This window comes from Gramella sp. KN1008 (genome assembly GCF_004332155.1).
Lineage (GTDB): Bacteria > Bacteroidota > Bacteroidia > Flavobacteriales > Flavobacteriaceae > Christiangramia.
This window is the reverse complement of record NZ_SJDV01000008.1, coordinates 1-107,576: the sequence shown is the minus strand read 5'-3', so window position 1 is coordinate 107,576 and position 107,576 is coordinate 1. Positions and strand designations below refer to the sequence as shown.

Below are 107,576 nucleotides of genomic sequence, written 5' to 3'. Positions count from 1 at the left end.
CTGGAATTAGTAAGAACAGATAGGATACTCAATTTTCAAAGAGAGTTGCCACTTTTTATTTCAATTGGCCTGCTTATTTACCAGCTGGGAATAACGCCTTTATTCATTTTTCAGAAATATATTAAAGTAAGTGAAGATTTTAGCGATGTATATGGTTGGATCCTGGATTTGGGAAATATCTTTATGTACTTGGTCTTTGCTTTAGGATTTATCAAAATGATTCTGGAGATAAAAAGAGCCGGGCAAAAGGCAATAGGCTAAATGCTCTGCGTTTGTATTTTGAAGAAAGAGCAAAATAAAAAAGTGCCACCTCGGTATGAAAGTTATAGAAAAGACCCTACTCAGAACTATAACTAAACCTCGGTCGACACTTTTTTGCCCCAAAACACTTTAGCTTTACTAAAATGACTGTATCAAATGTAGGGAAGAGATAACCTCATTACAAGGGGATAATTCCCCTTTTTCTGCCCGGCTTAATTTTCTGACCGGATTTTTAAATAAATTAGAGAATGATAGAATTTCTTCAGGAATCCAAACTTTACCTTGGTTTTACATTTGAAGTACTCGCAGCTTTTGCAGGATTTCTGTATTTAAAGAAGTCGCCTTATGTCTCTCCGGAAATAAAGTTTTTCATACTTTATCTTTTTTATATAGTACTTGCTGAATTTTACACGTTCATTCCAATCTACGCCTGGGTTCACGATTATGAGGTGTTAAGTTTTTATGAGAATTCTGTTTTTAGAAGAAGTCAATGGCTGGGTAATATTAATGTGATTGTGTATGGCATTTGTTTTTCACAAATATTCATCAGGAATCTGAGGAACATGAAATTGCGCGCTTACCTTATAATTTTTCTTTACGTTTTTGTTGTTGGAAGTATCCTCAGGCATATGACCTCTGGAGATTTCTTTAATTCTACTGATATCTATATACGTGTGGTACAAACTTTTTTTGTGGTGATATGTATTGGATTGAATTACCTGGAGCTTTTAAGATCTGAAAGCGTACTTTATTTTCATAGGGACATTAAGTTTTATATTTCTGTAGGCGTGGTTCTTTGGAGCCTTTGTGTTTTTCCTCTTGATATTTATGATGATTTCTTTACTCTTGAGAATCCCTATTTCATTCAGGTAGATACCATCGTAAAGGGATATGCGAACGTTTTTTTATATTCTGTTTATACTTTAGGGTTCTATATGGATTACAGATATAAACGTAAAGCTTTAAGAGTTTAGGGGAATGATACCGGGAATGGGAATGGTATTAATAATTGCCCGATTTTATGTATACTTGTTAGACTAATCAGCCAATAATATGCTTCGTAAGGAAGAGATCTTACTAATCGTTTATTTCATACTTGTCATTCTTTTTCTGGCAGGGTTCACCGTACTCTTCTTTATTACCTATCAAAGACGAAAGAATAAGATCTTAAAGGAAAAATATGAGGCAGAGCAGAAGTTCAGGGCTGAGCTTTCCAATGCCAGGCTGGAGATCCAGGAGGCTACTCTTAAGAATGTTAGCTGGGAACTGCATGATAATATTGGTCAGCTGCTATCTATTGCAAAAATGCAGATCAATTTGCTTTCCAGGACCGTGGTCGAGGAGAATCGGGACGCTTTTAATGAGGTGCGTAAGCTCGTGGCCGATTCCCTTGCTGAAGTCAGGGCGCTTTCGCGTTCCCTTAATAATGAGGTGGTAGACTATAAAGGACTTGAAGGTTCGGTAGAGAATGAAATGGAACGTTTTAACAGACTTGGAGTATTGGAAGCCAGTCTTAAAGTGAAAGGGAACCCTTATAAAATCAAACAGGAAGATACTATAATTTTGTTTCGGATCTTGCAGGAATTCTTTTCAAATGTCATCAAATATGCCGATGCTTCTCAACTGGAAGTGATTTTTGAATATACTCCGGAATATCTTCAGATAAAGGCCAGTGATGATGGGAAAGGCTTTGATATGGAAGCCCAGGAAGCAGGATCGGGTCTTTTGAATATGAGAAGTAGGGCCGAAATCATAAAAACCGATTTTAACCTTAATTCTTCGAAAGGAAAGGGAACTTCCCTATCTTTACGTTATCCAACCAAGACCAGAACCCATGAGTAAAACGATCATTATCGTTGACGATCATAAACTTTTCGCGCAATCAATTCAGATGCTTGTAAATTCTTTTGAGGGGTTTAAGGTTATTAAATGTTTCAAGAACGGGGAGGAACTCGTGAATTATATCCAGGAGGATAACCCACTGCCGGATATTATTCTGCTTGATATGAGAATGCCGGTGATGAATGGGATTGAGACAATGGGATGGCTTAAAGAGAATAAACCAGACCAAAAGGTACTTGCTCTCACCGTAGACCAGGAAGATGAAACGATTATTAAGATGCTTCGTTTAGGATGTCGTGGTTATCTTCTCAAGGATATTGAACCTGAGGAATTCGAATATGCTTTAAATGCTATTGAAAGAACAGGATATTATTCTAATAAGACTATTTCAGATGCTTTAAGCCACGAGGAAAGAAAAAAGAAGTACGAACAGCTTACAGAAAGGGAACTGGAATTCCTTAATCATGCCTGCAGTGAGCTAACCTATAAACAGGTAGCAGAAGAAATGTGTCTTAGCCCTAAGACCGTAGACAACTACAGGGAGAGTCTTTTTGGAAAACTACACGTAAAGAGCAGGGTAGGCCTGGTAATGTTTGCCATTAAAGAAGGTATCTTCAAGATCTAGTTTTTTTCAGATCATTTTAACAAGCTCAGTTTTCAATAGAATCCCTTTGCATCTTATATTCGTAAATTAAATTTGATGATTTGCTAGACTCTGCAAAAATAGAACTCAGGAACTTACGTGTTAAGGATTATCAGGAACTAAAGGAATCCATGATAGAAAGTTATCATGAGATGCCGCATGAATACTGGACCAAGGGAGAGATCAAAACCCTGATCAATAAATTTCCTGAAGGTCAGTTATGTATCGCTATAGATAATAAGATAGCAGGCTGCGCACTGTCTATTATCGTGAACTACGATAAATTTGACGATAATCATACCTATGATGAGATCCTTGGGGGAGAGAATTTTTCAACCCATACTAAAAATGGGAATGTACTTTATGGAATAGACGTTTTCATACACCCAGAATACAGGGGGATGCGGCTGGGAAGAAGATTATATGAAGCCCGGAAAGAACTTTGTGAACACCTTAATCTAAAAGCGATCGTTTTTGGAGGAAGGATCCCCAATTATTCAAAATATGCCGAGGAGCTTACTCCAAAAAAATATATTGAAAAGGTTAAATTACAGGAGATACATGATCCCGTTCTTTCTTTTCAGCTTTCCAACGATTTTCACGTTAAAAAGGTAATCAAAGGTTATCTGCCGGGAGATGAAAGAAGTAAGGAATATGCTACTTTGATGGAGTGGAATAATATCTATTATACCAAGCCTCAAAAACTGGTGAATACCACCAAGACTGTTGTAAGACTTGGCCTCGTACAATGGCAGATGCGTCTTTTTAAGGATTATGAAGCACTTGTTTCGCAGATAGAGTTCTTTGTAGATGCAGTGAGCAATTATCAGAGTGATTTTATCATGTTCCCTGAACTTTTTAATGCGCCTTTAATGGCTCAGTTCAATGAACTCACCGAACCCGAAGCTATAAAAGGACTTTCCAGTTATACCGAACGTTTGTTAGAAACCTTCAGGGAATTTGCGATAAATTATAACATCAATATCATTACCGGTAGTATGCCTTTGCCGGAAGGTGAGCATATGTATAATGTAGGCTATTTATGTAGAAGGGATGGGAGTTATGAACGTTATGAAAAACTACATATCACCCCGGCAGAAGAGACAGCCTGGGGTATGAAAGGCGGAAATAAGCTGGAAACCTTTGATACAGATTGTGGTAAGATAGGTGTTCTTATCTGTTACGATATTGAATTTCCTGAAGTATCCCGTATTCTGGCTGAAGAAGGGATGAACATACTCTTTGTTCCTTTTATGACCGATACCCAGAACGGTTATTCCCGTGTGAAGATCTGTGCGCAGGCCAGGGCAGTGGAAAATGAGTGTTATGTGGCTATTGCCGGTTCTGTTGGAAACCTGCCTAAAGTGGATAATATGGATATACAGTATGCCCAAAGCGCTGTGCTAACGCCATCAGATTTTGCATTTCCGGTGAACGGGATCAAGGCCGAGGCTACTCCCAACACTGAAAGTACTTTACTTGTTGATGTGGATCTCGATCTTTTAAAGGAACTTCATAATTATGGCAGCGTAAGAAATATGAAAGACCGCCGTAAGGATCTTTATTCCCTGAAGAGGAAGAAATAATAATGAATTCAACAATTCTCATAAATCCGGTCATTCCGAGCGGAGCGAAGGAATCCCAAGGTAGCAACGTCACCCTGAACTTGTTTCAGGGTCTCAACCTTCTGAGTATTCAAAACAATAATTATAGATGCTGAAATACCCCGATAACTATAGTGACAGTATGACAAGCAACTAACCACTTTAATTTTATTATTTCAAATTCTTTTAAAAAGGTCTTTTCCATTTACAATTCTAAATTAGAGAAGAGTCATTCCAACCGTAGCGAAGGAATCTCTCTATTAGCTCCTTAATTTCGGTCTTTCCGAAACTTTCAGTCACTTTTATCATATTTATAGTATTCCTGCTATTTGTTGAGAAAAACCGATTTTAAAAGCATTGGATTAAATCATTGTAAAAAATAGACACTTATTTCATAACAGTTTTGAAAAGTCTGTATCGCCCGGTCCCTTCCTTAAAAAACCTTCAGCTATCGTAACTTATACGGGTTTAAGGAGCTGATAACCAGGTAATTAAAAACCAAGTTTCTTTTTTGAAAGTAATTTGAGTCCTGTCTTGGGAAAATCACTGCCATCATAAGACGGTAACTTTAATCTATTATAAGGAATTCAAAGGAATAAAGATTAATGAATAATAAGTATAGCAGTGCCCTGACTCAAAGTGATTCTCAACCAGCTTCACAGGCTATGTTACATGCGATCGGTCTTACAAATGAAGACTTCAACAAACCATTTGTGGGAATTGCCAGTACCGGATACGAAGGCAATCCCTGTAATATGCATCTCAATGATCTTGCAAAGGAGGTGAAAGAAGGAACTCTGTCTGCAGATCTAGTAGGGCTTATTTTCAATACCATTGGTGTAAGCGATGGAATTTCAATGGGAACACCCGGAATGAGGTTTTCGCTACCTTCCAGGGATATCATTGCAGATTCTATGGAAACCGTAGTGAATGCCATGGCTTATGACGGATTGATCACCGTGGTTGGTTGTGATAAGAATATGCCGGGAGCCCTGATGGCCCAGCTTCGTCTCAACAGGCCTTCAATTTTGGTGTATGGCGGCACTATAGCTTCCGGATGCCATAATGGAAAGAAACTGGATGTGGTCTCAGCCTTTGAGGCCTGGGGAGCTAAAGTCTCAGGTGAAATGCCCGAGGAAGAATATAAACAGGTGATACAAAAGGCCTGTCCTGGGGCCGGGGCTTGTGGCGGAATGTACACTGCCAATACGATGGCATCTGCAATTGAAGCCCTTGGAATGAGCCTGCCCTATAATTCTTCTAATCCGGCCACAGGCCCGGAGAAAAAAAAGGAGAGTAAAAAGGCCGGGGAGGCAATAAAGCTTCTCCTGGAAAGAGATATTAAACCAAGGGATATAGTGACCCGAAAATCACTGGAAAACGCGATCCGTTTACTTACGGTTTTAGGTGGTTCTACCAATGCGGTATTACATTTTCTGGCTATTGCCAAGGCCGCGAAAGTAGATTTTGGATTGGCCGATTTTGAAAAGATATGTGACAGCACGCCCTTTCTGGCCGATCTGAAGCCTAGTGGTAAATACGCCATGGAAGATGTGCATAGAGTAGGAGGAATCCCGGCAGTTTTAAAATACATGCTGAAAAATGATATGCTTCATGGGGACTGTTTAACTGTGACTGGAAAGACTCTGGCGGAAAACCTGGCTGAGGTGTCAGATCTTGAAGAAGGTCAGGATGTTATCCGTGATCTGGATAAGCCGATAAAGAAATCAGGCCACATCAGGATCCTTTTTGGGAACCTGGCAGAAGAGGGGTCTGTTGCTAAGATCACCGGTAAGGAGGGGCTGGAATTCACAGGAAAAGCAAAAGTCTTTGACAGTGAATTCGAAGCGAATGATGGCATTTCGGCCGGAAAAGTAAAGAAAGGCGATGTAGTGGTGATTCGTTACGAAGGCCCCAAAGGAGGACCAGGTATGCCGGAAATGCTGAAGCCTACTTCCGCCATTATGGGAGCAGGATTGGGTAAGGATGTAGCTCTTATAACCGATGGAAGGTTTTCTGGAGGTACTCACGGCTTTGTGGTAGGCCATATTACTCCGGAAGCTCAGGAAGGCGGACTCATCGGGCTACTTGAAGATGGCGATGAGATCGTTATAAATGCTGAAGACAATACACTGGATGTAAAACTTTCAGCTGAGGAAATTGAAAATAGAAGAAAGAACTGGAAAGCACCTGCGCTAAAAGCCGAAGGTGGGGTGCTATATAAATACGCAAGAACGGTTTCATCAGCTTCAAATGGCTGTGTTACTGACGAATTTTAATACGGTGCATTATGGAAGAAGTTAAAACAGCAAGTTTTGGAAAGGTAACCACTAAGGAAACTACCACTGTTTCAGGAGCTGAAGCGGTGATAAAATGTTTACTTGAAGAGGGTGTTGACACTATCTACGGTTATCCAGGCGGAGCGATCATGCCGGTTTATGATGAATTATTTAAATATCAGGATAAAGTTCACCATGTGCTTACAAGGCACGAGCAGGGTGCAACTCATGCAGCCCAGGGTTATGCAAGAGTGAGCGGGAAAGTAGGCGTTGCTGTGGCTACTTCGGGTCCGGGAGCAACAAACCTGGTCACCGGGATTGCAGATGCCCAGATAGATTCAACTCCAATGGTCTGTATTACTGGTCAGGTTGGGTCTCATTTACTTGGAAGTGATGCATTTCAGGAAACCGATATTGTAGGTATCTCCACTCCAATCACTAAATGGAACTACCAGATCACCAAAGCCGAAGAAATTCCTGAAGTGATGGCTAAAGCCTTTTACATTGCCCGTTCAGGAAGACCGGGGCCCGTACTGATAGATATTACCAAAGATGCGCAATTTGCTTCTTTAGAGTTTTCCTATAAAAAATGTTCAGGAATCCGTAGTTATAAACCGGTTCCTGACCTTAAAATGGACGAAGTAGAAAATGCGGCTGAAGTTATCAATAATGCGAAAAAACCTTTGATAGTTTTTGGTCAGGGAGTTATCCTTGGTGGCGCTGAAAGCCTTTTGAAAGAGGTGGTAGAAAAAGCTGGCATTCCAGCTGCCTGGACTATACTAGGGTTATCCGCCCTCCCTACAGATCATCCACTGAATGTGGGAATGGTGGGAATGCATGGGAATTACGCTCCTAATATACTTACCAATGAGTGTGATGTGCTAATCGCAATAGGGATGCGTTTTGACGACCGGGTGACCGGTAATCTGGACCATTATGCCAAGCAGGCTAAAGTGATACATTTTGAAATAGATCCGGCAGAAGTAAACAAGAATGTAAAGGCAGATTATCCTGTATTGGGTGATGTGAAAGAAACGCTACAGGCACTTCTTAATTTATTAAAGCCGAATAATCATACCGAATGGCATAACAGGTTTAAGGAACTTTATAAGAAAGAGTATGAAAAAGTAATCAGTCATAATCTTGATCTTTCTGCGCCCGAAATTCATATGGCCGAAGTCATTAAGGAGATAAATAATTTTTCGAATGGGGATGCGGTGATCGTTTCAGACGTTGGTCAGCACCAGATGAAAGCCTGTCGATATGGCAAGTTCAATAAAACCCGAAGTAATGTGACTTCAGGCGGACTTGGAACCATGGGATTTGCACTTCCGGCAGCTATTGGAGCAAAGATGGGAGCGCCTGAGAGAGATGTGGTGGCCGTGATTGGGGATGGTGGCTATCAGATGACCATCCAGGAATTGGGAACAATTTTCCAGACCAAAGTTCCGGTAAAAATTGTCATTCTGAATAATGGTTTCCTGGGAATGGTGAGACAATGGCAACAGCTCTTCTTTGATAAGCGTTACGCTTCCACTGAAATGGTGAATCCGGATTTTGTGACAATCGCCAAGGGTTATCATATTAAAACGAATCGGGTTACCGAGAGAAGTGAGTTAAAAGATGCAGTGAAGGAAATGATGGAAAGCGATGAAGCCTATTTCCTTGAAGTGAAAGTTGAACAGGAAGAGAATGTGTTCCCTATGATCCCAACGGGAGCAGCAGTTTCTGACATATTATTAGAGTAATGGAAAAGAAAAATTATACAGTTTCGATATATACCGAGAACAATCTCGGATTGTTAAGCAGGATCGCTGCGATCTTTCTTAAAAGGCATATCAATATTGAAAGTATCACAGCTTCACCCAGTGAAGTGACCGAAGTGATGCGGTTTACCATAATTGTGGAAGTGACAGAAGATCAGATCAAGAAGATCATTGGTCAGCTGGAAAAACAGATCGAGGTGATTCGCGCTTTTTACCATACCGATGAGGAAACGATCTACCAGGAAACCGCTCTTTATAAGATCAAATCAGATGAATTTCTGGATGATCATAACATCCAGGATTTTATTAAGGAGACAAATGCCCGTATCGTTACGGTGACCAAGAGCTTTTTTGTTATTGAAAAAACAGGAAAGCGCAGTGAGGTAGACCAGCTATATGAAACTTTAAAACCGTACGGACTCATGCAGTTCGTAAGATCGGGAACCATAGCGGTGACCAAAAATGAAATGCCAATATCAGGAATCTTAGAAAAATTTAATACTACAAATTCAATATAATCATGACCAACTACTTTAACAGCCTTCCATTACGAGAACAACTGGCCCAACTGGGAACCTGCAGGTTTATGGATCTGGACGAGTTCAGTGAAGGAGTGACTGCTTTAAAAGGAAAAAAAATCGTTATCGTGGGCTGTGGTGCCCAGGGACTTAACCAGGGATTGAACATGAGAGACAGTGGTCTCGATATTTCCTATGCCCTTCGCGAGGGAGCTATCAAAGAAAAAAGACAGTCCTGGAAAAATGCAACTGAAAATAATTTTAATGTCGGGACCTATGAGGAACTTATTCCTCAGGCCGATCTTGTGATCAACCTTACTCCCGATAAACAACATACTCCGGTAATTAATGCGATCGTGCCTCATATTAAAGAAGGAGCGGTGCTGTCCTATTCCCACGGTTTTAACATCGTGGAAGAAGGGATGAAGATACGCGAAGATATTACCGTGATCATGGTAGCTCCAAAATGTCCGGGGTCCGAAGTTCGTGAAGAATATAAACGTGGATTTGGAGTTCCAACGCTTATTGCGGTGCACCCTGAGAATGATCCGAAAGGGATCGGTTTTGAATGGGCCAAGGCCTATGCATATGCTACAGGCGGCCATAGGGCCGGAGTGCTGGAGTCTTCATTTGTAGCTGAAGTAAAATCAGATCTTATGGGAGAACAGACCATTTTATGTGGTGTGCTACAAACAGGATCTATCCTTACTTTCGATAAGATGGTGGCCGATGGTGTAGATCCTAATTATGCTGCAAAGCTAATCCAGTATGGATGGGAGACCATCACTGAAGCTTTAAAACATGGTGGTATCACCAATATGATGGACAGGCTTTCAAATCCGGCCAAATTAAGAGCTAACGAAATTGCCGAAGATCTGAAAGAACAGATGCGCCCGCTTTTCCAGAAACATATGGACGATATCATTTCGGGAGCTTTTAGCAGCAGGATGATGAAAGATTGGGCAAATGACGATAAGGAATTATTAACCTGGAGAGCCGATACCGAGAATACTGCTTTTGAGAAAACGGAAGCTACTTCCGAAGAAATAAAGGAGCAGGAATATTTTGACAAAGGTGTGCTTCTTGTGGCTTTTGTAAAAGCAGGGGTAGAGCTTGCATTTGAAACGATGGTAGAGGCCGGGATCATTGAAGATTCCGCATATTACGAGTCACTTCATGAGACTCCGCTAATTGCCAATACCATAGCGCGTAAGAAGTTATATGAGATGAATCGCGTGATCTCAGATACCGCGGAATATGGCTGTTACCTGTTTGATCATGCGGCCAAACCACTTATCAAGGATTATGTGAATGGTCTTGAGCCTGAAGTGGCAGGAAAATCATTCGGAAACGGATATGATGGTGTGGACAATCAGGAACTTATCGCTGTAAATGATGCTCTTAGAAGTCATCCGGTAGAAAAGGTGGGAGCCAGGCTTAGAAAGGCGATGACCGCAATGAAGAAAATATACGAATAGATGAATATGTTGCTGGAAAAAGATAGAAAATATAAACCAACACTTGAAGCTGTAAAAGAGGCGGCCGAAAGGATCTCCAGGGTAGTCCTGAAAACACCTCTTGCTGATTCTTTTACTTATAGTAAACGATACGAAGCGAATATCCTTCTGAAACGGGAAGATCTGCAGCAGGTACGTTCCTATAAGATCCGCGGTGCTTATAATAAGATCTCCAGTCTCCCGCAAGATCAGCTTAAGAGAGGGGTTATCTGCGCGAGCGCGGGTAACCACGCCCAGGGCGTTGCATTTGCCTGTAACAAGCTGAGAGCCAAAGGTGTGATTTATATGCCTATCACCACTCCGCGACAAAAGGTAGAACAAACCCAGATGTTTGGTGGCGAATGGGTGGAAGTGATCCTTAAAGGTGACACTTTTGATGATTCCTTTAAAAGTGCCATGAAGCATAAGGAAAAATTCGGACTGGTTTTTATACATCCTTTTGATGATGAAAAAGTGATCGAAGGCCAGGCCACTATAGGCCTGGAAATACTGGAACAGACTGATGCCCCTGTAGATTATGTATTTGCTCCCCTGGGTGGTGGCGGTTTGCTGGCAGGCATTTCCACTGTTTTCAAGAAACTTTCCCCAAACACAAAAATAATTGGGGTTGAACCTACAGGCGCACCATCCATGACTTCTTCGCTTAAAGAGGGCAAAGTGGTAGAACTCTCCGAAATCGAAAGATTTGTGGATGGCGCCGCGGTTCAAAAAGTAGGTAACCGGAATTTTGAGATCTGTAAAGAGAATCTCGACGATATGATCTGTATCCCTGAAGGTAAGATCTGTCAGACCATCCTTGATCTGTATAATCAGGATGCATTAGTAGTAGAGCCAGCTGGAGCTATGGCGATCTCGGCTTTAGACCTGTATGCTGAGGAGATAAAGGGCAAGAACGTGGTTTGTATAGTAAGCGGTAGTAATAATGACATTACCAGGACCGCCGAGATCAAAGAAAGAGCACTTCTATATGCAGGAATTAAGCACTATTTTATTGTGAGCTTTCCACAAAGAGCCGGTGCCCTGAAAGAATTTGTAGCAAAGGTTCTTGGGCCTAATGATGATATCACTCACTTTGAATATTCCAAAAAACATCACAGGGAGAATGGTCCGGCAGTGGTGGGGATTGAACTCAATGATCCGGCAGACTTTGAACCCCTGGTAGAGCGTATGAAAAAGAAGAACTTTTATGGGGAATATCTGAATGATAAGCCAAACTTATTTCAATTTTTAGTCTAATAAATTAGTGTGAACCAAAATATTATGTACATTTATCACGTGAAAACATTCAGACAAATAATATTACCCGCTTTTCATTTCAGGCCCCGCCGCAGCTAAGCGCTGGCCCTGACTCTTCCTTTTAATTAATATTATTTGATTTTTTCCATTTTGAAACACCTTAAAAGCATAGAATTTAAATTATATATCAGGATTTTTTCTGACATATCTCCTATGCGCCGCTTTTTCCCCCGCCGCACGTAAGTGCGTGCGTATATTAATGGAACTTAGGTGAGTCCGGTTCCCCCTTCGGTAGACTAAATCAAATTATTTTCGAACAAAATTTCTTAGCAGATGAGAATTATCATTGCTAACAAATCTCATGCTTCTTACGCAGAGATCATTTGCAAAAACATAGAAGAATCGGCCAAGGTACGAGGTACCGGTATTGCGCGAAGAACTCCTGAATATATCATTAATAAGATGGAGAAAGGCAATGCGGTGATCGCTCTCGATGGTGAAAAATTTGCAGGCTTTTGCTACATCGAGACATGGAGTCATGAGAAATATGTGGCGAATTCAGGACTTATTGTGCATCCCGACTACAGGCATCAGGGGCTGGCCAAGGATATTAAACAAGTGATCTTTGATCATTCCCGAAAGAAGTATCCTCATGCAAAGATCTTCGGGATCACTACCGGTCTTGCCGTTATGAAAATCAATTACGAACTGGGATACCAGCCCGTAACATTTTCTGAACTTACAGATGACGAGAGTTTCTGGAAAGGCTGCCAGACCTGCAAGAACTATGACGTGCTTACAAGAACCGATCATAAGATGTGTTTATGCACCGGAATGATGTACGATCCTGAGAAGAAGGCAGAATCTAAGAAAAAGAATAACAAGGTGAGTAAATTCAATGATAAAACCTTTCAAAGGTTAAAACATATCAAACAAACTCTTTTCTATAAAAAGGAAAAGGCTGAAAAAGAATAAAAATCGTCAAGCTGAACTTGGTTCAGCTTCTCTCAGATCCTGAACCAAGTTCAGGATGACGGAGGAAAAAATAAAAGAATGAAAAAAGTAGTAATAGCATATAGCGGTGGGTTAGACACTTCTTACTGTGCAAAATATTTATCGAAAGAGGAAAATTTTGAGGTTCATGCGGTAAGTGTGAACACCGGTGGTTTTTCAAAAGAGGAAGTCGAAAAAATAGGTTCCAATGCCAAAAAGATAGGAGCTGCGACTTATAAGAATATTGACGCCGTTTCATCATTTTATAATAAAGTGGTTAAATATCTCATTTTTGGGAATGTACTTAAAAATGATACTTATCCGCTTTCGGTGAGTGCCGAAAGAATAGTGCAGGCCATCGAGATCGTAAATTATGCAAAAGAGATCGGAGCCGAATATATCGCTCACGGAAGTACCGGCGCAGGTAACGACCAGGTGAGATTCGATATGATCTTCCAGACCATAGCCCCAAACATCAAGATCATCACTCCAATCAGGGATAAGCAGTTGAGCAGACAGGAAGAAATAGATTACCTGCAGGCAAATGGTGTGGATATGAACTGGGAGAAAGCCAAATATTCAGTGAACAAAGGCCTTTGGGGAACCAGTGTTGGAGGAGCAGAAACACTGACTTCAGAAAAGCCTTTGCCTGAAGAAGCGTATCCTTCTCAACTGATAGAAAAAGAATCAAAACAGGTCAGCCTTAGCTTTACCAAAGGAGAGCTTACGGCTGTGAATGGAGAAAAGAATTCTCCTGAGAAAAATATTCAGATTCTTGAAGATATCGCCAGAAAGTATGCGATTGGAAGGGATATCCATGTGGGAGATACCATTATTGGAATAAAGGGAAGGGTTGGTTTTGAGGCTGCCGCGGCCCTTATTACGATAAAAGCTCATCATTTATTAGAGAAGCATACACTAAGTAAATGGCAGCTTCAGCATAAGGATTATCTCGCCAACTGGTATGGAACTCATTTACATGAAGGGCTTTACCTGGATCCGGTGATGAGAGATCTTGAAGCTTTTCTTGAAAGTTCACAGGAGCAGGTGAGCGGTGAAGTTTATGTAACGCTTCATCCGTACAGGTTCACGTTAGACGGAATAAAATCTGAGTACGACCTCATGAATTCAGGATTTGGAAAATATGGTGAGGAAAATAAAGCCTGGACGGCCGATGATGCCAAAGGATTCATCAAGATCCTTTCCAATTCAGGAAAAATATATCAACACGTAAAAGAGGAAGCATGATAGAAGCCGGGATAATAGGAGGAGCGGGTTATACTGCGGGGGAACTTATCAGGATCCTGCTAAGGCATCCTGAGGTGAACCTTAATTTTGTGTACAGTACTTCACAGCCAGGGAAACCTGTGGCTCAGGTTCATCAGGACCTATTGGGTGAAACCGATCAGAAATTCAGTGGTGAGATCAATAAGGAAGCAGATGTGGTTTTTCTTTGCCTCGGGCATGGAAACTCCAAAAAGTTCCTTGCAGAAAATCAGTTTTCAGAAAAGACAAAAATTGTTGATCTCAGTACCGATTTCAGAATGGCAGCAGATGGTCATTCTTTTGTTTATGGCCTGCCAGAATTCAATAAGGAAAAGATTAGTACCGCAGATTATATAGCCAATCCAGGTTGTTTTGCGACGGCTATCAGCCTTGCAATTCTTCCATTGGCAAAGAAAAAGTTACTGAAAGATGAATGGCATGTCAATGCGGTGACGGGAGCCACGGGAGCCGGCACTTCATTGTCTGATACGACCCATTTTACCTGGAGGGATAACAACTTTTCGGCCTATAAGTCCTTTGGACACCAACACTTGAATGAGATAGGCCAAAGTTTAAAGATGCTGCAGGAAAATTACAGCGCTGATGTGAATTTTATTCCGAACAGGGGGAATTTCTCAAGGGGAATTCATGCAACGGCATATACCAGTTTTGCTGGTAGCCTGGAAGATGCAAAGAAAATATATGATGAAGCTTATGCCGATGCGGCTTTCACTTTTGTTATAGAGGAAGACCTGCATTTAAAGCAGGTGGTCAATACCAATAAGTGCCTGTTGAAATTGGAGAAATTCGGGGGCAAATTGCTGGTGACGAGCATTATAGATAACCTTTTAAAAGGAGCTTCAGGGCAGGCGGTTCAGAATATGAACCTGATGTTTGGTCTGGATGAAAAGTTAGGACTGGATTTAAAAGCCAGTTATTTTTAAGTCACCTCGAGCGGAGTCGAGAGGTCTGAGATTCCTCAGTCGTTTTACTCCTTCGGAATGACAGGAAGCATAAATTGATTGGACCGTCAAGCTGAACTTGTTTCAGCTTCTCTAAGATCCTGAAATCTATGATTAGACGAAGTCAAACAAGTTCAGGATGACATGTGATTATAAAAGAACGATTATGAAAATAGCAATTCTGGGTGCCGGTAATCTCGGCCTTTCCATAGCGAAAGGGCTTATTTTTAGCAATGCCTACACAAGTCTGTACCTCACAAAGAGAAAGACTAAGAATATTACCGATTATGAGGAATATTCAAAAGTCAAGGTGACTTCAGATAATCTTGAGGCTGTAAGGAATTCTGATATTCTTATCTTTTCGGTGCAACCCACGCAACTGGAGGGAATCCTTGAGGAGATCAAGGATGAACTAACCGATAAGCATGTGCTGATCTCAACGGTAACCGGATTCAAAATTCCAAGAATAGAAAATATCGTGGGTGAAGAACATTTTATTATCCGTTCAATGCCTAATACAGCCATCGCGGTAGGAAAGTCAATGACCTGCCTTTGCAGTAACGAACCAGGGAAGAAACGCATTAGCATTGCCGAAGCTATTTTCAACAGGTTAGGAACAAGTATCATTATTGATGAAAATAAAATGCAGGCCGCCACGGTAATATGTGCCAGCGGAGTGGCATTCTGGATGCGTCTGATACGCGCAACAACTCAGGGGGCTGTACAACTCGGATTTGATGCGAAAGACGCTCAGGAGCTTTCTATGCAAACCTGTCTGGGTGCAGCCAGTTTACTTATCGAATCGGGGAGACATCCGGAAGAGGAGATCGATAAGGTGACCACTCCGCGAGGCTGTACCATTGAAGGCCTTAATGAAATGGAACACAACGGCCTGAGTTCATCCCTGATCAAAGGGATTCAGGCCTCATTTAAAAAAATCAATAATATTTCAGAGAGATAAATATGGATTTATTTGATGTATATCCGCTATATGATATAACCCCGGTAAAGGGAGAAGGAGCTTATGTTTTTGATAAGGATGGCAATAAATATCTTGACCTCTATGGAGGACATGCTGTGATCTCAATTGGCCATTCACATCCGGCATATGTGAATGCTTTGACTCATCAGTTAAGAGAGATTGGGTTTTATTCAAATTCAGTAAAGAATCCATTGCAGAATGAACTTGCTGCTAAACTTGAAAAGGTTTCCGGAATAAATGATTATAGCCTTTTCTTATGTAATTCTGGAGCTGAAGCAAATGAAAATGCCTTAAAACTGGCTTCTTTTCATACCGGAAAAGACAGGGTGATCTATTTTGAAAAAGCCTTTCATGGAAGGACTTCCGGAGTGGTAGCTGTGACAGATAATGAAGCGATAAAATCTCCGTTTAATATTGGACATAAGGCTACTAAAGTTGGATTTGGTGATGCTGAAGCCTTAGAGGAGGAGCTAAAGAAAGACGATGTTGCTGCAGTGATCTTTGAAGTTGTTCAGGGAGTGGGCGGACTTGATGAAGGCACCACAGAATTTTATTTGAAAGCAGCTGAATTGTGCAAGAGCCATAATACGATTCTTATAGCCGATGAGGTTCAGGCTGGTTATGGTAGAACAGGCGATTTCTTCGCATTCCAGAAACACGGGATAAGACCGGATATTATTTCTATTGCAAAAGGGATGGGGAATGGTTTTCCTGTTGGAGGAATACTTATCGATAATGCTATTGAACCAAAATACGGAATGCTGGGAACCACCTTTGGTGGAAATCATCTTGCCTGTGCTGCCGGAATTGCTGTTCTTGAGATCATTGAAAAGGAAAAGCTTATTGAGAACTCAAAAAGCCTTTTCGAGTATGTTAAGGAAAGGGCGGAGGAGATCCCGCAAATAAAGAATTTGAAAGGAAGAGGTTTGATGATAGGTCTTGAATTCGATTTTGAGGTTGCCGATTTGAGAAAGGATCTGCTATTTAGACATCAGATCTTTACCGGAGCAGCAAGCAATAAGAAGTTGTTGAGAATACTCCCGCCATTGAACATTAAAAAAGAACAATTTGATACTTTTTTCAAGGCATTGAAAATTGCCTTGAAGCATTATTAATAAAATTAAACTTGATCTGTCACCTCGAGCGGAGTCGAGAGGTCTGAGATTCCTCAGTCGTTTTACTTCTTCGGAATGACAAAATTGAAAATGAAAGAATGAAGAATTACATCACATTATCAGATATAGAAAGTTTAGACGAATTGATTAATGAAGGCCTTCAGTTGAAAAAGGAAAACAGCGTCCCAAATCTTGGAAAGGGGAAAACACTAGGGATGTTGTTTTTTAATCCGAGTCTGCGTACCCGCTTAAGTACCGAGAAAGCTGCAAAACTCCTTGGGATGGATGTGATGGCCATGAATGTAGATAAGGATGGCTGGGCTCTGGAATTTGAGGATGGTGCAGTAATGGATTCTAACAAAGCCGAACATATCAAGGAAGCGGCTGGAGTTCTTTCTCAATATTGTGATATCATAGCGGTTAGAGCTTTTCCAGGTTTGGAGGATAAAGAAAAAGATGAAGCTGAAACTGTATTGAACAGTTTTAAAAAATACGCTTCGGTTCCGGTTATCAATCTCGAAAGTGCAACGGGTCATCCCTTGCAGGCCCTTACCGACGCAATAACGATAACCGAAACCAAACAAAAAGAGCGACCTAAGGTGGTGCTTACCTGGGCTCCGCATCCTAAAGCCCTGCCGCAATCGGTGCCTAATTCGTTCGTTGAGGTCATGCAAAAGATGAATGTGGACCTGGTGATCGCGAATCCCGTGGGTTATGATCTTAATCCCGAAGTGACAAAGAAGACTGCTGTGACCCATAATCAGGAGGAAGCTTTGAAGGATGCCGATTTTGTATATGTGAAGAACTGGAGCAGTTATGAGCAGTATGGAAAAGTGCTGAAAACAGACAGGGATTGGACCCTGACAAAAGATAAATTGGAAAACTTAAACAATCCCAAAGTGATGCATTGTTTGCCTGTACGAAGGAATGTGGTGATAGCCGATGAGCTTCTGGACAGTCAGGATTCTTTGGTCATTCAACAGGCCGGGAACAGGACCTATGCTGCACAGGCTGTTTTGAAAAGGTTGTTAGAAGAAAAATAAGAAGGATTTAAGAAAAAGATATCTCGACTTCGCTCGATATGACTCTAGCATTTTATTAGTGCATTCGCGCAAAAGATTCAAAGAAGATGAAATCAGTACTGAAAATAGTAAAAACCGGAGGTAAGTTAATTGAAAACAAGGCCAGGTTTCAGGAATTTCTAAAAGATTTTTCCGCCCTGGGGGGACCTAAGATCCTGGTTCACGGCGGTGGGAATTTCGCTACCGAAGTTGCAACAAAACTTGGATATGAAACCAAAATGCTTGATGGTAGAAGGATAACCGATGAAAACTCCATGCAGGTTATAACCATGGTATACGCCGGTCTCATAAGTAAGAATATTGTGGCCGGTCTTCAAAAACTGGGAAGCAATGCCGTAGGGCTTTGTGGTGCCGATGGGAAAAGTGTCATTTCGAGGAAACGTCCTGTAAAGGAAGTAGATTACGGTTTTGTAGGGGATATTAAAGAGGTGAATACTACTTTCATTTTATCGCTTCTGGAACAGGATATAGTTCCTGTATTTTCGGCTATTTCTTATAGTAATGAAGGGGAGATCTTAAATACCAATGCCGATTCTGTCGCAGCTGAAATTTCAAAAGCGATGAGCCGGGAATATGAAACTGAGCTTTATTACTGTTTTGAAAAGAAAGGAGTACTGGCTGATGCCCAGGATGATAATTCGGTTATAGAGGTTTTGGATAAAGAAAAATATCAGGAACTTGTCGAAAAAAAGATTATTAGCGATGGGATGTTGCCTAAACTGCATAACTGTTTTCAGGCTCTTGAAAATGGGGTTTCCACAATATACCTGGGAGATTCAGGATTACTTCAAAAGAATTCAATTCATACAAAAATCGTAGAATAATGCAGATCTCAGACTTACAGAAGGAAGCTATTGAATTACTTAAAAACCTGATCGAAACAGAGTCGTTTTCCGGAAAAGAGGATAAAACCGCAGAATTACTGGAGAACTGGTTCAAAGAGAAGAATATTCCTTTTTTCAGGCATCTCAATAACGTCTGGGCTGTAAACAAGCACTTTGATAAGGCAAAGCCGACATTGCTTCTAAACTCACACCACGATACGGTTCAGCCAAATTCGGCTTATACGCGGAATCCCTTTAAAGCGAAAGTAGAAGATGGAAAACTATATGGTTTAGGCAGTAATGATGCCGGTGGGTGTTTAGTGTCTCTTCTTGCTACTTTTACTTATTTCTATGCAGACCGGGATCTGGATTATAACATAGTCTATGCGGGATCGGCAGAAGAGGAGATCAATGGTAAAAATGGGATCGCCAATCTTTTGCCAGTGATGCCACACATAGATGTAGCCATTGTGGGGGAACCTACCTTGATGGACCTGGCGATCGCAGAAAAAGGTTTGGTTGTCTTTGATGCTGTAGTAAAGGGAACTCCATCTCATTCTGCGCATCCAAATGATAATAACGCCATCTATAAAACTGCTAAGACTCTGCAATGGTTCGAGAATTTCAGTTTTGGAAAGAAATCCGAAGCTTTGGGAGACGTGAAGCTTACAGTGACCCAAATAAATGCCGGAACCCAGCATAATGTAGTGCCCGCAAAGGTAGACCTGGTGATAGATGTGAGGGTGAACGATTGTTTTAGCAATGAGGAAATCGATAAGATCCTGCAGGAGAAGGCACCGGTTGATGAGATAACGCCACGATCATTAAGGCTTAACTCATCTTCTATTCCCAAAGAACATGAGCTGGTGAAAGCGGGAATAGATTTAGGGATGAATACCTATGGTTCACCAACCCTGTCAGACCAGGCAATGCTTAAATGCCCATCGTTAAAGCTGGGTCCGGGTGACTCCACTAGGTCACATTCGGCTGATGAATTCATTTATATAAAGGAAATAGAAGAAGGAATAGAAAAATATATAAAGCTGCTGGAAAAAGCGATTAAATAACCGCATTTCGACAGGCTCGGTACGACAATATGGTCAATACATTATTGGGTCAAGCTGAACTTGTTTCAGCTTCTCAATAAAGACTAACCTCTCGACTTCGCTCGAGGTGACATTGTAAAATTAAAGATTATGAAACTCTGGGACAAAGGTATTTCAATAGATAAAAAAATAGAACAGTTCACAGTTGGCAACGACAGGGAACTGGATATGCACCTGGCCGAATATGATATCATCGCCTCCAAAGCTCACGCGAAGATGTTGGGAAAGGTCGGAATATTGGCTGCGGGGGAAGTTCAGAAGATATTAAAAGAGCTGGATGAATTGAATAAACAGCTGGAAAATGGCAGTTTTGTGATTGAGGAAGACTTTGAGGATGTCCACTCCAAGATCGAATTCGAGCTTACAAAAAAACTGGGCGAGAGTGGTAAAAAGATTCATACTGCGCGTTCCAGAAATGACCAGGTGCTGGTGGCAATGCAGCTTTATTTTAAAGAAAATCTGAAAGAGATCCATTCCAAAACCGAAGAACTTATCGAAGTCCTTTTGAAACTGGCCGATGAGCATAAGGAAAAACTCCTTCCAGGTTATACCCATCTACAGGTTGCCATGCCTTCATCTTTTGGACTGTGGTTCTCAGCTTATGCAGAATTGCTGATAGATGATCTTTATTTACTGGAAGCAGGGAAGAAAGTAGTGGATCAAAATCCCTTGGGCTCAGCTGCCGGATATGGGTCCTCATTTCCTATAGACCGTGAATTCACCACGAAGGAACTTGGCTTTGCAGATTTGAAATATAATGTGGTGGCCGCCCAGATGAGCAGAGGAAAATGTGAAAGAACAGTAACTTCAAACATCTCTTCACTGGCAAATACTCTTTCAAGATTTGCCATGGACGTGTGCCTGTATATGAGTCAGAATTTTGATTTTATTACTTTCCCAGATGAACTTACAACAGGTTCCAGCATTATGCCTCATAAGAAGAATCCCGATGTTTTTGAACTTATAAGGGGTAAGTGTAATAAACTCCAGGCCATCGCCAATGAGATGATCCTTATCACCAATAATCTCCCTAGTGGATATCACAGGGATTTTCAGCTAATTAAGGAGAACAGTATCTACGCTGTGGAGAATATGAAAGAGATCCTGGACATCTTTATTCACTCAATTTCGGTTATTAAGGTCAAAAATGTTGATCTGAACGATGAAAAATATAAATACCTCTTTACAGTTGACAGCATCAACGACCTTGTGATGCAGGGAAATTCATTCAGGGATGCATATAAGGAAATAGGAGAGCAGGTGCAGCACAATACTTATAAACCTTCTGAATCCAAAAAACATACACATCTTGGCAGTAAGGATAATCTTGCTTTAAATGAGATAAGAAGGAAATTGCAAAAATAAGATTGAACTTCAGAGTTCTATTGGTTTTCCTTCATATGGGACAAAAAAAACCCCCTGAAAAATAAACTCCAGGAGGTCCCAAACTTAAATGAAGAAAAAATTAAATAATGGTCATTTGGCCAAAATTTAAGTTGTCATTATTTATAATATGATTATCAGTATCTCCGATCACACTTTCCAGGAAATCACCCACCTTTTCAGTTGTATAATGATTATCTGTATTGATATCTGGAGTACATACATTAAAATGGATGCTTACCTCTACTGCTTTTCTAACCACTGCCGCTTCTTTTTCGAGTCCGAAATGGTCCAGAAGCATGGCTGCTGAAAGGATAGAAGCTACGGGATTTGCAATTCCTTTTCCGGTCGCCTGCGGATAAGATCCGTGAATAGGTTCAAAAAGAGCGCTTTTTTCTCCTATCGATGCAGATTCAAGTAACCCGATGCTACCGCCAATCACACTGGCTTCATCAGATATAATGTCACCAAACATATTTTCAGTAAGGATCACATCAAACTGTTTGGGATTCAATATCATTTGCATTGCGGCATTATCCACAAACAGAAAATCAAGCTGAACATCTTCGTATTCTTCTCCTATTTCTTTTACGGTCTTACGCCATAACCTGGATGTTTCCAGTACATTGGCCTTATCTACAAGTGTTAGTTTCTTATTTCTTGATTGAGCCGCTTTAAAAGCTAAATGGGCAACCCTTTCAATTTCTTCTACCGAATAGGTACAAAGGTCAGAAGCTGTTTTTCCATCCTCGCTGGTGCTCTTTTCCCCAAAATATATTCCGCCTGTAAGTTCCCGGTAAATGACCATATCGGCTCCAGAAATATTTTCGGCCTTTAGAGGAGATCGGTCTACGAGTTTGTCGTAAGCCTTTACCGGCCTGATATTGGCAAAGAGACCAAGCTCTTTTCTTAATTTCAACAGACCCTGTTCCGGTCTTACTTTGGCAGAAGGATCATTATCATATTTTGGATCACCAATTGCCCCGAACAGCACAGCGTCAGATTTTTTACAAAGTTCCAATGTAGCGTCCGGCAACGGATTCCCCCAAAAATCGATTGCTACCGCACCTACGGCGGCCTCTTCAAAATGGAACTCATGTTCAAATCGGTCTGCAACAGCTTTCAACACTTTTACTGACTGCTGTGTGATTTCGGGACCAATCCCGTCTCCGGGTAGTACAGCTATATTTAATTTCATGATTATCTAAATTTTATTACATCTGAGCTTCGGGGTGCTTCTTCGAGACATTCTTCTCTTCGAATTTCTTAATAGAATCCAGTTTACTAACCAGAAAGTCTATATCATCATAACCGTTTATCAGACATGTTTTTTTGTAAGGATCTATATCAAAATTTTCCTTCAGATCAGTTCCTTTAATTTCGATCTGCTGTTTTTCAAGATCGATCTGTATTTCCTGAGCTGGATTAAGATTTATCGCAGTGAACAATTTTTCCAGGAATTCAGGGCTAACCTGTACCGGCAGCACTCCATTATTAAGGGCATTACCTTTAAAAATATCAGCGAAATAACTTGAAACAACCGCTTTAAAGCCATAAGCTTTTATGGCCCAGGCGGCATGCTCACGACTGGAACCACATCCAAAATTATTACCTGCTACAAGTATGGATCCTTTATATTTTGGATCGTTCAAAATAAAATCTTCATTCTTACTGCCATCTTTCTTAAATCTCCAGTCTCTGAAAAGATTCTCACCAAAACCAGCCTTATCTGTCGCTTTTAGAAAACGCGCAGGGATGATCTGATCGGTATCCACATTTTCAGAATCCAATGGTACAGCGGTATCTATAAGAGTTATAAATTTTTCCATTCTAGTTCAGGCTTTTTGTAAAGTCGGTTATTTTTCCGGCTACTGCAGTGGCTGCTGCGGTGAGCGGACTTGCAAGTATGGTTCTTGAACCCTGTCCCTGTCTGCCTTCAAAGTTCCGATTGCTGGTTGAAACACAATATTCACCCTCCGGGATCTTATCGTCATTCATCGCAAGACAGGCTGAACAACCCGGTTGCCGAAGTTTAAAACCAGCCTCTTCAAATACCTTATCAAGGCCTTCTTCTTTGATCTGAGCCGCTACCTGACGTGAGCCCGGTACAATAAGGGCATTCACATTCTCTGCTTTTTGTTTTCCTTTAATATAGGAAGCCGCAACCCTGAAATCTTCGATCCTCGAATTTGTACAACTTCCAATAAAGATATAGTTGATAGGCTTTTCGAGGAGTGTTTCCCCCGGTTTGAAGTCCATATAGGCCAGGGCCTTCGCATCACTTTTATTACCTTCAGTGGGAATTGAACCTGTAAGTTTGATCCCCATTCCCGGATTGGTTCCGTAAGTGATCATGGGCTCGATATCTTCTGCCTCGAATGTATATTCCTTATCAAATTCAGCACCTTCATCACTTTTTAAAGTTTTCCAGTATTCCAGCTGGTTTTCAAACTCAAGTCCTTTTGGTGCAAATTCACGGCCTTTTACGTATTCAAATGTAGTTTCATCTGGAGCGATCAATCCTCCACGGGCGCCCATTTCAATACTCATATTACAAACTGTCATACGGCCTTCCATAGACATCTCTTCGAAGACATTTCCGGCATATTCACAGAAGTAACCGGTACCCGAATTGGTCCCCAGTTTACTTATTATGTACAGAATAACGTCTTTAGGAAGAACTCCTTTTTTAAGCTTTCCGTTTACGTTAACTCTCAGTTTTTTAGGTTTTTCAACTAGCAAACACTGACTCGCAAACACCTGCGAAACCTGGCTGGTACCAATTCCGAAAGCGATCGTACCAAAAGCGCCGTGTGTAGAGGTATGGCTATCACCACAAACAATGGTCATTCCCGGCTGGGTAATTCCCAGTTCGGGAGCCATTACGTGCACGATACCATTATAGGGATGGCCAAGACCATAAAGTGTAATATTATTCTCTTCGCAGTTCTGGGATAACTCTTTCAATTGTTTTCTTGAAAGAAGGTCCTTTACCGGTAAATGCTGATTTTCTGTTGGTGTATTATGGTCGGCCGTGGCAACGATCTGCTCCGGCCTGAAAACAGGAATCTCCCGTTCTTTTAATTCATTAAAAGCCTGCGGACTTGTCACTTCATGTATCAGATGTTTATCGATATATAAAATGTCAGGTCCGTTCGGGATACTTTCAACCACATGGGCGTCCCATATTTTATCGAATAGTGTCTTTTTCTTCATAAAAGTTTTAAGCAATTGCTCTGGAGCTCTTTCTGTAGATATCCATTATTGTATGAATGTCTGTATCGGCAACTTCTTTTTTTGCATCGGCAAAATTCAAAAACTCCGCATATACCACATCCAATTCAAGTTTTGTTAATTCATAACCCATCTTTTTAGCCTTAAAAGCGAGGGCAGCCCTACCACTTCTTGCGGTAAGCACAATTGCAGATTCGGTTACCCCAACATCTGCAGGATCAATGATCTCATAGGTCTCACGATTCTTGATGACTCCATCCTGATGTATTCCTGAACTGTGAGCAAATGCATTGGCTCCCACTATAGCCTTGTTAGGTTGAACCAGCATTCCCATTTCACGGGATACCATTTTACTGGTATCGAATAGTAGTTTTGGATTGATATCGGTGTTCAGATCAAGGTTAGGGTGCTGGCGAAGGATCATTACCACTTCTTCCAAGGCGGTATTTCCAGCCCTTTCACCAATACCATTGATAGTACATTCTATCTGGCGGGCTCCATTCATCACCCCAGAAATAGCATTTGCGGTAGCAAGACCAAGATCATTATGACAATGACAGGAAATAATAACATTTTCAATCCCTTCAACGTGATCTTTAAGGTATTTTATCTTCCTTCCATAATCTTCCGGAAGGCAATATCCGGTAGTATCAGGAATATTAAGCACTGTCGCCCCAGCCTTTACCGCCTCGGTACAAACTCTGGCAAGAAATTCATTACTGGTACGGCCCGCGTCTTCAGCATAGAACTCCACATCATCAACATATCTTCTTGCATGCGCAACAGCTATCGCTGCCCTTTCAATGATCTCTTCCCGGCTGGAGTTAAACTTATATTTAATATGAGAATCTGAAGTTCCGATCCCCGTATGAATTCTGGGTTTTCGGGCATATTTCAAAGCCCTTGCAGCAACTTCAATATCATTTTTTACCGCACGGGTAAGTCCACAAACAGCAGCGTTTTTAACAATTTTGGAGATCTCGTTTACAGATGTAAAGTCACCGGGGCTGGACACCGGAAATCCGGCTTCTATCACATCTACTCCCAGTTCATCGAGTCTCGCGGCTATCTTTAATTTTTGTTGTGTATTTAATTTACAGCCAGGGACCTGTTCTCCATCACGTAAGGTAGTGTCAAAAATTTCTACTTTTTCTGTGCTCATATGAGATTTTTTTTGCTTTATCTTTAACTAAAGTATTGGAAAACATATGCATCAATAGGTATTCTGGGAGGGGTGTTACGATACTTGAAGTATTAAATTATAGTTAAAAACACCTGAATTACAAGGGTTTATAAATAAAAGTATTACAATGACCAATGACTTAACTGAAAATCTTTTTTCTTTAATAAAATCTTTATCCGCATCAGAAAAGCGACAGTTTTCCCTGTATGTTGGCAGAATAGGGGTGAATACTGACAGTAAATTTTTAAATCTCTACAAGGTCATTTCCAGGCAAAAGAAATATGATGAGGAAGAAATTTTAAAGAATACCAGGATCAGTAAGCAACAGCTTTCCAATGTTAAAGCTCATCTTTATAAGCAATTGCTTATCTCTCTCAGGTTAAACCCAGCCCATCAGGATATTCCCGTTCAAATAAGGGAACAACTCGATTTTGCATATATACTCTATCATAAAGGACTTTATAAACAAAGCCTGAAAATTCTTGATAAGGTCAAATCCCTGGCGCTTACCTATGAAGAAAAGAACGTGGCTTATGAGATACTGGAACTTGAGAAGATAATAGAGTCGCAATATATAACGCGTAGTATTAAGAATCGGGCAGAAACACTTATTCAGCAAACCGAGGAGTTGAATAAACTCAATCTTATTTCAGGGAAATTATCCAATGTTTCACTGGAGCTTTATTCTATTTTCCTGAAGATGGGGTATTGCCGAACCGAGGAGGAAGCCCAGGAGATCAAGGATTATTTTAAAAGGAAGTTACCCGAATATAATTTCAGGGAACTTGGGTTCAGGGAAAAGCTCTGGCTTTATAAGGCCCATTTATGGTATAGTTTTCTCATCCAGGATTTCCTGGGATGTTATCGATACTCTACAAAATGGAACGATCTTTTTAAAGAATATGAACATCTTATTCCCATTCATCCGGTTTCCTATCTTAAAGGGAGTCATTATTTACTGGAATCTCTTTTTTACCTGAATCATACCGAACTTTTTGAGCAAACCCTAAAACATCTGGAAGATTCGCTGCGAGATGCGAAGATCCCCCATGACGATAATATCGCGGCCTTATCATTTCTCTATGTTTATTCCAATAAGCTGAATCTGAAATTCATGAAGGGTGAATTTGGTAATTCCGATGAACTGGTAGAAAAGATAAATCAGAAGATCACAAAATTCAGGGGCAGGCTGGACGAACATCATATCATGGTATTCTACTATAAGATCGCCTGTCTATATTTTGGCGATGGAGATAATAAGAAGTGTATAGTGTTCCTTAAAAAGATCATTAATAATAAATCACTGGAGATGCGTGAGGATCTCATGTGTTTCGCGAGGATACTAAATCTGGTCGCACATTATGAGGCTGGAATGGATTATCACCTGGATAGTCTGGTTAAGTCTACCTACAAGTTTCTTATCAAAATGAATGACCTTCATGAGGTTCAGAAGGAGATGATCAGGTTCCTAAGACATCTTCCGGATGTTTCACCTCTGAATATTAGGGATGAATTCAGGAATCTTCATTCAAAACTTAAAAAATTTGAAGATCATCCTTTTGAAAAAAGAGCATTCTTATATTTGGACATTATTTCGTGGCTGGAAAGCAAGATCGAAAACCGGCCCGTGAAGGAAGTGATCAAAGAAAAGAATCAGGAATACTCTAGATAGGTGTTTAAAAACAGTCAGCAATTAACCAATATTTTACAGCTAAATTTCGCGGTACTCCTTATAAGTACTTCGGGAGTTCTTGGCAGATATATTATGCTGCATCCGGCTGTGACCATCTTCTACAGAACTCTGATCGCAAGTATGGTCTTTTATCTCTTTTGCCGATGGAGGAAAATAGACCTTCGTATAGAAAACAAACGTGACCTTTTAAAGATAATTATTGCTGGAGTGTTACTGGGAGGACACTGGGTAACTTATTTCTTTTCACTTCAGTTTTCCAATGTGGCGATCGCGTTGCTTTCCCTTTTTACTTATCCTGTAATAACCTCTTTACTGGAACCCTTTATTCTAAAAACTGAATTCAATAAGATCCATTTGCTTTTAGGAATTCTGGTGCTGGGAGGAGTTTATTTTTTAAGTCCCGATCTGGATTTTGAAAACAGTTATTTTCTGGCGGTCATACTTGGAGTTGTCTCAGCGGTACTTTACGCCTTACGCAATATTCTTATGAAAAGAGAGGTGGAAAAATATAATGGAACCAGCCTGATGTTTTACCAGATCGTAGTAGTTGCTTTTTGTCTTTTCCCTGCCGTTTTTTTTAGCGATTTTAGTGAAGTGGTTCAGCAATGGCAACCCCTTTTGATCCTTGCTGTTCTAACAACCTGTATAGGCCACACCTTGTTTTTACTTAGTTTTAGAAATTTTACAATTACAGCGGCGAGCATTATGAGTAGTATGCAGCCGGTATATGGAATAATTCTGGGAATTTTCTTTCTTAATGAAATTCCATCCTTAAAGACACTCGTAGGAGGCTTATTGATCATTAGCGCTGTTCTGATCGAAAGTTCTCTGTCCCTCCGAAAAAAATAAGCTTGGTCTACTCAAGCTTACGAATAACCCGACAGGGATTGCCAGCTGCAAAGACATCTGAAGGGATATCTTTTGTTACCACGCTTCCAGCCCCAATAACAGATCTGTCACCAATTGTCACTCCCGGACAAATTATAGCACTACCACCTATCCACACATCTTCGCCAATATTTATAGGTTCTGCATATTCAAGTCCGGAAGCCCTTTCCTTAAAATCGAGTGGATGAGTAGCGGTATATATCTGGACATTTGGACCAAGTACAGTACGGCTACCAACAGTAACCGGCATAACATCAAGTACAACACAGCTGAAATTGAAAAACACTTTCTCACCAATGTATATATTAGTTCCGTAATCACAATAAAAAGGAGGTTGGATCCACAGGTCTTTTCTGGCATTGGGGAGCAGATCATCAAGAATACCTTTTCTCTTTTGAACTTCATCTTCCCTGGAATCATTCAGTTCTTTGATGAGGAGTCGGGCATGTAATCTTTCATCTGCGAGCTCTTCGTCCAGGGCATTATATAATTCCCCGGAAAGCATTTTTTCTTTTTCGGTTTTCATAGAAGGAAAGTTGAAGAGATATTAATCCTTCAAAAGATAGTATTTTTTATAAACATGCGTCCCAAATGGGATCCTTCGGGGGTGGTGCGGTAACGTGAACAGGGATCTTTTTCACCGGATGTTCAAATTTGAGTTCCCGGGCATGTAAATGTATACTGGCGTCACGGTTACTGCGGTCAAACCCATATTTCAGGTCTCCTTTTATAGGGCAGCCGATCGCCGAAAGCTGACTCCTTATCTGGTGATGCCTTCCTGTTTCAAGGTCTACTTCCAGCAGGTAATAGTTATCCAGTTTTTTAAGCAGGCGGTATTCAAGGATGGCTTTCTTGCTGTCCGGGACCTCCTTTATATTGGCGTAAGACTTATTTTGTTTGGGATTTCGCTTCATGAAGTGTGTAAGCCGGTCATTTTCCTTCGGTGGAGGGTTTTTGACCACTGCCCAATAGGTCTTTTTCGCATCCTTATTCTGAAAAAGTTTGTTAAGCCGGGGCAGAGCTTTGGAGGTTTTTGAAAATAGAACGACCCCACTCGTAGGGCGGTCCAGCCGATGCACAACTCCCAGGTAAACATTTCCAGGTTTATTGTATTTCTCTTTGAGAAAAGACTTTACAACCTCGCTAAGAGGTTTGTCTCCTGTCTTATCTCCCTGGACAATATCGCCGGGTCTTTTATTGACTATAATAATATGATTGTCTTCGTAAAGAACTTCCAGATTATCTTTATTGGAAAGGGTTTTTTCAGAAGTCAATTGTTGGATTTTTTGAGATTTGAAGAATCTAATTTCTCAACATTAATATTGTTCCTCTTCTGATGGGAAATCCTGGTTTTTCACATCATCCCTGTAATTTTGAAAAGCCTTTGTCATTTCCGCATGAAGATCGGCATAACGTCTTAAAAAACGAGGGTTGAATTCATGTGTCATTCCGAGCATATCATGAATAACAAGAACCTGTCCATCAACTCCATTTCCTGCGCCTATCCCTATCACGGGGATGCTAATACTTTCAGCAACTTCTCTGGCAAGTTCTGCCGGCACCTTTTCAAGAACCACTGCAAAACACCCCATTTTTTCAAGCATTTTAGCATCGCTTTTGAGCTTTTCAGCTTCGTGCTCTTCACGGGCTCTTACTGTATAGGTGCCGAATTTATAAATAGACTGTGGTGTAAGGCCCAGGTGACCCATTACAGGGATACCGGCGTGTAGAATTCTTTTAATGGAATCTTTCACTTCCTTACCACCTTCCAGTTTAACGGCGTGTGCACCGCTCTCCTTCATGATCCTTATTGCCGATCTTAAAGCTTCTTTGGGATCGCTCTGGTAACTCCCAAAAGGAAGGTCTACTACTACAAGGGATCGGTTGATAGCTCTCACCACACTGGTCGCGTGATAGATCATCTGGTCGAGGGTTATTGGTAAGGTAGTTTCATGGCCGGCCATCACGTTGCTCGCAGAATCACCTACAAGGATCACATCTATTCCGGCTCCATCAACAATTTTTGCCATGGAGAAGTCATAGGCAGTTAGCATGGCGATCTTTTCACCATTTGCTTTCATATCCACTAAGGATTTTGTGGTGATACGCTTGTATTCCTTTTTAGCAATAGACATCAGCTTTTATTTAAATTTGAGTAAAAGTAGTAAATTCGTCAGCCACATTCAAAACTAGGTTTCAATGAAAAAAATATTATTTCTGGTTCTCATTTTAATAAATATGTCAGCATTTTCCCAGATGAATGGTTCTACCGGTACGCCGGAACAATTAGTGAAGGATTTTTTCGTGGCTTTTCACGCCCAGGATACTGTAACGCTTAAGAAATTTGCGCATGAAGGAGCAAGGCTTCAATCTGTTTCTATAGACGCAGAGGGCAATACTAATCTGACTACAGATGATTATTCCAAATTCCTGAAAAGTATAGCTTCGATTCCTGCTGATGCGACATTTGAGGAAAGGATACATGAATACAGAGTGGAAGAGAATGGTAGTCTGGCAACGGTAACGACTCCTTATACGCTGTATTTCAATGGTAATTTATATCACTGTGGCGTGAACAGTTTTCAGTTAGTTAAGTTCAAGGGGGAGTGGAAGATCGTATATCTTATTGATACCCGAACCAAAAAGGATTGTAAATAGATTTTTATTTTATAAAAGCCGGAAATCAAAAGCTGATATTCCGGCTTTACAAGTTAGTATTGGCAACTTAAGGTTTTAGTACCACCCTGAATCTCGCCTTGTTGTTCATCATTCTTTCAAAAGCTTCATTCACCTTTTCCAGCGGATATTCCTCGATCATCGGTTTTGTATCTGTCATGGCGCTGAAATTCAGTGTATCTTCAGAGTCCATTGCGGTACCGCTAGGCCATCCCGCGGCCGATTTTCTTCCCATTAGTAATTGCATTGGTGAAACTTCAATAGGTTCGCCGGTAGCTGCCACCATAAGGAGCTTTCCGTCAATCCCGAGGCCGTCAACTACCGAGGATATTGCATCGCTATGGGGTGCGGTGGCAAGGATAAGTTTAGCCCCACCCAGTTTTTGTAGCTCTTCTGAAGCGTTCTGATTTCCTGTATTTATAAAATGATGTGCACCAAGCTCTTTGGCAAGCTCTTTTTTATTATCGCTGGTTGAAATGGCGATGGTACGCATTCCCATTTTATTAGCATATTGTATGGCCAGGTGACCCAGACCGCCAATTCCCTGTACAGCCACTACATCACCTGCTTTTATCCCAGAATTTCTAAGTGCGTTATAAACGGTAATTCCGGCGCATAACAAGGGAGCTGCATCGGCAGATGATAATTCTTCTGGCACACCAGCCACCGCCTCCTTTGGTGCAGTCATGTATTCCGCGTATCCGCCATCATAAGAGATTCCGCTTATCTTTCCGTTCTGGCAATTTATGAAATCGCCTCGCCTGCAGGGTTCGCATTCAAAACAATGCCCTCCGTGCCAGCCAACTCCCACACGCTGACCTGTTTTCCAGTTGGAAACATTACTTCCAACTTCTTCCACAATTCCAACGACTTCATGGCCCGGCACTCTGGGATATTCTATTCCCGGAAACGCTCCTTCCTTTACAAAATTATCGCTATGACATATCCCACAGGCTTCAACTTTAATAAGTACTTCATTTTCAGCAGGAGATGGTTTGTCAATTTCCTTTACAATAAAATCTCCGCCTTTTTCTTCAATTAATGCTGCTTTCATAATTTCTGCAATTTTTTGAATGCAGAAGTTACAAAATCATAATCCAAAAGCCTTTAAGGCTTTGTTAAGACTAGGACAGGGCATAAGGCAGTAAAAAGATGAGCACAATAGAATTATTCATACTATGCATCAGGATTGGCCAGACCATACTTTTATTTTCAAGTTTTATCTTTCCGAAGAAGAAACCTGCGATAATACGTGGAAATATCATCATGAAAAGTACAAGGTCAATCTGAAAAGTATCCACATAATTGAAGATGTGGACAAAACCAAAAATGACAGAGCCAGGTATCCAGATCATGAGGTAGTACTTATGTAATTTCTCACAGACTTTATCATAAAAATCTTTGGAGATCAATTGATCCAGGGCATAATAAAACAGAAGGATCGTTCCGAATAATAAAGAATACCGAAGGGTCCAGTGACCTTCCTCCGGAATTAGAAGTGCGCCTATCGTATAAAGTATGGCACATAGAAAGAGCTTAAGACTGCGAGAGGAAGGCTTAACAAGGCTTCTAAAAATGCTTTCCTCTAATACAGGCGCAGCAATAACGGCCAGGAATACAAATTTCCAGGGGCTTTCCTTAAGAGTTTCGAAGATCTCGATCTGCTCATATTTATTGAAATCCAGATCAAAAATAAAAACATCTAGTATCCTCAGAACTATGAAGAACAGGAAGTAGCAGGCGATCATTAAGGTAAAATTCCGCAACAGGTTCTTTACCTTACTCCATTTATCATATGCCATAGGATTTTCCAAGTCTTAAAGATAAGAACTAGCAATCACTTAGGTTCACCTTAACTGCCAGTCCGCCTTCAGATGTTTCCTTGTATTTTTTGTTCATGTCTTTGGCGGTCTCCCACATTGTCTCAATCACTTTATCCAAAGGAACCTTAGCACGGCTGGCATCACTTTCCATAGCGATCTCGGCCGCATTGATAGCCTTAATGGCACCCATGGCATTCCTTTCTATGCAGGGCACCTGCACCAGTCCGCCAATAGGATCACAGGTTAGCCCTAGATGATGTTCCATGGCGATCTCACTTGCCATAAGGACCTGTTCGGGAGTACCTCCAAGAAGTTCGGTTAGACCACCCGCTGCCATAGCTGAAGAAACTCCAATCTCTGCCTGGCATCCACCCATTGCTGCCGAGATGGTTGCTCCTTTTTTGAACAGACTTCCAATTTCACCCGCAACCAGCATGAATCTTTTGATCTCATCAAAACTCGCCTGGTGATTTTCTATTACCATATAATACATAAGCACGGCGGGAACAGTGCCTGCACTTCCGTTGGTAGGAGCGGTAACCACTCTTCCAAGTGAAGCATTTACCTCATTTACGCTTAGGGCAAAACAGCTAACCCATTTCAATATTTGACGGAACTTTACTTCGGTCTTTCGGATAGCCGGGATCCAGTCTTCAACACTGGAATATTCCGTGTCTCCAATTAGTCTTTGATGCATCTCAAAAGACCGGCGCTTTACATTAAGACCACCGGGAAGTGTACCTTCAGTGTGACAGCCAATATACATAGACTCCAGCATAACCTGCCATATCTGCTTTAAGCCGGTATCTATCTCTTCATCACTTCTTAGAGAACGTTCATTTTCAAGAACAATATCAGAGATCCTTTTATTCTCAGCCTTACAATACTGCACAAGTTCGGTAGCCTTTTCCACAGGAAATGGAAATTCCTGAAAATTCTTCATTTTCTTGCTGGCATTCTTTCTTTCCTTCTTAACCACGAATCCCCCCCCAATCGAATAGAAGGAAGAAGAAGTTTTTTTACCATTTTTGAGTATAGCTCTGAATGTGATCCCATTTGGATGAAATTCGAGGAACTTTCGGTTGAATTTGATATCTTCATTGAAACTGAAATCAAGCTCTCTTTCTCCATTCAGCAAAAGCCTGCCCGAGTGTTTTAATCTTTCAATTTCAGACTCAATAATGGAGATATCCATGGTCACAGGATCATGTCCCAGTAATCCTAAAATAGTAGCAATATCTGTAGCGTGGCCTTTTCCTGTGAGACTCAGAGATCCATACAGGTCTACATGTATCTTTTCCACCTCATTGAACCTTTCTTTTTGTTTAAGTTCGGCGATCCATCTTTGAGCGGCCCGCCATGGTCCCAGGGTATGAGAACTGGAAGGTCCCACACCCACTTTGAGCATATCAAAAACGCTTATGCATTCTATTTTTCGCATTCAGAGTACAAATTTGCTCACAAAAATAAGGAATTGTTAATGCTACCCATGAAATATTGAAAAAATAATATTTCCTTATCAAAGTCTTCCTGTTTGCACCAATGACACGGCTTTTCCTGAAAATGTGACAACCTGTCATAAGATTTGTGCTGGCATAATGATTGACTTCTTGTGACTGTAAAATTGAAAAACTAACGTAAAAAACAAGTTATATAGTTATGAGTAAAGTAATTGGAATTGACTTGGGTACCACCAACTCCTGCGTTGCCGTAATGGAGGGTAATGAGCCTACGGTGATACCTAACGCCGAAGGGAAAAGAACCACGCCTTCTGTGATCGCATTTGTGGAAGGTGGCGAAATAAAAGTTGGTGACCCTGCAAAACGTCAGGCTGTGACTAACCCACAGAAGACTATTTCTTCCATTAAACGTTTTATGGGGAATAAGTATTCTGAATCTGAAAGAGAAGCGAAGAGAGTACCTTATACTGTAAAGAAAGGTGATAATGATACCGCCCGTGTAGAAGTGGACGGACGTCTTTATACACCTCAGGAGCTTTCAGCAATGGTACTTCAGAAGATGAAGAAAACCGCTGAAGATTATCTTGGTCAGGATGTGACCGAAGCGGTAATTACCGTTCCTGCATATTTTAATGACTCTCAACGTCACGCAACAAAAGAGGCCGGAGAGATCGCAGGTCTTAAGGTAAGAAGGATCATTAACGAGCCTACTGCTGCGGCACTGGCTTATGGTCTTGATAAAAAATCTCAGGATCAGAAGATCGCGGTATATGACCTTGGTGGTGGTACATTCGATATTTCCATTCTTGAATTAGGTGATGGTGTATTTGAAGTACTTTCTACTAATGGTGATACTCACCTTGGTGGTGATGACTTTGATGAGGTATTGATAGATTATCTCGCAGACAACTTCAAAAAAGCTGAGGATATCGATCTTAGAGATGATCCTATGGCACTTCAGCGTTTGAAGGAAGCTGCTGAGAAAGCGAAGATCGAATTATCTTCTTCTTCGCAGACAGAGGTGAATCTGCCTTATGTAACTGCTACTGCCAGCGGACCTAAACACCTTGTAGAGACCATTACACGTTCTAAATTTGAGCAACTGGCTCACGATCTTGTAAAAAGGTCTATGGATCCGGTGAAAAAAGCTCTTAGCGATGCCGGTCTTTCAAAAAGTGATATTGATGAGGTAATTCTTGTAGGTGGTTCAACCCGTATCCCTAAAATTCAGGAAGAGGTTGAGGCATTCTTTGGTAAGAAACCTTCTAAAGGTGTAAACCCTGATGAAGTTGTAGCTATTGGTGCTGCTATCCAGGGTGGTGTACTTACTGGAGATGTAAAAGATGTATTGCTTCTTGATGTTACTCCACTTTCTCTAGGTATTGAAACTATGGGAGGAGTTAACACTAAACTTATTGAAGCGAATACAACCATTCCAACCAAGAAGTCACAAACATTCTCTACTGCAGCTGATAATCAGCCGTCTGTTGAGATTCACGTACTTCAGGGAGAGCGTCCTATGGCAGCAGATAACAAGACAATTGGTAGATTCCACTTAGACGGAATTCCACCGGCGCCAAGAGGAACTCCTCAAATTGAAGTTACCTTTGATATCGATGCCAACGGTATCATCAAAGTAAGCGCTACAGATAAAGCAACCGGTAAGTCTCAGGATATTCGTATTGAAGCTTCGTCAGGATTGACGGAAGAAGAGATCGAGAAAATGAAGAAAGAGGCAGAAGCTAATGCTGAATCTGATAAAAAAGCGAAAGAAAAAGTTGATAAGCTTAACGAAGCTGATGCAATGATCTTCCAGACTGAAAAGCAGTTGAAAGAATTTGGTGATAAATTATCTGACGATAAGAAGAAGCCAATCGAGGAAGCATTGGAAGAGCTTAAGAAAGCTTACGAGACCAAGGAAGTTGAAACTATTCAGCCAGCTTTAGACAAGATCAACGAAGCATGGAAAACAGCTTCAGAAGAGATGTATAAAGCACAGGCAGAAGCTCAGGGCGGACAAGCTGGAGGACCACAGCAAGGTGCAACCGGAGCTCAGGGTGGAACTGAAGGAGGAGACTCTAAAAGTGGAGACGACGTAGAAGATGTAGATTTCGAAGAAGTGAAGTAATCTTCTGAGCTATATAAAGTAAAAACCCCGCAAACTGCGGGGTTTTTTTATTGAGGTAAGAAAAAACAAATTACTTTTTTGGTCCTTTTTTCTTACTGTGCTTAAGAACTTCTGCTTCCATGTAGAAGATTATCTCTTCAGCAATATTTGTGATAAGGTCCCCTACACGTTCAATTTTCTTGATTATCGAAAATAGAAGGAGATACTGTTCTATTAGTAAAGGATCCTTTTTTACTTCCTCCGAGATCACTCCGAATGCGGCGAGATTTATTTTGTTAAGAAGTTTATCCTTTTTAAAAACCTTTCTGGCTTTATTGGCATCTTCATCTCTAAAAGCGATCTGTATATCGTCAAGCATAGAAAGGGCTGCATCGTACATCTCTTCAAATCTTAATCTTTCCAGTAATTTATGCTCTACTGGCGTATCTACTTCCACTATATATTTGGAAATTCCATAAGCGTGGTCTCCAACCCTTTCAAGATCAAAATTGATCTTTCTTAAGGCGAGTACAAACCTCAGGTCTACCGCCACCGGATTGTGAAGAGCGATAAAACGTTCGCAATCACGGTCAATCCTAAGATCAAGGCTGTTTACCCGATTCTCTGAATGTAAGACATCTTCAGCAAGGTCATTATCATGGTTTAAAAATGCCTCCCTGGATTTCTTTAATTGCTTTCTACAGAGATTGAACATCTCTATGCCATGCTGTTTAAGTAAATCTCTATGTTCTTCTAAATTTATCATAAGTCAGGTTTTATCCGAAACGGCCGGTTATATAGTTTTCCGTTTGCTCTTTCTCCGGATTGGTGAAGAGTTTATTGGTTTTGTCATACTCTATGAGGTCTCCCATATAGAAAAAGGCAGTACTGTCACTAATTCTACTTGCCTGTTGCATATTATGGGTTACAATTACAATAGTATACTTCTCTTTAAGCTTATAGATAAGATCTTCAATTTTTGCTGTGGAGATAGGATCCAGGGCAGAGGTTGGTTCATCCATAAGAATGATCGAAGGTTCCACTGCAAGAGCACGGGCTATACAAAGTCGCTGTTGCTGTCCACCTGATAATGCCAGTGCCGACTTGTTTAGGTCATTTTCAACTTCATTCCAGAGTCCTACCTGTTTGAGGGATTCCTCAACACGTTCCTGTAGAAACTTTTTATCTTTTATCCCTTGTATCTTCAAACCATAAGCCACATTTTCGAAGATCGACTTTGGGAACGGGTTTGGCTTTTGAAAGACCATTCCTACCTGCTTCCGAAGCAATTCTACGTTAATGCTCTTATCGTAAATGTCTTCACCATCAATATTGATCTCACCTTCCATTCTGAAGCTATCCACATAATCGTTCATTCGATTGAACAGTCTTAAGAAGGTTGACTTACCACATCCGGAAGGTCCGATGAAAGCTGTAACCTTGTTAGGTTTAATATCCATGCTAACTCCTTTGATGGCCATAAAATCACCATACCATACCTTTACGTCCCTGGCCTGTAATTTATATTTCCGTTTGAGGCTGCTATCTATTATGCTTTCCTGCTTTTTTTTCTTTTTTATCATTTTATAACACTTGTGTTATTTGAATTTTTTCTGCCATTTATTTCTGAAATAGACCGCTATACCATTCATTATAAAGGTAATTAACAATAATATTATGATAGCTGCGGCCGCATTTTCCACGAATCCATGTTGTGGCCTGGTGATCCAGTTGAAGATCTGAATAGGCAGCACCGAGAATTCATCCATGGCTGAAGAAGGAGCAAAGGGAACATATGCGAGAGCACCAATAACAATTAAGGGTGCAGTTTCTCCAACTGCTCTTGATAATGCCAGGATTACTCCGGTTAGAATCCCTCCAAACGAGGCTGGTAATAACTGATGATATACGGTTTGCCATTTTGAGCCCCCCATGGCGAAAGACGCATCCCTGACCGATTTTGGTACCGCCTTCAGCGCTTCGCGGGTTGAAACTATAACTATGGGGAGTATCAATAGGGCCAGGGTAAAACTACCTGCGAGTACACTGGATCCCATTTCCATGATCCTAACAAAAACCTCCAGTCCTAATAATCCATAAATTACCGAAGGTACTCCAGCCAGATTAGAAATGTTCACTTCCAAAATGGTTGAGAGCTTATTCTTTTTGTTATATTCTTCCAGGTAGATTGCTGCCGCGATCCCAACTGGTAATGCTATTATGGTAGTTAAAATCAGTACCCAGATACTTCCCATTAGGGCAGTATAGATACCAGATCTCTCCGCTTTTCTTGAGGGTAGATTTGTTATAAAGTCCCAGTCTATCCTCATTATTCCATCAATAAAGATATTTCCAATAAAGATAGCGAGTAAGATCAGACCAAGTAAGGTACAGGCTATTCCCCAGTATTTGAAAGCCTGATCTTTAAGCCTGTTTGCTTTAATATTATTCATACTTCTCCTGGAATTTTTTACGTATTCTGTAACTCAGGGTGTTGAGAAGGAATGTAAAGATGAATAGTGTGATTCCTGCAGCGAAAATGGTCTTGTATTCCAATGATCCATGCTGAACATCGCCCAGACTCACCTGTACTATGTATGCGGTAATGGTCTCCACCGGTACGGTGGGATCAAAAGTAAACCTTGGTTGCTGTCCCGCGGCGATAGCAACGATCATGGTTTCTCCTATAGCCCTTGAAATTGCAAGGATAATGGATACAACTATTCCAGAAGACGCTGCCGGTACCATTACCCTGAAAGAGTTCTGTAATTTAGTAGAGCCCATTCCGTAAGCCGCTTCCCTTAGAGAATCGGGCACGGCGTGAAGCGCATCCTCACTTAAGGAGGAGATATATGGAATGATCATGATCCCCATAACTAAACCTGCAGAGAGTGAGTTGAAACTGGAAATCTCGGGAAAAATGGATTGCAGAAAAGGTGTTACCACCATCAAGGCAAAAAAGCCGTAAACAACCGTAGGAACAGCTGCAAGAAGTTCCAGTAGAGGTTTGATGGTTCTCCTAAAACTTTTTGGAGCATACTCACTTAAATAGATGCTAATTGATAAGCCCACGGGAACTGCAAAAGCAATCGCTATAAATGAGGTAAGAAGAGTTCCTGATAATAGAGCTAAGATTCCAAAGTGTTTGTCTGTGAATAAAGGTGTCCACTCCGTATCTGTAAGGAATTCAAAGATAGAAACCTCACTAAAGAAGTTCACTGCTTCAATGGACAGAACTAAAATAATACCTATGGTAACCGCAATAGTAATCAGGGAACTTGCCAGCAAGGTCCTTTCAATTACCAATTCTTTTAGTTTCCGCATGTAGTATAAAAATTGAAATAACCCTGGGCTCCCATTTTTTTGAGAGCCCAGATCTATTCTTTAAACTTACTTAGTCTCTTTTTCTTCTTTTTTATTCTTTGCCACGAAGTCTTCAAACTTCTTCTTCTGCTCGGCATATTCCTCCTCTGTTAGGGGAAAGTAACCTACATCCTTAGCAAGACTGCCTGCTTCATCAAGATAGAAATTCACGAATTCTACAACTGTTGGATCCTGAATAGCGGTACTACTTACATAGATAAATAATGGTCTTGAAAGAGGAGAATAAGTACCGTTGTTTACTGTTTTAGCCGTAGGTTCTACAGGACCATTTCCACCATCTACAGCCGCCAAGTCAAGTTTATCTGAATTTGCCTCGTAATAAGCAAGACCAAAGAAACCTAATCCGTATTTATCTCCGGCAACACCCTGTACCAGGACGTTGTCGTCTTCACTTGCCGTGAAATCACCTCGGCTTGCTCCACCTTCACCTACAATGGCCTCGGTGAAATAATCGAAGGTCCCAGACGCCACACCAGGGCCAAATAGATGTATTTCCTCATCTGGCCATTCCGGATTGATCTGGCTCCATTTCATAATCTCTCCCTGAGCTGCAGGTTCCCAGATCTTTTTAAGTTCTTCCACCGTAAAAGATTTAGCCCAGTCATTTTCAGGATTTATTACCACTGCAAGCCCATCATATGCTACTTCAAGTTCAACATAATCTATGTTATTCTCTTTAGCTAAAGCAGCTTCTTTTTCCTTTATTTCTCTTGAAGCATCAGAAATATCAGTCTCTCCACGTGTGAATTTCTGAAATCCACCACCGGTTCCGGAAACGCCTATAGTAACGTTTACTCTGGGTTTTACGGCTCTGAATTCCTCGGCTACCGCCTCGGTGATGGGATATACTGTACTGGACCCGTCAACTGTAATTGTTCCGGATTCATCTCCGTTCTGTCCTTTGTTGTTTCCGCAGGCAATCATGGTGAAGGCAACTACGGCAATAGCTAATATCTTTTTCATAGTTTTTTTATTTTAGAAATGAATGTCAACTTGTAATCTGTACATGAGGCCATTATCCATGTTGTCTGAGAAGTCATTCAGACTAACATCGGTCTGTACCTTTAGTTTATGTCCGACTATATATTTGGAAAGTCCAAGAGTATACTGATTATGTACACCTTCGCCTGTGATGTTCTCATCCAGGTCTATAGTGGTATATCTTCCCACTACCTCAAAGTTATTTTTGAATAAGTAACCTGCCTGAAAATTGAATCCGTTTCCTACCTCTACAACATCTCCGGTTAGTGTGCCATCAGTATTTACCGCAATTGGGGCATCTGCATTTCTATCGGCATATTCCGCAAGAATGTTCAGTCCGCGGTATTTGAACATAGCATCTACAAAGAATGTAGTAATATCTGTTTCATAGAATCCGTTGTCGTTTTCCATATAAGAACCTGAAACAGATTCTGTTTTCACTGCATCACCATTATGGCTATATGCGGCACCAATAGCAAGTTTTGGAGTTTGTTCTCTGTCCAGGTCTGCCCCAGAATAAGCCTTGAAATCACCAAAAGGGTAGATCTCTGCCCTTCCGGTAAAGTGATAACCCCCAATATTACCTCTGGTTACATTTCTTCCCTCTCCCTGAGTAAAAGCAACAGATTCCTTTACCAGGAAATTATTACCCATGTCAAAGCCATGATGTAACTGAATTCCCATTTCACGATCAACATTAAACACACTGTTTACGAGTGAACGGTCTACGGTTTGCATATTTCCTGAGGAAACTATTCTTTCCCGGTTACCCGGTAGTTTGGTTTGCCCAACCCAAAGATCGAAATTCTCATAAAAGTTCCATTTTATTACCGCATCCAGAATATATCTTGGAGCATTGTGAGTGTAATATGATGCACCCGAAATATCCCTGTTTGATAGACCTAATTCCATCTTATATCTTAGTTTGGGAGAATAAGCGAAACCTTCGAACTTTAATCTTGCCCTCCTTATGAGGAAATTGGATTCTCCGTTCTGTAAGTTTTCATTACCAGGAAAATCCCAGTTACTTGTGAAAAGAGACTGAAATCTGGTAGCGAATTTAAGGCTGAAAGAACTGTCTTTTGCCACTACGTTTACAAGTCCTTTTCCAAATTTACTTTCTGTAATTTCCTGTGCGTTAGCGTTGAATGTTCCAAATGCCAACAGGGCAAATAACACTTGCCATTTTAATAATTTCATTACCTGTAAGTTTTTTGTCGGTGCAAATAACCGATTCTAATATTACCTCAATGTTAACTACAAGTTATGATTAAATCAAAGAATGGTTTAAAAAAGAACCGCCCTAAAGAGCGGTTTGTTCATAAATCTAAGCTGATAAAAAACTAATGATTTTATGAAATCACTTCCGGTATAGGAAGCGGGTCAAAGATTTAAATTTTACTTCTTATTCAGGTGAGATTAAAATCATTTAAATGTTAACTAATTGTATCTATTTGAAGCCTGTAGTTAAATTATAGCTTTTTTCATTCTATGAGGGGAGATCAATATCCAAGAAGAGTTGAAAGATAGATAAGATTAAAAATTATAAGAATTATAAAGCAACTAAGAGAGAAAAATCGATAGAACCTTCCAGGCCTGTCATGTTGGGGCATATGTTCCCCGGTCACAAGTCTGTAATTGAACCAGCCTATAAACGGAGCTGAAAGAAAAGAGAGTCCTGTGGCGAAATCGATAAGAACGGTAAAAGAGGCAGTAAAAAAATATAATATCAGGAGCGACAGTAAAGGGATAAGAAAGACATTCAATCTGTAGTTCTTCCATTTTGATACTGCAATTTCCTTTGTTTTTTCTTCGGCAAAAATTTCAGAAATCACTCGTGGAAAAGCATCGGTAACCGCAAGCGTCGTAGAGAACATGGCTATGAAAGCGGCAACAGCGATTATTGGTTTGCTCCAGTCCCCAAGGGTCCTTCCATAAAGATCTATAAGCTGGCCGGAAAATTCAACGCCGTTTCCCGAAAAACTAATTCCGCTTCCAAACATAATTAGGGCACCCATAAGAAAGAAAAGTAGTCCGATAAAAGCAGCGGCAAGGTAACCAATATTGAAATCGGTAAAAGCCTCTTTTATGGTAGTTCTTCTCTTATTTCCAAGTGCTTTTTCCTTGGTCCATATAGAATGCCATACAGAAGCATCAAGGGGTATAGGCATCCAGCCCATAAAAGAAATAATAAAGGCGATGCCAGCTTTGTTCCATACCTCCGGAGGGGCGAGAGACATTGCACTTTCCATCCTACCATCACCAAAAGCCAGTATCACAGCGGTTAAGGTGGCAAGGCCAAGCAGGGAAACGATAATTTTCATGGTCTTATCCAGTGCAGGATATTTTCCGATTAAAAGAAGTGCTATGCAAACTCCAATGATCACAAAACTCCAGGTAAATGTAGACCATCCCATTCCGAATAATCTTTCAGCCAGACCTGCGGTCACAATTGTCACCGCGGCCTGGATGATAAACATGCTGCCTGCGGTAATAATAATAAAAGTGAGATAGGGAAACTTTCCCATTTTACGGTAGCCACTAATAAGATGATTTCCGGTTGCCGCAGCGTAGCGTGGGCCAAATTCCAGGAAAGGATATTTGGTTATACAGGCGAGGATAAGGACCCACAAAAGAAGAAATCCGTAATCTGCACCTGCACGGGTAGCCTGTACCAAATGGGAAACTCCTATTGCGGCTCCTGCAAGAAGAAATCCGGGGCCAAGGGTTTTTAAGAATGAAGTTTTTGAAGGGGAGTTTTGTTTCATTTAATAATTTGATTTATAGATTTCTCCTTCGTTATACTTCGTCGAAATGACTAATTTATTTTTCTTTAAAGTCATTTCGAACGAATGTGAGAAATCTTTCAAATTAAGCAAATTTTGAGATCATTTCAGTATTTACCATATGGCCACCTTTAAATTTTAGAATGTCGAGATTGTGTGGAAAGATCTGTTTTAGCCTTTTTTCTTCTGCTTCCACAATTCCAGCTTTCAAATATTCATCCTGAGTACCATATATGAAGCTAAATCCAGTATTTTTCAGAAAACTGAAATCTTTATTATGGAGTTCCTCGGGCACTTTTCCAGAATGCATGATGAGGTTCTTACATTTAATCTTTCGCCGGGCAACAAATCTTGTTGCAACAGATACTCCCTGGGAATAGCCCAGAATATTCAGATTATCTACTTCTGACAGGTTTTCTGCCTCATAAATAGCATCCAGATAATTCAAGACATTTTCAATTTCTTCTTCAAGGTTTTCTCTTGTAAGCCAGGAGGCTCCCACGTGTTTGTATTCTCCATTCAGATAATATTTGGATTGGGCTTGTGGTGCGATGATATAATTCTCCTGAGGATCAAGGTGCTTGAAGTATTTCAGGAAATACCGGCTTAAATAACCAATTCCGTGAAATACTAACCAGATATTTTTTGTTTGTGAAGTATGCTCATTCAGAACCGAATAGCTGTTTTTTATTTGATACGCTACACTTTTCTCGGTGCTCATCTCTCTGCTGTTTTGTATTTTTACAAAGTAACCAATCTTTAAATGATGACGAAAGAAGAAATTATTGAACTTTCACGCAAGGCTTGTAAAAATACCCTGATGGAAACCCTTGATATTGAATTTGTGGAGGCCGGAGATGACTATATGATCGCGAAAATGCCGGTTACTCCCAAGGTACATCAGCCAGACGGGGTGCTTCACGGGGGCGCGACCGTGGCACTGGCAGAGACCGTGGGGAGTATGGCAAGCTATGTTTTTTTGAATACCGAGGACTTTTTTGTTCGTGGGATCGAGATCTCGGCCAATCATTTAAAGAGCGTAAGGGAAGGTTACGTATATGCCAAGGCCGCCTTTATTCATAAGGGACGAACCACACAACTCTTTGAAATAAGGATCACCGATGAAAGTGACCAGCTAATTTCGATTGTTAAACTCACAACCATTGCTCTTCCAAAAGAAAAGAAATGATAAACGAAACCGATTTTTATCAGAAGTTAAAGTCTCAGTTGGAGAAGGGGCTGCCTTTCGTAGCTTATCGTAAGCCGGTGGAAAATAAAAATACGGTGAAAGCCTTACTTCAAAATAATTCTGAAATTTTCACCATAAAAGACTTAAGTGAAAGCGGATTTGTTTTTGCGCCTTTCAATCCTGAGAAACCATCCTATATAATTCCTTTTGAAGATTCTGAAATCTATGAGGTCGATAATATTTCAACTGAAGGAATAGATAGCGAACTTTATGAGTACCTGGCAACGGGGACCGATTTCGAATACATGGAAGAAGATCAGAAGATCCATGAAAATCTGGTACAAAAGGGAATAGACCGTATTAAAGCAGGTGATTTTAAAAAGGTGGTGTTGGCAAGGTCAGAGAAGGTTCAGGTGTATGACCCGGACCCGGTGAGGATTTTTAAAAAACTATTGAATAAATATTCCCAGGCTTTTGTCTATATATGGTTCCATCCGGAAACTGGCTGCTGGCTGGGTGCAACGCCAGAAACTCTCTTAAATGCCGAAAGGAACAGGTTTAAAACAATGGCACTGGCGGGAACCCAGCTTTTTAAAGGAGAGGAAGATGTAGAATGGGATAAAAAAGAAGTAGAGGAGCAATTGTTCGTCACCGATTATATTCTTGAATCTCTTGATAAAATTGGAGATATTAAGACCACCCATGTTTCAGAACCGTATTCGGCCAAAGCGGGAAATCTACTGCATATCAGAACTGATATAACCGGAAGCCTTGCGAGCCCGGAGAAGCTTGGAGAATTAATAAGGACACTTCATCCAACACCTGCTGTTTGTGGGTTACCAAAACATACAGCTCTTCAGTTTATTCTGGGAAATGAAAAAAAGTCGAGGGAATTTTACTCCGGTTATCTGGGAGAACTTAATATGAAAACCGAGACCAGGAGAAGTTCCAATACAAGGAATCAGGAGAATCAGCAATTTGCAGCGGTCACCAGCAAAACCGAGTTATATGTTAACCTGCGCTGCATGAAATTAAAGGAAGGCAATGCCAGGGTCTTCATAGGAGGTGGTATAACAAAAGATTCTAATGCGGCTGATGAATGGATGGAAACAGTGAATAAATCACAAACCATGAAAGCAGTTCTTGTTAAATAAGGATAAAAACTAAGCGTGAATTTTCCTGTAAATTGTAATTTTGGGTTTCTATGAAATATTCTAAGATCCCAGTTGCCCGCTCGGTGGTTGCCTTATGTGTGGCAAAAGATATAAAACATGTTGTTATTTCTCCCGGTTCCCGTAATGCTCCGTTAACGATTGGGTTTACTCATCATTCCGAAATTACTCCTTACAGTATTGTTGATGAGCGTTGTGCAGCTTTCTTTGCATTGGGGATGGCACAGCAGCTTGGAAAACCCGTTGCTCTGGTATGTACATCAGGTTCTGCGCTATTAAATTATTATCCGGCGATTGCCGAAGCTTATTACAGCGATATTCCGCTGGTGGTCATCTCGGCTGACAGGCCAGTAGAGAGGATCGATATAGGAGACGGACAGACCATCAGGCAGAAGAATGTATTTCAAAACCATATCCTTTATTCAGCCAATCTTTATTCGGAACTTGTTCTTGAACAGGAATCGAATGACCCAAAGCTTCAGCAGAAGCAGTTCGAGGCACAGAAGCATAATGAAAGGGAAGTGAATCTGGCTCTAAATAAAGCCATAGAAGAGAAGGGGCCTGTGCATATCAACGTTCCCTTTTATGAGCCTTTATATGATACTGTGGAAAATATTGAGGCAAAACCCCTTCAAATTTATCCTGAGCTAAAGGAAAGACATTATTCTGAAAAGCAACTTCAGCATTATGCTAAGGAATGGAATAAGGCTAAAAGAAAAATGGTTATCGTTGGGGTGGCTCAGCCCGATGCAGTGGAACAAAAGTTTCTCGATACCCTGGCTAAAGATCCCAGTGTGATAGTATTCACCGAAACGACTTCCAATATTCATCAGGAAGAGTTCTTCACACGTATTGATACCATAATAGGTCCAATAGAGAAAGCCGGGAACAGAGAAGAACTTTTTAAAATGCTGCAACCCGATATTCTGCTAACTTTTGGTGGTATGATCGTGTCTAAAAAGGTAAAAGCATTCTTAAGGAATTATAATCCAGCGCATCACTGGCACATAGATGCCAAGAAGGCCTATAATACCTTCTTTTGCCTGAATAAACATTTTGAAACTGATGTAAATTCCTTTTTTGGTGAGTTTCTGCCACTAACTGACCGAACAGATAGTGATTATGGCGATTACTGGAAAACTGTACGGAAAAATCGGCAAAAGCGGCATGAAGAATATATGGGTAAGATACCGTATTCTGATCTGAAGGCCATGCAGGAGATAGTTCCCAGGGTTCCTGATCAAAGCATCGTGCATTTTGGTAACAGTTCTGTGATTCGATATGCTCAGTTATTTCATTGGGATCCGTCTTTGAAGGTGTATTGTAACCGGGGCACCAGTGGGATTGATGGAAGTATTTCTACATCGGTTGGAGCCGCGGTCACTTCAGATATCCCGGTGTTGATGATCACGGGGGATCTTAGCTTTTTCTATGACAGCAATGCTTTATGGAACAATTATATTCCTTCCAATTTTCGGATCATAGTGCTTAACAATCAGGGTGGTGGTATATTCAGGATACTTCCGGGAAACAAGGATTCAGAGAATTTTGAAAAGTACTTTGAAACTGTACACGAGATGCATGCTCGCCCTATTTGTGAGCTTTATAATTTTGAATATTACAGGGCAGATTCCCTGGAGGAGGTTCAGGAGCAGCTTGAAAATTTCTTCAGGCAATCACAGCAGCCAAAACTTCTCGAAATTTTCACTCCCCGAAAGATCAATGATGAAGTACTACTGGAGTATTTCAATTTTATGAAATCTTAAGTATAGCCTAACATTTCTTAAGACACATAATCCTTATATTCGAAAATGTCGAATTAGAAAAAAATTGATTATGAGTAAACTTGATGAAAAAGTAGGACAGTATATTGATGATCTAAAATCTAAAATTGGAGAAAGTAATCCTGATGTGGATCTGCTTCGAAAAATAGCTGAATCTCTGGGTCCAAGTATTTATAATGCCGATGCAGAAACTGTTGCTTCATCCAGCGAATCTGAACTGGAGACCGTAAAGAAGAATTTCATTGATAAGAAACTTGGCATTTCTGATGATTCAAAGGCAAATGAAGCATTGAATCAGGTGCTTGAGAAATATGGGAAATCCAATCGTAATAAATACAGGGTTGTGATCTACTATCTTTTGACAAAACATTTCAGCAAAGAATCCGTATTTAAATAAAAATCATTACACACATAAAAATCCGTTTCGGGTATAAAATCTGAAACGGATTTTTTTGTGCCTGAATAAAAGTATCTTTGTAGGCTAAATTTAAAGTATGATTCAATTAGGCGAATTTCATGATCTTATAATGGTAAGGGAAACCGATCATGGGGTATATCTTGAAAATAATGAAGGAGAGGAAGTATTACTTCCCAATAAGTATGTACCTGAAAACTGGAAGGAGGGGGAGACTATTAATGTTTTCATCTATCTTGATCATGAAGAGCGTCCTGTGGCTACTACCTTACAACCTAAAATAAAACTTGACCAGTTTGCGAAACTTCGCTGTCTGGAGGTTAATAAGTTTGGTGCTTTTCTTGACTGGGGGCTGGAAAAACACCTTTTCGTTCCGTTTAAGGAGCAGGTGATACCTATGCAACCGGGAGAAGATTATCTTGTATTTTGTTACCTGGATCTTGAGACAGGGCGACTTGCCGCTTCATCTAAAGTGCATGCCTTCGTAGATAATTCTGAGCTAACTGTGGAACCTTTTGAAGAAGTAGATCTGCTCGTTAGCAATATGACCGATCTGGGATATAATGTTATCATCAATCAGCTGCATTTAGGCTTAATCTATCATGATGATGTTTTCAAACCATTGAAAATAGGAGGCTCATTAAGAGGTTTTATAAAAAAGATCAGGGAGGATAATAAAATAGATGTCATCTTACAAAGACCCGGCTACAGAAGTATTGAGCCTAATGCCCAGAAGATCCTTGATAAACTGAAGTCCTCTGGGGGTTATATGAATATATCTGATAAATCTGATCCTGAAGACATAAAGGAAAGGCTGCAGATGAGTAAAAAGAGCTTTAAAAAAGCGGCTGGGAGCCTGTATAAACAACGGTTGATAGATATAAGGGAAGACGGACTTCACTTAAAGGATCAGTAAACGTAGCGGTAAGGTGTATACCTTCTTACTCCGAAACCACGGCTATTATAGTTGTTCAGAAAAGGATTGGTAAAATACGGATTGGTGAAAACATCATCCCTGTCGTAAGGCCTTATTTCTGCACTAACTTCGAATATCTTTTTCTCCCTGGATAATTTTGGAAGAGGCGATCCAAGATCTACTTTACGCTGTACATTATTCCTGTTGCTCTTATCTATTATCGCCAGCATGTCTATCTGTTTCTTTTGAATTTCATCCTTCAAATGCAGAAAAGATCCATCTGGAAGATTGAAACTGGACTCGGTCTGCCATACAAAACCGTACTCTTTCCAGCTATTCTCAATACCCCTGTTACCGATCTCAAAATCCTCCCTGTCCCAGTATTCCTGGGAGTTCATGGAAAATCCTAATAGAAATAGCAGGATAAAGGAGTATATTTTCATGCTTGTTTTTCTAATGTTTAATCAAAAATGATGCAAAGATCGTTTTGTCATCTTATTTTCAAGTATAAAATTAAGGCTTTTCAATTTAAATAGGTAATTTGCTCTCAAACTAAAAAATACATTCATGAAAAGACTAGCATTTCTGTTCCTGATCGCTTTTACAGGTTTAGGCCTTTCAGCCCAGGAGAGTAATTCTTTTGAACAAAAAACAGTTAATCTTATTAAACTTACGGCTGGGCAGCAATTCGATGTTATGACAGAACCTTTGGTTAATATGATCCCTCAGGAAAATAGGGCAGCCTTTAAAAAGGAACTTGTGGAAAGCACCAACGGTCTTTATATCAAGATGGCAAAGATTTATATGGATAGCTTTACCGAAGAAGAGGTAGATAAGATCCTGGAATTCTATGCTTCTCCCGTGGGAAAGAAAATGGTTAACATCACACCTGAATTAACAAAAAAAGGAATGGAACTGGGGCAGGCCTGGGGAATGGAACTTCAGCCGTTAGTTGAGAAATATTCCAACTAGATACCTTTTAGAAACAGAAGCCCGCTTTGGGCGGGCTTTTTGCTTTCTCAACTTAGCTTAATGTCTTAATTTTACTAAAAACTAATTCAATGGCACAAATAGACTGGAAAATAGTTAAGGAATATGAAGATATCACCTATAAGAAATCAAATGGCGTCGCAAGGATAGCATTTAACCGACCTGATGTTCGAAATGCATTCAGACCCAAGACCACCTCTGAACTTTTAGATGCCTTTCATGATGCTCACGAAGACACCTCAATAGGGGTAGTTTTATTATCGGCTGAAGGCCCCTCGACCAAGGACGGAAAATGGGCATTCTGCAGCGGTGGTGATCAAAAGGCAAGAGGACATCAGGGATATGTAGGAGAAGATGGTTATCACAGGCTGAACATTCTGGAAGTCCAGAGACTTATCAGGTTTATGCCCAAAGCGGTAATCGCGGTTGTCCCGGGCTGGGCAGTAGGTGGAGGACACAGCCTGCACGTGGTGTGTGATCTTACCCTCGCAAGTAAAGAGCATGCGATCTTCAAGCAAACCGATGCAGATGTGACGAGCTTTGATGCTGGTTATGGATCTGCTTACCTGGCAAAAATGGTTGGTCAAAAGAAAGCCAGGGAGATCTTCTTTTTGGGAAGGAATTATTCGGCTCAGGAGGCGTTTGAAATGGGAATGGTAAATGCAGTAATTCCTCATGATGAACTGGAAGAAACTGCCTATGAATGGGCTCAGGAGATCCTTGCTAAATCTCCAACCTCAATAAAGATGCTGAAATTTGCCATGAACCTTACCGATGATGGTATGGTAGGGCAGCAGGTGTTTGCAGGAGAGGCCACGAGACTCGCTTACATGACTGATGAGGCCAAGGAAGGACGTAATGCATTCCTTGAAAAGCGTAAGCCAAACTTTGACAAGAAATGGATACCGTAATTCAGGTTATTATTTTTATAGCCGGATTAAGATTTTGAATTAAATAAAAAAGCCATGAAAATTATTTCATGGCTTTTCTTCATTTAAGTGTGGGAACTCCCTTTATCTTAATTTTGGATATTTAGTTGGATCGGTTTCATGCATAATGGAGTATACTTTTTCAAAGATATCTTCAGGAGATGGTTTTGAGAAATAATCTCCGTCGGTTCCATATGCAGGTCTGTGCTCTTTGGCTGTAAGCGTTTGAGGTTTGCTATCCAGGTACCTATAGGCATTCTGTTCCTCAAGGATTTTTTGCATTATATATGCTGAAGCCCCACCAGGCACATCTTCGTCTATAACAAGCAGCCTGTTGGTTTTCTCAAGGCTTTTAACGATATCATGATTTACATCAAAAGGCAGCAAGGACTGGACATCTATTACTTCGGCATCAATATCTACTTCAAGCAATTCCGTGGCTACGTCTTCCACTATTCTAAGTGTAGAGCCGTAGGATACCAGTGTAATATCCTTTCCTTCACGAACTGTTTCAGTAACGCCAATGGGAGTTTTAAATTCTCCAAGGTTATTTGGAAGCTTCTCCTTTAAGCGGTATCCGTTCAGGCATTCTATGATAAGGGCGGGTGTATTCAAATCCAGCAAGTGGTTATAGAAACCGGCGGCCTTTGTCATGTTTCTTGGAACAAGAACATACATTCCGCGTAGCAGATTCAACAATCCGCCTAACTGGGAGCCACTATGCCAAATTCCTTCAAGTCTGTGCCCACGAGTCCTAACGATTAAGGGGGCCTTTTGTTTTCCTTTAGTGCGATAGTGCAAGGTAGACAGGTCATCGCTAAGGGTTTGCAGGCCGTACATGATATAGTCCAGGTACTGGATCTCTGCGATTGGCCTAAGACCTCTCATAGCCATACCAATTCCCTGTCCAACAATGGTAGCTTCTCTTATTCCTGTATCAGAAATTCTGAGAGCTCCGTGTTTTTTCTGAAGACCTTCCAATCCCTGGTTCACGTCTCCGATCTCGCCGGAGTCTTCTCCAAAGATCAGCGTTTCGGGATGATTGCTAAATATAGCATCAAAATTATCACGAAGAATTATCCGGGCATCCACATCCTGAGAATCTTCATCGTAAGAGGGGAGAATTTCAGTATTGGTGTTTTCTTCTATATATAGAAGCGAGCCATATTCTTCATGAGCCTGTTCATCGAAGGCTTTTAACCATTCAATAAGTTTGTTCTTTTCAGCAGATTCCTCTCCGATCAAATACCTTAGACTCCTTCTTGCAGCCGAAACAAGATCTTTTTTCAGAGGATCCCGGCTACCGGCAACTTCTTTTCTAATGGAATTTAAAAAATTAGAGTTTGAGCTGGAACCGGCGGCATCTTCCAGAAGTTTTACAAGCTCCTTCTGCTTTTGTACGGTTGGTTGTAGATAGGAGCTCCACGCATTTTGTTTGGCGCCACGTACTTCTTTTTTTATCTCTTTCTCCAGTTCATCAAGCTGATCGGAGGTGGCAAAATCGTTCTCAATGATCCAGTTTCTGAATTTGAGATTACAATCGTGTTCTTTTTCCCACTTCAGTCTTTCTTCAGACTTATATCTTTCGTGAGAACCAGAAGTGGAATGCCCCTGTGGCTGAGTTAATTCAACTACATGGATCAGGACAGGGCAATGCTGATTTCTCGCGATCTCACTTGCGTTCTCATAGGTATCTATAAGCTTGGGATAATCCCATCCTTCAACAACCATGATCTCATAGCCCTTATTATCTTCATCTCTCTGGAATCCTTTGAGAATCTCAGAGATATTCTCTTTAGTGGTCTGGTGTCTCGCATGTACCGAGATTCCATATTCATCATCCCAAACGCTCAGTACCATCGGGACCTGCAACACTCCGGCCGCGTTAATGGTCTCCCAGAAATGTCCTTCACTTGTACTTGCATTTCCAATTGTTCCCCAGGCTACTTCATTCCCATTATCACTAAATTTTTCGGTATTGATGCCTTTTACATTCCTGTAGATCTTGGAAGCCTGAGCCAGCCCTAAAAGTCTGGGCATTTGCCCGGCAGTAGGGGATATGTCTGAACTTGAGTTCTTCTGGGATAGTAAGTTAACCCATTCACCATTTTCGTCAAGACTATGAGTCATGAAATGCCCACCCATTTGTCTTCCGGCAGACATAGGCTCATTTTCCATATTGGTATCGGCATAAAGACCGGCAAAAAAATGTTCGGGGGTAAGCTCATTAATAGCCATCATAAAGGTTTGATCACGGTAGTACCCGGATCTGAAATCACCTTTTCTGAAGGCTTTTGCCATCGCAAGCTGAGGCACTTCCTTTCCGTCACCAAAGATTCCAAACTTCGCTTTCCCGGTAAGTACTTCTCTTCGACCTAAAAGACTGCATTCCCGGCTTGTGACCGCAGTTCTGTAATCCTCAAGGATTTGAGATTTGAACTCATCAAATGAAATAGAATTTTCAGTTTGTGTTTCGCTTTGCATGAACATGATTTTGAATGGTAACAAATGTAACGAAAAGTATGATTAAATACAATTCAAATTTTTGCTTCAAAATTGATAATAATATAATTTTAACCTTTATTTATTATTTATTATTAAAATAAAGAGATTTAAATTAAATATTTGTTGTCAAAAATGAAATTAAATTATGGACGCTTAAAATAGTTCTTATTCAGAATTAATACCAACGCCTCGTGAACAATCTTATAAGGGTATTAAGATCTAAAGCCACAATAAACCTTATTTTCTGATCATAATCGGGATCATCCAGTTCCCATCCCAGGTTAGAGTATACTGGAAAGAAAAGTTCAAAATAATCCTGCACCAGGCTCACTCTTATTCCCGAATCATAAAGCAATTCGGCATTACTATCCTTGTTCTTCACCATACCTATATCGCCGTAGGCAAAAATCCAGTTCCAGATGTTGGTGCTCGCGTTGAGTGACATTAGCCACTGGTTGGCAAATTCCGGCTCAAGCTGGGATTTAAAGCCGCCTTCTGCCATAATAATTTGCTGGCTGAACAATCCACTGCCCTCACTTCTTCCGTAATATTTATAATCGAAGAGATAATCTGTAGGTCTATCAAGGGCAAAACTGAAATAATCGTTATTCCTCACATCATTATAGAGAAAGGTGCCACCAAAAAAGCGCAGGTTTATCTGGCGATTATTTTTAAACAATTTACGGTATTCAGCACTTACTGACATTTTACTGAACTTATCAGAAAGCTGATAGTCAAGGGAAGTGGTAAAGTGTTTCAGAAAGTTAGGATTGCTGTATGCATAATTTACATTGAATACATTATAATCTGGCTGGGGCAGGGGCACATCAGGACTTTCATCTCTCTGTACATGGACGTTCCTTATTAACAATCGCTGTCGTTCATTACTTCTCAAATATGAATTCCTGAAGCCAAAAGCGAGGTAAGGAGTAAACTTTTCATAAAACAGATCATAACCATAAGAAAACCGGGTTCCGCTTAGTCCATAAGTAATGGCGTATAACTTCTTATTCTCAAACTGATGAGTGTTGAAAAATGAAGCCGAACCCACAATGGTCTTACTATTAAAACCATATTTTGGGGAAATAGCAAAGTTAAAGGTCTTACTAAGCAGGGTTTTATTATATAATTTGGGACCGACCGCTATGCCATCATAAAGGTTATATTCAAACTCTGGCATAAAGAAAACCTGGTGGTACCTGGGGTCCTCAACATCCTGAAGAAGTCTGAATTGTATAGGCTTGTCCAGTAATTTAGTTACTCCGGCATAGTTGTTACGCTGGTTGAATTCGGGAATTTCCTGTTCATAATTAAGTGCCAGCCGCTGAATGCCATCTTTAGGAATAACAACACGTTTGGTATCTTTCACCTGTTCTACCCATGTTTTATAGACCACCTCACCGTCTTTAAGTCCATAAAGGCTAACAGGCATACTATTATTTCTGAGGTTTTTAATGATCACCTTTAAAGAATCTGGAGTTTTTTCCACCTCATTAATTTTAAAGTCGATCTTTTTGTTGGTGCCCACGTATTCGTCGAAGAACCATTGTATATCCTTTTTAGCATTTTTTTGAAGAACAGCGGCAAAATCTTCATCTGTAACCGGTTTCAGTTTATAGGTGGAATAGAATTCGGAAATTGATTCTTTTACCGATTCATCTCCCAGAAAATCCTCCAGATACTTCATCCCGATACCAGCCTTATATGCATTAGCGATATTCTTATTGAATTTTACCAGAGAATCCTGTCGGGTGATAAGTGGCTGATCAAGATTGAGCCTTGCCATGTTCATATAGAGGAACTGATACTGGTCGTTGAACTCGAGATCGGCCGCATGAAACCATCTGAGACCTATAACCTTGCTAAGGTTCCCAATAAGTTTCATTTTTGGATAGTATGTGTCTACATAATCCATCATCAGAGAGATCATCATGGCATCTGTCACCCATTTCTCTGTACGCGGGTTAATGAAAATCGTATTCTGAAGATAATTACGGGTGATGGTCTTAAAAAGCTTTATATCATACTGAAAGCCATCAGGGAAAGGTCTGATGAAGTTAGGTAACTGATTAAGGCCATAGATAGGATTTTTCAGGTAATCCTCCTGTGTGGCAAAGATGTTATAATGCGGATATTCCCCCAGCCGTTGATGAAGAAAGCCCATAATTCGGTCCAGGATTGTTTTTTTAATATCGAATTGAACATCTTCATCTTCAATATTTGTGATCACCTGGTTGGAGTTGGCACTTATAGACTCAAATATATAAGAGCGGGTGAGATACATTTCACTATCTACCCGGTTCTCCCCTCTAAATGTTATAGTTTTAAACCCCTGCCGGGTTTGAGTCTGTAAGAGGTCCAGACCGGCCGCGGCATAGTATTCTGTAGGGATATCAATGGAAATAAAGATATCATAAGGTTTTACGTACTGGAGCCCCAGATCTTTGTGGCTGTATAATTTCCACCCATCGTCCAGGGGAGCCGGCACCATGTACCAGTATCTTAATTTGTAATTTCCCTCGCCATCTATGCCATAGCGCGTAAATTTATCATCGGGAATCTTGAGGTTGTACTTTAAATTCAGTTTTATGGAATCTCCTGGTGCCAGGGGCTCTTCCAGTTCTACCCTTACAATATCGGGAATTTCTCCCGGTCGGTTCCATTTAAGTTCGGCTCCAAAACTGTCTTTTATATAGTCTATTTCAGTATGACCCCGTTCATGTTCTTTCGCAAAATGGAATCGTCTCGCATAATCCTCGGCAAAGCGCTTGGCTAGCTCTGAAGACTTACTGCTAAAAGCATTATTCCAGTCGTTCAGGTATATACTTGTAAGTTCCCGGTTTTCACTATTTTTAAAAGTGATTTCCTGATCTATTTCCAGGCTACGTAAACTGTCGATTAGTCGTGCGTTCACCCTGATGGCATTCTGTGCGGAAAGCCAACCCGAACACGTTAGAATTATCAGGAAGAACCAAAGGTTTTTCAACTAGTAAAAGAATTTAGTGCTATAAGGCATCAGGGCTAAATATAGTCAAAGTTTGATACCTTCAGTAAGGCTCTTAACTAGAAATTAGGACTTAAGTTATATTCATCGTAGAACTTATCCAGAATTTCTATTACTTCATCTTCTGTATCAACCACCTGTACCAGATCTATGTCTCCCTCACTAATATTCTTAAAGGTGTCCAGCAAAGTGCTCTTAATCCAGTCTACCAATCCTCCCCAGAATTCTCTTCCTACAAGGATTATTGGAAATTTATCGATCTTATGGGTCTGTATAAGGGTGATCGCTTCAAAAAGTTCGTCAAGCGTTCCGAAACCCCCGGGCATTACTACGAATCCCTGTGAATATTTTACGAACATTACCTTTCGTACGAAGAAATAATCAAAATCAAGGCTCTTATCATTGTCTATATAGGGATTGTCGTGCTGTTCAAATGGAAGGTCAATGTTAAGACCTACAGATGTTCCGCCGGCAAGATGAGCTCCCTTATTACCGGCCTCCATGATACCGGGTCCGCCTCCTGTAATGACTCCGTAACCATGGTCTACGATCTTTTGGGCAACCTTTTCTGCAAGCTTGTAATATTTCATGTCGGGCTTCGTCCTGGCCGAACCGAAAATGGATACACAGGGGCCTATCTGACTTAATTTTTCGTAGCCATTAACGAATTCTCCCATTATTTTGAATATAGCCCACGAATCGTTGGTTTTTATTTCATTCCAGGCCTTGTTTCTTGTATGTTTTCTTATCATTCTTTATTGATTAGTGTAATTCCTTTTTAAGGAATTGTGCAGTATAACTTTTCTTATTCTTTATGATTTCTTCCGGAGTTCCTTTGGCGACCACCTTTCCTCCGCCTTTTCCTCCTTCGTAACCTATATCTATAATATGGTCAGCCATTTTAATTACGTCCATATTATGCTCGATTATAAGTACGGTATTTCCTTTATTGGTCAATGTATTCAGAACTTCCATCAATACTCTTATATCTTCAAAATGAAGTCCCGTGGTTGGCTCGTCTAAGATATAGAAAGTATTTCCGGTATCTCGTTTTGAAAGTTCGGTAGCCAGTTTTATTCTTTGCGCCTCTCCACCGGAAAGGGTTGTGGACTGTTGTCCAAGGCTTATATAGCCAAGACCTACATCCTGAATTGTCTTAAGCTTTCGGTAGATTTTGGGAATATTCTCAAAAAAGGTCGTGGCTTCATCGATCGTCATCTCCAGAATATCGGCGATGGACTTCCCTTTGTATCTTATTTCAAGGGTTTCCCTATTGAATCTTTTTCCCTGGCAGGTCTCACATTCTACGTATACATCGGGTAAAAAGTTCATCTCTATTACTCTTAATCCACCTCCTTTACAGGTTTCACATCTACCTCCCTTTACATTGAAACTAAAACGCCCTGGTTTATAACCTCTAATCAGTGCTTCCGGAGTCTTCGCGAACAGGCTCCGTATTTCCGAAAATACCCCGGTATAGGTGGCCGGATTGGATCTTGGGGTACGACCAATGGGAGACTGATTGATATCTATCACCTTGTCTATGTGTTCCAGTCCTTTAACGCTCTTATATGGTTTAGGTTTTTTAACTCCGTTAAAGTAATGAGCATTCATAATAGGGTAGAGGGTCTCATTGATGAGAGTGGATTTACCACTTCCCGAAACTCCTGTTACAGCGATCATCTTACCTAACGGAATAGTAATGTTTACATTCTTCAGGTTATTGCCCGTTGCACCTTTGAGTTCTATTTTTTTACCATTTCCCTTTCTTCGCTCTTTAGGAACAGGTATTTCTTTCTTTCCATTCAGATAATAGGCCGTAATGGTGTCGTGTTCCTTTAATTCAGCGGGCGAGCCCTCACTTATTATTTCGCCCCCATGCTTCCCGGCATGTGGCCCGATGTCTATTACATGATCTGCCCTCTCTATCATATCCTTATCATGCTCAACTACAATAACAGTATTCCCAATATCCCGAAGGGACTCAAGGGAATTGATTAACTTCTCATTATCACGTTGATGCAATCCTATGCTGGGTTCATCAAGGATGTACAAAACCCCCACAAGTTGCGAGCCTATCTGGGTGGCTAGTCTTATTCTCTGAGCCTCTCCACCGGAAAGGGATTTGGAGCTACGGTTGAGGTTAAGGTATGTTAGACCTACATCTAGCAAAAACTGAAGGCGGGTCCTGATCTCTTTGACAACCTCTTCGGCTATTCGCAGCTGTTTCTCACTAAGGTGAGTTCCTATGTCTGAAAACCACTTGCTTAGATCAGTAATATCCAGCTGAGAAAGTTCAGCGATATTCTTATCATAAATCCTGAAATAGAGAGCTTCTTTTTTAAGCCTTGAGCCTTCACAATCTGGACAAACCACCTTGTCCATATATTCCTTTGCCCAGCGCCTAAGAGAGGTGGAGTCGTTATTCCTGTATGTGGTTTCAATAAAATTAGCCACACCCTCAAAATCTATTTTATAATCCCTGGTGATCCCTAATGATTTTGATTCCCGGGAAAATCTTTCCTTTCCTCCATGAAGGATCATATCTAGTGCTGGTTCCGGAATATCTTTAATGGGGTCTCCCAGGCTGAATTCAAAGCGTTCTGATATAAGTTCCAGTTGAGAGAATACCCAGTTTTTCTTCTGGGGACCATGGGGTGCCAGGCCGCCATTCTTTATGGATTTTGACCTGTCCGGGATAATTTTGTCTATGTTCACCTGATGCAGAGTGCCAATCCCGTTACACGTGGGGCAGGCTCCTTTTGGTGAATTAAAGGAAAAGCTGTTAGGTTCAGGATTGGGGTAACTTATTCCTGTGGTGGGGCACATCAGATTTCGGCTGAAATATCTAACATTTCCTGTATCCTGTTCAAGGATCATAAGAGTATCATCCCCATGGTACATTGCCGTTTTTATACTTTCTTCCAGTCGTTTGTCAGAATCCGGTTTATCTTCGATCTTTAGCCGGTCTACCACAATTTCAATATCGTGGGTTTTGTACCGGTCCAGTTTCATTCCTTTTTCTATCTCTACGACTTCGCCATTGGTGCGAACCTTTATAAAGCCCTGTTTTGCTATCTGCTCGAACAACTCCCGGTAATGCCCCTTTCGGCTTCTAACCACAGGAGCAAGAATATTTACTTTTTTATCCTTGAAGCTTTCAAGAATAAGCTCCTTTATTTGAGAGTCGGTATAGCTCACCATCTTTTCACCGGTCTTATAGCTATACGCATCAGCAGCTCTTGCAAAGAGAAGTCTTAGAAAATCATAAATTTCGGTAATGGTGCCCACCGTACTGCGCGGATTCTTGCTGGTGGTCTTTTGTTCTATGGCAATAACAGGGGAGAGGCCTTCGATTTTATCTACATCCGGCCTTTCCAGGCTCCCTAGAAACTGTCTTGCATATGCAGAAAATGTTTCAATATATCTACGCTGGCCTTCGGCATAAATAGTATCAAATGCCAGTGATGATTTCCCTGATCCGGAGAGGCCGGTGATCACTACCAGCTTTTCTCGGGGAATATTTACATCTATATTTTTGAGGTTATGGACTCGGGCGCCTAGTACTTCAATTCTGTCTTCAGATTCTGCCATATATTTTTTCAAGAGCGCAAAGTTACTTATTGTATTATAAATTAGAAAGTTTAGGACAATTTGCTGATGTTAAGATAGATGTAAAGTTTAGCGATTTTATGAATCCCAGATTTAGCGCAAATTTAGGAGAAGCATATAAAAGAAAGTTAAGGTAGGCTTTTTAAATCTTAAAACAGAACTTTTGTCAGAGATGTAAGTTGTTTATAGTCAGTATAATACTACTTAAATTTTTACGTAAACTACATGAAATCACCTATATTTGAGTCTCCGAAATACTTTTTTCCCAAATCTTTTTTAATGTTTCGTTAGCATTTTAGATGCCCGACCCCGGCCCCTTTTAAGAGACGAGATTAATCAATCAGAAAATGTGTGATGAAAGATGGAAAAAAGACAACTCTTAATCGTTAGTAGGAATCAGGAATTAATTGACCGATTAGTCGAAAGACTAAGTGTGGATTATGAAATAAGTGTTGAAAGATCAATTCATGTGGCATATAATGTTGCATTAACCTTACTTCCGGAGATCATTTTTTTTGATAAAAATTCATTCGATAAACCCTCAGATTTTAAAAATCTGAAGACTTTTAAATCTACTCATTTTCTAACGCGCAGTTACTTATTAGTTTATGGAAAACCGGAAGAATCTGCAGCTCTTATAAAGAGGTTTAAGGCTATTATTGACGAGTTCATACCCGATACTTTGAGCATTGATGAAGTATCCCGGAAAATAGGGAAAAACAGCAATAATGGTAAAATGAATTACTGGCACGAATGTTTTATGGGACTATTCAATTTAATAGTGAAACCCATAGTACTTCTGCAACAGAATAATATTCTTGCCATGAACGATGCATTTAAAAAGACCTTCAGGATAGAAGAGACCAATGGCTTACACTTAACCGACCTGGTGAATGTGGAAAATAAAGCAAAAGTAAAAACCAGCCTAAGAAATTTTGCCAGGGGTAAACATATGAAGGCCGTTACCACAACCTCTTTACTGGTGCACGAAAATAAACTCAGGAATGCCAAAATAAGTTTTTCCAAACTTAACAGGCATATTAATGATCAGTTTATCATGATAATAGATTTCTCAGGGGAAGAGTATAGCATGGATCAGAATATTGGAAGTCATGCAGAACAGGTTGAGAAGTGCTTTAAGGAAAATAGCGAAATGACAGAATTCAGTTTTACCAAACGGGAAAAAGAGATTATTTCTCTTCTCTGTAAAGGCTATAAAACCAAGGAAATTTCTGAGGCGCTTTTTATTTCGCCTAAAACCATTGAGAAGCACAGATCCAACATTATTAAAAGAACAAATTCTGAAACAATTCTGGAAAGCATTATTTATGCTATTAATCATAATCTGGTAGATTTCCCGGTATCATAATATATTGTTAATTAAGGTTTTAGGGTTAAATGCGGGGGTTTTCCCCTAGCTCGCTCCCAACAGTAGTTTCTTACATTTACATTGAAATATAAAAAAGGAAGCCCCCTCTTCTTCTTATTAAGTTTCCACTTAGGAATCCCCCCAAATCACTACTTCTTACTGACGACAAAATAATTTCCCGCAGGGAGATCTGTATATATATTAACCATTCGAAAATATTATTAACCAATACTAACTAATATGAAAAATTAAAGTCACTCCCACCTGCTTATCTCTTCATTTACCGGCCTTCAAATCGCATAAGATCCGTAACACTTGCTTTTAAGTCAGATGGCTTAAAGTACTGTATATAACCATTCTAAATTTTATTAACCAAAACCGATAATTTATGAAAACATAAAAGTCACTCCCGCCTGCTTATCGTCTGAATCCAAATCTTTTAAAAAGATCTTTTACTATCCTCTTAGCTTCTGAATAAAGAGGACTGTTTATAATTATTAACCATTCTGAATATAAAACTTTCAATTATGAGAAAAATTAAATTTAGCATGAGCGTACTTGCAATCTTTGCATTGCTTTTAACCTCATGTAGCAAGGAGGATTCGGTTTCTCCTGGCGATGATCCTAATGTACAGTCTGTAGACATAACATTTGGAGCGATGCTGAACGATCTTTCAGGTCGTGCGATGGCGACAGCTAATAAGGCACCAGATTTTAGTGATATTCCTACCTGTTCTGATGCCGATCCTGCAGTGGCTCGCATTGGCTTTAGTTATGGAGGTGACTCCTATGAAACTGATGTAGATATTTTAACAGATGGAGAAACATTTTTTACTGCTTATTCTGAAGATCTGAAAATTCCTGTTCCTAATAATGGTGAGGTTAAAGTCACCCTGGACAGTTTCATGGTGTATGATGGTGATCCCGATGGAGGAGGGAATTTGATCTGGGTAGCTCCCAAGGAATCAGATGGTAATTTTGATGGATATGTTGATACTGCTCTTCCATTCGATTTTATGGTTGAGGACGGTACCAAACCTTATATAGACGTGGAAGTACTTTGTTTCGATAGGCGTATGGTCAATGAGTATGGTTATCCGTTCTTCGATCTTATTCCTGGCAAATTATATCCATTATGTTTCTTTGCAAACTACTGTCCAAGTCCGGATGGTCGTCACTATGTAGCCAATTACAGTATTGAGCTTGTTTACTGGGATGGAGAGAATGAAATAGTTCTTTATGATGGTGATACCCCGGAGACTGACAATTCTAATAATTCTGCACATCCATTATGTCTGGTGGTTCCGGAATCTCCATTTGAAGATCCTAATGAAGATTATTTATTCTATGTAATAACTCCACTGGACTGGCCAAATAATTATGGAGATATTGATAATACTCCTATGGCAGCGGTAGGTCTTAACTGGAATGAAGTTGAAGCATTACTAAATGATGATGGAGAAACAAACGAGTATATCCATGTCTTTATAGGCTGTGATGATACACCTCCACCACCAGAGGATTGTCCGATCACTGAAGAAGATACTGATGGTGATTGCGTTCCGGATGATGATGATATATGTCCAGGACATGATGACAATATGGATTCTGATGATGACGGAGTTCCTGATGGATGTGATAACTGTCCATGGGATGCTAATGAAGGTCAAGTGGATTCTGATGGAGATGGTATGGGTGATGAATGTGATACATGTCCATTCGTAGCTCCTGAAAATGATAATGATGGTGATTGTAAGCCTAATGATGATGACCCATGTCCAAATGATGCGGAAGACAATTGCGATGATGTTGAAGAAGGAGCTTGTGGTACAGCATTTATGTTCTCAGAAGACGTAAGGATTAATGAAGTTACAAACTCCAACAGATGGGGTTGGATAGAATACTATGACGAAGATACCAGCATTACAAGGGATATTTATGTGGGTGCAGGTCAAAATGACCTAAATAAAGGAACTCATATAGGTAGTGTAACTATTTCAAGAGATGGTGATAATCTGAATTTTGATTTTGAACTCCTTGGAGATTATGAATTCAGTACTCTGCATATTCATGTAGCCGATACTGAAGAAGAAGCAACCAGTGTTGCTAAGGCACCCGGTAGATATAATCAAAATGGTATTCTAGACGGTCTTGGAGATCAGAGCTTGGATATACTTGATGATTTAGACGACGATTTCTGGATCATTGTTCATGCAGATGCTTGTGATGGTGATGACTAGATCATAAATAAAGCCGACCCGGTTTAGACCGGTCGGCTTTTTATTAACCATTCTAATAAAACCAAAATAGATATTATGAAAAATTTATATAGATATATAGCATATGTCGCAGTTCTGGCAATGCTATTCACCTCTTGTAGTAAAGAGGAAACAGTAATTCCGATGGATGATCCTTCAGTTCAGTCTGTAGATCTAACCTTTGGAGCTGTGTTGAATGATCTTTCTAATCGTGCGATGTCGACAGCTAATAAGGCACCAGATTTCAGTAGTATTCCTACCTGTTCCGGAGCCGATCCAGCAGTGGCCCGTATTGGGTTTAGTTATGGAGGTAACTCCTATGAAACTGATGTTGACATATTATGGGATGAAGATGGATACTTCACTGCTTATTCTGAAGATCTGAAAATTCCTGTTCCTAATAATGATGAGGTTCAAGTCACCCTGGATAGTTTTATGGTGTATGACGGTGATCCCGATGGAGGAGGGAATTTGATCTGGGTGGCGCCAAAGGAATCAGATGGTAATTTTGATGGATATGTTGATACTGCTCTTCCATTCGATTTTATGGTTGAGGACGGTACCAAACCTTATATAGACGTTGAAGTACTTTGTTTCGACAGGCGTATGGTAAATGAATACGGATATGTATTCTTTGATATACTACCCGAGGAGATCTATCCTTTCTGTCTGTTTGTGAACTATTGTGATGAATTTGGAAGACACTTCGTAGCTAATTATAGTGTGGATCTGTATTTCGGAACAGATGATACAGGAATCCAGTTATACGATAACTGGTCGCTAGATGATGTAGTTGATGCAGGTTATGGAGTTTACGAAAGTGGCGCTTATTATTCAGATCCATTATGTATGGTAGTACCAGGACCTCCAGCAAATCTTCCTGCAAACGAGCCATATTTATATCTTGTTATCCATCCTAATGACTGGGAAGGTAACTATGGTGATATTGACAACCTACCTACTGAGGGTATTCCAATAAGCTGGGATATGGTAAGCGGTTATCTAAATGATGATGGCGAAACTAATGAGTATCATCATGTACTTATAGGAGAATGTGAAGGAGCCATTGGAAGCGGTGACGGCGGCGGAAATGGAGGAAACGGCGGTTCAGAATGTGATCCATCAGATCCTGCAGCCGATTGTGATAATGATGGAGTTCCTAATGGACAGGATAACTGTCTGGACGAAACTTCGACTCCAGAAAACGATCTTGATAGAGATGGATGTATAGATGAAGTTACTGAACCTGTTGCATGTGATCTAACAATACCTGATCCTGATTCTTCAGCATTATGTTTTAGAGGAGTTACGCCGGGAGATGATACAATCGACTATGCGAATAACGGAGAATTCCTTTTAGTAGAATCTGCAGATAACGCGGAACCAATTCCATTATTCGAGGATGCAGGTACTGAATATGGACCTTCAGGTGGTCTTTTTACTCCATCAATTAGTGGCACAAGCTTCAGTTTTACTATAACTCCTAATGAGGGTTATGAAATTACTGATTATCTAGTGGAAATTAAAGATGAGGCTAATGGTGATGTAAGTTGTGTAACAACAGGTACTAGTGTAGATGGATCTTTCGAATATCCAATCTATATTAGGGTGAGTACTAATATATGTCCAACTGATTAATGACGGTATTAACCCGAGTGAATTATTTGACCGGGGGGTGACTAATTTGCGGGTTAATTTACTCATTCTCTTAGGAGAGTGTTGTAAGGCTGTCCGGAAGCTTTTCCGGACAGCTTTTTTATTTGTTAAAATTTAAAAACTTGTATGGATTAAATAAAAAATTATATGTTAGTATCTGTGCATCAGTGATATACATGTACGGAAGTTCTTACTAAAATTTTGGAAAGCATTGTGAAATAAGGAGCTTCCAGATGTTCTGAAAAAATGATTTAAATAAAGAGTTAAGATCCCAAATCTAATTTGCTAACACCAAATTCAATTCTTTGTAAGAATTTGATTGTTAAAAAATTAACTCAATTTTAAGTTAATGTTTTTGGAACGGACTTTGTAAATCACTGACGGAAAACAAAAAAGAATTTAAAATTTTTAAACAAAAAATTAAAAACCTACTTATGAAAAGATTGAAGTTGATCTTCTTGTTGCCGGTTTTGGCATTTATGGCATGTAGTGAAGATGAGATGACAGAACAAACCGAAACCGTAACGCAGCCCCAAACTGCTAATTTTAATGACGAGATTACCGAAGTTGCCTTCCCTGAAGAATACGGGAAAGTTTCAGATGTTTATTATACCGGAATGAAGCTCCCGGTAGAAAACGTAAATGGAAAACTTGTTTACCAGGGTGATATCATTATTCCACGTGATAAAGCCTCTAAAAGTCCTGTTAAACTGGTTTATGAAAAGGGAGAAACCCCACAGGAAAAGAGTGTGGGACGTACTTCGCACTATTGGACAGATAATACTGTTTATTATGAGGTAGACGGAAGTCTTCCCAATACAGATCGTGTTTATGACGCGATAAGTCACTGGGAAGCTAATACGAACATAGAATTCGTTAAACGTTCAGGACAGTCCAATTATGTATACTTCACTCCCGGATCCGGGTGTTCGTCCTACGTTGGAATGGTAGGAGGAAAGCAGAATATTACCCTTGCAGATGCCTGCTCCACGGGGAACACTATCCATGAAATAGGTCACGCTATAGGCCTTTGGCATGAGCAAAGCCGCGTAGACAGAGATAATCACATAACTATACACTGGGATAACATTAAGAGCGGCCGTGAGTATAATTTTCAGACTTATCAAGAAGGTGGATATGACGGAGATGAATTCACTACCAACCTGGATTTTGGCTCAATCATGATGTACAGTCCTTATGCTTTTTCAAGCAATGGTCAACCAACTATTACAAAGAAAGATGGTTCTACTTACAGTGTCCAGAGAAGCGCTTTGTCCAGTGGAGATATTGAAGGAGCAAATTCCATGTATCCAACTTCCTCGGGAGGTTCTACCGAAACTTCATATATCAATGGAGAATATTATACAATAGCCGGACTTACTGTTCTTAGATCCTGGGGACTTTGGTATTATAACTCTCCATCAATGGGTTGGAGAGAGGTTGAGCTTGTTAATGGCTACTGGAGTTACGCATAAATTGTGTAAACAAAAAGTTAATGCCACAGATGTGTGGATTAAATGCACAGTTAAAATTTTAAGAAGGCCTTTTCCGAAAGAACGGCCTAATAGATAAAAAGCATAAATAACCGATAAAAAACAATTTAATTTAGCGCAGGGAAATATAGAACCCAATCCTATATAAGATCTGCCATGTAAAACTAAAATACCTACTTATGAAAAAACTAAAATTTCTTTTAGCATTCCCATTATTGGCCTTTTTCGCCTGTAGTGATGATCCTGCCTCTGATGAGTTAACAGAGGAAACCAGCAGTAAATCTGCATTTGTGGATGATATTACCGAAGTGGCCTTTCCTGAGGAATTTGGCCGGGTAGCAGATGTGTACTTTGGAGGAAGAAAACTTCCTGTTGAAGAACTGAATGGTAAATATGTGTATCAGGGTGATATATTTCTTCCTGAAAACGCTACCTCTAAAACACCTGTGGATTTGATACTGGAGGCTGGTGAAGAGCCTTCTGCAACCGATAAGAGTACCGGGCGTACTGAATTCCTTTGGCCTGATAACACGGTTTATTATGATATAGACCCTGCATTGCCAAATCAGCAGCGAGTAACAGACGCGATAAACCACTGGGAAGCAAATACCGCGGTGAAGTTCGTAAAACGTTCTTCAGAAACTAATTATGTTTACTTTACTCCGGGATCAGGTTGTTCATCTTATGTAGGTATGGTAGGAGGAAGACAACCTATTACGCTTGCCGATGCCTGTTCTACAGGTAATACGATCCATGAAATAGGACATGCCGTTGGATTATGGCATGAACAAAGCCGTGCCGATCGTGACCTTACCATTACTATTCACTGGAATAATATCTACTCAGGAAGAGAACATAACTTTTATACCTATGAGGAAGCCGGATGGGACGGAGCCGATTATTCGGAAGGTCTGGATCTGGGTTCTATAATGATGTATAGTTCTTATTCTTTTTCAGCTACCGGTTCTCCAACAATTACAAAGAAAGATGGTTCTACCTTTTCGGTACAACGTTCACAGCTTTCAGCTGGAGATCTTGAAGGAATTGGAGTGATGTACCCAGGCGCAACTGGTACAGAAGAAACTACTGAAACAGGTGGGACAACAGAACCAGATACTGGTGGTACAACCGAGCCTGAAACAGGAGGAGGAACTACAGAACCAGAACCTGAATATATCAATGGTGAATATTACACCATCGAAGGAGTCACTGTTCTTAGAAAAGACGACACCTGGTGGGTTCAGAAGGGGAAAAACTGGAAAGAAGTTGAATTGATTGATGGAAGATGGAGATTTGTTAAATAATCCCATCGTTTATTTGAATTAGATAAAAGAGCCCTGGTAAAAAACCGGGGCTTTTTAATTATTATCCAGCTCAGCTCTCTTGTTGTTGCAAAATTCAATAAGCTCGGCAAAAAAGCTTTTAAATTCCTGTTGGAATTCCAAATAATATGTTTGCAGTTCTTCGGTTGCTCGATCCATACCCGATTTTCTTCCCGTTCTGTTATTCATACCCCTTAGAATTTTTTCAATACCCTCCACTTCCGCATAGCTCAAAAGCCAGTTATCAGTGATCATATACGGCATAAAGCTTTTTACTCTCAGGGGGAGTATCTCCATATTTTCTTGCAGTAAGCTGTAAAAATTAAGTGTAAATTCTTCCAGAGGAATATCAGAATAGTCTTTCCAGTTAGCAGCCAGGAAATGGTCGTAGAATATATCTACAATAATTCCGCTATAATGTCCATAAATAGGGAAAAGTCTTTGAGTACTCAGTTTAACCGTTTCGTGAGTATCGGTAAAATAATCTATGGCGCGATGAAGTAGTATTCCATTTTTGATCTGCTCGGGATATTTAAGGTATTTTTTTCCTTTAATCGAATCTGCCATGAAGTTCCCGATCATCAGTTGTTCATTATCGCCGGAGAGATAGATATGTGCAAGGAAGTTCATTCTGTGAAGATACAAATTAAAGCACAGGAGGGTTAATTTTTGTTAAGTTTTGGCCAGTAGGAAGGCAGCCATGTATATTTGCTGAAACTAAAACTATTTCAATTTTAAGATCCATTAAATGACACTAATAAAATCCATTTCCGGAATCCGAGGTACTATTGGAGGAAATACGGGGGAGAACCTGACCCCTATAGATACGGTTAAATTTGCAGCTGCTTACGGTGCATGGTTGAAAAACGAATATAAAAAGGAAAAACTTAAAGTTGTGGTAGGTCGTGATGCCCGTATTTCAGGGAAAATGATCCAGGAACTTACCATGAATACTTTAATAGGCCTGGGAATAGACGTAATCGATATAGGTTTGTCTACCACTCCTACAGTTGAAGTTGCGGTACCTTTGGAAAGTGCTGATGGCGGTATAATCCTTACTGCCAGTCATAACCCCAAGCAGTGGAACGCTCTTAAACTACTTAATAATAAAGGGGAATTTTTGGATGGAGAAGCCGGAGCTAAAATACTTAAGATAGCCGAAGCTGAAGACTTTGAATTTTCCCAGGTAGATAAGCTGGGTAAGATATCTGTTATAGATGATTACATAGAAAGGCATATTGAAGAAGTATTGAAGCTGAAACTCGTAGACGGTGAGAAAGTGGCTAAAGCTAATCTTAGGGTTGCAGTAGATGCGGTTAATTCTACAGGCGGAATTGCGATCCCCGCCCTATTGAAGAAAATGGGGGTAGAGGTTATAGAACTTTATTGTGAGCCTAACGGACATTTTCCTCATAACCCTGAGCCTTTAAAAGAACACCTTACCGATATCTGTGAGCTGGTGAAGGAGAAGAAAGCCGATTTTGGGATTGTAGTAGATCCTGACGTGGACAGGCTTGCATTTATTGATGAGAATGGAGAAATGTTCGGGGAAGAATATACATTGGTAGCCTGTGCAGATTACGTGCTGTCTAAAACGCCGGGTGACACGGTGAGCAATCTTTCTTCGTCCAGGGCCCTTAGTGATATAACCCGTAAGCATGGTGGAAGTTACGAGGCCAGTGCTGTAGGAGAAGTTAATGTGGTTAAACTGATGAAGGATAATAATGCTATTATTGGCGGTGAAGGAAACGGCGGAATCATTTATCCTGAAGCCCATTATGGGAGAGATAGTCTAGTAGGTGCTGCACTCTTCCTTACATACCTGGCAGAAAACGGGAAGAAAGTATCTGAATTACGCGGGGAATATCCATCCTATTTTATGAGCAAGAATAAAATAGAACTTACACCAGACCTGGATGTGGATGGAATTTTAAAAGCTGTTGAGAAAAGGCATTCCGGTGAAGAAATTTCTACCGTGGATGGTGTTAAAATCGATTTTCCGGAGAACTGGGTTCACCTTAGAAAATCAAATACCGAACCCATTATCCGTATCTATACGGAAGCAAAATCCCAGCAGGAAGCCGATGAGCTTGCGCAGAAGATGATCAAAGAGATTGAGGACATTATCTCCTAATTAATGATCTCAGCATTTTTAGGTATGGGCTCATTGCGGTGTTTCCACCGTTTATGGGTCCATAGATAATGCTCAGGTTTATGTTTTATCTGTTCCTCGAGCAGATCAATAAACTTACTCGTTATATAATGCGGAGGTTCACTCCGGGCGTCTTCGGTAATAGGAATGAGCTCTGCTTCATAAAATCCACGTCCCTTTTTTTCAACTTTCAGGTATATTACATTCATATCCAGTTGCTTTGCAAGTCTTTCTGATCCTTCAAACACAGGTACACGAATTCCCATGAAATGTATCCAGTGTCTGGCGCGGTTGATTTTTGGAGACTGATCGGCTATCATGGCATAATTACCCAGAATCCCCCTTTCCTGATTATATCTTATTTTTTCAGTGGCGTTATAAGTGCTGATAAGAACTCCATTAAACCTACCTCTGATCTTCTTAGCCAGATTGTCAAAATGCTTATTCCGAATCCTTTTATAGATTCCATAAGCTCCGAATTTCAAATCATATAATTGCAAAGCATTCATCCATTCGTAGCTGGCATAATGCCCGCACATGACTATGATGCTTTTATTAGCCTCTTCAAGTTTTCTTAAATACTCAAGGTTCTTGAAAACAAAGCGTCTTTTTAATTCTTCTTCAGAAATGGAAATGCTTTTTATCATTTCAAGAAACATATCACACATATGTCTATAGAACCTTTTTTCAATGCGTTTGATCTCTGATTCAGGTTTTTCAGGAAAAACCAGTCGCAAATTATTCTGAACCGTTTTTCGCCTGTAACCTATAACGTAGTAGACGAATACAAAGATGACGTCAGAGACCAGGTAAAAAATGGGGAAAGGCAGGATGGAAATAAGCCAAAGGATAGGGTAAACCAACCAGAAAACTAATCCTTGCATAAAAATTCTTTCAGCAAATATATGGTATATTTGAAACTAAACTTAAGCAAATATGGGAGAATTAAGCCTGGTTACCCTTATCATCATTGCATTGAATGCAGTGATTTCATTCAAGGGTTTCAGTGATCAGTCATTTTTCAATAAATACAGATTTAATATTGCAGATATAAAACAAGGAAGGAAATACCAGATATTCACTTCCGGCTTTCTTCATGTGGATACGGCCCATCTTTTTGTGAATATGCTTACCCTTTATTTTTTTGCCAATGTGGTGATCTATTTGATGGGTTCGGTCGCTTTCCTGATCATTTATCTTGGTAGTCTAATTCTGGGAAACCTGGTTTCCTATTTCTTTCATAAGGATGATTATAACTATACTGCAGTGGGAGCTAGTGGTGCAGTGATGGGCATCCTTTATTCGGCCATTCTTTTACAACCGGATATGACCCTGGGACTCTTTTTTGTGATCCCGATTCCCGCCTATGTGTTTGGGATAGGATATTTACTTTATACCATTTACGGAATGAAGCAGAGGAGAGATAATATTGGGCATGATGCTCATTTTGGGGGTGCCGTGGGAGGCTATCTTCTCACCATGGTATTTGCGCCCTGGGTTTTTGAAAGCCATTTGTTAATGGTAGTCCTGCTTGCCATTCCTATCGTAATACTTTTTTTACTTCAGAGAACCGGTTATATATAGTTTGGTACCTTTATTGGATAGTGCTTAAAAAATCCAAAACCATTTAATATGAAAAAAATACTTCTCATAGCGGCAATTTTTGCGGTACTGCCCACTATTGCCCAGCAAAATCCAGATAGATCGGTTGTGAATGTTACCGGTGAAGGTATAGTAAAGGTAGAACCTGATGAAGTTATTATAAAATCCCGAATAGAACATGAGGGTCCTTCGGCAGCCATGGTAAAGAAAAAGAATGATGAAGTGGTGGATAAAGTGATCAGTTATCTGAAATCACAGGGAGTTGAAGACAGGGATATAAGGACTAATTATGTAAATCTTAATAAGCGGTATGATTATAATGAAAAGACATATAGTTATGTCGCTAATCAGGCAATTTCAATAAATCTTCGGGATATCGAGCAGTATGAGAAGATCATGAAAGGCCTCCTTGAAAATGGACTTAACAGGGTAGACGGAATTCAGTTCAAGTCTTCAGAAATGGATAAATATGAAAAGGAAGCGCGAAAAAAGGCAGTTCTGGATGCCAGGAATACAGCTGAAGAACTAGCGGCTCCACTGGGTCAGGAAATCGGCAAGGCAGTTTCAATAAGCGAAACTGAATACAACAGTATTCAACCTATGTATAGAATGGAGGAGGCTATGGTGCAGATGAGCGATGCTAAAGCCGATGCTCAAACAATCGCGCCGGGAGAGATGGAGATAAAAATAAGGGTGAATGTTGCCTTTGAATTAAAATAAAAAAGCGCCATTGAGGCGCTTTTTTTTCTTTCTTCTAATTAAGAAGTTCGCCAATCTTATTGGCAAGCTCATCTCCCCTAAGGTTCTTCGCTACAATCACTCCGTTTTCGTCAAGTACGAAAGTTGCGGGGATAGCTCTAACACCATATTTCTTGGCTATAGGGTCGTTCCAGAATTGAAGATGTGATACATGATCCCACTGCTCCAATTGATCATCTTCAATTGCCTGAAGCCATTTATCTTTCTGTCCTGGTCTGTCTAGGGACACACTAATAATGTTCAGACCCTGATCTTTATATTTATTATACGTTTTTACAAGATTGGGATTTTCAACCCTGCATGGCTTGCACCAGGCGGCCCAGAAATCCACTACGGTTACTTTTCCAAGGTTATCTTCCAGTGCCAGTTCATCACCTTCTGGTGTAGGTCCCGAGAAGTCCGGAGCTTTGCTTCCTACTTCGCTCGCCTTATTTCTATCCAGATTCTCCTTTAAAGATTGAGCAAGATCCGTCTTTTTAATACGATCTGATACCTGTTCATACATTTCTCTTACTTCAGCTGAAGAATGAGTTCTCATATTCAGCATATCTGTAAGCAGCATAACGCTCACATAGGAATCTGTATTTCTTTGGAAAAGTTCCTCTTTAAAGTTTTTATCATTATCCCTAAGTTCAGCCTGAGCTTGCTGAAGGCTCTGAAGCTTCGCAGTATCCTTTTGCATCATGGCTTCACCCATATCGTTCTGCATATTTGCCATCTTCCGGTTTAGTTCATTAAGGTGTCCCAGGTACTCATAGAGAGCTTTGTTCTCTTTCCCTCCGGATACCTCACTTCCCCGGATACTATCCTTATTGATATCAAAACTGATCCTTTCGTTTTCGGAAATAAATACCACAGTTCCATTAACCCCCTCAAGTCTTAAGAAGCTTAAATTGGGAACTTCAGGATCTTCCAGATCCAGTTCGAATTTTCCATCATTTACAGTAGCGGTATCCACTACTTTAGGAGTACGGTTATTTCCATCGAGTTCAGATATATATACTTTTTTACCGTTCTCTACTCCTTCAACATTCCCCGCGAGGTAATATCCTTTGTCGTCTTCGCAGCTTGTTAAACCTATAACAAAAGCAGAAATCAGAATTGCTATTTTCTTCATGTTTTATAATTGATTTTTCACAAAAATAAAGAACTCCTTTCGCATAGAAGGCCATTATTGATAAATTATTGTTAATTTAAAGAGACCGATGGGGTATGGCCCTTGGTAAAATTTAATTTTACCTTAAATTATCGGTGTATGATGAAGCAGTTAAAAGACTTTCCTTTTGATATAAAGATCAGCTTTCATAAGGTGATTGAGCAATATAAGGAACAGCTGAACCATATAGAAAGCGATATATCAAGGGAGTATACCCAGAAGATGCTGAAATATATTTCGGATTACCCTCAGCTTTCTGAGGGCTTTGATGACCTTGAGCTTCTCGAAAAGTTTAGAGAGCCCATCAAAGTCTTACTGGACGATCTGTTTCCCACCATTCTTACCAATAATGAGATCAAGGCGGCTTCTGTACCCTTTCATAATATTATTTTTAATAAATCCCGACGCTTTAAGCAGATACTGAAGAATGCGGGAGATGATTTTCATCTTGCCCTGAGGAATACAGATGAGGATCTCATCTATATTTTTGCCTGTATTCAGATCCTAAAGCAATTATATGGATATAATATAGATATCTCCAGGCCTCTTTACTATGACATTCCTGATAATAATGGAATACGGAAACATTACAGGATCGCCATGAATGCCGATTTTGTGGAGATTTATCCGAAGGATAATGCCCCGGAGCTTACTGAGGAAGATGTGGACCTTTTAATCCAAAATTTTGAAAATATTGACCTGTGGAAAGAAAAGATACCTCCGCATACCTATGTTTTTAAAGGTTTTACCATTATTAACCTCACAGATGTCACTATAGATGATGCTATCTCTGAGCTTAAGACCACCCTACTGTTTGAAGAGATCAATGAAGCTGAAGAATTAAAGAAATTACAGGACATTTTTAGGTCTATATATAAAATATCAGATCTTCAGGTAGGCTTCACCGTGTTCAATCAGCGGGATATGATTTTTGAAAGGATGGAAAATGAAGATGCCAACAGCTTTATCCTGGATAAAGAACTGGTCAATGACTGTGAAACCGGGATCTGCGAACAGGGCTTTCAAAAACTCATGGACCAGAACAGTTATTTTATTATAGCTAATGTAGAGGAGTATATTAAAAAGAATGATAATCTTCTGGCAAGAAATCTTAAGAAGAATAAAATAAAAAGCTGTCTACTAGCTCCTGTCGCCAAGAATGGAAAATTACTTGGAATCCTTGAGCTGGTATCACACAGGAAGAATGAATTGAATAGTATAAATGCCATAAAGCTGGATGATATCCTTCCTTATATTGTAACTACAGTAGAGAGAAACCGCAATGATTTCGAGAATAGGGTAAAAGCGGTGATTCAAAGTGAATGTACCGCGATTCACCCCAGTGTTTTATGGGTGTTTGAAAGAGAGGCGAAGAAATTCATCAAAGACCTGGATAAAGACGGCCTGGCTTCCTTTAAAGATATAAGCTTCAAGGACGTTTACCCTTTATATGGGCAGATAGATATAGTCGCGTCTTCAGAAGCGCGAAATGAGGCTATAAAAAAGGATTTACTGGATCAGCTGGATATCATTCTTAATATTATTGATAAGGCGTATAAGATTGAACAGCTTCCCATCTATGATCAGGTGAAATACCGCATTTCCGATTTCAAGGAAGATATTGCAGAGAAGCTGAATGCCAGCAGCGAACAAAAGGTTTTTAATTTGCTTCACAAAGAGGTAAATCCCCTGATGAGCCACCTGAAAAAGCAATCAACTGAAATAAAGGATCTGGTAGAAGAATATAAAAAGAAACTAAATCCGGAAACAGGTATCGTCTATAACCACAGAAAGAAGTATGACGAAACGGTGCAGCAGATAAACCGCACGATGTCCAGGTATATAGATCAAAAACAGGTGCAGGCCCAAAAGATCTATCCGCATTACTTCGAAAGATATAAGACAGATGGGGTAGACCATAATATCTATATAGGTGCGTCCATGGCCAACAAGAAACCTTTTAACAAGGTCTACCTTTTTAATCTAAGGTTATGGCAGCTAAGTACCATGTGCGAAATGGAGAACAGGTTCTATCAGCTGCAGGAGAATACTCCTGTTCAGTTAGATGCGGCTTCCCTAATTCTGGTCTATAACAGTACTATGTCTATAAGGTACAGGATGGATGAGAAAAAATTTGATGTTGACGGGACTTATAACGCGAGGTATGAGATCATCAAAAAAAGGATCGATAAGGCTTATGTAAAAGGAACCGAAGAACGGGTTACCCAGAAAGGTAAAATGACCATCGTCTATTCACAGAGCAGTGATGAAAGGGAATACCTTCAGTATATTAAATACCTGCAGGCCAAGGATTATTTTGGCGACCAGGTGGAAGTACTGGAACTTGAAGATGTTCAGGGAGTGGTAGGCCTTAAAGCAATAAGAGTAAATATACTTTACTCAAGGGACAAAGATCATTCCCAGGAAACCATTACTTATGAAGACCTGATGGAAGAATTACATTAGGTAAAAAGATATTATATAGGCCAGTACCGATATTACTATCCCGCTCATAAATACGGTGTAAGTAAGTCTCAATAACATATACTTACGATGTAAGACCTTTCCCAGCAGGTGAAGATCCAATGTAAGCATTTCATATACATAGTCTTTATCCTTGATTAACTCGTTCATTGCCCATCGGAACTGATCAAAAGGCATCTTATGATAATTTCCGAAGAACAGCAGATTCACTTCCCTGTTTTTAACCTGTTCCCTGGTGAACTCCCCGCTGGTTACATTCGGCCTGGTAGACATGATCGAAAGAATTATCGATGCTACGCTGAAGAGTATCAGAATAAGGGTAGGGATGAGTAAATGTTTATTAGAGGCAGCCTCCAGTTTGGGGATCATATCGGCTATGGCCAGGGAAATGATAATAGCGTTTACCGACAGCAGGATGTTAGCTTTGGTATCGGCAATATCACTTAATTTGATATGGTTTCTTAAGGTTGTACGGTAAAGGGTTTGTATACTTCGTTCAGGATTTTCATTCTTGTATTTGGCCTTCATTCGGGCCTTATGTTCTTCCTTTTTAAGCTTTTTTTCCTGTTTGTTCTTACTTTCTATGAGTTCCAGAAGATTCTCTTCTTTCTTGGGCTTCCACTCTTTAATGGCATAATCTGTATAATATTCATGTTTTTCGGTGAAAACAAGAATATTCTCTTCCAGCCATTCGGCATTCGTAAAGTTCTTTATATTATGAAGTTCCAGTTCCTGACGTAAGAACTCACTGGTCTCCTCAAAATAATCCTTACCAAAGTGTGAAGAATCGGCATCCCTAATGATCTTTTCGCAGAAAGTTTCCGGCACATTAGAGAATTTAGTGGCCATGATGTATTTCTTCACTTTCTCTATGAGCTCTTCCGTAGCGTTATTGTCTTTTAAGAAAGATTCTGCGATTTCTGCGCTCTTTTCTTCATGGCCCTTATAAGTATGAATATATCCTGTATCGTGCAGCCAAGCAGCCAGTAACAGTGCTTCCTTGTCTTTAACATTAATTTCAGAATTATCGATTAATTCTTTAGTACTTTTAACCACACGCTGTGTATGCTGGTAGTTATGATAAATAAAGGTGTTTGGCAGCTTTTCTTTAAATAATTCTTCAACAAATTTATCGGCTTTCTCAACGAGATTGTTCATACATGAAGTTCTTAAATACATTGACCAAATTACAAAAAAAATTGACCAATATTTTCTATGAGAAAAGTTAAACTTTTAGCGTATTTCCTAGCATTATTCCTCATTTTTGCTTGTGCTACAGTTGAACCAAAATACAGGGATGGAGAGCCTCAATCAGATTTCAATTATCCGGAAACCAAGGAGATTGAAAAATCCTTTTATCTGCTTGGGGACGGAGGCTATTCTCCACCCGGAGGTACTTCTCTCGGGCTTATAGCTTTTAAGACATTTTTGGATTCGGTTAATAAGACTGATAATTATACGGTTTTCCTTGGAGATAATATTTACCCTGACGGAATGCCGCCGAAAGATTCACCGGAGCGGGAGGCTGCAGAGTACCGTTTAGATGCCCAGTTGGATGCCATTGAGAATTATAAAGGAAGGGTAGTTGTGATACCCGGTAACCACGACTGGTATAATGAAAAACTGGAAGGCCTGGAAAGGCAAAAGAATTATCTCGCCGAAAAATTTGAAGATATACTTATCTGGAGTCCGAAAATTGGCTGCGGAATGGAGTCTATAGAGATCACCGAGAATATTCAGCTTATCGTTATTGATTCACAATGGTATCTGGAAGACTGGGACCGCAATCCGCGTATAAATGATAACTGCGACCAGATCAAGACCAGGGAAGCGATGTTCCTGGAGCTGGAATCTGAAATTGAAGATCATCAGAACAAGACAATAGTTCTGGCTCTGCACCATCCTGTATATACCAATGGGGTACATGGAGGACAGTATACGTTTGACAGGCATATCTATCCGTCTCAGAAAAAGATTCCACTTCCAATCCTGGGTTCCCTGGCAACATTAATAAGAACTACCGGTGGTGTTTCAATTCAGGATGCGCAGAATAACAGGTATAAATCGCTGGCAGACAGGTTGTCTACCATAGCGCGAAGTTCTGAAAGAATGATTTTTGTTTCTGGCCATGAGCATTCCCTTCAATATATTGAACACGACAGTGTAAGACAGGTGGTATCTGGGTCGGGTTCAAAAGCATCATATGCTACCCTTAGTAATGATGGTTATTTCGCCTATAACGGACAGGGATTCGCTGTTCTGGATATTTTCAAGGATGGATCTTCCTGGATCAGTTTTTATGGGAATCAGGATAATAAACCCAAGCTACTTTATCAAAAACAGGTATTTGATACTCCTGTGCCTTTTGAGTTTAAAGATTATCCGGATAGTTTTCCACAGACAATGACCACTTCAATTTATAAGGAAGAGGATACTGATAAAAGCCCCGTTTATAACACGGTATGGGGAAAAAGGTACCGCGAGCTCTATGGTACTGATGTAACCCTACCGGTTGCCGACCTGGATACGCTTTATGGAGGACTTAAGGTTGTACGAGAAGCAGGAGGACATCAAACAGTTTCTTTAAGGGTAGAAGATAGTCTGGGCAGAGTTTATAATATCAGAAGAGTAAGAAAAGACGCATTGAGATTCCTTCAGAATGTTGCATTCAAGAACCAGCCGGTAGAGGATAAGTTGGAGAATACAGTGGCAGAGGATCTGATGGCAGATTTTTATACGGCTGCACATCCATATGGATTCCTTGCGATCCCAAAACTTAGTCAGGCCGCTAATGTCTACCATACCAATCCAAAAATCTTCTATATGCCAAAGCAGGAAGCTTTAGGTAAATATAACTCGGTGCATGGTGATGATATCTATATGATAGTGGAACGGCCGGAAGAAATATGGCTGGGCTACGAATATTTTGGAAGCCCCGATCATGATATTGTGGGTACTGACGGTATGCTGGAAAGATTGCGTCGGGATGAAAAATATATACTGGACGAGGAATCTTATGTGAGAGCCAGGGTTTTTGATATGCTGATTGGAGACTGGGACAGACATCAGAATCAGTGGCGCTGGGCTGAAATAGAGGATGACGAGGGGAATCATTACTTCAGGCCCATCCCACGAGATCGTGACCAGGTATTTTCAAATTTCGATGGTGCCTTCTTTGGTACTTTAAGAGCTCTTACCGGGTTTGCCAATCAGTTTGCTGTGTATGGTGACGATATAATAGATGTTGAGTGGTTTAATATTGCAGCACTCGGTCTGGATAGATCGCTTTTACAAAATACCGGAAAGGATACATGGCAGGAACAGGCTGAATTCATTCAAAATAATATCACCGATGAGGTCATCGAAGAAGCTTTTGCCAACCTGCCAGAGGAAACAATGGGTGAAGCCACTGAAGATCTTATAAAGAATGTAAAAGGAAGAAGAGATAATATCGTTGATATCGCCATGCGATACTATGATCACCTTGCAAATCTGGCTATTGTCACTGGAACCGATAAGGATGATTTTATTGATGTGGAAAGACTCGAAGATGGTAACACACGGGTAACGGTAACCAGGAATAAAGATGGGGAAAGGGCCGAAGATCTTAGTGATAAGGTTTACAAAGCTGATGAGACCGAGGAAATCTGGGTTTATGGTTTAGACGATGATGATAAAATATTCGTGAAAGGAAACGGACCTGCGAATATATTTGTCCGTATAATTGGCGGACAGAACCATGATATTTACACAGTTGAAAATGGTAAGAACATAAAGATTTATGATCATAAGTCACTGCCAAATACCGTAGAAAAAGCCGGAAATGCGAAATTGAGGTTTACCGATAATTATGAGATCAACACATATGATAAGGATAAGAAAACCTTTTCTTCCGGTACTATTCTCCCTGGTCTTGGCTATAATCCTGACGAAGGCTTTAATATAGGACTCAAATTTGTTAAATCTATCAATAAGTTTAAGCGTAACCCATTTACCTCTCAACATTCTTTTTCTGGGCAATTCAACTTTGCTACTAACGGATTTGCCCTGGATTATACGGCAGAATTTGCGAGTATTATAGGAAAATATAATCTGTTGTTAGGAGCTAATTTCACGAATCCGCAGTATTCTGAGAACTTCTTTGGTTTGGGGAATGAAACAATGAATTATGATGAGGATCTGGGGCTTGAATATAATCGTGTAGGGTTAAGCGAGATAGGCGTGAAGGCTGCACTGGTGAATAAAACACCTTTTGGTAGTTTCTTTGGGTTCACGGCCAGTTTTGAAGGAATCAAGGTTCAGGATGACGCAGGACGTTTTATCACCGAAGATTATGTTACTGATGATCCTAAATTTTTTCAAAGAAAGTATTTTGCAGGACTTGATGCGATGTATAGGTATGAGAGTTACGATAACCGGCTGAATCCTACCAGGGGAATGCTATTTGAGCTGAATCTGGGGGCAAAGTTGAATACTGCCGATATAGATAGGCAATATGGTTATTTTAAGCCTTATATGGGGTTCTATAATGCTCTTACACGAAACAGAAAACTGGTACTTAAAACCAGGGCAGAGGCCCATATTAATATAGGCCAGGAGTTTGAGTTCTATCAGGCAGCACAGCTTGGAGCTGAAAGTGGATTGCGAGGATACCGGCTTGAACGATACTCAGGGAAAAGTTCTTTTGGTACCGGAGCAGATCTGCGTTATTCGTTTGATACCGTAAAAACGAGTTTTCTTCCTTTCCAGTTAGGCGTTTTTGGCGGCTATGACCTGGGTAGGGTATGGCTGGATGGTGAGAATAGCGATGTATGGCATGACAGTTATGGAGGTGGACTTTGGATAAATAGTGCCGAGGCAATCCAGGGAACCTTCAGTATGTTTGCCGGTAGTGAAGGCACCAGGTTTGAATTTGGAATAGGGCTCAAGTTCTAGAAGCGAAAAAATTATAAACAAAAAAACCGGCTTACATAGCCGGTTTTTTTTTTAAACTAATTTATTAATCCGCATTTTTATTGATGGAAAGTGGATTCTTAAAGTCGATGGTTCTAATGGGGAATGGAATATTGACTCCTTTCGCATCATACGCTTTCTTGATTGCAATGATCGCTTTGTTCTGAGCAATCAGGATATCCCTGTTCTTTGTAACATCTGCCCAGAAACGCACCACAAAATTAATGGAGCTATCTCCAAAACCGGAATACATGAATTCAACCTCTTCATTTCCTCTTTGCGGAAAATGATCTTTTATTACTTCAAGGGTAAGGTCTCTTACCATTTCGAGATCAGATTCATAACCCACGCCGCAATTCACAAATATTCTGGAGCGAGGTGTTCTTGAAAAATTTTTAAAAGGTTCTTCAATGATCTTGGAGTTCGGAATCACCACATAATTGTTATCTGATTGTTTAACCACAATATTCCGGAGATTGATCTCGGTGACAGTCCCGGCATAACCATTCGTTTCCACCCAATCCCCAATTTGTAACTCTGGCAGAAAACTTAGAATAAGACCGGAAAAGGTATTGTTTAAGGTCCCCTGCAGGGCAAGACCAATGGCCAGACCTACCACCCCGGCACCGGCAAGAACAGAGGTTAGGACTTTATCCAGATTCAGGAGCCCAAGAGCTATAAAGAATCCAATCAGGACTACAACAGCCTTAATGACTTTAACGACCATTAGCCGTATGGAATCCTGTTTTATGTGCCTTCTTGTTATCCTTTCGAATATCCTGCCTACATATTTGGCGATGAATATGAAAAAGATAAAGACAATTACGGCCAAAAGGAAATTAGGCAGATTAAGGATTAGTGAATCCAGCCATCCGCCTAATTTATCTCCTATACCTCGTATTGAATCCTGGATGTTAAATTCGTCCATACTTTCGAGTTAGGAAAAACCTATTTATTCACTGGTTTAAGGTGATCGCTGGTTTTCATTTTCCATGCATCCAGCATCCAGCTGGTTTTTTCGAGTTCGCCAATGTAGGCACCAATAAGGTCTATAGTCCCTTCATCACCAGCAGCATTGGCTTTTTCTACCACTTTTCTCATTTGTTTTAGAATGAGGCCATGATCTTTTAATAAAAGTTCGATCATCTTACTGTCTGAGATATCAGAAGCTGCTTCCTTAAGGTTAGAAGCTTCTAAATATTCGCTCAGATTACTGGTTGGCTGGTATCTTAACGTAAGTATTCTTTCTGCGATCTCGTCTACTTTTACTTTCGCATCTTCATAAAGTTCTTCGAATTTTTCATGAAGGTCAAAGAAATTCTTACCTATAATGTTCCAGTGGAAATTTCTTAATTTTTGATAGTATAAGTGATAATCAGCTAAGAGTACGTTAAGTTCTTGAACGGTTTTCTTTGTTTTATTGGAATCTAAACCTAAATAGTTCATAGTTTTTATTTATTGAAATTTTTGATTTAATATAAAATTACCATGATTTGATAGTCTGCCCAATTTTTTCAATAGATTTTAATAGAAGTTTAACTTAGGCTAGTCTAAATCCCGGTGGTCCTTGAGATCCAGCTTGTCTATCATTTCCTGCGAAATTTGACCACTGTAAGCACCATAAGCGTCTACAAGTACTCCTTTTCTATTGTTGGAAGTGGTTATAGCATAAAGAATGGCGTTGTCGTCAGGATTGCTCATCCCTTCAAAACGAAGCACTTTATCAACTTCAAATTCTTCTACTCCGAAGGTTTCATTTTTAGATTTAATTTCGATCTCCTCATCGAGAAGATTAAAATCATGCTCGTAGCCTTCCTCAAGTTTTAATTTGTTAATAGCCTGGGACAATGTACCGTAATCTTTCATTTTATTTTTGAATTTTAATTCAAATTTAAATTACAGTGAAAGCCCCATTTTAGCAAATACTCCGGAATGTTTAGGATAAGTTTAACTCGCAATACGGAAAGGTAGACAGGCTTACTCATTCTTTTTTCGGGAACCGAAAAAACTAAGAGGAAAAATCACGAGTAGAAATAAGTACCAGCCGGTCACAAGGCCAATGATGGTGACAATGGCGGCAATAATATAAAACCAGTATGATTTTGGTATTTTCATAGGATTGCCAAAATTAGAATAATGACAATTAGATACAAAATCCAGAAAGGCCTGAGTTGGATAGGATCTTTTCCAAATAGTAGTTTGGTTATCTTAAAATAGAAATGACGATTCTTTGCAATATGATTATAGGTATGATCGCTTAAATATCGAAACCAGGAGTATTTTGTATACATCTTGTGCCGCTTTTTGTTGCCGGCATGCCACAGGCTACGGTAGGCGGAGTCGGGTCCGCTGTATACAGATCCATCAGTTTCAATTAACCGACTTGCTTTTTTAAATTCTTTCAGAGGGATATCCGGAAAGTTTTCCGCATACTCCTGGTAGGTCTTAAAAATGATCTTTCCTCTGGTCTTTTCTTCCCACCTTGTTTTCCAGAATTTACAGAAACCGCATTTTCCATCCCATATCATTACATTATTTGAAGGCGGATTGGAAGTTTTTTCGATCTTTGCAAACATTCTAATTTGATTAGTTCAATAAAAAAGGGGAAGAATAACCTTCCTTTAATTCAAAATTAGCCTTTTAGTTGTGGTATTTGAGTATTTTTTTGAACTTTATAAACTAACTATGCTCCGGGTCTATGAAAAGTAAAATAACCTTAAAGGAACTTGCAAAACTTCTTAATGTTTCTGTTTCTACTGTCTCAAAGGCCCTCAACGATTCTCCGGAAATCAGTCCTAAAACGGCTGAACGTGTAAAAGAGCTGGCCCGTTTACATAATTACAGGCCCAATCCGGTAGCGGTGAATCTTAAAAAAAGCAGAACCGGGACTATTGGAGTTGTGATCCCGAATATTTCCAACAGTTTCTTCGCCCGTGTACTTTCGGGGATGGAGGCTGAGGCACAGAAGTACGATCAGCAGGTGATCACTTATATATCGAATGAATCCCTGGAAAGGGAAAAACAGATCTGTGATATGCTTACCTCGGGTTTTGTAGACGGGGTTCTTATCGCTGTGTCGGAAGAAACCCAGAAGAAGCAGGAGTATGATCATTTGTTTTCGCTGGTAGATTATGATATTCCCGTGGTAGTCTATGACAGGATAAATATCGATCTTCCGGCAGATAAGGTTGGAGTGGATGACGAGAACAGTTTTTATGATGCGACGAATTATTTCAAATCCCGGGGTTTGAAAAAAATAGGGCTTGCCTCTGCTATCCACCATGTGGGTATCGGAAAGTTGCGCATAAAAGGTTATGAGAGGGCTCTGCAGGATCATGAGCATTATTTAGCCAAAAGTTCAAAGCCTGTAGATCTGAGAAGGAAAATAAAATCTCTGATCACCGAAAAGCAGGTAGAAGCCCTGCTTTGCACTGATTTTGAAAGTACCATTATGGCAACCCGTATAGCCTATGAAGAGAAGGTGAGAATACCTCAGGATCTTAAAATAATAGGATATATAAGTAAAGAAGTTGCCGAATTCCTAACACCTTCTTTAAGCTATATAGAACAGCATCCCCGGGAAGTAGGGGAAAGGGCTGTAGACCTGCTTCATAAAAGGCTGGAGGCTGGATTGGAGCCTGACAAATTTGTAGAGGAAATTATCACCACCAGTCTGGTACATTTGGAATCGACGAGGTTTTGAACGAAAGATTGATAATACTTTTAATTTGGGAGATATAGAGAGATTTTCTAACCTGAATTTAATTAAGAGCAGATTCCTCGTTTTTCTGATCTTTCTATTAGCAACCGCTTATTTCTTTTCCGTTATTTTTTTTGGCCTGGATTTTACAGATGGCTTTTATCATCTTAATCAGGCTATTCTTAATTCTAATGACTGGTCCCAGCATAAATTTTTTTTAAGCTCAGTATTAATTAAACAGTGGATAGAATTTTTTGGGAAGAATTTGTTGGTGATACGATTTTTTAATGCTCTTCTTATTTATTCATCAGCTTTAATTCCTGTTCTTTCCCTGAAACACATGGCAAGTTGGAGAGAGTCACTTTTTTTATTATCGATTGTACTGGTGATAATTACACCTCTAAATGCTAATGTTTTAGGTTTTGATACTTTCACACTTTTTATAACCAGTATTATTTTCACCTCGTTCATCACCTTTATGAGAGAGATGACTCCCGTGAAGCTTGGTCTTCTGGCCCTTCTCTGTGCCATAGCTGTATTTATAAGACTTCCGAATATTATTTTAGTAATATTAATACCGATAATACTTCTAATTGATAAGCTCTTAATGGGGAGAGGCTTTAAGATTTATGTAAAAAGATCATTGATATTCTTCATTCTATCATTAGGTTTTATCGCAGGGGGATATCTTCTAATGTTTTCTTCTGAGCCGAATTTTGGAGAGAGCTTTATAACGAATGGTAAATACCATAATATAAGACTGCTCATATTGAATTATTTTATGGATGGTCTTACTCTGTTATTCTACTTTACGGTAATTTTTCTTTGTTATCTTTTAATTAAAAGAAAGGGAAAAAACAAGTATGTTCCTATGCTTGTAATTATCTTCCTGATTCTTTTTCTAAGTGCTTTTATAATTCATACCAAATATTCCAGATCTTATTCCCTGTTTCTTACATCCTTGGGGTTAGTGTATAGTGTTTTTCAGTTTTTTGATCTGAAGGCTGGTAATCGTTACAGAATAATGTTGGTTACCTTTATGCTTTTTCTTTTTGTGAATCCGTTCGGGTCAAATACAGGCTTGTTGAAATCATCTTTTTTATTTGTTCTATTTCCCGTTATCCTGGTAAATGGGGGGGTAAATTCAAGAAAGATAATTATTACGCTATTGTTGATCATCGTGCCATTCTCCTTTATTGAAAAAATAAATGCGGTCTATGAGGATGGTAGATTATATCAATTAGGGAAAACACCTGCCCATGAGTTACTGCACCCAATCAGTACTACACAGTCAAGAAAGCTGTTTTTAGATAAGGTAGATAAAGAGGTTGATCACCTAAAGAATGACGGGATTCAGGTTTATTTTTATGGAAATAAAAGTCAAATCTTATCCTATCTGTATCCAGGATCAGCTTTGGATTCCACATCATTCTTTCAAACAAGTGACTCTTTATTAAATTCCGATTTTCTCCAGCAAAAAATTGAGGGTTTTGATAAGGCTGCCATATTTTTTATTGAAAATTATCCCGATAGGATTCAAAATTCTACATTACAAATAGATCAATTCTTTAAAGAAAGTGGATATGCTAAAATTAAAAAAAAGGGAGTTATATATTTTTCCAAGTAATATTGATATTACCGTTCACGTTTTTTGAATTTAAGAATAAAGAATTATATCTCTATATTCGCGATAAAGAAAAATATTAAAGTCTAGATTCTTTACTAATATTATTTAATCCCTGTGCTCAAAGCAAGAAGAATGAATATACTTATAACCGGCGGTGCTGGCTTTATTGGTTCTCATGTAGTTCGGTATTTTGTAAAAAATTATCCAACCTATAAAATTTTTAATCTGGATGCTTTAACCTATGCGGGTAACCTTGAAAATTTAAGGGATATTGAAGACAGTCCAAATTATGAGTTTTTACGCGGTGATATTACTCACGAAAGTTTTATCAAAAAACTTTTCGAAGATCATAGATTTGATGGTGTAATACATTTGGCGGCTGAATCACATGTGGACCGTTCAATAGCCGATCCTTTGGCGTTTGTAAAAACCAATATTATAGGGACCTTAAATCTGCTGAACGCAGCAAGGGATCAATGGAAGGAGGACAGGGCAAATAAGAGATTTTATCATATCAGCACAGACGAAGTTTATGGTACTCTGGGGGAAAAGGGACTATTTACTGAAGAAACTGCCTATTCTCCCAACTCGCCTTATTCTGCATCCAAAGCAGGTTCAGATCATTTTGTGAGGGCTTATGGTGAAACCTATGGTCTTCCTTATGTTATTTCCAATTGCTCTAATAACTATGGACCAAATCAGTTTCCAGAAAAGTTGATCCCACTTTTCATTAATAATATAATTGAAGAAGATCTGCTTCCTGTATATGGGGACGGGAACTATACCAGGGACTGGTTATATGTTATTGATCACGCACGAGCCATAGATCTTATTTTTCATAAAGGAACCTCCGGTGAAACCTATAATGTAGGAGGTTTTAATGAATGGAAAAATATAGAACTGGTTAAGTTGCTATGTGAATTGATGGATAAAAAACTTCAAAGAGAACTGGGATCCTCGGAAAAGCTCATAAACTTTGTCAAGGATAGGCCAGGTCATGATAAACGCTATGCCATAGATGCTTCTAAGATAGAAAGAGAACTAGGATGGCGACCTTCGGTTACTTTTGAGGAAGGGCTTAGCAAAACTATCGACTGGTACCTGAATAACCGGAAATGGTTATCGAATATTACAAGTGGGGCATATCGTGACTATTATAAGAAACAATATGGATAGGGTTAAAACCAGTTTCGGGGATTAAGTTTTATTCTCTTCTTATTGTTTTTAAGTAAGGTTTTTAGTTGGTTTTCATAATTCAGAGTTGTCCCATACTTAGGCCTTCTTATTGCTTCCCTGGGATTTTGATTAAAAATCATTTCTAAAAACTCAATGACTTTTTGTTTGGAAAGATTTTCAGGAATTTGATCCTGTGCAAATGGCTTTTCATTCATCATCGCACTATATTTTTCATTACTCTTATCCAACTCTATTATCCTTTGTACAACCTCTTCCAGGGAGTTATAATGATGGCAGTTTATAAAAGCCCTGGAATTAAAATCTTTTTCTACTAATGGATCTCCCCAATATATTGGTATACTGTTCGCTAAAAAGGCGTGCATTAGTTTTTCGGTCGTATATCCTGGAGAAGAAGAGTTCTCAAATGCTATGGTAAACTTGCATCGTGATTGAAAGTCCAGTTTGGAGAACATCCAAGTGGGATCGTTTCTTTTGCCTATATCGATATTGGAATTATTGAGATGCTTGCCTGGGGAGGTAATGGGTTTGTATTCATTCAGCATAAAATAAAAACGATCTCTTATAGGGTTGGCTTCACTATTAGAGTAAATAAAATTACAGAAGTATTTCTTTTCCGGAACATGTCTATCATTATCGATCAATTTATTGAATTGTCCCTCAAAAAGAGCAAAATTGGGAAATCTAAGATACCGGTCTCCAAAATCCAGGTAGTCGAAGCCAATGGCATAGTCGCATAAATTGAAATCAGGCCTTAGATTTTCCCCTGTATAAAAAATACGAACGCAATCATATTTAAGAAAATCAAGCCCATAACATGAATAAATTAAGAAATCAGGATTTTGATCATCGAATAAGATTTCAAACTTCTTGGATAAGAGCTTAATAAATGGATTCTCCTTGGGATTAAAACCCGGATAGAAATCTGAAAACCATATACGGATCTTCTTCATGAACAGTTATTTAAAAATTTTCAACTATAGATATTACTGACCGGTATTCAATTTACCATAGCACCCAGCTGTCATGGTCAATCCCTGTACATTTTTCTTCTCCTATTCGCATTCCCATGTACATTCCAGGATTTGAACTAAAAGTACCTATAAAATGTGAGGATTGTGCACAAATATCAATACTGGCAAACAATTTTAATTGGAGAAGACGTTTTCTGGAACAATCCAGCATTTTGAAATCTGAATGAATATAACCTTTCTCGTTTTTCTCACATAGTGAATAGAACCGCCATTCAGGATAATCTTTTTCCAAATTTTCGATTATCCTATAATCATCGGTTAAAATGAATGCTTCCCGGATATTGGTTATTTTAGAAGCAATTTTAATATAATTATGAATATGGAAAATATCCGTTTCATTTGATTTGTCTCCAGCTCTTATGTGCATACTTAAATAATCTTCTGGCAAGAAAATACTGTTCTTATATTGATCAACAAATTCCTTGCTTTCTTGATTATAGCGCCAAATCATTTTAATAATCACCTTAGAAGCGTCTAACAGGTTAGCTTCTTCTATTTCAAATTCTGGGATATTAAATTTTTTTTGAGCGAAATCCTTGTTCCTTATGGAATTCCAGATATCCTGGGTTAGATAAGTATCCCCACTTATAACTTTTAGAATTTTAGGAGGCAGCTTTCTTTGATTCTGAATCTGGTATGCTCGCCTATTATATCGATAATGAAGAAAAGAAGTCTTTTCTTCGCAGAAAGGTTCAAAAAAGTCACGCCATCCATGTTCAACTGAAAAATTAGCTTTTTTGGAATATAGTCTGAACCTGATTTTGTTTTCCAAACAATAAAGAATCGCAAAGATCATATTGTTGAATTCTGAAAAGAAACCCGCATCAGCTCCAATATGAAAGGTCAAAGTCTTAGTGAAAGAGTTATTGAGTCGGGTATAGTTTTGTAATAATATCTTTTTATTCATTAGTACGGCTGGTTCAAAATAGCAAAGTGTTTTCAAAAATATAAAATGTTGTTCATAAGGAAATTTTTAATTCACCGGAGCAGTGGTAAAGATTGGTATTTAAAATTTAATATCTTCGTTTAGCAATAAAATCATCATTTGGTTATAATTACTCAATGTCTTTAAAGAAGAAAGCTGCTACAAGTCTCGTTTGGACGTTTACCCAGCAATTTGGGAATCAGGTCATTGGATTTGTGGTTTCCCTGGTTTTGGCCAGAATCCTGCTCCCTGAAGAGTTTGGGTTGATAGGGATGATTGCAGTGGTAGTGTCTGTTGGGGGTGCTCTTCTGGAAGGTGGCACAACTAATTCTTTAATAAGGGATACAGACTGTAATCAAACCGATTATGCTACAATTTTTTTTTTTCAGGTAAGTGCCAGTGTCGTTATTTATGGAATAATATATTTACTGGCGCCCTTGGTGTCGTCGTTTTATAAAGAACCGTTGTTGACCTCAATTCTGAGGATTTATAGTATTTCTCTTATCATTAATGCGTTATCTTCAGTCCAATTCGCCCGTTTAACCAAGGTGATGAACTTTAAAACCCAGACTATTATAGCTATTCCCTCTGCTATAATTGGTGGGATAATTGGAGTCTGGATGGCGATGAATGGTTATGGAGTTTGGAGTCTGGTTTGGAGTAATTTGTTCTTATCTCTTGCAAACACCGCCCAAATATGGATTTACTCAAAATGGTTTCCAATTTTTAAGTTTGATCCTAAAAAATTAGGCAAGCATCTTAATTTTGGATATAAATTAATATTATCAGACTTGCTTAACAGGATCTTTAATAACATATTTTTAATAGCAATTGGTAAAAGTTTTTCAGCTGCACAGGTCGGGTTCTATACACGTGCTGAAACAATGAATCAACTCCCTGTGAAAAATATATCCAAAGCCCTTGGTAAGGTTACATTTCCGTTGTTCGTGAAAATCCAGAGAGATGACAAACGTTTGAGAGTGGTTTATAGTAAGTTGATGAAAATGGTAATTTTTATTATTGCACCTGTCTTAATTTTTTTGGCTTTTCTGGCTGAGCCCATTTTCCGTTTTCTCTTTACCGAGAAGTGGTTGCCAGCTGTGCCTTATTTTCAGGTACTTTGCGTTACCGGGATAATGTTCCCATTACATTCTTATAATCTTGATGTTCTAAATGTTAAGGGTAGAAGTGATTTGTTCTTAAAACTTGAGATAGTAAAGAAAATACTAATCCTCATTACTCTGCTTGTAACCTTGCCTTTTGGTATTATGGCTTTACTTTATGGCCAGGTATTTGTTTCGTTAATGGCATTTTTTATCAATGCTCACTATACTGGAAAATATATAGACTACACGGCTTTACAACAACTTAGGGACGTGATCCCCATTATCTTATTAGCGGCTATTAGTGGATTGGTAATTTTATTGGAGGATAGATTTATTTTAGGAAACTTGATAGATCTATATAGGATTGTTATTGGAGGGGTGTCAGGGGTGCTTTTTTATCTCTTGTCAGCAAAGCTTTTAAAACTGAAATCTTATAATGAACTCATTAACATAATAAAGGATAGATGATTAATGTGACCAAGACATTTCTTCCTCCCAAAGAGGAATACGACCGGATTTTGGAAGAAATATGGCATTCTAACCAGATTGCAAATGGAGGGAAGTTGCATTTGGAACTGAGAAAGAAATTGAAAGAAAGATTAGAAGTTGATAATATAATTCTTACTGCAAATGGGACATTGCCTTTACAAATAGCGCTTAACCTGTTAGGTGATGAAGGAGAAATAATCACCACTCCATTTAGTTATGTAGCCACCACTTCAAGCATAGTCTGGGAAAAATGTACGCCTGTTTTTGTTGATATTCATCCTGACTTTTTAACTATCGATGAAAAGAAAATTGAGGAGGCTATTACTCCCAGAACAACTCTCATATTGGCTACTCACGTTTTCGGAAACCCTTGTAATGTTGAAATTATAGAAAAGATAGCAAGAAAACATTCTTTAAAGGTTGTTTATGATGCAGCCCATTGCTTTGGGATTAAATATAAAAAGCAATCCATCTTTAATTACGGTGATTTGAGTACCTGTAGTTTTCACGCAACGAAACTCTTCCATACAGGGGAGGGAGGGGCTATGATAACAAAAGACGAGAAACTTTATCAACAATTATTTTACAGGCATAACTTTGGTCATGCCGGAGAATTGGCCTATTATGGCCTTGGAATTAATGCAAAAATGAGCGAATTGCAGGCTGGAATGGGATTGGCTGTTTTACAATATGTAGATTCGATCATAGCTAATCACAAGAAGGTGGCAGAGTGGTATGACTTCTACTTAAAATTTAATGGATACAGAAAACCATCTATTAGAAAATTTACTGAATGGAATTATTCTTATTATCCTGTAATCTTTGAAAGTGCCCAGTTGCTACTAAAGATCCAAAAAAAACTGAATGAAAATCGGGTTTTCCCGCGAAGATATTTTTATCCATCTCTTAACAAATTACCTTATGTAACTGCAGTAAAGATGGAAATTTCGGAGATAACGGCAGACCGAATAATGTGCTTACCTTTAGCTTTTGATTTGCAGGAAAAAGAGGTGAAAGAAATTTGCAGAATAATTAATAGCTGTATTTAAATTGATTTAATATGAAAGGAATTATCCTTGCTGGAGGAACAGGATCTCGATTATACCCAATAACCAAGGGAGTGTCGAAGCAACTTTTGGCTATTTATGACAAACCCATGATATATTATCCATTGTCTGTGCTTATGCTGGCCGGGATAAAAGAAGTTTTAATAATTTCTACGCCCAATGATTTACCTAACTTCGAAAAACTGTTGGGTGATGGCAGCGAGTTAGGAATGAATTTTAAATATGCTGTTCAGCAGGAACCACGGGGTCTTGCCGAGGCATTTATTATTGGTGAGGAATTTATAGGGAAGGATGATGTTTGTTTGATTCTTGGAGACAATATTTTCTATGGTCAGGGATTCGGGGCGTTGCTTGATAATGCTGTGACTAATTGTAAAGAGTTTGATAAAGCTACCGTGTTTGGGTATTATGTAAATGACCCGGAACGGTATGGAGTTGTTGAATTTGATGAACAGGGAAAAGCTTTAAGTATTGTTGAAAAACCCCAACAACCCAAAAGTCATTTTGCAGTGACAGGACTTTATTTTTATCCTAATTCAGTTGTTGCAACGGCAAAGAAGATAGAACCAAGTGAGCGTGGAGAGCTGGAAATATCAGATGTTAACCAGCATTATCTGGAAATAGGTAAGCTTAATGTGGAGTTGATGGGAAGGGGATATGCATGGTTGGATACCGGTACCCATGATTCCATGCTCGAAGCTTCAAATTTTATTCAGACCATCGAAAAAAGACAGGGATTAAAAGTAGCCTGTCTGGAGGAAATTGCATATCGAAAAGGATATATTTCAAAAGAAATGTTAAAAGAACATGCAGAGAGATTAAAGAAAAGTGACTATGGAGGGTATCTTTTGAAGCTGTAAAAGGTAGTAAGGTCTCTTGTTAGTTTTGGCAATTCTTTAAGATTGTGGCAAACAATTCTTAATTGAGATATTTTATATTTGCCCAAAGAAAAATGTTAAAATAAAATATCTTGATAACTGAACCTCAGAAGGAAATTATTTCTTCATCGAAAATTTTAGTGACTGGAGGGGCGGGATTTATTGGATCTAACTTATGTGAATCCCTATTGGCATTAGGAGCAGAAGTAACTTGCCTTGATAATTTTGCTACCGGTCACAGAAAAAATATTGAGCCTCTTTTAAATAATCCAAAATTTCACTTTACAGAAGGAGATATTAGAAATATCAATACCTGTCATCAGGTTTGTGAAGGTCAGGATTATGTACTGCATCAGGCAGCTTTAGGGTCCGTCCCACGATCTTTAAAGGATCCAATAACCAGTAATGATGTGAATGTTTCCGGATTTCTGAATATGCTGGTAGCCGCAAAAGATGCAGGTGTGAAACGATTCGTATATGCTGCGAGTTCTTCAACTTATGGTGACTCTGAGAAATTACCTAAAGTTGAGGATGAAATAGGGAAACCATTGTCTCCTTATGCCATTACCAAATATGTGAATGAATTGTATGCCGATATTTTTCATAAATCTTATGGTTTGGATACCATTGGGTTAAGGTATTTTAATGTATTTGGCAGAAAACAGGATCCCAATGGGGCGTATGCTGCCGTAATTCCAAAATTTGTAATGCAATTTATGAAGCTTGAAAGCCCCGTCATAAATGGAGATGGTACTTATTCACGTGATTTCACCTATATTGATAATGTGCTTCAGATGAATCTTTTGGCTTTGACTTCAGATAATGAGGAAGCTGTTAATGAGGTTTACAATACTGCTGTGGGAGATAGGACAAATCTTGTTGAACTTACACAGCTTTTAAAACAATATCTTTCCGAATTTGATCCTAAAATAGCGGAAGTAGAAGTTAAACACGGTCCTAATAGGCCGGGAGATATTCCTCATTCTCTGGCTTCGGTGGAAAAGGCAAAAAAACTTCTTTCATATAATCCTTCACATACTATCAAAGATGGCCTTAAAGAGGCCGTTACCTGGTATTGGAATAACTTAAAAAATTAGATAGAATTCAATGCGAACTAATAAAAAAATTGCTGTCATAGGGCTCGGTTACGTAGGTTTGCCACTAGCAAGACTTTTTGCCACAAAATATGATGTAATTGGCTTTGATATCAATAAAGAAAGAGTTAATGAACTAAGAAGTGGTACAGATTCGACTCTGGAAGTAGAAGACGAGTTGCTGCAGTCGGTTCTTAAAAAAGATAGCTCGGAGGGTATAGGTCTTTATTGTACTACAGATTTACAGGACATAGAGGATTGTAATTATTATATTATAACTGTTCCTACACCTGTAGATAAAAATAATCGACCAGATCTCACTCCACTCTATAAAAGTAGTGAGTCTGTTGGTAAAGTATTGAAGTATGGAGATGTTGTGGTTTATGAATCAACAGTTTATCCGGGGGTGACAGAGGAGGAATGTGTGCCCGTATTGGAAAGAGTGAGTGGATTAAAGTTTAATGAAGATTTTTTTGTGGGTTATTCACCCGAGCGAATTAATCCAGGAGACAAAGAGCATACTGTGGAGAAAATTCTCAAAGTTACTGCCGGTTCTACTCCAGAAATAGGGGAAAAAGTAAATGCGCTTTATGCTTCGGTAATAACGGCCGGTACCCATTTGGCACCCACTATAAAAGTGGCGGAGGCTGCAAAGGTTATTGAGAATTCACAACGAGATATAAATATTGCATTTGTTAATGAACTTGCCAAGATTTTCAATATGATGGGTATAGATACTCAGGATGTTTTGGAAGCCGCCGGAACAAAATGGAATTTTCTCCCTTTTAAGCCGGGACTGGTTGGAGGTCATTGCATTGGCGTAGATCCTTATTACCTGGCTCAAAAAGCGCAGGAAGTAGGATATCATCCTGAAATCATATTGGCCGGAAGACGTATGAATGACAGTATGGGTCAATATGTTGCAAGTGAAGTAGTGAAGTTGATGCTTCAAAATGATCAGAAGGTAAAAGGAGCTGAAATTTTAGTTTTAGGTATTACCTTTAAGGAAAACTGTCCTGATGTAAGAAATACCAAGGTAGTGGATGTCATTAAGAACCTCAAGGAATATGGGACAAATGTTACTGTTTTTGATCCTTTGGCTTGTCCCGAGGAGGTAAAACATGAATATGGTCTTAATACCGTAAGGGAGCTTCCTGATAAGAAATTTGATGCTGTGGTTCTGGCAGTGGCACATAAAGAATTTTTGTCCATGGATTTTGATGATTTAAAAAATGGACAAACCGTCATCTACGATGTTAAAGGCGTTTTAGGTGACAAATGTGATAGAAAATTATAACCTAGATATCGCACTTAATACTTACTAATGGAAATAAAGAATATTTGTTGTATCGGTGCCGGATATGTTGGAGGTCCAACAATGGCAGTGATTGCACAGAAATGTCCTGAAATAAAGGTTACGGTTGTAGATATCAATGAAAAAAGGATAGCAGCCTGGAATGATAATGATGTGGAAAATATCCCGATCTATGAACCCGGGTTATCTGATGTGGTAGCCGAGGCGAGAGGTAGGAATTTATTCTTTTCAACCGATATTGATTCAGCTATAGAGGAAGCAGAAATGATATTTATTTCTGTCAATACTCCTACCAAAACCTATGGGATAGGAAAAGGAATGGCAGCAGATTTAAAGTATATTGAGCTTTGTGCAAGACAGATTGCTCGTGTTTCCAAAACAGATAAAATAGTAGTGGAGAAATCTACTTTGCCTGTAAGAACTGCTGAGGCTCTTAAAAATATTCTTGATAATACAGGGAATGGAGTAAATTATCAGATTCTTTCGAATCCAGAATTTCTGGCGGAAGGTACTGCTGTGGAGGATCTTATAGATCCTGACAGAGTTTTGATAGGAGGTGATATTGACACCACAAAAGGGAAAGAAGCAGTTATGGCCCTGGTGGATGTTTATGCTCACTGGGTTCCAAATGAGAGAATCCTTACTACAAATGTATGGTCATCTGAACTTTCAAAACTAACGGCCAACGCGTTTCTTGCTCAACGGGTATCGAGTATTAATGCAATGTCTGAGCTTTGCGAAAAAACAGGTGCTGATGTTAACGAAGTAGCCAGGGCTGTAGGAATGGATTCCAGGATTGGCTCTAAATTCCTTAAATCCTCTGTTGGCTTTGGTGGATCCTGCTTTCAAAAGGATATTTTAAACCTTGTTTATATAGCAAAATCTTTTGGTTTATATGAAGTTGCGGATTACTGGGAGCAGGTCATCATTATGAATGACCACCAAAAGAAAAGATTTGCGGCAAATATTGTTAAAACTTTATTCAATACAGTTTCAGGTAAAAAGATAGCTTTTTTAGGATGGGCTTTTAAAAAAGATACTAATGATACCAGAGAATCAGCGGCTATTTATGTGGCGGACTATCTCCTTAACGAGCAGGCAGAAATTGTGATCTACGATCCAAAAGTAAAGGAAGAGCAGATATATGCAGATCTTGATTATTTGAATTCAAGAACCGAGGAAGAAAACCGGCAGAGGGTGCGCGTAGTAAAGGATCCTTATGAGGCTGGCAAAGAAGCACATGCAGTTGCTGTTTTAACAGAATGGGATGAATTTAAAACCCTGGACTGGAAGAGAATATATGATGATATGCTAAAACCGGCCTTTCTTTTTGACGGTCGCAGGTTGCTTGAAAGAAGGACCAAAGAAGAGCTTGGATTTGAGTTTTATGCAATTGGTAGCTAATCATGTAAAAATTCGTATTAAGTGCTAAAAAAAATCCTAAATAAATATTTTGAATCTTTCTCTTATTTCTATTCACATTTAAGATATAGAATCTTTGTTGTAGTGGCCTTCAGTATTTTAATTGGAGTCTTAGACGGGTTCGGTTTATCTATGTTTTTACCATTGCTGAAAGTTGTCAATAATTCTGAAAGTTCTGGGGGAGAAGAGAATCCGGAACAACTTGAAGTTTTAGTTAATTTAATTGAAGGTATAGGACTAGAGCTAAATCTTGTCACCGTTCTGACCTTTATGGTTTTCTTTTTTTTAGCAAAAGGTATTATTCAATATTTTTCCAGTGTTTACCGTATAAATGTTCAACAATGGTTTATTGAAAAAATTCGTATAAATAATATAAAAGGCTTAAACCGATTAGCTTATAAATATTTTGTCCAGTCCGATGTAGGTAGAATCCAGAATACGATGACAGGGGAAGTCGATCGGGTAGCAGGAGCATACTTTAATTATTTTAAGGCTTTTGAATATAGCATTCTTGTAGTTGTCTATATGGTTTTTGCATTTACTATGAATGCGCAATTTGCAATATTGGTAACCATTGGGGGGGGGGTTACCAACTTCTTATATAAACGTTTGTATAAAAGCACAAAAAGTCTCTCGAAGGATTTGACAGGAGAAAACAATAATTTTCAGAGTTTGGTGATTCAGAATGTGACCAATTACAAATATTTAAAAGCTACTGGTTTTTCAAATTCTTATGGTAAAAAGCTAATTGAATCTGTACTTGAAATAAAAAATAATAATATTAAAATTGGAAAGCTCGACGCATTATTAACCTCTGGCAGGGAGCCAATTTTAATAATAGTTGTTGTTTTGGTTATTTGGATACAACTGTCTTTTTTTGATGCAGAGTTTGGACCAATTCTGATAAGTCTTTTATTCTTTTATCGCGCTTTAAATTATTTGATGCAAATGCAGGTTAGGTGGAATAAGTTCTTATCTGTATCGGGTTCTCTGGAGAACATGCAGGAATTTATGCAGGAATTAAAACAACATAGGGAAACTACGGGGAGTGATGTTATAAAAGATAATTTGAACGACTTAAATTTAAAGGATATAGAATTTAAATATGGCAACACTAAAATTCTCGATAGCTTAAGTTTAAGCATAGAAAATAAAGAGTCTATAGCCTTTGTGGGGGAAAGCGGTAGTGGTAAAACTACCTTAATAAATGTTATTGCTGGATTACTCCCTATTAATGGAGGTAATTATTTCATTAATGGTATAAATTACGCTAACCTTCAAAACCAGACTTATCAGAAAAGAATTGGTTATATTACTCAGGATCCCGTAATATTTAACGAAACCATTTTTAATAATATAACTCTATGGCAAGACAGGACTTCCAAAAACTTGGAACTCTTCTGGGAGGTAGTAAAGAAAGCAGCATTATTTGATTTTGTTAATACATTACCAGAAAAGGAAAATACTGTTTTAGAAAATAATGGAGCAAATCTAAGTGGGGGGCAAAAACAGAGAATTTCTATTGCTAGGGAGTTATTCAAGGATATAGATGTTTTAATTTTAGATGAGGCCACCTCTGCATTAGATTCTGAAACAGAGAGTATCATTCAGCGAAATATAGATAGCTTAAAGGGGCAATATACAGTGATCATTGTTGCTCATAGAATTTCGACCATCAAAAATGCCGATAGGATTGTCATTATGAAAAAGGGGCAAATCACCGAAATTGGTAAATATGAAGATTTAATCGATAAATCGGAATACTTCAGTAAACTGGTTGAGTTACAAGAGTTATAATTTGAAGTTAATTACAGATAGATGGATATTTTAAATATTATAGGAAGGGAAGAACCACTGTTTGTGGATGATGTTTCAGGAAATGAGGAGACCTTATCCCGAATAATTGCAAAATCAACTTTTTTAGTACTCGGAGGTGCGGGCTCTATTGGGCAAGCTGTAACCAAAGAGATTTTTAAAAGAAATCCTAAGAAACTGCACGTAGTTGATATAAGTGAGAACAATCTAGTGGAGTTAGTAAGGGATTTAAGAAGTTCTTTGGGTTATATTGATGGTGATTTTAAAACCTTCGCCCTGGATATAGGCTCCCTGGAATATGATGCATTTATCAAATATGATGGTAAATATGATTATGTTTTAAATTTATCAGCTTTAAAGCATGTAAGGAGTGAGAAAGACCCCTTTACCCTTATGCGAATGATAGATGTAAATATTTTTAATACAGATAAAACTATATCTCAAAGTATTCAAAGAGGAGCAAAGAAGTATTTTTGTGTGTCCACAGATAAGGCTGCAAATCCCGTTAATATGATGGGGGCGTCTAAAAGGATAATGGAAATGTTTCTTATGCGCAGAAGTAAAGAAATTGATATTTCTACTGCCCGGTTCGCTAATGTAGCTTTTTCTGATGGTTCCTTACTTCACGGATTTAATCAAAGAATTCTTAAACGCCAGCCCATTGTGGCTCCCAATGATGTGAAGCGTTATTTTGTTACCCCTCAGGAAAGTGGAGAATTATGTCTAATGTCTTGTATTTTCGGAGATAATCTTGATATTTTCTTCCCCAAATTAAGCGAAGAATTACATCTTATTTCCTTTGCCGATATCGCTCAAAAATATTTAAAGGCTAGAGGTTATCAACCTGTTGAATGTGAAACTGAAGATGAGGCCAGGAAATTGACAAAAACCCTGCCTGATGAAGGTAAATGGCCATGTCTTTTTACTAAAAGCGATACAACAGGGGAAAAGGATTTTGAAGAATTTTTTACAGATAAGGAGGTTCTGGATCTGGAGCGTTTTAAGAATCTGGGTATTATTAAAAATGAGTATCGGGATCAGAAAAAATTAGACTTTTTTGAAAAGTCAATCGCAAATCTCAGGGAGAATCAGGTTTGGAGGAAGAATGATTTGGTTGATTTATTTTTTGAAATGATTCCTGATTTTGGGCATAAAGAAACTGGTAAATACTTAGATTCAAAAATGTAATGAAAGAAGCTAAAGAGACTATTTCATTTATCAGGGATTATTATGAGAGGAGTGACTTTATTCCTCTTCATGAACCCAAATTTAGGGGCAATGAAAGAAAATATGTTGTTGATACTATAGACTCAACCTTTGTGTCATCCGTGGGTGCTTATGTAGATAAGTTTGAAGATATGATGGCTTCAATAACCACAGCAAAAAAAGCGGTAGCAGTCGTAAATGGAACTGCTGGGATACAAGTCGCTTTGCGGCTTGCCGGTGTCGAGTCAGGTGATGAAGTTATTACTCAGGCCTTAACCTTTGTAGCAACAGCTAATGCCGTCAAATACAATGGAGCAGAACCGGTTTTTCTGGATGTAGATTATGAAACCATGGGTTTATCACATACTGCTCTTAAAAGTTTCCTGGAGGAGCATTGTGAAGTAAGGAATGATAAATGTTTTAATAAAATTTCAGGGAAGAAAATTTCGGCCTGTTTGCCAATGCATACATTTGGATTTCCAGTAAAGATTGATAAAATTATTCATATATGTGAAGAATGGAATATCCCGGTAGTGGAGGATGCGGCAGAATCTTTAGGAAGCTACTATAAAGGGAAACATACAGGTGTATTTGGTCAGTTAGGAGTTTTCTCCTTCAATGGTAATAAGATTGTGACAAGCGGTGGAGGTGGAGCCATTGTTACCAATGATGAATTTATAGGGAAAAAAGCTAAGTATCTTACCACTACAGCAAAAATTTCACATCCTTATGAATATATTCACGATGAGCTGGGCTATAACTTCAGGATGCCTAACTTAAATGCGGCCCTGGCGTGTGGTCAACTGGAAGCTCTTACAGGATTTATTGAGGAGAAGAGAGAACTTGCTACTAAGTATGAGTCGTTTTTTGATGAGTTAGGCATCAAGTTTAGGAAGGAACCAGAAAATTCTACGGCGAATTACTGGCTAATGTGTGTTGAATTACAGAACAAGAAGGAGAGAGAAGAGTTTTTAAAATATACTAACCAGGAAGGTGTTATGACCAGGCCCATATGGAGATTGATGTATAAATTGGAAATGTATAAAGATTGTTTTAGGGATCATCAAAAGAATGCAGAATTTTTAGAAGATAGAATTGTAAATATAACCAGTAGTGTTAAGTAACAAGATTGCTATATTAGGATATTCAGGGCATGGATTGGTAGTTGCGGATGCGGCGATTCAGCAGGGTATAAGTCTTAAATATTATCTTGAAAAAAAACCGGTTTCTTTTAATCCTTTTAATTTACAATATCTGGGAGATGAAAATGGAACTTCTTTTAAGGGATGGGATGAAATCGAAAGTGTAATTATTGGAATTGGTGATAATCATATAAGGAAGAAGGTAGTTGATTCTTTACCAAGTAAAAACCTAGATTTTTTAAATATCATTCATCCTGATAGTAGTTTTTCGGAAATTCTAGAATTAGGAAAAGGTAATTTTATTTCCAGAAATGTTTCAATAAATGCTGGAGTGGAAATTGGTAATCACTGTATCCTTAACACTTCGGCTGTTATTGAACATGAATGCCTCATCGGAAATTTTGTTCATGTGGCCCCTGGGGCTACCTTGGCCGGGAATGTGAAAGTAGGTGAGTCTACGTTTATTGGAGCAAATTCTGTAATTAAACAAGGGATTGAAGTTGGAAAGAATGTAATAGTAGGTGCAGGATCTGTCGTTATACGTGATATTTCGGACGGGGAAAAATGGGTAGGAAATCCTGCACGTAAAATTTAAAAGAATGAGAGATAAAGTTTTAATAATTGCCGAAGCGGGGGTTAATCATAATGGCGATATAGAGAAAGCCAAACAATTGATTGATGCAGCAGTATTTGCGGGAGTAGATTATGTGAAATTTCAAACTTTTAAAGCAGATAAAATTGTTACAAAATCTGCAGAACGAGCTTCTTATCAAAACCAGAACACAGGTAATAAGGATTCTCAGTATGAAATGCTTAAAAAATTAGAGCTATCTGAAGAAGACCATCGAGAGTTAATAAAATATTGTGAAGCCAGAAATGTCCAGTTTTTATCTACAGGTTTTGATCTGGATAGCCTTGAATTTCTATATGGCTTAGGTATCCAGCTTTTTAAAATTCCATCGGGTGAGATAACCAATTTACCTTATTTAAAGAAGATTGCCAGTTTTGGCAAACCCATAGTAATGTCTACGGGAATGGCTGATATGGAAGAGGTGGAAGATGCCTTAGAAGTTTTAATAGGAGAGGGATTGTCAAAAGATAATATAACTGTAGTACATTGTAATACAGAATATCCTACTCCAATGGAAGATGTCAATCTTAGGGCAATGAATAGCATAGGGAAACAATTAGGTGTGAACATAGGATATTCTGATCATACTTTAGGTATCGAAGTCCCTATAGCTGCTGTAGCCTTAGGAGCAAGTGTAATTGAGAAGCATTTCACATTAGACCGTAATGAACCAGGACCTGATCATAGAGCTTCTTTAGAACCCAAAGAATTAGAAGAAATGGTGAAAGCTATCCGAAATATTGAACTCGCTATTTCTGGTGATGGAATTAAATCACCCTCAAAGTCGGAAATGAAAAATAAAAGTATAGTAAGAAAAAGTATAGTAGCCAATACTGAAATTAAAAAAGGTGAAATTTTTACAGAGAAGAACTTGGCGATAAAAAGACCAGGGACTGGAATAAGTCCGATGAAGTGGGATGAGATATTAGGTAAAAATTCAGAAAAACATTACTCAAAGGACGATCTTATATGAAAAAGAAGATATGTGTAATAACAGGAACTCGTGCTGAATATGGTCTTATGTATTGGATATTGAGAAATCTCCAAAAGGATGATGCTATTGAGCTTCAATTGATTGTTACAGGGATGCATCTTTCTCCCGAATTTGGTATGACTTATAAAGAAATTGAAAAAGCTGGGTTCAAAATCGATAAGAAAATTGAGGTAATTCTTTCATCAGATTCAGAGATCGGAATTTCCAAGGCAATCGGATTAGGACAAATCAGTTTTGCAGAAGCTTTTTCTGAACTAAACCCGGATATTGTTTTAATGCTTGGCGACCGGTTCGAGATATTTGCTGCTGCATCTGCAGCAATGGTTTCAAAAATCCCGATTGGACATATACATGGAGGGGAAGCTACTGAGGGCCTAATTGATGAATCCATAAGACATTCAGTAACCAAAATGTCTCATTTACATTTTACCGCAACAGAAACATATAGGAATAGGGTGATTCAAATGGGAGAATCCCCAGATAGAGTTTTTAATGTTGGAACTCCCGGCTTAGATAACATTTATAAATTGGACTTATTGGAAAAAGAAAATTTCGAAAAGTCAATTGATTTTAAACTAAACGAACGAAATATACTTATAACATTTCATCCTGTTACATTAGAGAACAATACTTCGAAAGAACAATTTGAAGAATTATTAGCCGCTGTTTCTGAATTAGAACACACCAATTTAATATTTACTAAACCGAACTCTGACACCCATGGAAGAATTATCATAGAAATGATTGATGATTTCGTTGCAAATAATTCAGATAAAGCCTGCGCATTTAAATCACTGGGGCAATTAAGGTATTTATCGGCATTGAAATATGTAGATATTGTCTTAGGTAATTCTTCATCTGGTCTCACCGAGGCACCTAGTTTCCATGTTGCAACTATTGATATTGGGGATCGTCAAAAAGGGAGGATTAAAGCCAAGAGCGTTATTTCTGCTGCACCAGAACGGTCGGAAATTAGAAAGGCAATTCAAAAAGCATTGAGCCAAGAATTTCAGGAGTTATTAAAAACTGTAGTAAATCCATATGGTCAGGGGGGAGCTTCTGAAAAGATTGTTCATCTTCTAAAAGAAATTCCTTTTTCAGGTTTGTTGAAAAAGAAATTCTATGACATTAAAGCAAATTAATAAGTATGAGGATATTCTTCATTGGTACCGTAGCTTTTTCTCAGGTAACTTTAGAAAAATTGATTGCTCTAAATGCAGAAATTGTGGGTGTAGCTACTAAGTCAAAATCCCGTTTTAATTCAGACCATGTTAATCTTGCCCCCATATGTAAAGAAAATGGAATTGATTACAAATATGTCAAGGATATAAATGCTCCGCATATTTTAGATTGGATTAAAGAGCTAAAACCTGATATTATTTTCTGTTTTGGGTGGTCTAGTTTAATTAAAAAGGATTTATTGAGTATGACCAACCATGGAGTGGTTGGATTTCATCCTACAGAATTGCCTTACAATAGGGGTAGACATCCAATAATCTGGGCGATAGCTTTAGGCTTAGAAAATAGTGCTACAAGTTTTTTCTTTATGAATGAAGGAGCTGATGAAGGAGATCTTCTATCCCAAAAGGTATTCGAGATAGAATATGAGGATGATGCGGCTTCTGTATATAAGAAGGTGCAGGAGAATGCTTTAGCTCAAATTGAAGAATTTTTACCTCAACTTCAGAATAAAACATATTCTAAAACTCCTCAAGAGTTGTCAAAAGGGAATATATGGCGAAAGAGAAACCCAAATGATGGGTTGATTGATTTCCGCATGAATTCTTATTCTATTTATAATCTTGTTAGGGCCCTTACGAAACCTTATGTGGGAGCTCATATTTATTATCATGATTCTGAGGTTAAAATTTGGAGAGTAGAAGAAGTTAAATTTGATAGTAATAATATCGAACCCGGGAAGGTAATCTCAGTAAATAATGATTCAGTTACCGTTAAGACAGGAGATGGAGCCATACGAATTGTTGACCATGACTTCAAAAAATTACCGGAATTAAACGAATATTTATGAAAAAAATAATTGTCATATCTGCTCATCCAGATGACGAGGTGTTAGGTGTAGGGGGGACTCTCCTTAAACATCAAAGTCAAGGAGATGAATTATATTGGTTAATTACAACAAACATCAGTGAAGATTCCGGTTTTTCTAAAGAAAGGGTTTTAAAAAGACAGAATGAAATTAAAAAGGTTGAGAAAAGAATAGGAATTAAAAAAACCTTTTTACTTAATTACCCAACCATGAACCTTTCTTCTAGGGATCTTATCCATATGATTCCGAAAATCTCCGATATTTTTAATGAGGTTCAACCAGAAATTATTTATTGTTTAAATAGATCTGACGCTCATTCTGATCATCGTTTCACCTTTGATGCAGTAATGGCGTGTACAAAATCATTTAGATATCCATTCATCAAACGAGTTCTTCTATATGAATGCATCTCGGAAACAGAATTTGCTCCGGCCGTACCTGAAAAGGTGTTTCAACCAAATTACTATGTAGATATTTCTAAATTTTTCAATAAAAAATTAGAAATAATGAAAATATATGAATCGGAAATAGGAGATCATCCGTTTCCGCGCTCAATGCGAAATATAGAGTCTTTAGCGGTCTTTAGAGGCGCTAGTGTGGGTGTAGAATATGCCGAAGCGTTCCAAATGATTAAATTTATTGATAAAGACTAAATAAAATTAATATGACGGAGAATATTCAAATCAATTTTAAGGAAACTATACTTTCCGCTTTAAATAAATTGAATAACATTAGAGATGTTAGTCGTTTAATCCTTTTTGTTCTAGATCATGGTAAAGCAGTTATACTCTCGTTAACTGATGGAGATATAAGGAGATCATTGATAAAGGATCCCGATCTACATAAGAAGGTGGGGAATATTTGCAATAAACAATTTATATATGAAGTAGAACAGGAAAGATTCTTAAATTTAAAAGAATATAAAAGAAAGGATATAAAAATTCTTCCAATCTTAGATAAAGAACAGCGCCTGCTTGAAATAATTGATTTAGAAAAAACAAAATCTATTTTACCTCTGGAGTGTATGATAATGGCTGGAGGAAGAGGTAAGAGATTGAGTCCTCTTACTGATACAGTTCCAAAACCCATGCTAAAATTAGGGAGTAAACCAATTATTGAGCATAATATTGATAGGTTGATTTCATTTGGAATCAAAAAAATTTACATATCAGTAAAATACCTGGGAGATCAAATCCAGGATTATTTTGGAGACGGAAGTAAGAAAGGAATTGAGATAGATTATATTTGGGAGGACGAACCTTTAGGAACTGCTGGCGCATTATCTCTTGTTGATAAATTTAACACAGACAGGGTTTTATTAATGAACAGTGATCTATTCACAAATGTGAATTTCGAAGATTTATATCTCGAAATGATAGATAGCGATGCTGATATGGCTGTAGCCTCCTCCGAATATAAAGTGGATATTCCTTATGCTGTCTTTGAAACGGAACAAAACAGAGTTACAAGTTTCAAAGAAAAACCATCTTATGTTTTTCAATCAAATGCAGGTATATATTTAATTAATAAAAAATTAATCGAAAAGATTCCTAAAAATCAATTCTATGATATAACCGATTTAATGGAAGAGTTGGTTAAAGAAGGAGGTAAGTTAATTTATAGTCCTATTCATGGATATTGGATTGATATTGGAAAGCCGATTGATTATAAACAGGCCCAGGAATTTGTTAAGCATATCGAATGAATTTAGTTGTTATACCGGCAAGGGCAGGATCCAAAGGGGTTCCTGGTAAAAATATTAAGGCGTTAGGAGGTAAGCCACTAATTGAATATACCATTAATGCGGCGCGGGAGATTTTTGATGATAATCAAATTATTGTAAGTACAGATAGCCCTCAAATTATTCAAATTGTAGAGGGTATGGGTTTGGATGTTCCTTTTATCCGACCTGAATACCTTGCAACAGATATAGCTAATACACAAGATGTTCTTTTACATGCCTTAGAGTTTGCAGAAGCGAGAGGGCAAAAAATTAATGCTATTGTTTTGTTGCAGCCTACTTCCCCTTTCCGGACCGGAGATCATATTCGAGAGGCTTTGAAATTATATAAAGATTCATTAGATATGGTAGTCTCGGTTAAAGAAACAGAATCAAACCCTTATTATGTATTAAAAGAAGAGAATTCGAATGGATATTTAATACCTTCTAAAAAAGGAAATTTTACTAGAAGACAAGATTGCCCTAAAGTTTGGGAGTTAAACGGTGCAATTTATGTAATAAATAAGGAAAGTTTAAAGAATGCTCGCATGCAGGATTTTGTGAAAATCGTCAAATATGAGATGGACCATTATTCATCTCATGATATTGATAATATGCTGGATTGGTATATTGCTGAGACTATCCTGAAGAAAAAGTTTATTCTATAGGAAAAAATACTTTATGAAACTTGTTTTTTGTTTTACTACCATTCTTAGAAACTCTCATAGAGAGATTTTTGATATCGATAGACTAGTGCAAGAGGGGTATGACGTTAACTTTCTGGATCTGACCTCTATGCATGGTGGTAATCCTACTTATAATGATAAATTTATAAAAGAAATCACCTTAAAATGCG

The 107,576-nt window shown here is 39.1% G+C and carries 95 protein-coding genes; 59 read left to right on the top strand and 36 right to left on the bottom strand.

The window, feature by feature from the left end; all coding sequences use genetic code 11:
- The 19 genes from EZJ28_RS16065 to argH form a co-directional block, all read left to right on the top strand.
- On the top strand, positions 1–261 hold a 261-nt coding region (locus tag EZJ28_RS16065), incomplete at its 5' end, for a hypothetical protein (protein WP_165499087.1).
- 248 nt (positions 262–509) lie between these two features.
- Positions 510–1,235: a hypothetical protein gene (locus EZJ28_RS13760; protein WP_131398863.1), complete on the top strand. Its 726-nt coding sequence runs from the start codon at positions 510–512 to the stop codon at positions 1,233–1,235.
- A 79-nt stretch (positions 1,236–1,314) separates the two neighbouring features.
- Positions 1,315–2,103 (top strand): sensor histidine kinase, encoded by a 789-nt coding sequence (locus tag EZJ28_RS13755; protein WP_131398861.1) that lies wholly within the window; start codon positions 1,315–1,317, stop codon positions 2,101–2,103.
- Positions 2,096–2,728: a response regulator transcription factor gene (locus EZJ28_RS13750; protein WP_131398859.1), complete on the top strand. Its 633-nt coding sequence runs from the start codon at positions 2,096–2,098 to the stop codon at positions 2,726–2,728. Before EZJ28_RS13755 ends, EZJ28_RS13750 begins: the two co-directional genes overlap by 8 nt.
- Before the next feature lie 80 nt (positions 2,729–2,808).
- Positions 2,809–4,332, top strand: coding sequence for a bifunctional GNAT family N-acetyltransferase/carbon-nitrogen hydrolase family protein (locus tag EZJ28_RS13745; protein WP_131398857.1), 1,524 nt, complete (start codon positions 2,809–2,811; stop codon positions 4,330–4,332).
- Between the two features lie 623 nt (positions 4,333–4,955).
- A complete protein-coding gene (gene ilvD, locus EZJ28_RS13740) occupies positions 4,956–6,629 on the top strand; it encodes a dihydroxy-acid dehydratase (protein WP_131398855.1) in 1,674 nt (557 codons plus the stop codon).
- Between the two features lie 11 nt (positions 6,630–6,640).
- Entirely contained in the window at positions 6,641–8,377 is a 1,737-nt protein-coding gene (gene ilvB, locus EZJ28_RS13735; RefSeq protein ID WP_131398853.1) for a biosynthetic-type acetolactate synthase large subunit, read from the top strand.
- Positions 8,377–8,913: an acetolactate synthase small subunit gene (ilvN, locus tag EZJ28_RS13730; protein WP_131398851.1), complete on the top strand. Its 537-nt coding sequence runs from the start codon at positions 8,377–8,379 to the stop codon at positions 8,911–8,913. The genes ilvB and ilvN overlap by 1 nt, the downstream gene beginning before the upstream one ends.
- Before the next feature lie 2 nt (positions 8,914–8,915).
- The gene (ilvC, locus tag EZJ28_RS13725) at positions 8,916–10,391 is read left to right on the top strand and encodes a ketol-acid reductoisomerase (RefSeq protein ID WP_131398849.1); all 1,476 of its coding nucleotides are present in this window, start codon (positions 8,916–8,918) and stop codon (positions 10,389–10,391) included.
- On the top strand, positions 10,392–11,666 hold the full coding sequence (gene ilvA, locus EZJ28_RS13720) for a threonine ammonia-lyase IlvA (RefSeq protein WP_131398847.1): 1,275 nt from the start codon (positions 10,392–10,394) through the stop codon (positions 11,664–11,666).
- A 333-nt stretch (positions 11,667–11,999) separates the two neighbouring features.
- On the top strand, positions 12,000–12,641 hold the full coding sequence (locus EZJ28_RS13715; RefSeq protein ID WP_131398845.1) for a GNAT family N-acetyltransferase: 642 nt from the start codon (positions 12,000–12,002) through the stop codon (positions 12,639–12,641).
- Positions 12,642–12,719: 78 nt separating this feature from the next.
- Complete coding sequence (locus EZJ28_RS13710; protein WP_131398844.1) at positions 12,720–13,907, top strand: argininosuccinate synthase; 1,188 nt, start codon at positions 12,720–12,722, stop codon at positions 13,905–13,907.
- Positions 13,904–14,869 carry an N-acetyl-gamma-glutamyl-phosphate reductase gene (gene argC / locus EZJ28_RS13705; protein WP_131398842.1) on the top strand — a complete coding sequence of 322 codons (966 nt, stop codon included), beginning with the start codon at positions 13,904–13,906 and terminating at the stop codon, positions 14,867–14,869. Before EZJ28_RS13710 ends, argC begins: the two co-directional genes overlap by 4 nt.
- A 184-nt stretch (positions 14,870–15,053) precedes the next feature.
- Positions 15,054–15,848 (top strand): pyrroline-5-carboxylate reductase, encoded by a 795-nt coding sequence (proC, locus tag EZJ28_RS13700; RefSeq protein ID WP_131398840.1) that lies wholly within the window; start codon positions 15,054–15,056, stop codon positions 15,846–15,848.
- A 2-nt stretch (positions 15,849–15,850) separates the two neighbouring features.
- Positions 15,851–16,984 carry an aspartate aminotransferase family protein gene (locus EZJ28_RS13695; RefSeq protein ID WP_131398838.1) on the top strand — a complete coding sequence of 378 codons (1,134 nt, stop codon included), beginning with the start codon at positions 15,851–15,853 and terminating at the stop codon, positions 16,982–16,984.
- A gap of 98 nt (positions 16,985–17,082) precedes the next feature.
- Entirely contained in the window at positions 17,083–18,027 is a 945-nt protein-coding gene (locus EZJ28_RS13690) for an N-acetylornithine carbamoyltransferase (RefSeq protein ID WP_131398836.1), read from the top strand.
- Between the two features lie 86 nt (positions 18,028–18,113).
- The gene (gene argB, locus EZJ28_RS13685; protein WP_131398835.1) at positions 18,114–18,890 is read left to right on the top strand and encodes an acetylglutamate kinase; all 777 of its coding nucleotides are present in this window, start codon (positions 18,114–18,116) and stop codon (positions 18,888–18,890) included.
- Positions 18,890–19,957: a M20 family metallo-hydrolase gene (locus EZJ28_RS13680; protein ID WP_131398833.1), complete on the top strand. Its 1,068-nt coding sequence runs from the start codon at positions 18,890–18,892 to the stop codon at positions 19,955–19,957. The genes argB and EZJ28_RS13680 overlap by 1 nt, the downstream gene beginning before the upstream one ends.
- Positions 19,958–20,086: 129 nt before the next feature.
- On the top strand, positions 20,087–21,361 hold the full coding sequence (gene argH / locus EZJ28_RS13675; protein ID WP_131398831.1) for an argininosuccinate lyase: 1,275 nt from the start codon (positions 20,087–20,089) through the stop codon (positions 21,359–21,361).
- Positions 21,362–21,461: 100 nt separating this feature from the next.
- Here the strand turns inward: argH and leuB are convergent, their stop codons facing one another.
- From leuB to EZJ28_RS13655, 4 genes are read right to left on the bottom strand one after another with little or no spacing between them, the layout of a single operon-like run.
- Positions 21,462–22,577, bottom strand: a complete 1,116-nt coding sequence (gene leuB / locus EZJ28_RS13670; protein ID WP_131398829.1) for a 3-isopropylmalate dehydrogenase — start codon at positions 22,575–22,577, stop codon at positions 21,462–21,464.
- A 16-nt stretch (positions 22,578–22,593) separates the two neighbouring features.
- A complete protein-coding gene (leuD, locus tag EZJ28_RS13665) occupies positions 22,594–23,208 on the bottom strand; it encodes a 3-isopropylmalate dehydratase small subunit (protein ID WP_131398827.1) in 615 nt (204 codons plus the stop codon).
- A 1-nt stretch (position 23,209) separates the two neighbouring features.
- Positions 23,210–24,595: a 3-isopropylmalate dehydratase large subunit gene (leuC, locus tag EZJ28_RS13660; RefSeq protein WP_131398825.1), complete on the bottom strand. Its 1,386-nt coding sequence runs from the start codon at positions 24,593–24,595 to the stop codon at positions 23,210–23,212.
- A gap of 7 nt (positions 24,596–24,602) precedes the next feature.
- Positions 24,603–25,775 (bottom strand): 2-isopropylmalate synthase, encoded by a 1,173-nt coding sequence (locus EZJ28_RS13655; protein ID WP_131398823.1) that lies wholly within the window; start codon positions 25,773–25,775, stop codon positions 24,603–24,605.
- Between the two features lie 148 nt (positions 25,776–25,923).
- Here EZJ28_RS13655 and EZJ28_RS13650 point away from each other — a divergent pair, with 148 nt between their 5' ends.
- Positions 25,924–27,468, top strand: a complete 1,545-nt coding sequence (locus EZJ28_RS13650; RefSeq protein WP_131398820.1) for a hypothetical protein — start codon at positions 25,924–25,926, stop codon at positions 27,466–27,468.
- A complete protein-coding gene (locus tag EZJ28_RS13645) occupies positions 27,469–28,338 on the top strand; it encodes a DMT family transporter (protein WP_242670128.1) in 870 nt (289 codons plus the stop codon).
- 7 nt (positions 28,339–28,345) lie between these two features.
- Here EZJ28_RS13645 and EZJ28_RS13640 read toward each other — a convergent pair whose 3' ends face one another.
- The 3 genes from EZJ28_RS13640 to panB are packed head-to-tail and all read right to left on the bottom strand — an operon-like array spanning position 28,346 to position 30,512.
- Positions 28,346–28,903: a sugar O-acetyltransferase gene (locus EZJ28_RS13640; protein ID WP_131398818.1), complete on the bottom strand. Its 558-nt coding sequence runs from the start codon at positions 28,901–28,903 to the stop codon at positions 28,346–28,348.
- A gap of 46 nt (positions 28,904–28,949) precedes the next feature.
- Positions 28,950–29,651 carry an RluA family pseudouridine synthase gene (locus EZJ28_RS13635; RefSeq protein ID WP_131398816.1) on the bottom strand — a complete coding sequence of 234 codons (702 nt, stop codon included), beginning with the start codon at positions 29,649–29,651 and terminating at the stop codon, positions 28,950–28,952.
- A gap of 42 nt (positions 29,652–29,693) precedes the next feature.
- Entirely contained in the window at positions 29,694–30,512 is an 819-nt protein-coding gene (gene panB, locus EZJ28_RS13630; protein ID WP_131398814.1) for a 3-methyl-2-oxobutanoate hydroxymethyltransferase, read from the bottom strand.
- 64 nt (positions 30,513–30,576) lie between these two features.
- Here panB and EZJ28_RS13625 point away from each other — a divergent pair, with 64 nt between their 5' ends.
- On the top strand, positions 30,577–31,035 hold the full coding sequence (locus tag EZJ28_RS13625) for a nuclear transport factor 2 family protein (protein ID WP_131398813.1): 459 nt from the start codon (positions 30,577–30,579) through the stop codon (positions 31,033–31,035).
- 67 nt (positions 31,036–31,102) lie between these two features.
- Here EZJ28_RS13625 and EZJ28_RS13620 read toward each other — a convergent pair whose 3' ends face one another.
- The 3 genes from EZJ28_RS13620 to EZJ28_RS13610 all read right to left on the bottom strand — a co-directional run bounded on the left by EZJ28_RS13620 (position 31,103) and on the right by EZJ28_RS13610 (position 34,317).
- Positions 31,103–32,107: an alcohol dehydrogenase gene (locus EZJ28_RS13620; RefSeq protein ID WP_131398811.1), complete on the bottom strand. Its 1,005-nt coding sequence runs from the start codon at positions 32,105–32,107 to the stop codon at positions 31,103–31,105.
- 70 nt (positions 32,108–32,177) lie between these two features.
- Complete coding sequence (locus EZJ28_RS13615; RefSeq protein WP_242670127.1) at positions 32,178–32,855, bottom strand: type II CAAX prenyl endopeptidase Rce1 family protein; 678 nt, start codon at positions 32,853–32,855, stop codon at positions 32,178–32,180.
- 28 nt (positions 32,856–32,883) lie between these two features.
- Positions 32,884–34,317, bottom strand: a complete 1,434-nt coding sequence (locus tag EZJ28_RS13610) for an L-serine ammonia-lyase (protein ID WP_131398809.1) — start codon at positions 34,315–34,317, stop codon at positions 32,884–32,886.
- Positions 34,318–34,535: 218 nt separating this feature from the next.
- On the opposite strand from EZJ28_RS13610, the gene dnaK reads away from it, so the two are divergent.
- Positions 34,536–36,464: a molecular chaperone DnaK gene (gene dnaK, locus EZJ28_RS13605; RefSeq protein WP_131398807.1), complete on the top strand. Its 1,929-nt coding sequence runs from the start codon at positions 34,536–34,538 to the stop codon at positions 36,462–36,464.
- A 70-nt stretch (positions 36,465–36,534) separates the two neighbouring features.
- On the opposite strand, the gene phoU is transcribed toward dnaK, so the two are convergent.
- The 8 genes from phoU to EZJ28_RS13565 form a co-directional block, all read right to left on the bottom strand.
- Entirely contained in the window at positions 36,535–37,209 is a 675-nt protein-coding gene (phoU, locus tag EZJ28_RS13600; RefSeq protein WP_131398805.1) for a phosphate signaling complex protein PhoU, read from the bottom strand.
- 10 nt (positions 37,210–37,219) lie between these two features.
- Positions 37,220–38,026 carry a phosphate ABC transporter ATP-binding protein PstB gene (pstB, locus tag EZJ28_RS13595; RefSeq protein ID WP_131398803.1) on the bottom strand — a complete coding sequence of 269 codons (807 nt, stop codon included), beginning with the start codon at positions 38,024–38,026 and terminating at the stop codon, positions 37,220–37,222.
- 15 nt (positions 38,027–38,041) lie between these two features.
- Entirely contained in the window at positions 38,042–38,896 is an 855-nt protein-coding gene (pstA, locus tag EZJ28_RS13590) for a phosphate ABC transporter permease PstA (protein WP_131398801.1), read from the bottom strand.
- The gene (gene pstC / locus EZJ28_RS13585; RefSeq protein ID WP_131398799.1) at positions 38,889–39,767 is read right to left on the bottom strand and encodes a phosphate ABC transporter permease subunit PstC; all 879 of its coding nucleotides are present in this window, start codon (positions 39,765–39,767) and stop codon (positions 38,889–38,891) included. Before pstC ends, pstA begins: the two co-directional genes overlap by 8 nt.
- 66 nt (positions 39,768–39,833) lie before the next feature.
- A complete protein-coding gene (locus EZJ28_RS13580; RefSeq protein ID WP_131398797.1) occupies positions 39,834–40,790 on the bottom strand; it encodes a PstS family phosphate ABC transporter substrate-binding protein in 957 nt (318 codons plus the stop codon).
- Positions 40,791–40,802: 12 nt separating this feature from the next.
- Entirely contained in the window at positions 40,803–42,008 is a 1,206-nt protein-coding gene (locus tag EZJ28_RS13575) for a porin (protein WP_131398796.1), read from the bottom strand.
- Between the two features lie 302 nt (positions 42,009–42,310).
- A complete protein-coding gene (locus EZJ28_RS13570) occupies positions 42,311–43,576 on the bottom strand; it encodes an Nramp family divalent metal transporter (protein ID WP_131398794.1) in 1,266 nt (421 codons plus the stop codon).
- Positions 43,577–43,679: 103 nt separating this feature from the next.
- Positions 43,680–44,315, bottom strand: coding sequence for an alpha/beta hydrolase (locus EZJ28_RS13565; protein ID WP_131398792.1), 636 nt, complete (start codon positions 44,313–44,315; stop codon positions 43,680–43,682).
- A 45-nt stretch (positions 44,316–44,360) separates the two neighbouring features.
- Between EZJ28_RS13565 and EZJ28_RS13560 the strand changes: the two genes are divergently transcribed.
- From EZJ28_RS13560 to EZJ28_RS13540, 5 genes are all read left to right on the top strand, one after another.
- Positions 44,361–44,783, top strand: coding sequence for a PaaI family thioesterase (locus tag EZJ28_RS13560; protein WP_394346092.1), 423 nt, complete (start codon positions 44,361–44,363; stop codon positions 44,781–44,783).
- Positions 44,780–45,937 (top strand): chorismate-binding protein, encoded by a 1,158-nt coding sequence (locus EZJ28_RS13555; protein WP_131398788.1) that lies wholly within the window; start codon positions 44,780–44,782, stop codon positions 45,935–45,937. Before EZJ28_RS13560 ends, EZJ28_RS13555 begins: the two co-directional genes overlap by 4 nt.
- Before the next feature lie 50 nt (positions 45,938–45,987).
- Entirely contained in the window at positions 45,988–47,721 is a 1,734-nt protein-coding gene (menD, locus tag EZJ28_RS13550; protein WP_131398786.1) for a 2-succinyl-5-enolpyruvyl-6-hydroxy-3-cyclohexene-1-carboxylic-acid synthase, read from the top strand.
- Positions 47,722–47,791: 70 nt separating this feature from the next.
- The gene (locus tag EZJ28_RS13545; RefSeq protein ID WP_131398784.1) at positions 47,792–48,136 is read left to right on the top strand and encodes a DUF2853 family protein; all 345 of its coding nucleotides are present in this window, start codon (positions 47,792–47,794) and stop codon (positions 48,134–48,136) included.
- A 97-nt stretch (positions 48,137–48,233) separates the two neighbouring features.
- On the top strand, positions 48,234–49,070 hold the full coding sequence (locus EZJ28_RS13540) for a S1 RNA-binding domain-containing protein (RefSeq protein ID WP_131398782.1): 837 nt from the start codon (positions 48,234–48,236) through the stop codon (positions 49,068–49,070).
- On the opposite strand, the gene EZJ28_RS13535 is transcribed toward EZJ28_RS13540, so the two are convergent.
- On the bottom strand, positions 49,064–49,513 hold the full coding sequence (locus EZJ28_RS13535; RefSeq protein WP_131398780.1) for a hypothetical protein: 450 nt from the start codon (positions 49,511–49,513) through the stop codon (positions 49,064–49,066). The genes EZJ28_RS13540 and EZJ28_RS13535 overlap by 7 nt on opposite strands.
- Positions 49,514–49,637: 124 nt before the next feature.
- Here EZJ28_RS13535 and EZJ28_RS13530 point away from each other — a divergent pair, with 124 nt between their 5' ends.
- Together EZJ28_RS13530 and EZJ28_RS13525 are read left to right on the top strand one after the other, a co-directional pair.
- Positions 49,638–50,042 carry a DUF2059 domain-containing protein gene (locus EZJ28_RS13530; protein ID WP_131398778.1) on the top strand — a complete coding sequence of 135 codons (405 nt, stop codon included), beginning with the start codon at positions 49,638–49,640 and terminating at the stop codon, positions 50,040–50,042.
- An 89-nt stretch (positions 50,043–50,131) separates the two neighbouring features.
- Complete coding sequence (locus EZJ28_RS13525; RefSeq protein ID WP_131398776.1) at positions 50,132–50,971, top strand: 1,4-dihydroxy-2-naphthoyl-CoA synthase; 840 nt, start codon at positions 50,132–50,134, stop codon at positions 50,969–50,971.
- A 102-nt stretch (positions 50,972–51,073) separates the two neighbouring features.
- Here the strand turns inward: EZJ28_RS13525 and EZJ28_RS13520 are convergent, their stop codons facing one another.
- The 4 genes from EZJ28_RS13520 to uvrA all read right to left on the bottom strand — a co-directional run bounded on the left by EZJ28_RS13520 (position 51,074) and on the right by uvrA (position 60,092).
- Complete coding sequence (locus EZJ28_RS13520) at positions 51,074–53,473, bottom strand: thiamine pyrophosphate-dependent enzyme (protein WP_131398774.1); 2,400 nt, start codon at positions 53,471–53,473, stop codon at positions 51,074–51,076.
- A 196-nt stretch (positions 53,474–53,669) separates the two neighbouring features.
- Positions 53,670–56,480, bottom strand: a complete 2,811-nt coding sequence (locus tag EZJ28_RS13515) for a metalloprotease (RefSeq protein WP_242670126.1) — start codon at positions 56,478–56,480, stop codon at positions 53,670–53,672.
- A 77-nt stretch (positions 56,481–56,557) separates the two neighbouring features.
- On the bottom strand, positions 56,558–57,250 hold the full coding sequence (locus EZJ28_RS13510; RefSeq protein ID WP_394346091.1) for a TIGR00730 family Rossman fold protein: 693 nt from the start codon (positions 57,248–57,250) through the stop codon (positions 56,558–56,560).
- A gap of 10 nt (positions 57,251–57,260) precedes the next feature.
- A complete protein-coding gene (gene uvrA / locus EZJ28_RS13505; RefSeq protein ID WP_131398772.1) occupies positions 57,261–60,092 on the bottom strand; it encodes an excinuclease ABC subunit UvrA in 2,832 nt (943 codons plus the stop codon).
- Between the two features lie 379 nt (positions 60,093–60,471).
- Here uvrA and EZJ28_RS13500 point away from each other — a divergent pair, with 379 nt between their 5' ends.
- The 5 genes from EZJ28_RS13500 to EZJ28_RS13480 all read left to right on the top strand — a co-directional run bounded on the left by EZJ28_RS13500 (position 60,472) and on the right by EZJ28_RS13480 (position 68,190).
- Positions 60,472–61,479, top strand: coding sequence for a LuxR C-terminal-related transcriptional regulator (locus EZJ28_RS13500; RefSeq protein ID WP_131398770.1), 1,008 nt, complete (start codon positions 60,472–60,474; stop codon positions 61,477–61,479).
- Positions 61,480–62,006: 527 nt separating this feature from the next.
- Entirely contained in the window at positions 62,007–63,719 is a 1,713-nt protein-coding gene (locus EZJ28_RS13495; RefSeq protein ID WP_131398768.1) for a hypothetical protein, read from the top strand.
- A gap of 75 nt (positions 63,720–63,794) precedes the next feature.
- The gene (locus EZJ28_RS13490) at positions 63,795–65,375 is read left to right on the top strand and encodes a hypothetical protein (RefSeq protein WP_131398766.1); all 1,581 of its coding nucleotides are present in this window, start codon (positions 63,795–63,797) and stop codon (positions 65,373–65,375) included.
- 452 nt (positions 65,376–65,827) lie between these two features.
- A complete protein-coding gene (locus EZJ28_RS13485) occupies positions 65,828–66,868 on the top strand; it encodes a M12 family metallopeptidase (protein ID WP_131398764.1) in 1,041 nt (346 codons plus the stop codon).
- Positions 66,869–67,065: 197 nt separating this feature from the next.
- On the top strand, positions 67,066–68,190 hold the full coding sequence (locus EZJ28_RS13480) for a M12 family metallopeptidase (RefSeq protein WP_131398762.1): 1,125 nt from the start codon (positions 67,066–67,068) through the stop codon (positions 68,188–68,190).
- 54 nt (positions 68,191–68,244) lie between these two features.
- On the opposite strand, the gene EZJ28_RS13475 is transcribed toward EZJ28_RS13480, so the two are convergent.
- Positions 68,245–68,838, bottom strand: coding sequence for an ACP phosphodiesterase (locus EZJ28_RS13475; RefSeq protein ID WP_131398760.1), 594 nt, complete (start codon positions 68,836–68,838; stop codon positions 68,245–68,247).
- 118 nt (positions 68,839–68,956) lie between these two features.
- Here EZJ28_RS13475 and glmM point away from each other — a divergent pair, with 118 nt between their 5' ends.
- Entirely contained in the window at positions 68,957–70,342 is a 1,386-nt protein-coding gene (gene glmM, locus EZJ28_RS13470; RefSeq protein WP_131398758.1) for a phosphoglucosamine mutase, read from the top strand.
- Here the strand turns inward: glmM and EZJ28_RS13465 are convergent.
- Positions 70,339–71,244: a lysophospholipid acyltransferase family protein gene (locus EZJ28_RS13465; RefSeq protein WP_131398756.1), complete on the bottom strand. Its 906-nt coding sequence runs from the start codon at positions 71,242–71,244 to the stop codon at positions 70,339–70,341. The two genes, glmM and EZJ28_RS13465, sit on opposite strands and share 4 nt — an antisense overlap.
- A gap of 52 nt (positions 71,245–71,296) precedes the next feature.
- Between EZJ28_RS13465 and EZJ28_RS13460 the strand changes: the two genes are divergently transcribed.
- Together EZJ28_RS13460 and EZJ28_RS13455 are read left to right on the top strand one after the other, a co-directional pair.
- Complete coding sequence (locus EZJ28_RS13460) at positions 71,297–71,944, top strand: rhomboid family intramembrane serine protease (RefSeq protein ID WP_131398754.1); 648 nt, start codon at positions 71,297–71,299, stop codon at positions 71,942–71,944.
- A 48-nt stretch (positions 71,945–71,992) separates the two neighbouring features.
- The gene (locus EZJ28_RS13455; protein WP_131398752.1) at positions 71,993–72,682 is read left to right on the top strand and encodes an SIMPL domain-containing protein; all 690 of its coding nucleotides are present in this window, start codon (positions 71,993–71,995) and stop codon (positions 72,680–72,682) included.
- A gap of 34 nt (positions 72,683–72,716) precedes the next feature.
- Here EZJ28_RS13455 and EZJ28_RS13450 read toward each other — a convergent pair whose 3' ends face one another.
- Entirely contained in the window at positions 72,717–73,838 is a 1,122-nt protein-coding gene (locus EZJ28_RS13450; RefSeq protein ID WP_131398750.1) for a TlpA disulfide reductase family protein, read from the bottom strand.
- A 138-nt stretch (positions 73,839–73,976) separates the two neighbouring features.
- Here EZJ28_RS13450 and EZJ28_RS13445 point away from each other — a divergent pair, with 138 nt between their 5' ends.
- Positions 73,977–76,343 carry a GAF domain-containing protein gene (locus EZJ28_RS13445; RefSeq protein WP_131398748.1) on the top strand — a complete coding sequence of 789 codons (2,367 nt, stop codon included), beginning with the start codon at positions 73,977–73,979 and terminating at the stop codon, positions 76,341–76,343.
- Here EZJ28_RS13445 and EZJ28_RS13440 read toward each other — a convergent pair.
- The gene (locus EZJ28_RS13440) at positions 76,335–77,519 is read right to left on the bottom strand and encodes a Pycsar system effector family protein (protein WP_131398746.1); all 1,185 of its coding nucleotides are present in this window, start codon (positions 77,517–77,519) and stop codon (positions 76,335–76,337) included. The two genes, EZJ28_RS13445 and EZJ28_RS13440, sit on opposite strands and share 9 nt — an antisense overlap.
- A 57-nt stretch (positions 77,520–77,576) precedes the next feature.
- On the opposite strand from EZJ28_RS13440, the gene EZJ28_RS13435 reads away from it, so the two are divergent.
- Positions 77,577–81,296, top strand: a complete 3,720-nt coding sequence (locus EZJ28_RS13435; RefSeq protein ID WP_131398744.1) for a metallophosphoesterase — start codon at positions 77,577–77,579, stop codon at positions 81,294–81,296.
- Positions 81,297–81,360: 64 nt separating this feature from the next.
- On the opposite strand, the gene EZJ28_RS13430 is transcribed toward EZJ28_RS13435, so the two are convergent.
- From EZJ28_RS13430 to EZJ28_RS13415, 5 genes are all read right to left on the bottom strand, one after another.
- Positions 81,361–82,242: a mechanosensitive ion channel family protein gene (locus EZJ28_RS13430; RefSeq protein ID WP_131398742.1), complete on the bottom strand. Its 882-nt coding sequence runs from the start codon at positions 82,240–82,242 to the stop codon at positions 81,361–81,363.
- Between the two features lie 20 nt (positions 82,243–82,262).
- On the bottom strand, positions 82,263–82,760 hold the full coding sequence (locus tag EZJ28_RS13425) for a Dps family protein (RefSeq protein WP_131398740.1): 498 nt from the start codon (positions 82,758–82,760) through the stop codon (positions 82,263–82,265).
- Between the two features lie 99 nt (positions 82,761–82,859).
- Positions 82,860–83,180 (bottom strand): phosphoribosylpyrophosphate synthetase, encoded by a 321-nt coding sequence (locus EZJ28_RS13420; RefSeq protein WP_131398738.1) that lies wholly within the window; start codon positions 83,178–83,180, stop codon positions 82,860–82,862.
- A gap of 111 nt (positions 83,181–83,291) precedes the next feature.
- Complete coding sequence (locus tag EZJ28_RS16060; RefSeq protein ID WP_165499086.1) at positions 83,292–83,429, bottom strand: hypothetical protein; 138 nt, start codon at positions 83,427–83,429, stop codon at positions 83,292–83,294.
- Complete coding sequence (locus tag EZJ28_RS13415; protein ID WP_131398736.1) at positions 83,426–83,890, bottom strand: thiol-disulfide oxidoreductase DCC family protein; 465 nt, start codon at positions 83,888–83,890, stop codon at positions 83,426–83,428. Before EZJ28_RS13415 ends, EZJ28_RS16060 begins: the two co-directional genes overlap by 4 nt.
- A gap of 122 nt (positions 83,891–84,012) precedes the next feature.
- Between EZJ28_RS13415 and EZJ28_RS13410 the strand changes: the two genes are divergently transcribed.
- A complete protein-coding gene (locus EZJ28_RS13410; RefSeq protein WP_131398734.1) occupies positions 84,013–85,017 on the top strand; it encodes a LacI family DNA-binding transcriptional regulator in 1,005 nt (334 codons plus the stop codon).
- Between the two features lie 297 nt (positions 85,018–85,314).
- On the opposite strand, the gene EZJ28_RS13405 is transcribed toward EZJ28_RS13410, so the two are convergent.
- Both EZJ28_RS13405 and EZJ28_RS16055 read right to left on the bottom strand, forming a co-directional pair.
- Positions 85,315–85,545 carry a hypothetical protein gene (locus EZJ28_RS13405; RefSeq protein ID WP_131398732.1) on the bottom strand — a complete coding sequence of 77 codons (231 nt, stop codon included), beginning with the start codon at positions 85,543–85,545 and terminating at the stop codon, positions 85,315–85,317.
- Between the two features lie 96 nt (positions 85,546–85,641).
- Positions 85,642–85,782 (bottom strand): hypothetical protein, encoded by a 141-nt coding sequence (locus EZJ28_RS16055; protein WP_165499085.1) that lies wholly within the window; start codon positions 85,780–85,782, stop codon positions 85,642–85,644.
- A gap of 103 nt (positions 85,783–85,885) precedes the next feature.
- On the opposite strand from EZJ28_RS16055, the gene EZJ28_RS13400 reads away from it, so the two are divergent.
- Both EZJ28_RS13400 and rfbB read left to right on the top strand, forming a co-directional pair.
- On the top strand, positions 85,886–86,641 hold the full coding sequence (locus tag EZJ28_RS13400; protein WP_131398730.1) for a hypothetical protein: 756 nt from the start codon (positions 85,886–85,888) through the stop codon (positions 86,639–86,641).
- A 132-nt stretch (positions 86,642–86,773) separates the two neighbouring features.
- Complete coding sequence (rfbB, locus tag EZJ28_RS13395; RefSeq protein WP_131398728.1) at positions 86,774–87,817, top strand: dTDP-glucose 4,6-dehydratase; 1,044 nt, start codon at positions 86,774–86,776, stop codon at positions 87,815–87,817.
- 2 nt (positions 87,818–87,819) lie between these two features.
- On the opposite strand, the gene EZJ28_RS13390 is transcribed toward rfbB, so the two are convergent.
- Positions 87,820–88,788 (bottom strand): glycosyltransferase family 10 domain-containing protein, encoded by a 969-nt coding sequence (locus EZJ28_RS13390; protein WP_131398726.1) that lies wholly within the window; start codon positions 88,786–88,788, stop codon positions 87,820–87,822.
- Positions 88,789–88,840: 52 nt separating this feature from the next.
- A complete protein-coding gene (locus tag EZJ28_RS13385; protein ID WP_131398724.1) occupies positions 88,841–89,776 on the bottom strand; it encodes a hypothetical protein in 936 nt (311 codons plus the stop codon).
- Positions 89,777–89,931: 155 nt separating this feature from the next.
- On the opposite strand from EZJ28_RS13385, the gene EZJ28_RS13380 reads away from it, so the two are divergent.
- From EZJ28_RS13380 to EZJ28_RS13305, 16 genes are all read left to right on the top strand, one after another.
- Complete coding sequence (locus tag EZJ28_RS13380) at positions 89,932–91,368, top strand: lipopolysaccharide biosynthesis protein (RefSeq protein WP_131398722.1); 1,437 nt, start codon at positions 89,932–89,934, stop codon at positions 91,366–91,368.
- Positions 91,365–92,438, top strand: coding sequence for a DegT/DnrJ/EryC1/StrS aminotransferase family protein (locus EZJ28_RS13375; RefSeq protein ID WP_131398720.1), 1,074 nt, complete (start codon positions 91,365–91,367; stop codon positions 92,436–92,438). Before EZJ28_RS13380 ends, EZJ28_RS13375 begins: the two co-directional genes overlap by 4 nt.
- A gap of 11 nt (positions 92,439–92,449) precedes the next feature.
- A complete protein-coding gene (rfbA, locus tag EZJ28_RS13370; RefSeq protein ID WP_131398718.1) occupies positions 92,450–93,316 on the top strand; it encodes a glucose-1-phosphate thymidylyltransferase RfbA in 867 nt (288 codons plus the stop codon).
- Between the two features lie 110 nt (positions 93,317–93,426).
- Positions 93,427–94,431, top strand: a complete 1,005-nt coding sequence (locus tag EZJ28_RS13365; protein WP_207388468.1) for an SDR family oxidoreductase — start codon at positions 93,427–93,429, stop codon at positions 94,429–94,431.
- A gap of 10 nt (positions 94,432–94,441) precedes the next feature.
- A complete protein-coding gene (locus tag EZJ28_RS13360) occupies positions 94,442–95,725 on the top strand; it encodes a nucleotide sugar dehydrogenase (protein WP_131398716.1) in 1,284 nt (427 codons plus the stop codon).
- 27 nt (positions 95,726–95,752) lie between these two features.
- Positions 95,753–97,147 (top strand): UDP-glucose 6-dehydrogenase, encoded by a 1,395-nt coding sequence (locus tag EZJ28_RS13355; RefSeq protein ID WP_131398714.1) that lies wholly within the window; start codon positions 95,753–95,755, stop codon positions 97,145–97,147.
- A gap of 21 nt (positions 97,148–97,168) precedes the next feature.
- Complete coding sequence (locus EZJ28_RS13350; protein ID WP_131398711.1) at positions 97,169–98,962, top strand: ABC transporter ATP-binding protein; 1,794 nt, start codon at positions 97,169–97,171, stop codon at positions 98,960–98,962.
- A gap of 21 nt (positions 98,963–98,983) precedes the next feature.
- The gene (locus EZJ28_RS13345) at positions 98,984–100,168 is read left to right on the top strand and encodes a UDP-N-acetylglucosamine 4,6-dehydratase (protein WP_131398709.1); all 1,185 of its coding nucleotides are present in this window, start codon (positions 98,984–98,986) and stop codon (positions 100,166–100,168) included.
- Positions 100,168–101,310 (top strand): LegC family aminotransferase, encoded by a 1,143-nt coding sequence (locus EZJ28_RS13340; RefSeq protein WP_131398707.1) that lies wholly within the window; start codon positions 100,168–100,170, stop codon positions 101,308–101,310. The genes EZJ28_RS13345 and EZJ28_RS13340 overlap by 1 nt, the downstream gene beginning before the upstream one ends.
- Entirely contained in the window at positions 101,300–101,923 is a 624-nt protein-coding gene (locus EZJ28_RS13335; protein WP_131398705.1) for an acetyltransferase, read from the top strand. Before EZJ28_RS13340 ends, EZJ28_RS13335 begins: the two co-directional genes overlap by 11 nt.
- Positions 101,924–101,927: 4 nt before the next feature.
- The gene (gene neuB, locus EZJ28_RS13330; protein ID WP_131398703.1) at positions 101,928–102,932 is read left to right on the top strand and encodes an N-acetylneuraminate synthase; all 1,005 of its coding nucleotides are present in this window, start codon (positions 101,928–101,930) and stop codon (positions 102,930–102,932) included.
- Positions 102,929–104,095, top strand: coding sequence for a UDP-N-acetylglucosamine 2-epimerase (gene neuC, locus EZJ28_RS13325; protein ID WP_131398701.1), 1,167 nt, complete (start codon positions 102,929–102,931; stop codon positions 104,093–104,095). The genes neuB and neuC overlap by 4 nt, the downstream gene beginning before the upstream one ends.
- A 5-nt stretch (positions 104,096–104,100) precedes the next feature.
- The gene (locus EZJ28_RS13320) at positions 104,101–104,982 is read left to right on the top strand and encodes a formyltransferase family protein (protein WP_131398699.1); all 882 of its coding nucleotides are present in this window, start codon (positions 104,101–104,103) and stop codon (positions 104,980–104,982) included.
- Positions 104,979–105,653, top strand: a complete 675-nt coding sequence (locus EZJ28_RS13315) for a PIG-L deacetylase family protein (protein ID WP_131398697.1) — start codon at positions 104,979–104,981, stop codon at positions 105,651–105,653. Before EZJ28_RS13320 ends, EZJ28_RS13315 begins: the two co-directional genes overlap by 4 nt.
- Before the next feature lie 11 nt (positions 105,654–105,664).
- Positions 105,665–106,705 (top strand): nucleotidyltransferase family protein, encoded by a 1,041-nt coding sequence (locus EZJ28_RS13310; protein ID WP_131398695.1) that lies wholly within the window; start codon positions 105,665–105,667, stop codon positions 106,703–106,705.
- Entirely contained in the window at positions 106,702–107,388 is a 687-nt protein-coding gene (locus EZJ28_RS13305; protein WP_131398693.1) for a cytidylyltransferase domain-containing protein, read from the top strand. Before EZJ28_RS13310 ends, EZJ28_RS13305 begins: the two co-directional genes overlap by 4 nt.
- Positions 107,389–107,576 lie beyond the last annotated feature (188 nt).

Coding starts and splice junctions, on each gene's coding strand:
- EZJ28_RS13485 (WP_131398764.1), top strand. CDS start 65,828: ATGAAAAGATTGAAGTTGATCTTCTTGTTGCCGGTTTTGGCATTTATG.
- EZJ28_RS13385 (WP_131398724.1), bottom strand. CDS start 89,776: ATGAATAAAAAGATATTATTACAAAACTATACCCGACTCAATAACTCT.
- ilvB (WP_131398853.1), top strand. CDS start 6,641: ATGGAAGAAGTTAAAACAGCAAGTTTTGGAAAGGTAACCACTAAGGAA.
- EZJ28_RS13530 (WP_131398778.1), top strand. CDS start 49,638: ATGAAAAGACTAGCATTTCTGTTCCTGATCGCTTTTACAGGTTTAGGC.
- EZJ28_RS16060 (WP_165499086.1), bottom strand. CDS start 83,429: ATGAAAATACCAAAATCATACTGGTTTTATATTATTGCCGCCATTGTC.
- EZJ28_RS13455 (WP_131398752.1), top strand. CDS start 71,993: ATGAAAAAAATACTTCTCATAGCGGCAATTTTTGCGGTACTGCCCACT.
- rfbB (WP_131398728.1), top strand. CDS start 86,774: ATGAATATACTTATAACCGGCGGTGCTGGCTTTATTGGTTCTCATGTA.
- EZJ28_RS13340 (WP_131398707.1), top strand. CDS start 100,168: ATGAAAGAAGCTAAAGAGACTATTTCATTTATCAGGGATTATTATGAG.
- EZJ28_RS13465 (WP_131398756.1), bottom strand. CDS start 71,244: ATGCAAGGATTAGTTTTCTGGTTGGTTTACCCTATCCTTTGGCTTATT.
- argH (WP_131398831.1), top strand. CDS start 20,087: ATGAAACTCTGGGACAAAGGTATTTCAATAGATAAAAAAATAGAACAG.
- argC (WP_131398842.1), top strand. CDS start 13,904: ATGATAGAAGCCGGGATAATAGGAGGAGCGGGTTATACTGCGGGGGAA.
- EZJ28_RS13390 (WP_131398726.1), bottom strand. CDS start 88,788: ATGAAGAAGATCCGTATATGGTTTTCAGATTTCTATCCGGGTTTTAAT.
- EZJ28_RS13510 (WP_394346091.1), bottom strand. CDS start 57,250: ATGATAAGAAAACATACAAGAAACAAGGCCTGGAATGAAATAAAAACC.
- EZJ28_RS13615 (WP_242670127.1), bottom strand. CDS start 32,855: ATGGCATATGATAAATGGAGTAAGGTAAAGAACCTGTTGCGGAATTTT.
- EZJ28_RS13400 (WP_131398730.1), top strand. CDS start 85,886: ATGCTTGTAATTATCTTCCTGATTCTTTTTCTAAGTGCTTTTATAATT.
- EZJ28_RS13520 (WP_131398774.1), bottom strand. CDS start 53,473: ATGCAAAGCGAAACACAAACTGAAAATTCTATTTCATTTGATGAGTTC.
- EZJ28_RS13680 (WP_131398833.1), top strand. CDS start 18,890: ATGCAGATCTCAGACTTACAGAAGGAAGCTATTGAATTACTTAAAAAC.
- glmM (WP_131398758.1), top strand. CDS start 68,957: ATGACACTAATAAAATCCATTTCCGGAATCCGAGGTACTATTGGAGGA.
- panB (WP_131398814.1), bottom strand. CDS start 30,512: ATGTCTATTGCTAAAAAGGAATACAAGCGTATCACCACAAAATCCTTA.
- EZJ28_RS13555 (WP_131398788.1), top strand. CDS start 44,780: ATGATAAACGAAACCGATTTTTATCAGAAGTTAAAGTCTCAGTTGGAG.
- EZJ28_RS13425 (WP_131398740.1), bottom strand. CDS start 82,760: ATGAACTATTTAGGTTTAGATTCCAATAAAACAAAGAAAACCGTTCAA.
- EZJ28_RS13320 (WP_131398699.1), top strand. CDS start 104,101: ATGAGGATATTCTTCATTGGTACCGTAGCTTTTTCTCAGGTAACTTTA.
- EZJ28_RS13710 (WP_131398844.1), top strand. CDS start 12,720: ATGAAAAAAGTAGTAATAGCATATAGCGGTGGGTTAGACACTTCTTAC.
- EZJ28_RS13495 (WP_131398768.1), top strand. CDS start 62,007: ATGAGAAAAATTAAATTTAGCATGAGCGTACTTGCAATCTTTGCATTG.
- phoU (WP_131398805.1), bottom strand. CDS start 37,209: ATGATAAATTTAGAAGAACATAGAGATTTACTTAAACAGCATGGCATA.
- EZJ28_RS13560 (WP_394346092.1), top strand. CDS start 44,361: ATGACGAAAGAAGAAATTATTGAACTTTCACGCAAGGCTTGTAAAAAT.
- EZJ28_RS13355 (WP_131398714.1), top strand. CDS start 95,753: ATGGAAATAAAGAATATTTGTTGTATCGGTGCCGGATATGTTGGAGGT.
- EZJ28_RS16055 (WP_165499085.1), bottom strand. CDS start 85,782: ATGAGCAGTCTTATATTATGGTATTTACCATTCGTTATAAAGCTCTCT.
- pstC (WP_131398799.1), bottom strand. CDS start 39,767: ATGCGGAAACTAAAAGAATTGGTAATTGAAAGGACCTTGCTGGCAAGT.
- EZJ28_RS13570 (WP_131398794.1), bottom strand. CDS start 43,576: ATGAAACAAAACTCCCCTTCAAAAACTTCATTCTTAAAAACCCTTGGC.
- EZJ28_RS13620 (WP_131398811.1), bottom strand. CDS start 32,107: ATGAAAGCAGCATTAATTGAAGAAAAAGGCGGAGATTTTATTGTAAAG.
- ilvN (WP_131398851.1), top strand. CDS start 8,377: ATGGAAAAGAAAAATTATACAGTTTCGATATATACCGAGAACAATCTC.
- EZJ28_RS13430 (WP_131398742.1), bottom strand. CDS start 82,242: ATGGACGAATTTAACATCCAGGATTCAATACGAGGTATAGGAGATAAA.
- EZJ28_RS13360 (WP_131398716.1), top strand. CDS start 94,442: ATGCGAACTAATAAAAAAATTGCTGTCATAGGGCTCGGTTACGTAGGT.
- EZJ28_RS13415 (WP_131398736.1), bottom strand. CDS start 83,890: ATGTTTGCAAAGATCGAAAAAACTTCCAATCCGCCTTCAAATAATGTA.
- EZJ28_RS13565 (WP_131398792.1), bottom strand. CDS start 44,315: ATGAGCACCGAGAAAAGTGTAGCGTATCAAATAAAAAACAGCTATTCG.
- ilvD (WP_131398855.1), top strand. CDS start 4,956: ATGAATAATAAGTATAGCAGTGCCCTGACTCAAAGTGATTCTCAACCA.
- EZJ28_RS13755 (WP_131398861.1), top strand. CDS start 1,315: ATGCTTCGTAAGGAAGAGATCTTACTAATCGTTTATTTCATACTTGTC.
- EZJ28_RS13405 (WP_131398732.1), bottom strand. CDS start 85,545: ATGGCACAGAGAAGGGCCAGAAGACCAAGCTTCACGGGAGTCATCTCT.
- EZJ28_RS13420 (WP_131398738.1), bottom strand. CDS start 83,180: ATGAAAGATTACGGTACATTGTCCCAGGCTATTAACAAATTAAAACTT.
- proC (WP_131398840.1), top strand. CDS start 15,054: ATGAAAATAGCAATTCTGGGTGCCGGTAATCTCGGCCTTTCCATAGCG.
- EZJ28_RS13475 (WP_131398760.1), bottom strand. CDS start 68,838: ATGAACTTCCTTGCACATATCTATCTCTCCGGCGATAATGAACAACTG.
- uvrA (WP_131398772.1), bottom strand. CDS start 60,092: ATGGCAGAATCTGAAGACAGAATTGAAGTACTAGGCGCCCGAGTCCAT.
- EZJ28_RS13375 (WP_131398720.1), top strand. CDS start 91,365: ATGATTAATGTGACCAAGACATTTCTTCCTCCCAAAGAGGAATACGAC.
- EZJ28_RS13625 (WP_131398813.1), top strand. CDS start 30,577: ATGAAAAAAATATTATTTCTGGTTCTCATTTTAATAAATATGTCAGCA.
- EZJ28_RS13440 (WP_131398746.1), bottom strand. CDS start 77,519: ATGAACAATCTCGTTGAGAAAGCCGATAAATTTGTTGAAGAATTATTT.
- leuB (WP_131398829.1), bottom strand. CDS start 22,577: ATGAAATTAAATATAGCTGTACTACCCGGAGACGGGATTGGTCCCGAA.
- EZJ28_RS13760 (WP_131398863.1), top strand. CDS start 510: ATGATAGAATTTCTTCAGGAATCCAAACTTTACCTTGGTTTTACATTT.
- ilvC (WP_131398849.1), top strand. CDS start 8,916: ATGACCAACTACTTTAACAGCCTTCCATTACGAGAACAACTGGCCCAA.
- EZJ28_RS13655 (WP_131398823.1), bottom strand. CDS start 25,775: ATGAGCACAGAAAAAGTAGAAATTTTTGACACTACCTTACGTGATGGA.
- leuD (WP_131398827.1), bottom strand. CDS start 23,208: ATGGAAAAATTTATAACTCTTATAGATACCGCTGTACCATTGGATTCT.
- ilvA (WP_131398847.1), top strand. CDS start 10,392: ATGAATATGTTGCTGGAAAAAGATAGAAAATATAAACCAACACTTGAA.
- EZJ28_RS13480 (WP_131398762.1), top strand. CDS start 67,066: ATGAAAAAACTAAAATTTCTTTTAGCATTCCCATTATTGGCCTTTTTC.
- EZJ28_RS13640 (WP_131398818.1), bottom strand. CDS start 28,903: ATGAAAACCGAAAAAGAAAAAATGCTTTCCGGGGAATTATATAATGCC.
- EZJ28_RS13450 (WP_131398750.1), bottom strand. CDS start 73,838: ATGAAGAAAATAGCAATTCTGATTTCTGCTTTTGTTATAGGTTTAACA.
- EZJ28_RS13435 (WP_131398744.1), top strand. CDS start 77,577: ATGAGAAAAGTTAAACTTTTAGCGTATTTCCTAGCATTATTCCTCATT.
- EZJ28_RS13715 (WP_131398845.1), top strand. CDS start 12,000: ATGAGAATTATCATTGCTAACAAATCTCATGCTTCTTACGCAGAGATC.
- EZJ28_RS13525 (WP_131398776.1), top strand. CDS start 50,132: ATGGCACAAATAGACTGGAAAATAGTTAAGGAATATGAAGATATCACC.
- EZJ28_RS13410 (WP_131398734.1), top strand. CDS start 84,013: ATGAAAAGTAAAATAACCTTAAAGGAACTTGCAAAACTTCTTAATGTT.
- pstA (WP_131398801.1), bottom strand. CDS start 38,896: ATGAATAATATTAAAGCAAACAGGCTTAAAGATCAGGCTTTCAAATAC.
- dnaK (WP_131398807.1), top strand. CDS start 34,536: ATGAGTAAAGTAATTGGAATTGACTTGGGTACCACCAACTCCTGCGTT.
- EZJ28_RS13580 (WP_131398797.1), bottom strand. CDS start 40,790: ATGAAAAAGATATTAGCTATTGCCGTAGTTGCCTTCACCATGATTGCC.
- EZJ28_RS13535 (WP_131398780.1), bottom strand. CDS start 49,513: ATGAAAATATACTCCTTTATCCTGCTATTTCTATTAGGATTTTCCATG.
- EZJ28_RS13690 (WP_131398836.1), top strand. CDS start 17,083: ATGAAGAATTACATCACATTATCAGATATAGAAAGTTTAGACGAATTG.
- EZJ28_RS13545 (WP_131398784.1), top strand. CDS start 47,792: ATGAGTAAACTTGATGAAAAAGTAGGACAGTATATTGATGATCTAAAA.
- EZJ28_RS13650 (WP_131398820.1), top strand. CDS start 25,924: ATGACCAATGACTTAACTGAAAATCTTTTTTCTTTAATAAAATCTTTA.
- EZJ28_RS13445 (WP_131398748.1), top strand. CDS start 73,977: ATGATGAAGCAGTTAAAAGACTTTCCTTTTGATATAAAGATCAGCTTT.
- EZJ28_RS13490 (WP_131398766.1), top strand. CDS start 63,795: ATGAAAAATTTATATAGATATATAGCATATGTCGCAGTTCTGGCAATG.
- neuC (WP_131398701.1), top strand. CDS start 102,929: ATGAAAAAGAAGATATGTGTAATAACAGGAACTCGTGCTGAATATGGT.
- EZJ28_RS13695 (WP_131398838.1), top strand. CDS start 15,851: ATGGATTTATTTGATGTATATCCGCTATATGATATAACCCCGGTAAAG.
- leuC (WP_131398825.1), bottom strand. CDS start 24,595: ATGAAGAAAAAGACACTATTCGATAAAATATGGGACGCCCATGTGGTT.
- neuB (WP_131398703.1), top strand. CDS start 101,928: ATGAGAGATAAAGTTTTAATAATTGCCGAAGCGGGGGTTAATCATAAT.
- EZJ28_RS13315 (WP_131398697.1), top strand. CDS start 104,979: ATGAAAAAAATAATTGTCATATCTGCTCATCCAGATGACGAGGTGTTA.
- EZJ28_RS13575 (WP_131398796.1), bottom strand. CDS start 42,008: ATGAAATTATTAAAATGGCAAGTGTTATTTGCCCTGTTGGCATTTGGA.
- EZJ28_RS13610 (WP_131398809.1), bottom strand. CDS start 34,317: ATGCGAAAAATAGAATGCATAAGCGTTTTTGATATGCTCAAAGTGGGT.
- EZJ28_RS13310 (WP_131398695.1), top strand. CDS start 105,665: ATGACGGAGAATATTCAAATCAATTTTAAGGAAACTATACTTTCCGCT.
- EZJ28_RS13500 (WP_131398770.1), top strand. CDS start 60,472: ATGGAAAAAAGACAACTCTTAATCGTTAGTAGGAATCAGGAATTAATT.
- pstB (WP_131398803.1), bottom strand. CDS start 38,026: ATGATAAAAAAGAAAAAAAAGCAGGAAAGCATAATAGATAGCAGCCTC.
- EZJ28_RS13460 (WP_131398754.1), top strand. CDS start 71,297: ATGGGAGAATTAAGCCTGGTTACCCTTATCATCATTGCATTGAATGCA.
- EZJ28_RS13380 (WP_131398722.1), top strand. CDS start 89,932: ATGTCTTTAAAGAAGAAAGCTGCTACAAGTCTCGTTTGGACGTTTACC.
- rfbA (WP_131398718.1), top strand. CDS start 92,450: ATGAAAGGAATTATCCTTGCTGGAGGAACAGGATCTCGATTATACCCA.
- menD (WP_131398786.1), top strand. CDS start 45,988: ATGAAATATTCTAAGATCCCAGTTGCCCGCTCGGTGGTTGCCTTATGT.
- EZJ28_RS13305 (WP_131398693.1), top strand. CDS start 106,702: ATGAATTTAGTTGTTATACCGGCAAGGGCAGGATCCAAAGGGGTTCCT.
- EZJ28_RS13345 (WP_131398709.1), top strand. CDS start 98,984: ATGGATATTTTAAATATTATAGGAAGGGAAGAACCACTGTTTGTGGAT.
- EZJ28_RS13540 (WP_131398782.1), top strand. CDS start 48,234: ATGATTCAATTAGGCGAATTTCATGATCTTATAATGGTAAGGGAAACC.
- EZJ28_RS13750 (WP_131398859.1), top strand. CDS start 2,096: ATGAGTAAAACGATCATTATCGTTGACGATCATAAACTTTTCGCGCAA.
- argB (WP_131398835.1), top strand. CDS start 18,114: ATGAAATCAGTACTGAAAATAGTAAAAACCGGAGGTAAGTTAATTGAA.